The following is a 113622-nucleotide window of genomic DNA, read 5'->3' on the forward strand; positions in this document are numbered from 1 at the left end:
ATCAGCACGATGGCCCGCCAAGCATCACGCTTTATACCATGCTGTCCAACCGCAGCGGGTCGGGCGCGCATACCTCGATCCTTGTGAATGGCAGCCAACGCGTGGCCTTTGACCCGGCTGGCAGCTTTCGGCACGAAAATATCGTTTCGCGGAATGACACTGTATTTGGCATGACCCCCTATATGGTCGACCAATACACCCGGTTCCATGCGCGCGAGACATACCACGTTGTCATTCAGACCCTCGAAGTCTCTCCCGAAGTCGCGGAACAAGCGTTGCAGATGGTGATCAATCACCCAGCCGTCATGCAATCGCATTGCGCAATGTCGACATCGCAGTTGCTTGCGAAACTGCCGGGTTTTGAGGACGTGAAACCGTCCTACTACCCTAAAAAGTTGATGGATACCTTTGCCGCCAAAGGAGCCACCTACGACCGGCTTTATGAATACGACGACGACGATAAATCCCGTGTCTTGCGCGCCTTTGTGCCAGAGTATGAACGCGGTACGGGCTGATCGACACGCCTTTGGCGAACCTTGATTTCTACGGGCCATGTCGTTTTCGTCACCATTGCCGCAGCAAATCGTGATACCCCTCTGTCAGATTTCGCAGTAGGATCGCCCAAATCGCGACTTTGCTGGCCAAACAGAGGTATATCCTTGGCACAATTGACAGAAATCGACTATCTGATCGCGCCTGATCCTGATCGCGCCGGGCTGACGCGCGCTGTCACCGGGGTGGACCATGATGGGCAGATCACCGAAACGGCTGTCGTCGAAGAGCGCCCGTTGACGATTTTCCTCAATCGGCGAGAGATCGTGACGGCGATGACCATCGGCGATTACCCGGACCTTCTGGCGCTTGGGTTTCTGCGCAATCAGGGCATGTTGCAGGACGACGAACAGGTGACCGGCGTCGATTTCGATGAAGAGTTGGAAACCGTCGTGGTGCGCACCGCGACTGAGACGGATTACGAAGACAAGCTGAACCGCAAAACGCGCACCAGCGGCTGCGCGGTTGGCACCGTTTTTGGCGACATGATGGAGGGGCTGGCGGGCCTGACCTTGCCTGAACTGCAAGTGCGCACATCGGACCTTTATGCGCTTTCGGCCAAGATCAACCGCACGCCCTCGCTCTATTTGCAGGCTGGTGCCATCCACGGAACCGTCCTTTGCCAAGGCGACCATCCGCTTGTCTACATGGAAGATGTCGGGCGACACAACGCGGTCGATAAGGTCGCGGGCTGGATGTTCAAAACCGGCACCTCTGGGGCTGACAAAGTGCTGTATACCACTGGCCGTCTGACCTCTGAAATGGTGATCAAATGCGCCTTGATGGGCATTCCTGCTTTGGTCAGCCGCTCTGGCTTTACCGCATGGGGTGTCGAGATTGCGCAGCAGGTTGGCCTGACCTTGGTGGGCCGCATGAAAGGCCGTCGTTTCGTATGCCTGGCCGGGGCAGAACGCCTGATCCGCGATGCCAACCCGGCGCAAGTCGCCGATGAACCGGCCAAATCTGCGCGCAAAGGGGCGAGGGGATGAGCGCTCCGCTTGGCGTCATTCTGGCTGGTGGTCAGTCCCGCCGCATGGGCGGTGGCGACAAGGGCATGCTGACGCTTGGCGACAAGCCCATTTTGCAGCATGTGATCGACCGCCTTGCACCGCAGGTGTCCGCCATGGCGCTGAACGCGAATGGCGATGGCGCACGTTTTCAATCCTTTGGCCTGCTGGTCTTGCCGGATAGCATCGCGGGTTTTCCGGGACCCCTTGCAGGCGTTCTGGCGGGGTTGGATTGGGCGCACTCACAGGGGGCAGAGGCGATTGTCACCGCCGCCGCCGACACGCCTTTTTTTCCCCATAACCTCGTTGCGCGGCTAATTGCGGCCGCAGACAAGGACATCCCCTTGGCGCTAGCAGCCACACAAGAGACCGATGGCAAACGCTGGCGTCAGCCGACCTTTGGGCTATGGCCGGTGGCCCTGCGCCATGACCTGCGTACAGCGCTTGAAGACGGGTTGCGCAAAGTGGTCCTTTGGACGGATCGGCACCATGCCGGTGAGGCCGTGTTTGACCTCACCGACGGCGATCCGTTTTTCAACGTCAACACCCCCGAAGACCTGACCGTCGCGAGGCAGCTCGCAGAAGGTGCAACATGAAAGTCTTTGGGATCACCGGTTGGAAAAACAGCGGCAAGACCACGCTTGTGACAAAGCTGCTGCGTGAGATTTCTGGGCGCGGCTATACGGTGTCGACCATCAAACGCACCCATCACAATGTCGATCTGGATTCGCCCGGCACCGACAGTTTCAAGCATCGAGAAGCGGGCGCGCAGGAGGTCATGCTGGCCTCGGATCAGCGTTACGCAATTATGAAAGAGCTTATTACCCGGGCATCGTTGCCAGACCTGATCGCACGTATGGCACCGGTTGACCTGCTGCTGGTCGAGGGCTTCAAAACTGAACCTCATCCCAAGATTGAATGTCATCGTGACGGGGGAAAGCAGCCACTGATCTCGGCAGGCAATCAAACCATCGTGGCGGTCGCCACTCAGACGCAAATCGACATTGCGGTGCCGCAGTTGGATTTGGATAATGTCCAGCAGATCGCGGATTTCATCATAGAACATGTCGGGCTGACAGGAGGCGGCAGATGACCAAAGACAAGCTGACGCCTCCACCATTGAAAAACGATTGCTTTGCCCTCCCACCCGGCGTGCATTGGACGCCCGTCGATGAAGCGCAGGCGCTGCTGCGCGACCGCCTTGGTGTTGCCGTTGGACAAGAGACAGTGCTGGTCGCAGATGCCATGGGGCGGGTTCTCGCAGCGCCTGTTCTGGCCCAGCGATCCAACCCGCCAACCCCCAACAGTGCGGTCGATGGCTACGCCCTGAATGGGGCCGCCTTTGGCGAGGGTGTTCATTACGTGCCTTTGCAACAAGGGCGGTCTGCGGCAGGGTCCGCGTTCCAAGGCAAAGTCCCGCAGGGTCACGCTTTGCGCATCTTAACCGGGGCCAGCATGCCAGCCGGAACCGATACTGTCGTCTTGCAAGAGGACGTCACACTCGGCGATGGAGAGATCGCTTTTCAAGGCCCTCTGAAACCCGGTGCCAACGCGCGCAAGGCGGGCGAAGACTTCAACGCCGGGGACGAAATTCTCCCCGCAGGTCACCGGGTGCGGGCGCAGGATATGGCGCTGCTGGCTGCCTCTGGCGCGCGTGACATTGAGGCCTATCGCACGCTTCGCGTCGCGGTGCTTTCGACCGGGGATGAGTTGATCGAAGCCGGGGACAGCGCCGCGCCGGATCAGATTTACGACGCCAACCGCCCTATGCTTTTGTCGATGGCACGCCGTCTGGGATATGAGGTCGTTGACATTGGCCGCATCGCAGATGACCGCGACACCCTGCGCGCCGCTTTGAACAATGCGGCCGCCTCGGCTGATGTCATTTTGAGCAGCGGTGGGGCGTCTGCGGGGGATGAGGACCACATGTCCGCACTCTTGCAAGATGCCGGTGTCATGGCGCTATGGCGCATGGCGATCAAACCCGGCCGCCCATTGGCGCTTGGCCTGTGGGAGGGCACGCCCGTCTTTGGCCTGCCGGGCAACCCGGTCGCGGCCTGTGTCTGTGCTTTGATCTTTGCGCTTCCGGCCATGTCGATCTTGGCGGGCGAAGGTTGGCAGGTGCCCAAAGGCGTCATGTTGCCAGCCCTATTCACCAAGCGCAAAAAGGCAGGCCGCCGCGAATATCTGCGCGCGCGGCGTGTTGACGAAGGGGTCGAAGTCTTTGCCTCCGAAGGCTCTGGCCGGATTTCGGGCCTGAGTTGGGCCGACGGTCTGGTGGAATTGCCGGATGAAGCGATGGAGATCACGCCCGGCACGCCGGTGCGCTATTTCAGTTATCGCGACTTTGGGCTTTAGTCGAAAATCCCAGCAACCCGCCCCAGCAACATAAAGGCGCGTGAGGTGCGGGTTTCAGATAGGGCCGAGATTTCAGAGTCTGTCGCCTCTTTCTCAAACTCGACAAAAGACTTGTCAAAAAGCCGCAAAAAGTGATGCGCTGCGTCGCGGAAAATCGGATCTTGCTTCATACGGCCTGCAGATAGCGCCAAAGAAGAGCGGTCCCGCACACCCCCCAAAGCTGCAATCTCGCGTCCACGCACACCGGCGGCGAAACGCCGCCAGATTTCCGGCCGCGCGAGGTCGGGCTTTAGGTCGTCCATATAGATGCCATCCTGACTGAGCAGGGTCAGAACATCCTGTGCCGCTTGAATAAGTTGGCTCGCCTTGCGATTCTTCAGCGCTTTGCGCAGAGCCCTAAACCCCTCTTGGTCCTCTGCCGTTTCGGGGAAGTGCATGGCGCGGATCAGGTCCGCATTGCTAAGCGGTGGGTCAAGTTCTACGGCCTGCGTGCCAAGCGCCAGCAGCCCCTGATCTTCGGCATCATGGGTTGGTTCGACTTGTTCCACCACGGGGCGCGCGGCAGCCGTTTCGCGCGTTGTCGAAAACATCGCAATCGCCGTTTCGGTTTTGCGTTGTGCCGCGGCAATTTCATCCAGTTTCTTGGCAATCGACGGCTCTATCCCCGCGTGCCCAGTTGTTTGTGCCTGCGCCAGATAGCTTTGGCGCAACCCTTCTACAGCTGCGTTTATGCGCCGGCCTTCCTCGCGCATGATGCGGCTCGAGCGCGCCACCATTGCCGCGATCCAAATCAGTGCAACCGGCATGAAAATCGCGACCAGCGTGACGATGAACTGCACGCCGTCTATCCCGCTAGAGCCGGGTTTCAGCACCAGAAAAAAAACAACGGTGCCCAGGAGCCACAGGATACTTAGCGCAACCGCAACCGTATCAATAGCCGTCACATCCTTGGAACGCGGACGATCATATAGGCCAATGGGCGTTGGTTTGCTTTCGTTCTCGTCAGCCATCACGACCTGCAATCAAAGGATCAAACGTAGGCAATCTCGACGATCTCATAACTCTTGATACCGCCGGGCGTCCTGACTTCTACACTGTCGCCTTCTTCCTTGCCGATCAAGGCTTTGGCGATGGGGGATTTGATATTGAGAAGCCCTTTTTCAACATTGGCTTCATATTCACCAACGATTTGCCATGTCTTTTCCTCGTCCGTGTCCTCATCCGCGACAGTCACGGTTGCACCGAACTTTATGGTGCCCGACAGGCTGCGCGGGTCAATGACGTCGGCCAAAGAGAGGATGCCTTCCAGCTCTTTGATGCGGCCTTCGATAAAGCCCTGTTTTTCACGCGCGGAATGATATTCGGCGTTTTCTTTCAGATCGCCCAACTCGCGCGCCTCGGCGATCGCCTGGATGATCGCGGGCCGCTCCTGCGATTTCAAAACCTTCAACTCTGCCTCAAGCGCGGTGAACCCCACGCGAGTCATTGGGAGTTTATCCATTTAATTCTTCCCCAAATTTCTTTTGTCCTGCGGGGCCGGACGCCCCAGTCGTTCGCAACTGAACTACCTGACCTAAACGGGAATGTGAATGCAAGGAAAAGCTGAAAGGTCGGCAAGGAAGCGCGGGTGGGGTAGATGGTAGAGCGGAACCTATGTCTTCATTGCGGAATTTGCTGCCGTTTAAGTGACTGGTGCCAATGTCAGTTTTCCACGCATTTGCATCGCAAAGAAGACCATTATTGGGCCTTAGCGAGGAGCTTTTTTCATATCGTCATGGAAGCGCCAAGCTATGCAGTCCGTAAAAGGTTCGCGTGCATCAATCAGGGTAAGTTCTCCAGCTTTCGGTGAATTCTGGGTTCCCGCGCGGCAGCGGGCTTTCGTTTGGACGATTATTCTGTGGTAGCCATCAGAATATTTTCGTGACGACCAACGCCATGTTGCATAGCCGCAATTTCTACAACTCTGCGGTGGGTACTTGGACAACGCAACACTCCCAAAAAGTTGGCAAAGTTATGATAGCATGAGTGCAGGACCATGCCCAGATCGATCACGGAGCGTTTTCATAATGCTCGCATGTTGGCAACCAAACTCCCCCCAACCCGTGCATAAAAAAGCGACAAATTTGCATTCAGCGCGATAACGTGGCGTTTCCCCTGAATTTTGCGTCGCGAACGCATTGACGGTTCTGGAAAGAACGGGATAGCAATCGCGAAACAAATTTACCCGGTCGCCACCGGACGAGCCACCCGAAGGAAGGAAGCCACAATGGCCGAGATCGAACGCGAAGCAATGGAATATGACGTCGTTATCGTCGGCGCAGGGCCTGCTGGCCTCTCCGCGGCCATTCGACTGAAGCAGCTGGATGCTGATCTGAACGTTGTTGTGCTGGAAAAAGGCTCTGAGGTTGGCGCACATATTCTGTCTGGCGCAGTGCTTGATCCATCGGGGCTGGATGCGCTGATCCCGGATTGGAAAGAAAAAGGCGCGCCGCTGAACGTGCCTGTCAAAGAAGACAACTTCTTTGCGCTTGGCCCAGCAGGCAAAATCCGCATTCCAAACTTCCCGATGCCGCCGCTGATGAACAACCACGGCAACTACATCGTCTCGATGGGCAACGTCTGCCGCTGGATGGCAGAACAGGCCGAAGAGCTGGGTGTTGAAATCTTCCCCGGCATGGCGTGCTCTGAACTGGTCTATGGCGAAAACGGCGAAGTCAAAGGCGTCGTCGCTGGCGTCTTCGGGCTAGAGGCGGATGGCTCCTACGGTCCGAACACCGAGCCGGGCATGGAACTGCACGGCAAGTATGTGTTCCTTTCTGAAGGTGTGCGTGGCTCCCTGTCCAAAGAGGTGATCGAAAAATACGGCCTGCAGGACGGTAAAGAGCCGCAGAAATTCGGCATCGGCATGAAAGAGATCTGGGAGATCGACCCGGCCAAGCACAAAGAAGGCACTGTGACCCACACAATGGGCTGGCCTTTGGGCTCCAACGCGGGCGGCGGATCTTTCATCTATCATCTGGACAACAATCAGGTCTATGTCGGTTTCGTGGTGCACCTGAACTACAAGAACCCGCACCTCTTCCCTTACATGGAATTCCAGCGCTTTAAGCACCATCCGATGGTCGCTGACCTGCTGAAAGGCGGCAAACGCGTGGCTTACGGCGCGCGGGCGATTTCTGAAGGTGGCTACCAGTCGATGCCGAAAATGGTGGCATCGGGCGTCGCGCTGTTGGGCTGTTCCGTGGGCATGGTCAACGTGCCACGCATCAAGGGCAACCATAATGCGATGCTCTCTGGTATTGCCGCTGCGGAAGCCGCGCACAAGGCGATTGCCGCGGGCCGCTCCGGCGACGAACTGCATGATTACGAGGTCGACGTGCGCACTGGCGCGATTGGCCAAGACCTGAAGAAGGTGCGCAACGTTAAACCGCTGTGGTCCAAATTCGGCATGGTGGCCTCGCTGGTATTGGGCGGCTTTGACATGTGGTTCCAAACCGTGACCAAGGGCATCTCACTTTTCGGGACGCTCAGCCATGGCAAAAACGATGCGGCAGCGACCGAGCCAGCCTCTGCGCATAAGCCGATTGACTATCCAAAGCCCGATGGCACGCTGTCCTTTGATCGCCTGACCAACGTCAGCTTTGCGATGACCAACCACGAAGAAAGCCAGCCGTGCCACCTGCGTCTGAAGGACCCGATGGTGCCAATCAGCGACAACCTGCCCATGTTTGATGAGCCTGCGCAGCGCTATTGCCCGGCAGGTGTCTATGAGGTGGTCGAAAAAGATGGCAAGCAAGAGTTCGTGGTGAACTTCCAGAACTGCGTGCACTGCAAAACCTGCGACATCAAAGACCCGGCGCAAAACATCACCTGGGTCACGCCGCAGGGTGGCGACGGGCCGAATTACCCGAACATGTAAATCTCTGACTGATCTCAAACGCTCGCCCTTGGCGGGCGTTTTTGATTCCAGTGACTAGGTGAAGAAATCCCGCACCAACGCCGCCCTCGCAGAAAGTTTATGCGGGAATGGGCGGCGCATCGCGTTACATGTGCATTATTGCCAAGCGTCATTGCCTCTCAGGAATCCGGCGTTTAGTCTCTGATCAACGCGATGAAAGGAATGCCCCTGTGACCGGAAAAACTCTGCGACTGCTGGCGACCACCTTCTTGATTGGCGCGGGCGCATTGCCCCTGCAGGCCGAGACACATGCCGGCGCCTATCTGGCGGCGCGGTCGGCGACATTTTCCAGCGACTACGCCACGGCAGCCAAGTATTACACGCAGCTTCTTGCGCGCAATCCGGGGGAGGCTTTCCTGCTGGAAAACCTTGTGCTGTCAAACATGGCGTTGGGTCAAATTGACAAGGCCATAGCGCCTGCGCGCCTCTTGGATCAGCAAGAGGTGAATAGCCAGATCGGGAATATGGTCCTGATCGCCGCTTTGATTGACGATGGCAATTACGCGGGGTTGATTGAACGGCTAGAGGCCGACCTCGGCATTGGTCCGTTGGTCGATGGCTTGATGCAGGCTTGGGCGCACCTTGGGAATGGCAGCGTTTCAAAGGCCACCGCAGCGTTTGACGCGGTCGCCGTAGAACGCGGGCTGCAGGGTTTTGCGCTTTATCACAAGGCGCTGGCCTTGGCCTCTGTTGGCGATTTTGAAGGGGCAGAAAATATCTTTGGCGGTGAGACAGCGAATACCGTTCAGCTCTCGCGCCGCGCGGTCATCGCGCATATTCAAATTCTCAGCCAGCTAGAGCGGAACGAGGACGCCATCACCGTGCTCGACACGCTTTTTGGGCGGGATTTGGACCCAGAGCTGCGCGCGATGCGTCAGTTGCTAGAGGCAGGCGATACCGTTCCATTTGCGTTGGTGTCCTCTCCGCGTGATGGCATGGCCGAGGTGCTCTACAGCATTGCAAATGCCCTGCAAGACGAGGCGTCGCCTGATTACACGCTGCTCTACACACGCACAGCCCAGTACCTGCAGCCTGATCACATCGACGCGTTGCTTTTGACAGCCGAACTGCTTGAGCAGGTTGAGCAATACGATCTTGCAACCGAGGTCTATCGTTCGGTCCCAGCAGGGCATCACAGCTTCCATGCCGCAGAGATGGGCCGCGCCGAAGCCTTGCGCGCAGGCGGCAAGGTCGAAGCCGCAGTGGAGGTTCTGACGCAACTTTCGCGCACCCATGGCGATCTGCCAATTGTGCACACATCTTTGGGTGACATTCTGCGCCAGCAAGAGCGTTACAAAGAAGCTGCCAGCGCCTATGACAAGGCGCTTGCCCTGTTTGATACGCCTGATCAAAGCCAGTGGTTTTCATATTACGCGCGCGGCATTTGCCATGAACGTCTGGACGAATGGGACAACGCAGAGGCTGATTTCCGTCAGGCGCTTGACCTGAACCCCGACCAACCGCAGGTGCTGAATTATCTGGGGTATTCATTGGTCGAAAAGCGCATCAAACTGGATGAGGCGCTTGGCATGATTGAACGCGCTGTCGAGGCACGCCCGAACAGCGGCTATATCGTGGATAGCCTTGGTTGGGTTCTGTACCGACTGGGTCGTTTTGACGATGCGGTGACCCATATGGAACGTGCGACGGAACTGATGCCCGTTGACCCGGTGGTCAACGACCATCTCGGCGACGTTTACTGGGCTGTTGGTCGGGAAACCGAGGCGCGGTTTCAATGGCGTCGTGCGCTGAGTTTCATCACTGATGAAACGTCCGAAGAGGCCAACCCAGAGCGAATCCGCGCCAAACTGGAGCGTGGGTTAGATGTTGTGCTGGCAGAAGAGGGCGCACCCGCGATCCAAGTCGCCAATGAGCAATGAGCTTTCGGCGCTTGCGCCGGCCAAGATCAACCTGACCCTGCACATCACAGGGCAGCGAGACGATGGTTATCATCTGTTGGATTCGCTGGTTGTCTTTGCCGACATCGGCGACCGGATTTCGGCCGCCCCCGCTGATGAGTTGACATTAAACGTCACCGGTCCTTTTGCAGGTGGCATCCCAACGGACGACAGCAACTTGATGCTGCGCGCTGCGAAGCTGCTCTTGCCAGACCATGGTGCCGCCCTCACGCTTGAGAAACACTTGCCGCCAGCCTCGGGCATCGGCGGCGGTTCCAGCGACGCGGCGGCAACGTTGCGATTGCTGTCTGACCTTTGGGATGTGGCTATGCCCAAAGATGTCTTGGCATTGGGCGCAGATATGCCGGTTTGCATGACGCCCTGTGCGCAACGCATGTCCGGCATTGGTGAGCTGCTGTCAAAGGTGCCTGCACTGCCTGCCTGCGATATCGTCTTGGTGAACCCTCGGGTCGAGGTCTCAACACCTGCCATCTTTAAGTCTTTGCAAGAACGGAACAATCCCCCAATGCCTGCCAAGCTACCGGCTTGGGCCAACGTTCAGGATTTCGCGGAATGGCTTGGCACGCAGCGAAATGATATGCAGACCACGGCAGAGGTGCTGCAGCCCGCCATCACCGATGTGTTGGTCGCTTTGCAGGCCACAGATACGTTGTTTTCAAGAATGTCAGGATCAGGGGCAACGTGTTTTGCGCTTTTCCCTCCGGACGGGCGGGCGGCAAAAAACGCCCAAAAGGCGCTGCAGGCCGCGCATCCAGAGTGGTGGGTCGCAGAGGGGTCGCTTCTAAGCTAGGCCAGAGTTGGGTTAGTTCACGCGCGCTACCACGTAATCGGCCAGATCAATCAACAGCGTTTTGATTTCGTGATCGGGCAGCGGTGCCAGTGCCGCTTTGGCCTTTTCCGCCCAAGCAACAGCGTCATCGCGTGTCTCTTCCAACGCGCCGTGACGGTTCAGCAGGTCCAATGCATGGTCCAAATCGCCGTCGACTTGTTTGCCTTTTTCAATGGTCCGCTGCCAGAACGCGCGTTCTTCGCCGTCAGCTTTGGCAACCGCCTTGATCACAGGCAATGTCAGCTTGCGTTCGCGAAAATCATCCCCGACATTTTTGCCGGTCGCCTTGGCATCACCTTGGTAGTCCAGCAGGTCATCAACGATCTGGAAGGAAATCCCCAAAGCATCGCCGTAGTCAAACAGCGCTTTGACATGGGCTTCATCCGCTTTGGCAATCACGCCGCCAACCTCGGTCGCTGCTGAAAACAGCGCGGCGGTTTTCCCACGCACAACTTGCAAGTAGATCGATTCGTCGGTTTTCAGATCCTGCGCAGCGGTCAACTGCAGCACTTCACCTTCGGCAATTGTGGCCGAGGCATTGGCCAGGATATCCAGAACGCGCAAGGATCCGGTTTCCACCATCAACTGGAACGACCGCGAAAACAGGTAATCGCCAACCAGAACAGAGCTTTTGTTGTCCCACAGCAGGTTGGCTGTCGGACGACCCCGGCGCTGTGCGCTTTCGTCGACGACATCGTCATGCAAAAGCGTGGCCGTGTGGATGAATTCTACCGTCGCGGCAAGATGCAGGTGGTATGGCCCGTCATAGCCACAGAGTTTCGCCGCCGCCAATGTCAGCATGGGCCGCAACCGTTTGCCACCAGCGCCAACCAAATGCGCGGTTACTTCGGGGATGCGTGGCGCGTGTTTGCTGGCCATGCGTTCGGTGATCAGCGCATTCACGGCCTGCATTTCATCGGCCAGTAGGGCGCTTAACGCCTCATGCGGTTTTGTTGCTGCGTGGTCCAGACCCATCACACTCCCGTCACAAGGCTCGACATTTGGCAGGCCTTGCCCTTACATCCCAGATATGAAGGAACTCTTGCGCACCACCGACCCGACGATCATTGCCTTTGCCATGGCGCTCCTTCGAGGGGAGGGTATAGACTGCTTTGAAATGGACGTAAATATGAGCGTTCTGGAAGGTGGCATAGGCATCTTTCCGCGTCGCATTCTGGTACATTCAGATGTCTTGACGCAGGCAGAACGCGTTATGCGCGACAATGATATCCCGCTGGGTCGACCGTGAGCGAAAAAATCACTGAAAATGAATATCTTGGCGGCAAGGTACGCATCAGGCAGCCTTTGCGTGGCTACCGCGCGGGGGTTGATCCTGTGCTTCTGGCAGCCTCTGTTCCGGCGAGATCTGGCCAAACTGTGCTTGAACTTGGCACCGGGGTCGGCACTGCGGCACTCTGCCTCGCCGCACGAGTGTCTGGCCTTTCGCTGGTCGGAGTCGAACTACAGCGGGCGTATGCTGACCTTGCGCGCGAAAATGCAGGGCTAAACAAGGCGCAGTTCGAGGTCATAACCGCCGATCTGAATGATCTTCCGAGCGACCTGAAGCAGCGCCGATTTGATCATGTCATCGCGAACCCGCCCTATTTTGACCGTAGCGCCAGCCATGCGGCCCAAGACCAAGGCCGTGAAACCGCGATGGGCGAAGACACGCCGTTGGCTATCTGGCTTTCCGTTGCAGCAAAACGTGTCGCGCCAAAGGGCTATGTGACCTTCATCCATCGGGCTGAACGGCTCAGCGATCTTCTGTCTCTGATGCCTGCCGCACTGGGCTCGGTTCAGGTCTTGCCCTTTATTCCAAGGGCAGAGCGCGACGCGAATCTTGTGCTGGTGCGCGCGCGCCATTCTGGGCGGGCCCCGTTACGACTGCATGCACCGATCCTGCTGCATCAGGGCGCTCAGCACGAAAAAGACGCTGAAAATTACACCGACCGCGTGAAATCCGTGCTGCGCGATGGGGCTGCGCTGCCGTTTCCGGCATAATTTCGCGCAACCTATAGGTGCCAGCTAACTACGTAATATTGCTGTTGAAATCTTTGCTGCGAAATAAAGTTTCAAAAGACTCGGTATTCTTTTTGTAAAAAACCACAAAAACAATGCATGCGCCGCGTGACAGATGCGTGAATTTATGCTGGACTAGGTCTGTTGATGTTAACCCTAGCTAGAGAGGAGGATGCCATATGAGCGTAAGCTCACATTTGGAAGAACTGAAACGGAAACACGAGAGCCTCTCCAAACTTGTCGAACAGGAGCAACGCTCCCCAGGAGCAAGTGATCTCGACATTGCTGAAATGAAGAAACAGAAACTCCGGATCAAAGAAGAGATCACGAGACTTTCTGCTTAGTCAACATTCACCCACCAACATTTACCCAAAGAGGCCCCGTTTCTTCGGAAGCGGGGTTTTATTATGTCCGAAAGCTGGCGCGTGCTGCGACTAATGCGCCAAACGTAATCAGCAGCGCAGCAATGGCCAGACCCCATGTGGCTTCGGCCGCGCCTGCCAAGACAAGCACAAGCGTCGACAAAAGCGGCGCAGCATAAGAGGCCGTGCCCAATAGCTGAATGTCGCCCTGTTTGACGCCAATGTCCCAAACGTAAAACGCCAATCCCACCGGCCCAAGGCCAAGCGCCGCAACTGAAAGCCAGCCAAGACGTGAGGTAGGCCAGATCGTGTCCTCAAGCATCACATGCAGCCCCAGCGACAGCACCGCAGAGGCAAGGCAAAAGACGGCGACAGCGGCCGTTGGGACGTCTTTCAGCCGTCGGGAGATCACCGAATAGCAGGACCAGAAAGGGCGCAGCCAAAGGCAAGACCATAGCCGGGCAGTGCGGCTGCATCAAAGCCGCCTCCACCCCCCTGAATGATCAGGGCTGCGCCTGCGAAGGCAATGAGTGCCCCAATCACATGCGCGCGCTTCAAGACCTCACCGGGCAAAAGCCCGGAGAAAAGCACAATCAACAGTGGCCAAAGATAAGCGATCAGCCCGGTCTCCGCCGCAGGCGCAAGCCGCAGCGCGCTAAAGTAAAGCGCGTGGTAGCCGAACAATCCAATCGTCCCGAAAGCAAAAACGCCGAGGGGCACCTGCCTCAGGGGGCCAAAACCACCTGTCCGCGCCGTCCAGATCAGCCCCAATGTACCGCCGATGGCAAAGCAAACGGCATTCAATAGCAAGGGCGGCATTGGGGCCGTCCCGACGGTAAAAAGCGCCAAGAAGGACCAAAGGATCACGGCAAGAAAGCCAACGGATGTCGCGGTTTTTGGTGTCACGGTCCTACAGCTCTGAAACAGGGACAATTTTGAAGTCATCCGAGAAATGCGCGGTCTTTTCAATCTCTGCAATGAACCAATCACGAAACGCCGCCACGTCGGTACGTGTCTCAGCACCTTTCCGGCAGAGAAAGCGAAACCGAGCATCCGATTCAATGGCCACTTTGAACGGCGTCACCAACCGTTCCTCCATGACATCTTTGATAATCATCGGACGGCGCCCCAGGGCGACCCCGACGCCAGAAATCGCCGCGTCAATTGCATGGTCGGCGTTCGAAAAATGGATGCCGCGTTTGCCTTCTGGAAGCCGAAGCCTCATCGCCTTGAACCATGCGGCCCAGTCGCATTTGGGGCGCAGAAAATCGATGGAATCATCGTAGATCAGCGGCGCATTGAGAAGCTTTTCCGGGGTGTCATATTTCTGGGCATGCTCGGGCGTCATCACCGGTGTCAGCCATTCTTTGCGCACCGGAACGCTGTAGAGATCGGGGAACTCGCGTTGACTAAAACGAATGGCAACGTCGACGTCATCACGTTCAAAGTCGAGGTCCTTCAAGGAGGCCGCAAAACGCAATTCGATATCCGGGTGGTGGCGCGCGAACTCAAAAATTCGGGGGGCAAGCCACTTGGCCGTCAAAGCTGGGCCCGCTGTAATCATCAGCGTATTGGTTTGCACCGACCGACGCGCCGCGCGCCATGCATTGTTCAGAGCATCAAAGCCTTCGCTCGCCCCGGGCGCCAGAACGGCGCCAGCCTCCGTCAATTGAACCGCACGGTTGAGCCTGACAAACAATGGATGGCCAAGGTGATCTTCCAGCGATTTGATCTGAAACGACAACGCGGCAGGCGTCACGTTCAACTCATCCGCCGCCCTTGCAAAGGACAGATGTCGGGCAGCGGCCTCAAAAGCGCGCAGGGCGGTCAAAGGGGGCAGGCGATCACTCATGTCAGTTAAGTAAAACTAAATCGAAGTGTTGAAAAGTCTCGTTTGTAAGCTTTCTTTGCGCAGCGCATATTGGCAACAGGTTAGATTTTCAAATGCAGGAGCGCAAAATGATCGAAGTTGCCACAACCCGTCGCGTCGCTTGCGCCTATTCCCGGGCGCATGAGGAAAGAGCCATGGCTTTCCGGCGTCTGTTCAAGGTTTTTAGCGTTTTCCCACGTGTGCCGCTGAGCCGGATCGCTCTTACGGTGCCGTCCCGCTGATCCGCTTTCTGCGGTTTCTTACGGGGCAAAAAGGAAAGGGCCGGTCAATTGACCGGCCCTTGTTGTCTTCACCGACGGCAGTAATCAGACGAAGAACTGTGCGCCGTTCGCCGAAATGGTCGAGCCATTGATGAACCCTGAATCCTCGGACGCAAGGAAGGTCACGCAGCGCGCGATTTCTTCTGGTTCACCCAGACGACCTGCTGGAATCTGCGGAATGATCTTAGAGTTCAGAACTTCCTCTGGGATTGCGCGGACCATTTCGGTGCCGATGTAGCCCGGGCAAACCGCGTTCGCCGTGATGCCTGCGCGGGCACCTTCTTGGGCCAGGGATTTGATGATGCCCAGATCGCCCGCTTTGGTCGCTGCATAGTTCACCTGACCAAACTGGCCTTTCTGACCGTTGATCGAAGAGATCACGATCACACGGCCAAACTTGCGCTCACGCATGCCAGGCCAAACCGGGTGCACGGTGTTAAAAACGCCGGTCAGGTTGGTGTCGACGACTTCTTTCCATGCCTCAGGCGTCATCTTGTGGAAAGGTGCGTCGCGGGTGATACCAGCGTTCGCGACAACCACGTCAATCGGGCCAAGGTCCGCCTCGACCTGCGCGATGCCTGCTTTGGAGGCGTCGTAATCGGCAACGTTCCATTTGTAGGTCTTGATGCCGGTCTCTGCGGTAAAGGCAGCGGCTTTTTCGTCGTTGCCAGCATAGGTTGCCGCAACCTCGTATCCTTCGGCTTTCAGCGCTTTGGAAATCGCTTCTCCGATGCCGCGTGAACCGCCGGTGACGAGTGCTACTTTTGCCATGGTCTTCCTCCAGTATGAGTAATTCTTCTAGTAATTCTGTTACGTAACGCGCGCTCAATGTGCAAGATTGTTTCGTCGTCAAATTGGTATGATCGCCGACAATCCGTAAGTCCAGTGCGCTTCTTGATTGCAGTGACAAAAAAAGGGCATCCCATGCGGGACGCCCTTTTCACGATTGTTACAAGGCGTCCGAGACTTATGGGCGCTCAACGCAGAGCGCGACACCCATGCCGCCGCCGATGCACAGTGTTGCCAAGCCTTTTTTGGCGTCGCGACGCTGCATTTCAAACAGCAGTGTGTTCAGGACGCGGCAGCCCGAGGCGCCAATCGGGTGACCGATCGCAATCGCGCCGCCATTGACGTTCACGATGGCTGGATCCCAACCCATGTCCTTGTTCACGGCACAGGCCTGCGCAGCAAAGGCTTCGTTGGCTTCAACAAGGTCCAAGTCGCCAACAGACCAGCCCGCCTTTTCCAGCGCCTTGCGAGACGCGTGGATTGGGCCAACACCCATGATGGATGGGTCCAGACCGGCAGTGGCGTAAGACGCAATGCGGGCCATTGGGGTGATGCCGCGCTTTTCGGCGTCATCTGCGGACATCAGCAAAACGCCTGCCGCGCCGTCGTTGATGCCAGATGCGTTCGCAGCCGTCACAGAGCCGCCTTCACGCACGAAGGCTGGGCGCAGTTTCTGCATGCCTTCGATGGTTGCGCCGTGACGGATGTATTCGTCTTTGTCGACCACGATGTCGCCCTTGCGGGTCTTCACGGTGAAGGCGATGACCTCATCGTCAAACTTGCCAGCCTTCTGTGCGGCCTCGGCTTTGTTCTGAGACGCCAGCGCGAATTCGTCCTGCATCTCACGAGAAATCTGCCACTGGTTCGCAACGTTTTCAGCGGTTTGGCCCATGTGATAGCCGTTGAACGCATCCCACAGACCATCTTTGATCATCGAGTCGATGTATTTCATATCGCCCATTTTGTGGCCCGCACGCAGGTGCGCCACATGCGGCGAAAGGGTCATGTTTTCCTGACCGCCCGCTGCAACGATGGACGCGTCACCCAGTTGGATGTGCTGTGCCGCCAATGCAACCGCGCGCAGGCCTGAGCCGCACACTTGGTTGATGCTCCATGCGGCGCTTTCTTGTGGCAAGCCCGCATTAATATGCGCCTGACGCGCCGGGTTCTGACCCTGACCTGCGGTCAGAACTTGACCGAGGATGGTTTCAGACACTTCAGACTTGTCGATCCCTGCGCGCTCCACCAGCGCTTCAAGCACTGCTGCGCCCAAATCATGCGCGGGAGTGTTTGCGAATGATCCGCCAAAGCTACCAACAGCTGTCCGGGCAGCCGAGGCGATTACTACGTTTGTCATATTCGTCGATCCTCTCAAGATGCAAAACATGCGTCCATCGGTGGGACACATATTGATCCCCTTCCAAAGGCTGCTTTATCGGATTTGCGAGGGAGCGACAACACGAAGCGTGCCGTTTTCGAAAGAAAATTGCGAGCTACGCGACTTTTTTGGAATTTTCGTTCTTGTCCCACGGGGGATTGACCGTCGGAGCGCCGTAAAGAAAGCCCTGCAGACAGTCGAACCCAAGCGATGCAAGGGTATTAGCATCATCCATACTGGTGACATGTGTCGCAACTGTGAAGATGCCGAATTGCCGCGCAATGTGCGAAATCGCGCCGGCAATCACTTGGTTTTCATAGTCGGTGCTTATTTTTTGGCAGAACTGGCGATCGACTTTGACAATATCAAAGAAAAACTCTTTGAAATGTCGGAAGGACGTCAGTTTTGCGCCGTAGTCATCCAAGGCAAAAGCGATTCCCCGGCCTTGGCAGTTGTCCATGAAATCCATCACCACCTCGGGCACCTGCAAGGCGGAGGGTTCAGAGATCTCTAGAATCAAACGCCTTGCGACCTCTGGTCGTTCGGAAAGCGCTTGTTCTAGCGTGCGTGTGTAGCGGCCATAGCCGATGGACCGGGCCGACATATTTATCGAAATGCGGATGTCCGGTGCTTGGGTGAGGGTCTTCAGCCCCTGTTCAAGCGCAAGGCAATCCAACTGCCGCCCCAAATCGGTGTCTTCGAGTGTTGCCATAAAATCTTTGGCCGGGATGATACGCCCGGTTTCATCCAGCACCCTGATTAGCCCTTCGAAGAAGGCAACTTTTGTCGGGTCTTTCGCTTGAACAATGGGTTGAAAGGCCAGCAGCACATCTTTGTGCCGGATCGCTGCAGCCACCATATCGACCACCGCCAGATCACGCGTTTCAATCGCGTGATCCAGCGGGCTGCTCTTGATAGCGCGCTGTCGCTTGCCCATGCATGACCCTCCGATAAAGCCATTAAGGCCCAGAGGGATAAACAAGCCGTTAAAGGGAAATTTGCGGCGAAATTAGCCTTCGCCGCTGCCAATCAGCGCTTTCAACACAGCCTTGGCACTGTCGCTTGACCAATCCGCGTCACCGCGCAGGCGCGCGACTTCATTTCCGTCGGGATCAAGGATCATGGTGGTCGGCAGGCCAAACACTTTCATTTCGCGCGCCAAAAGCTGCTTTGGGTCGCGGTGTTGCGGCAAGTTGTCGACGCCGATTTCATCCAAAAACTTCGCCATCGCAGGCGGCATGTTGCGCCCAGTTGCCAGTGTCACAACTTCAAAATTGTCGCCGCCCAATTCGCGCTGCAACTCTGAAAGCATTGGCATTTCGTGACGGCAGGGTGCGCACCAAGTGGCCCAAAAGTTCAGCAGCACATATTTGCCGCGATAATCCGAAAGCTGCCCTTCGCCACCATCCTCGTGAACAAATGTCGCCTCAGAGCTTGTCATAGCTTCGGGGTGAAACACCAGTTTCTTCATATCACCCTCACGCAGGGCAGTGGCGGCTTCGATATCCGCTGACGCAACATTTGCGCTAAGGGCCAAGGCCATATAAAGCACGCTCAAACGAAACAGACGCATAGTTCCTCCGAAAGACACGACATGACAGACAAATCCTCGAACCAGATGTGGGGTGGCCGCTTCGCCGCCGGTCCAGACGCGATCATGGAGGCAATCAATGCCTCGATCGGGTTTGATCAGCGGATGGCGGCACAGGACATTGCTGGCTCGCGGGCCCACGCGGCGATGTTGGCCAAGGCAGGCATCATTACGGATAAGGATGCCGAAGCGATTAGGGAAGGGCTGCTCACGGTCTTGTCAGAGATCGACAGCGGAAAGTTCAATTTCTCTGCCGCGCTCGAGGACATCCACATGAATGTCGAGGCGCGCCTGAAAGAGATCATTGGCGAACCCGCAGGCCGTTTGCACACGGGCCGGTCGCGCAATGATCAGGTGGCGACAGATTTCAAACTCTGGGTGCGCGACCAGATGGACGCGGCCATTGCTGGTATTGAGGCGCTGATGAAGGCGCTTGTTGCGCAGGCCGAAGCCGGTGCCGACTGGGTCATGCCGGGCTTTACCCATCTACAAACCGCGCAGCCGGTCACATGGGGGCATCATATGCTGGCCTATGTCGAGATGCTGGCTAGGGATCGCAGCCGTTTTGTCGACGCGCGCAAACGCATGAACGAATCCCCCCTTGGCGCGGCTGCGCTGGCCGGGACGTCCTTCCCGATTGATCGCCATATGACAGCCGAGGCGCTGGGTTTTGATCGCCCCGCGGCGAATTCTCTGGACGCGGTATCGGATCGCGACTTTGCGCTCGATTTCCTTTCGGCGTCGTCAATCTGTGCCATCCACCTCAGCCGCTTGTCCGAAGAGCTGGTGATCTGGTCCTCGGCGCAGTTCCGGTTTGTGACGCTGTCTGACCGCTTCTCTACTGGCAGTTCCATCATGCCGCAAAAGAAAAATCCGGATGCCGCTGAACTGATCCGCGCCAAGATTGGCCGGATTTTCGGGGCGAATACCGCGCTGACCATCGTGATGAAGGGTCTGCCGTTGGCCTATTCCAAGGACATGCAGGAAGACAAAGAACAGACCTTTGATGCTGCCGACAGCCTGATGTTGGCACTGGCCGCCATGGAAGGCATGGTCAAAGACATGTCCGCCAACCGCGACAGCCTTGAAGCGGCAGCGGGCAGTGGGTTCTCGACGGCAACCGACCTTGCTGATTGGCTGGTGCGGGCGCTGAACATGCCATTTCGTGATGCCCACCACGTGACCGGCACTTTGGTTGCCATGGCAGAATCCCGCGGCTGTGATTTGCCTGATCTGACGCTAGAGGATATGAAATCTGTGCATGAGCACATTACCGAGGATGTCTTTGGCGTTCTTGGGGTGCATAACTCTGTGGCCTCGCGCACATCCTACGGCGGCACCGCCCCAAGCGAAGTGCGCAAACAGGTTGCCCGTTGGAAGGACCTATTGGGATGAAATGGATTGCTGCGCTGATCACGATCAGCTTCTTGGCAAGCTGCGGCGCAGATGGTGCGCCGGTGCAACCGACAGCGGGGATTGGCATTGGGATCAGCCCGAGCGGCCTTTCCACGTCAACCCGCGTTGGGGTCAAGAAAGGCCCCGTGTCTGTCGGGGTCAGCCTCTGATGTTTGAAAGATCCAGCCTACGCTGGGTCTTTTTGCTTTTGGCCATCTGGGGCGCTGTGCACCCAATGGCCTATTTCCTTTCGTGGTTTGCCGACAATGGATTTGACCTCGCAGGGATGATTGACGCATGGCACGTGAACGACGCCACAAGTGGCCTTGTCTGGGATCTGACGATCTCGGCCCTTGCTTTGACGCTTTGGGTGGTTGTTGAAACCCTGCGGCATCGCCAGTGGCACTGGCTGCTTGCCCTCCCGGCCACCTTCTGCATCGGGGTCAGCTGCGGCCTGCCGTTGTTTCTTTTCTTTCTGTTTGGACGCGGACACAAAAATTCATCGTCTTTGCAGGGCTGATAAGATTGCAAGCCACAGGGCTTGTGCCTAAGACAGGCAAAACCAAATTCGCCCAATTTCGCCGGAGTGCCGCCAGATGGATCATTTTCTCTATAAAGACGGAGCATTGTTTGCTGAAGACGTTCCCGTCGCTGAAATCGCGGCGCAGGTCGGCACGCCTTTCTATTGCTATTCCACGGCAACTTTGGAACGTCACTTTCGCCTCTTTGACGAAGCGCTCGACGGGACCGAACATCTGGTGTGCTACGCCATGAAAGCCGCCAGCAATCAGGCGATCCTGAAAACCTTGGCAGCACTGGGTGCTGGCATGGATGTGGTTTCGGGCGGCGAATATGCGCGCGCCAAAGCAGCAGGTGTGCCGGGCGATCGGATCGTCTTTTCCGGCGTTGGCAAGACCCGCGACGAAATTCGCGAAGCGCTAACCGGAGGCATTCGCCAGTTCAACGTTGAGTCAGAGCCAGAAATGGCGGTGATCAACGCGGTTGCGCTGGAGTTGGGTGTGAAAGCGCCAATTACCGTGCGGGTGAACCCCGACGTGGACGCAAAAACCCACGCCAAAATCGCAACTGGCAAATCCGAGAACAAATTCGGCATCCCTATCAGCCGTGCACGAGACGTCTATGCCCATGCGGCAAGCCTACCGGGTTTGGAAGTCGTCGGCATTGATGTGCACATTGGTAGCCAATTGACCGAATTGGAACCTTTTCGGCTCGCCTATCAAAAGGTTGCCGAACTGACCGAAGCGCTGCGCGCCGACGGGCACAATATCAAGCGGCTGGATTTGGGCGGTGGTCTCGGCATTCCCTATGAACGCTCCAACTCTGCGCCGCCGTTGCCGATTGAATATGGCGCGATGATCAAAGACACCCTCGGCCATCTGGGCTGCGAGATCGAGATCGAGCCGGGCCGCCTGATCGCGGGCAATGCCGGGATCATGGTGTCAAAAGTGATCTATGTGAAAGAAGGCGAAGACCGCCAGTTTATGATCATCGATGGCGCGATGAATGACCTGATCCGCCCGGCGATGTATGATGCCCATCACGATATCATCCCGGTGGTTGAACCTGCGCCAGGCGAAGAGCCTGCACGTTACGACATCGTGGGTCCGGTTTGTGAAACCGGCGACACTTTTGCCAAAGGACGGGTCATGTCCACCGTCAAAGCCGATGATCTGGTGGCCTTCCGCTCTGCCGGGGCCTATGGCGCGGTTATGGCCAGCGAATACAACACCCGGCCTTTGATTCCCGAAGTTCTGGTGAAAGATGATCAATTTGCGGTTATTCGCCGACGTCCGACCTTTGACGAAATGATAAATCGCGATACCATCCCAGAGTGGCTCTGATTTGGGGCAATCCCGCCCATAGCCACCGGAATGGGAGCCTATGGCCCGGTATGACGATGCGCGGCCCGACCGCGCGAAGACCGTCCTAAGCAAGCTGTCTTGGGTTCTGTCGCTGACGCGACTGGGCTTGTTTTCCGAACGCGTGATTCGCGCTTTTTGGCCTGTTTGGTCCCTGATCTTTGTTGTCTCTGCCGCCCTGATGATGGGCGTTCAGGATGCGATGTCCGTCGAGGCCGTGTGGTCCATCGGGCTGATCTGCCTTGCGGCGCTTCTGTTTTTGACATGGCGCGGCGCGCGCCAAGTGACCCTGCCAAGCCGAAACGAAGCGCTTATTCGGCTGGATGACACGCTGCCGGGTCGTCCGGTGCAATCGCTGATGGACCACCCCGCGATGGGGGACGCCGATCCAGCAACAGCCGCCATCTGGCGCGCACATCAAACCCGCATGGCGGACCGCGCTGCAAATGCCCGACCGCCAAAGCCGAATTGGGCGGTCTCCCATCTAGACCCATTTGGTCTGCGGTTTACCGCCTTGCTGCTGCTGGCCGTGGCTTTGCTTTTTGGCAGCGTCAGTCGGATGTCGAGCGTCTCTGCCATGGCACCGGGGGGCGCAACGCCCAGCCTTGCAGAGGCGTCTTGGGAGGGGTGGATCACCCCGCCAAGCTATACGGGGCTGCCAACGCTGTACCTGAATGACCAGCCCGCGGGTTCTTTGGAACTGCCAGAAAACAGCCTCGTCACGCTGCGTCTGTATGGTGAAATCGGCACGCTGACGGTGAATGAAACCGTCTCTGCGCGGGTTGAGGTGCCAAGCGCGGCCGACCCAGCGCAAAGCTTTTCCGTTCAACAAGAGGGCACCCTGGAAATCGCAGGTGCGAATGGGCGCAGTTGGTCGATTGGGCTTGTCCCCGATCACCCGCCGCAATTGACGACGGTTGGTGACGTCGAAACCTCTGCGCGCGGGGAAATGAGCCTGCCGTTTTCCGCCAGCGATGATTATGAAGTCGCCAGCGGCACCGCCGTTATGGCACTGAACCTCGGTGCGGTGTTGCGTCAGCATGGATTGGCACCAGAGCCAGAAGAGACTGCACCGGTGCCGATGCAGCTTCCCCTGCCCATCGCTGGCACGCGGGATGCCTTTGATGAGACGCTGATTGACGATTTCTCTGCCCACGCTTGGGCACACCTTCCGGTCACGCTGACTCTGCAGGTCACCGATGCCGCTGGTCAGAACAGCATGCCGATGACCGTCGACTTCGACTTGCCTGCACGGCGATTCTTTGATCCGCTGGCGAACGCCCTTGTCGAACTGCGCCGCGACCTTCTGTGGTCGCGGGAGAACGGCCCGCGTGTTGCCCAACTGATGCGCGCGATCTCGCACCGCCCAGACGAAGGCATTTTCCGCAAAGACAAAGACTATCTGCGTCTGCGCACGATCCTGCGCCATTTGGAACGGGTGTTGCCTGCTGGCTTGCCAGATGAGGACCGCTTGGAGATCACCGACGAACTTTGGGCCTTTGCGCTTGAGTTGGAAGAAGGTGATCTGGATGACGCGCTAGAACGCATGGCGCGCGCGCAGGAGCGCCTTGCGGAGGCAATGAAGAACGGAGCCTCGCAGGAAGAGATCGACCGCTTGATGCAAGAGTTGCGCGAAGCCACGCAGGACTACCTGCGGCAACTGGCGCGGCGCAATAGCGAAGATCAGCAATTCTCGCAGAACCAGCAGCAGCCGCAGAACGGCATGCAAATGACGCAGGATGATCTGCAACGCATGATGGACCGCATTCAGGAACTGATGGAACAGGGTCGCATGGCCGAAGCGCAGCAGGCGCTTGAGGAATTCCAACGGCTGATGGAAAACATGCGTGTGACGCAGGGTGGACAAGGCCAGCCATCGCCGGGCGAACAGGCGCTGGACGAACTGGGTGAAACCCTCCGCAATCAGCAAGGTCTTAGCGATCAGGCCTTCCGCCAATTACAGGAACAATTCAATCCCAACGCCCGCGCCGGTCAGAACTCTGAAAACGAGGGTTATTCTGGCGGTGAGGGCCGTGGGCAATCCCATGACGGCACAGGCGGCTCTGGTCAGGGCGAAGGCGAAAGCGGTGAGGGCCAAGAAGGTCAGGGGCTGGAAGGCGCGCTTGCTGACCGGCAACAAGCGCTCCGGCAAGAATTGGAGCGTCAGCGCAACGGCCTGCCCGGTCAGGGCACCCCCGAAGGCGATGCCGCGCGCGAGGCGCTTGGCCGTGCGGGAGAAGCCATGGATGGCGCCGAAGAGGCGCTGCGGAACCAAGACCTTGCCGAGGCAATTGACCAGCAGTCAGAAGCGATGGAAGCGCTGCGTGAGGGCATGCGCAGCCTTGGGGAAGCCTTGGCGCAGAACCAGCAGCAGGGCGGCCAAGAAGGGCAGGCGCAGAATTCACCCGGCGCAGCACGCGATCCCCTTGGGCGCAATCCGGGGCAGCAAGGCATGCCCGGCACCGAACAGGGGTTGCTGCAAGGTGAAGATGTTTACCGCCGCGCGCAGGACTTGCTCGAGGAAATCCGTCGCCGCGCGGGCGAGGGGGAACGCCCCGAGCTGGAACGCAATTACCTGAAACGTTTGCTTGATCGGTTCTAAGAACCGCGATACGGGGCGTTAGGCCCCAGCCGACAGGCTATCCAGCCACAGCATCAGCTTCGTGACCTGTGAGTCCAGGCGAATGCGCATCGTGTCTATGAAATTCACATAGGCTGCGACCCATTTTTCTAGCCCTGCAAAATTGTCACTGATCAAGGCCGGATCGCTGTAAACCAGCGCGCCAAAGGCCACCAGCAGCAGCGCCAAAGCAAACCCGATGCGCCGCCCACCGGCACGTCTTTGGTTCAGGGTGGGGCGCCCATCCGGTTGCTCTTCGGGTTTACGATCCTCAGTGGCGCGCAGAGTCGAGTTGATTTCTTCGATATCAGGCAACAGATCGCGTCGTGAGTTGGCCGGGATCGGTTCTGGAGGCTGGTCCATCTCTTCAGGCGAAACACCCCGCATGCGCGCCATGCGTTCCTTGGCTTGTTGTGCCCGTTTGGCCGCATCGTCTTGGGTTTCATCCAACCCGAGGTCCGGCTGGCTTTCCAGCGTTTCTTCGGCCCGACGCTCAACCTCTAACGCGGCTTCTTCCTGCAGGATCGTCGCAACGGTCGGGTCAATCGTGCGCCGCCGCTGTGCAACAGGTTCTGGCGTATCTTCCGGCTCGGCGTCCTCAGTCGGCTCGTAGTAGACCGCATCGTCCTGCGTTGGCTGCGTGTCTTCCGGCTCTGGCAAGTCTTCGTGCGGTGCCACCTCGGGTTCAGTCTGAACTGGCTCGGTCTGCTCTGGCGCTGAGGCTTCCAGCGCTGCCCCATCATCCGTGGTTACGCCGTCCAGTGCGGCATCCAGTTCGGCTTCAAAATCATCGCGCGGAGCATCGGCATCAACAGGATCGGTCTCTTCAACTGGCGCATCCCCATCCGGGGTGTGGGCCTCTGCCTCTTCCTGAATCTGAGTGGCGCGCGCACGCCGGATGGTCGCCCTGAGCGCCTCGGCGACCTGCTCGGGCGAAGCCTCTGGGCTGCCCTCATGACTGGCGTCTTGGGTGGTGTCCTCCTGCTCGGCGAACTCGATGTCTTCTTCCAGATCATCGTCTACATCGTCGCTAACGGTCTCCGGCACCGGAAGCGGGGCCTCCGTCTGCAATGCCTGCTGAAACCACGTCATACCGCAGTTTGAGCATTGCACATCGCGACCTTCCTGAGGAATCACATCGTCTGGAACCTCGTATTGCGCATCGCAATTTGGACAAGTTAACCGCATGACCCCTAAAAACCCCAGATTGCATGGCCTTTTCCACAACATATTGTGCTTTGCCTGCGCAGGAAAGTGCAAAGGCCGCTTAGGATGCGTTGCAACCAAGACGATGCTGCGGCACAACAGGGCAAATTGTGATTGAGGCCCCCGTGATCGAGTTAAACAACGTCGCCTACAGCTATGGCGGTGGAGAATTGCTAAGCGAAATCGACCTGACGATTCAGCCGGGGGACTTCTATTTCCTGACGGGTCCATCAGGCGCGGGCAAAACCACGTTTCTGAAATTGTGCTATGGCGATCTGACCCCGACGGCGGGAGAGGCGCGCCTGTTTGGCCAAGATGTCCGCACGATGGATCGGGATGCCCACGCCATGACGCGCCGCCGCATTGGTGTTGTGCATCAGGATTGCGATTTTCTGGATCACTTGCCGCTCGCGGACAATGTCGCCCTGCCACTGACGGTCTCTGACCGCAACGACCTAGAGCAGGTGGCGAACCTCAAGGAGCTGCTGTCTTGGGTCGGGCTCAAGCAGCGTGCCAAGGCGTTGCCGCCGGAATTGTCGGGTGGGGAACGCCAGCGCGCAGCGCTTGCGCGGGCCGTCATCATGTCGCCCGACCTCGTGTTGGCAGATGAACCCACCGGCAATGTCGACTGGGAGATGTCACAACGTTTGCTGCAGCTGCTAATCGAGCTGAACAAGATGGGCAAAACCGTCATCATCGCAACCCACGACATGAATCTGATCCGTGCGGCCAAAGCCAAGGTGCAGGCACGGGTGCTTCGGATTGCAAACCGTCACGTCCAACTGGCGGGGGCGGATCTGTGAAGGCGCTCCTGAACAATATCATCTTTGTTTTTGTCGGAGACGCGCAGGCGGACCGTATGGTGCCGCCCACCGGGTTCACCGCACGGCTGACCTTGTTTGCCTCTGCGGCCATGGCCTTTCTGGCGGTCTTTGCGATTGCGCTTTCCTTGGCCTCTGGTCGTCTGGCGCAGCGCTGGGGGCAGGAGCTGGCCCAAAGTTCGACGCTGCGCATCTCCGCCCCGGCCGAACAAATGGCAGCGCAAACGGCCGCCGCATTGAAGGTGCTGGAAACCACCCCCGGCATCGCACAGGCGACGGCCATGTCGCCGGATGAACAGCGCGCCCTATTGGCCCCGTGGTTTGGGCCGGACTTACCGGTCGAAGACCTGCCGATCCCGCAATTGATTGCCATCGAAGAAACGCCCGAAGGCTATGACGCGGCAGGCCTGCGCCTGCGCTTGCAGGCCGAGGTGCCCGGTGCAATCCTTGATGACCACACCCGCTGGCGTAAGCCGCTACAACAGGCCGCCGGACGCCTGCGTCTGTTGGGGCTGTTGTCCATTGGCCTAATTGCATTGGTCACCGCAGCAATGATCACCCTTGCCGCGCAGGCTGCGCTGGCCGCGAATGCCAAAATCATCGCCGTCTTACGCTTGGTTGGCGCGCAGGACAGCTATATCGCCAAAGCCTTTGTGCGTCGCTTTACCCTGCGCGCGCTTTATGGAGCCACCGCTGGCAGCTTCGTCGGCTTTCTGGCGCTGTTCCTTCTGCCAGCCGCACAGGAACAAGGCGGCTTTCTGACCGGCCTTGGCTTTCAGGGCCTAAGCGCCGCGTGGCTCTTGTTGATCCCGATCTTGGCCGCCATCGTCGGCTTTATCGCGACGGGCACCGCCGCCCGCCGAACGTTGAAGGAGTTGCGCTGATGGCCCTGCAATGGATGCGTTCTCTGCTGTTTATCATCCAGATGTACCTGATGATGGCCATCATGGGCCTGACGTTTTTTATCCCCGCGCTCCTGAGCCGCAAAGCTGCAATCTTTGGCATGAAATGCTATTGCGCATGGGTGCGCTGGACGCTGTCTTGGATGGTCGGACTGACCTCCGAAGTGCGCGGCCCGGTGCCCAAGGGCGAGGTCATCGTTGCCTCCAAACACCAAAGTTTTCTCGACATCATTCTGCTAATGGGCACGCTGCCCGCCGGCAAGTTCATTATGAAACGAGAGCTGATGTATGCGCCGATTTTGGGCCAATATGCCCTGCGCATCGGCTGCGTGCCGGTCAACCGCGGCAAGCGCGGAAAGGCGATCAAAAAGATGGCCGAGGACGTGCGCAAAGGCCGCAGCAACCCCGGGCAGTTGATCATCTATCCACAAGGCACGCGCATCGCTCCGGGCGTGAAAGCGCCCTATAAGGTCGGCACCTATGTGCTATATGAGCAACTCGGCCAAACCTGCGTGCCCGCCGCGACCAATGTGGGCGTCTTCTGGCCCAAACGCGGCATCCTGCGCAAACCCGGCCATGCCGTTGTCGAGTTCTTGGAACCAATCCCCGCAGGGCTTGATCAAAAAACCTTCATGACGCGGCTAGAGACTAGGGTCGAAACCCGATCTGATATCTTGATGCGAGATGCAGGGTTTCAGATTGCGACAGAGAGCCAGCCCGGCCTGTGACGCCCGTCAGACGCGCACACGCATTTGTGAGACATCTGTTTAGAGACACCGCCAATTTGCGCCCTACATTGAAGTGGCGCATGCCGGTATCCCCAATCCTGTTAGGCGCGACGTTGCGGATTTGACCGCAGCACTTGCGGAGCGGCAGTTTCTTGCATGTCCCCCTGTCGCTCCGCTTACGCCCCATAGCGACCAACAAAAAGGCGACCCGTAGGCCGCCTTTGATAGAGGTCTGTCGCTGTCCTATTACGCGTGGATTGGTCCGTCGCCGCAGGCCAAAGCCGCTTCTCGCACGGCTTCCGAATAGGTCGGGTGGGCGTGGCAGGTCAGGGCGATGTCTTGCGCAGAGGCCCCAAATTCCATTGCCACACAGATCTCGTGGATCATGTCACCCGCCGCAGGGCCGATGATGGCCGCACCCAACACGCGGTCGGTTTCCTTGTCGGCGATGATTTTCACAAACCCATCCGCCTGACCGATGGCTTTGGCACGGGCGTTGCCCATGAAGGAGAACTTGCCAACCTTGATCTTATGGCCTGCCGCTTTCAGAGCATCTTCGGTCTGGCCCACGGTGGCGACCTCTGGCGTGGTGTAAACCACACCCGGAATGACGCCGTAATTTACATGACCATGGTTGCCCGCCAGAACATCGGCGACGGCCATGCCTTCGTCCTCGGCTTTATGGGCCAGCATCGGGCCTTCGATCACATCGCCGATGGCATAGATGCCTTTGACGCTGGTTGCCCAATGGCCATCCACAGCGATCTGGCCGCGTTCTGTCATCTTCACACCAAGCGCGTCCAGACCCAGACCTTCGGCATAGGGTTTGCGGCCTGTCGCCACCAGAACCACATCCGCGTCGAGCACTTCCTCGTCGCCGCCTTTCTTAGGCTGGTATTTGACCTTGGCTTTGGTTTTGGTCGCATCCACGCCCTGCACAGCCGCGCCCATGATGAATTTGAGGCCCTGCTTTTCAAGGATACGCTTGAACGTGCGCTGCACATCTTTGTCCATGCCGGGGCAAACCGCGTCCATGTATTCAACCACGGTCACCTCGGCCCCAAGACGCTGGTACACAGACCCAAGTTCCAAGCCAATCACACCCGCGCCGATAACAACCATTTTCTTCGGGACTTTTCCAAGGACCAACGCGCCAGTGCTGTCCACCACGACGCCTTTGTCATTGTCGACCTCAACGCCCGGCAGGGTAGAGGGCACGGAGCCTGACGCAATCACGATATTCTTGGTGTCATAGGTGGTGTCGCCCACCGTGACCTTGCCTGCCGCAGGGATCGTCGCCCAGCCTTTTAACCAGTCGATCTTGTTCTTCTTCATCAGGAACTCGACACCGCCGGTGTTCTGGCTGACGACGTCATCCTTATAGGATTTCATCTGCGCCCAATCGACGGTTGGGGCTTTGGCCTTTAGGCCCATGCCCGCAAAGTTGTGTTCTGCTTCGTGCAACATATGGGTGGCGTGCAAAAGCGCCTTGGATGGGATACAGCCCACGTTGAGGCAGGTACCGCCGAGGGTCTCGCGGCCTTCCACGATGGCGGTTTTCAGGCCCAGCTGGGCGCAGCGCACGGCGGAGACATAGCCGCCAGGGCCAGCGCCGATGATGATGACGTCATATTGGGACATGTTTGGTCCTTTATATTTGGGCTCAACGTTTTCTAATTAGCGTTTTGCGGCTTGTTTTGGTATCACCCCATGAGGGTCGTGGATTTCTCTTTTCTCAAATTCGCAATTTTCTGCTTCGCATTCATAGAACCAGTTTTCGACACCTAGTTGAGCTATTGGGTATCTTTCGAATTCTTCCGTTTTTACAAGCTTGAGGCGTGCAGACCTGCACATCGGGCACAAGTGCCCCGATGTTAAATTCAGGATTTCTTCCTCTAAGGATGCGACTTGTTGCTTTGCTTCAGAAAGAGAGAGTTTTGCATCAGCGAGTAGTGATACGAGCTCCGCGATTTTCAGTTTGTAAGAAGCTTCGTCCACACTTCGATCAATTTCTCGAAGGTCTTTGGCGATGCCAATCGCGGTCGAAGCGGCACTAAGTCCAGACATAATGTCCATTGGCTTGAAACCCCTTCTGTCTATAGTTGCCCGGCATCGCCGGGCAGCGCACGACCCTCCCCACGGGAGGGCGCTTCGCACCCACCCAGGTTCAGGCGCAGCCCTCCGTGAGGAAGGTCGGTTTGCATTACAGATCCATCAGCAGACGACGTGGGTCTTCCAGCGCTTCTTTCACGCGCACAAGGAAAGTCACCGCGCCTTTGCCGTCCACGATTCGGTGGTCATAAGACAGGGCCAGATACATCATCGGACGGATCACGATCTCGCCATTCACAACCATTGGACGGTCCTGAATCTTGTGCATGCCGAGGATACCGGACTGCGGTGGGTTCAGGATCGGCGAGGACATCAGGGAGCCGTAGACACCACCGTTTGAGATGGTGAAGCTGCCGCCCTGCATTTCGGCCATCGAGAGTTTGCCGTCGCGCGCGCGTTTGCCTTTTTCGGCAATCGCTTTTTCGATGTCGGCAAAGCTCAGTTGGTCCGCATCGCGGATCACCGGCACCACAAGGCCCGTCGGCGTGCCCGCCGCGATGCCCATATGCACGTAGTTCTTGTAAACGATGTCGGTGCCGTCGATCTCGGCGTTGACCTCTGGCACTTCTTTCAGCGCATGCACGCAGGCCTTGGTGAAGAAGGACATAAAGCCAAGCTTCACGCCGTGTTTCTTCAGGAACAGGTCTTTATATTCATTGCGCAGCGCCATCACCTCGGTCATGTCGACCTCATTGTAGGTGGTCAGCATCGCGGCGGTGTTCTGCGAATCCTTCAGACGTTTCGCAATGGTCTGACGCAGGCGGGTCATTTTCACACGCTCTTCGCGGGCCGCGTCATCTGCAGACACCGGCGCACGTGGTGCGGCTGCCGGGGCAGGGGCCGCGGCAGGGGCTGGCGCGATTGCGGCTTTCAGGACATCCTCTTTCATGATGCGCCCGTCGCGGCCAGAGCCTTGAACATTGGCGGCATCAATGCCTTTTTCCGCCATCAGCTTGTTGGCCGATGGGGCGTTTTCGACGTCTTTGCTGGCGGTGGCCGCCGCAGGAGCAGCCGCTTCCGCCGCTGGGGCCGACGCTGCTGCGCCGTCACCGGAACTCAGAATGGCGAGTTTGGCAGATGCATCTACGGTGCTGCCTTCTTCGGCCAAGATTTCTGTCAAAACGCCTGCCGCTGGGGCGGGAACCTCTACGGACACTTTGTCGGTTTCCAGTTCGCACAGCATTTCGTCCTGTGCCACGCTGTCGCCGACCTTTTTGAACCAAGTCGAAACGGTCGCCTCGGTGACGGATTCACCCAGCGTTGGCACCATCACGTCCACGCTAGCGCCGCCAGAGGACGCAGGTGCCGCCGCTTCGGTCTTTGCCTCTGCCTTCGGAGCGGGCGCTGCGCCTTCTCCTTCGACGATGGTCGCCAGCAGGGCGTCAACACCGACGGTGTCGCCCTCTGCCGCAACGATCTCGCCCATGGTGCCGGCGGCAGGCGCTGGCACTTCGACGGTCACCTTATCGGTTTCCAGTTCACACAGCATTTCGTCTACAGCCACGGCGTCACCCGGCTTTTTGAACCAGGTGGCAACGGTGGCTTCGGTCACGCTTTCGCCCAAAGTAGGGACACGTACTTCTGTGGTCATTTCATTTACCCTTCGATGGTCAGCGCGGCGTCGACCAGCGCTTGTTGTTGTGCTTTGTGTTGGCTTGCCAGACCGGTTGCGGGCGACGCAGAAGCTGCGCGGCCGACATAAACCGGACGGGTGTGTTTGGCTTTGATCCGTTCCAGAACCCATTCGATGTTGGGTTCAATAAAGGTCCAAGCGCCTTGGTTCTTGGGTTCTTCCTGACACCAGACCATCTCGGCCCCTTTGAAGCGCTCAAGCTCCTTCACAGCAGAGATCGCCGGGAAGGGATAGAACTGCTCAAAGCGCAGCAAGTAGACATCATCAATGCCGCGCGCATCACGTTCTTCCAGCAGGTCGAAATAGACCTTGCCCGAACACATCACGACGCGTTTGATCTTTTTATCTGCCACCAGCTTGGTGTCGCTATTGCCGTGCTGGGCGTCATCCCACAGCACGCGGTGGAAGCTGGACCCATCGGTGAATTCTTCTTTCCGGCTTACGGCCAGCTTGTGGCGCAGCAGGGATTTCGGAGTCATCAGGATCAAGGGTTTACGGAAGCTGCGATGCAGCTGACGACGCAGAATGTGGAAGTAGTTCGCCGGGGTCGTGCAGTTTGCAACAATCCAGTTGTCGCCACCACACATCTGCAAGAAACGCTCCAGACGGGCAGAGGAGTGCTCTGGGCCTTGGCCTTCAAACCCGTGTGGCAGCAGAACCGTCAGGCCGGACATGCGCAACCATTTGCTCTCACCAGAGCTGATGAACTGGTCAAACATGATCTGCGCACCGTTGGCAAAATCGCCAAACTGCGCTTCCCACAGGGTCAATGCGTTGGGTTCTGCTAGCGAGTAGCCATATTCAAAACCCAGCACCGCATATTCCGAAAGCGCCGAGTCGATCACTTCGTATTGGGCCTGACCCGCCCGGATATTGTTCAGCGGGTAATACCGCTTTTCCGTATCCTGGTTCACAATGCCGGAATGCCGCTGCGAGAATGTCCCGCGGGTGGCGTCCTGACCGGCAAGACGCACGGGATAGCCTTCGGTCAGCAAGGAGCCAAACGCCATGGCTTCGCCTGTGGCCCAGTCAATGCCCTCGCCACTTTCCAGCGCATTTTTGCGATTCTCAAGGAAGCGACCGATGGTTTTGTGCAGCGGGTAACCCTCTGGCACGGTGGTCAGCGCATTGGCCACCTCTTCAAAAGTCTCGGTCTTAATCGCGGTTTCCCCGCGCTGATAATCCTCGTCATTTTTGTCGAGGTGAGACCATTTGCCGTCCAGCCAGTCGGCTTTGTTGGGTTTGAAGTCCTTCCCGGCTTCGAACTCTTCATTCATGCGCGCCTGGAAGGATGCCTTCATGTCTTCGATTTCGCCTTCCGGGATCAGGCCGTCCTTGACCAGACGTTCGGTGTAAAGCGACAGCGTGGTCTTGTGGCCTTTGATGCGCTTATACATCACCGGGTTGGTGAACATCGGCTCATCGCCTTCGTTGTGACCAAACCGGCGGTAGCAGAAGATATCGATGACGACGTCTTTCTGGAATTTCTGACGGAATTCCGTCGCCACTTTCGCCGCGTGCACAACCGCCTCTGGGTCATCGCCGTTCACGTGGAAAATCGGCGCTTCGACCACCAAGGCGTTGTCGGTCGGATAGGGCGAAGAGCGTGAGAAGTGCGGCGCTGTGGTAAACCCGATTTGGTTGTTCACAACGATATGCATCGTGCCGCCGGTTTTGTGACCACGCAGGCCCGAGAGCGCAAAACATTCCGCCACCACACCTTGGCCTGCAAAGGCCGCATCGCCATGCAGCAGGATCGGCATCACTGAGGTACGCGTGTCGTCATTCAGCTGATCCTGCTTGGCGCGGACTTTGCCGAGCACAACCGGGTTCACAGCCTCAAGGTGCGAAGGGTTCGCTGTCAGAGACAAGTGGACGTTGTTGCCGTCAAACTCGCGGTCCGAGGAAGCGCCCAAGTGGTACTTCACATCGCCAGAGCCATCCACGTCTTCCGGCTTGAACGAGCCACCTTGGAATTCGTTAAAAATCGCACGATAGGGTTTGCCCATCACATTCGCCAGAATGTTCAGGCGCCCCCGGTGCGGCATGCCGATCACGATGTCTTTCACACCCAGCGCGCCACCGCGCTTGATGATCTGCTCCATCGCCGGGATCAGGCTTTCGCCGCCGTCCAAACCGAACCGCTTGGTGCCCATGTATTTGACGTGCAGGAATTTCTCGAACCCTTCGGCCTCGACCATCTTATTGAGGATCGCCTTGCGGCCTTCACGGGTGAACCGGATTTCCTTGTCGAACCCTTCAATCCGCTCTTTTAGCCAGCTGGCTTCTTCAGGATTGGAAATATGCATGTACTGCATTGCGAAGGTGCCGCAATAGGTTCGCTTTACGATCTCAAGGATCTGGCGCATCGTCGCAATCTGCAGGCCCAGAACGTTGTCGATAAAGATCGGACGATCCATATCGGCGGTCGCGAACCCATAAGATGTTGGGTCAAGTTCAGGGTGCGGGGTCTGGTCACGCATACCCAGCGGATCAAGGTCCGCCACAAGGTGGCCACGAATACGATACGCCCGGATCAACATCAACGCGCGGATCGAATCCAGCACCGCCTGTTTGACGGCCTCGTCTGAAACCTCGACGCCTTTTTCGGCCGCCTTGGCTTTGATCTTGTCGCCAGCCGCCTGCGCCTCTGCCGGAGCGGGCCATTCGCCAGTCAACGCTCCTGTCAGGTCATCGTTTGGGGCCGGGGGCCAGTCACTGCGCGCCCAACTTGGGCCGCTGGCCTCTGCTTTGACATCCAGCTCTGCATCGCCCAGCTGCCGGAAGAACGCCTGCCAGGCTTCGTCAACGGCATTGGGATCATTGGCGTAACGCGCATACATCTGTTCGAGGTATTCCGCGTTGTGCCCCTGCATAAAGCTGGAGGCGTGAAATAGATCGTTGGGGGATTGGTCGGTCATGTTGGCACCTCATATGGGTTGGGACCGTATTTATTGGGACCGGGTTGGGATGAACGGGTGAGCAAAACGACGGTCACGAGCATCGAGACAACGGCGATCGCCCAACCGATGAAAAAGGTAGCGGGGTTTTGGGGCACTTGCATTTCCGTGGGGAAGTCCAAACCGTTCGGCAAGTGAGCCGTGTCGATCTGTACTGTCTCGCTTGAAAAATGGAAAATCAGATATGTAGTAGCCATACCCACAACCGGTGTAGCTATAAGCCAACCCGGAAGGCCGGTATCATGTAATCTGCGCCAACACACTGAAAATAGTGGTAGGGCAACCACAGCATAAAGTACGATTCCAAGCCAGCCGCTGTCGTAGCTTACTTTCTTTTGGATGCCCTGCGATTGTACGCCGTTGCTTATAGTGACCGTGAAGCTCTCGGTGACGGTAGGGCCGAATACGATTGAGTTCACCACGGTCAACAGAATTAATGTCAAAAACAAAAGCCAAGCGAAGCTCCAAAGCTCATAGCGATCTGAACGCCCCTTGAACTCTAAACTTCTAAAGAAAACGACTTTGGCATTTTCAAACATGATCGAAACTCCGAACAAGAAAACCCAAACTTGTTATTGAATTATCTTTGATGACAAGTGCAGTACGCATTACTCAAATTCCGCCATTTACCCGGCACCGCCGGGCAGCCCCCGACCGCCCCCATGGGCGGGGGCTTTCGCCCCGCCCGCGGTCAGGCGCTGCCCTTTGGGCAAATGTCGGGGAACTTGTCAGCATCGCAATCAGCCAATCGCCTTCAAGACCGCTTCGCCGAGGCCCGCCGGGCTGTCCGCCACAACGATGCCCGCAGACTTCATCGCTTCGATCTTGTCTTCCGCGCCACCTTTGCCGCCAGCGACAATCGCGCCCGCGTGGCCCATGCGGCGGCCCGGAGGCGCCGTGCGGCCTGCGATGAAACCAGCCACTGGCTTCCAACGGCCCTTTTTCTTCTGCTCCGCGAGGAACTCAGCCGCTTCTTCTTCTGCAGAACCGCCGATTTCACCGATCATGATGATCGACTGGGTCTCATCGTCATCCAGGAACATGTCCAAGACGTCGATGTGCTCAGTGCCTTTAATCGGGTCGCCGCCGATGCCCACAGCTGTGGACTGGCCCAGGCCGATGTCAGCAGTCTGCTTCACCGCCTCATACGTCAGCGTACCGGAACGGGAGACAACACCCACAGAACCACGCTTGTGGATATGGCCCGGCATGATGCCGATTTTGCAGGCGTCAGGCGTGATGATGCCCGGGCAGTTAGGGCCGATCAGGCGGCTGGATGAGTTCTCCAGCGCGCGTTTCACCGCCATCATGTCCAGCACTGGAATGCCTTCGGTGATACAAACGATCAATTCCATCTCTGCGTCGATGGCTTCCAGGATGGAATCCGCCGCGAAAGGAGGAGGGACATAGATCACAGAAGCGTTCGCTTCGGTTTTCGCCTTCGCTTCATGCACCGAGTTAAAGATCGGCAGGCCCAGATGCTCCATGCCGCCTTTGCCGGGGGTCACACCCCCAACCATCTTGGTGCCATAAGCGATGGCTTGTTCAGAGTGGAAGGTACCTTGAGAGCCGGTCAGGCCCTGACAGATTACCTTGGTATTTTCGTCTACGAGGATTGCCATGTTGGCGTTCTCCTAAATGTATAAGGTCTCGTAACTAGCGAGAAACCTTGTGCTCTAGTTTCAGGTAAAGGCCACCCACCGGCCCCTTGTCGGACATGAAGTGAAACAGCTCTAGCAACAGCTTGCGTCCATCACTTTCAAACTCCGCCCGCTTTCCTTCAATGTACCGCTCGGGGTCGTCATCGAACTTTGCCGGACCGACATAGGTTGGCTTCTGGCCTCCTCCTGCTATATTTTTCAATCGGTTGAACTTATTGGTCGCGTCTCGCGCACTCAAATCTTTAGAGACCACGAAACAGGAAAAAATGCCGTAATCACCGTTAGCAGGCAAAGTGTAATCAGGAGTGCCGCGCAATCCCTCTGCTTTGCCTGCTTTCTCGAAGTGAGCAAACACATTTCCCGCATGCAATGCCGCCACCGCACCAAGTCCTACGTCCACACCGCTGTCGAGCGCCAGCACATGATTTGACAAGCAAGCCTGTTCAAACACCTGAGCTGCGCGGTTCGCCAGAGATTGAGCGTTCACTGCACCAGCAGTTAAAACAAGAAGGAGTAGCGTGACGGCTGACTTCATTATCCTTTCACCGCTTTGACGATCTTCTCAGCGCCATCGGACAGGTTGTCTGCCGCGATCACGTCAAGGCCGGAGTTGTTGATGATGTCTTTGCCGGCTTCCACATTGGTGCCTTCCAGACGCACAACCAGCGGCACCTGCAGGCCAACCTCTTTCACGGCAGCCACAACGCCCTCTGCGATCACGTCGCAGCGCATGATGCCGCCGAAGATGTTGACCAAAATGCCTTTCACGTTCTCATCAGAGGTGATGATTTTGAACGCTTCGGTCACTTTTTCTTTGGTCGCGCCGCCGCCAACGTCAAGGAAGTTGGCTGGCTCTGCACCGTAGAGTTTGATGATGTCCATGGTGGCCATCGCCAGACCCGCGCCGTTCACCATGCAGCCAATTTCACCGTCCAGAGCGATATAGTTGAGGTCGTATTTAGACGCCTCAAGCTCTTTCGGGTCTTCTTCGGTGGTATCGCGCAGCTCGGCGATATCCGCGTGGCGGTAGACGGCGTTGCCATCAAAACCAACTTTGGCATCAAGAACCTTCAGGTCACCCTTGTCGGTCACGATCAGCGGGTTGATTTCCAGCATCTCCATGTCCTTCTCGACGAAGGCTTTGTAAAGGAGACCCATCAACTTAACGCACTGTTTGACCTGACCACCTTTTAGGCCGAGGGAGAAAGCGATGCGGCGACCGTGATACGGCTGAAAGCCGGTGGCCGGATCAACAGAGAAGGATAGGATTTTCTCGGGCGTGGACGCGGCCACTTCTTCGATGTCCATACCGCCTTCAGTGGAGCACACAAAAGACACACGAGATGTCTGACGGTCCACCAACAGGGCAAGATACAGTTCTGTTTCAATGCCAGAGCCATCTTCGATGTAGATGCGGTTGACTTGCTTGCCTGCGGGACCGGTCTGGTGTGTCACCAGAGTACGCCCAAGCATCTTCTTGGCTTCCTCGGCGGCTTCTTCCACCGACTTGGCCAGACGCACACCGCCTTTTTCACCAGCGTCTTCTTCTTTGAAAGAGCCTTTGCCGCGCCCACCGGCGTGGATCTGTGCTTTGACAACCCAAAGCGGTCCGTCAAGTTCGCTGGCTGCGTTCTTCGCGTCCTCGGCCTTCAGGACAACACGTCCTTCGGATACCGGGGCACCATATGAGCGAAGCAATGCCTTCGCTTGGTATTCATGGATATTCATGAAACTGTCCCATTTTGCTGCGGTTGAGACAGGTATAGCCTTAGTTTTATCAGAAAACTAAGAGGTTTTTGGCAATTTTCGGAAAAAAGCGACGTTTGTGATCACAGGCAAAAAATGTGTGATCACAAATTCTGAGATACGGGTGAATATCCCGATTCGAAATGCAAAATTAGCAAAAAATGAGAATGCGTTTGAATTCGATCCAAAAAGGCGCGGCAGGTTACCGCGCCTTTTTGATAAAAAGCTTAGGCCAGAGAGCTGTCGATGCCTTTGCAGGCGTCAACCAGACCTTTGACCGCATTCACAGAGGTGTCGAACATTTTCTGTTCCTCTGCGTTCAGCTTGATGTCGACGATGCGCTCAACGCCGTCTTTGCCGATCACAGTTGGAACACCAACGTACATGCCGTTTAGACCCAAGGCACCATCCACATAAGCCGCACATGGCAGAACGCGTTTCTGGTCTTTCAGGTAGGCCTCGGCCATCTCGATCGCTGAGGTCGCTGGTGCGTAGTAGGCAGAGCCGGTTTTCAGCAGGCCAACAATTTCCGCGCCGCCGTCACGGGTGCGCTGAACAATACCGTCCAGTTTCTCTTGTGTGGTCCAGCCCATCTCTACCAGATCTGGCAGAGGGATGCCCGCAACTGTGGAGTAACGCACAGACGGCACCATGGTGTCGCCGTGGCCGCCCAGAACGAAGGCTGTGACGTCGCGCATGGAAACATTGAATTCTTCTGCAAGGAAGTGACGGAAACGCGCAGAGTCCAGAACACCTGCCATGCCGCAGACTTTATTGTGCGGCAGGCCAGAGAATTCACGCAGCGCCCAAACCATCGCGTCCAGCGGGTTGGTGATGCAGATCACGAACGCATCCGGCGCGTTGTCGCGGATGCCTTCACCCACGGATTTCATTACTTTCAGGTTGATGCCCAGTAGGTCATCACGGGACATGCCAGGCTTACGTGGCACACCTGCGGTCACGATCACAACGTCTGCGCCAGCGATATCTGCATAGTCAGTTGCGCCAGACATGTCTGCGTCAAACCCTTCAGAAGGGCCGGACTGAGCGATATCCAGTGCCTTACCCTGAGGAATGCCGTCTGCGATGTCGAACAGAACAACGTCGCCCAGTTCCTTGATTGCTGCCAGGTGCGCGAGGGTGCCACCGATCTGACCTGCGCCGATAAGGGCGATCTTGGGTCGTGCCATTGGGAAATCTCCAATCCGGTTGAAATTTGCGCTTGTGGGTAAGGCTTAAATGTCCCTCGTGCAAGTCCTTTGCCGCAGTGCAGCCTGTCGCATACGCGTTGAGGGGCGGCGGGAATCGCGTATATATCGGCCTTACAGGACGATTTAGCGCTAACGGATCGCCGCAGGATGGATGGGTATTTTTTTGCAGTTGCGGCATTGGCAGTGATCTTTGCGGGCATTGCCAAGGGCGGATTTGGGGGCGGCCCGGCCTTTGCGTCCTCGGCGATTCTTGCCCTCGTGACCACTCCGGCGCAGGCCATAGGGCTGATGTTGCCACTGCTGATCCTGATGGACATCGGGACATTGCGCCCCTTCTGGAAGCAGTGGGATTGGCCGCGGGCACGTGTTGTCACATTCGGGGCCATTCCGGGGATCGCGCTCGGGGCCGTGTTCTATAGCGTCACCAATGACGACATGCTGCGCCTGTTGATTGGTCTTGTCGCGCTTGGATTTGTTCTCTGGCAGTTGATCCCAAAGAGCCGCATGAAAGACGCCAACTTTTCCCCCATAGTCGGTTGGATTGCTGGAATTGTTGCGGGGTTCACCAGCTTTGCCAGCCACGCAGGTGGCCCCCCGGCAGCGATGTATTTCCTATCGCAGCGTTTGGATAAAACGACTTATCACGCCTCTATGGTGTTTGTCTTTTGCGTGGTCAACGCAGCGAAAGTGATCCCCTATGCCTATCTCGGTATTTTCACAGCAGAGACTCTTTGGGCAGGTGTTCTGCTGTCTCCGCTTGCATTGCTGGGCGTGTGGCTTGGGGTGAGAGCGCATTCGATGGCGCCAGAAAGTATTTTCTTTGCAATGACTTATGCCCTTCTCGGCATCATTGGCGTTAAACTCGTCTATGAGGCACTGATCTAGGCAGCACAAAAAGCGCGACAGGCAACGGCCTTAGACGTCTTTGCCGTGGGCCAATGCATTGGAAAACGCCGTCTCAAAATTCTGTCCCGCCGCAATCAGGCAGGTCAGACCCTGCGCCGTTGTCACCGTGATCGTCCATGACCCGCTTTCTTGGCTGGCGAAAAGCTCCATCAACGTGTTTTCGCGGGCCAATCCGATGGCTTGCCGGTTTTCGCCATAGATTTCGGCCAATCGGTCAAGCACGATGTCTCTTGGGCCGCATTGCGCCTCTGCTTCAAGGGGTGAGGCGGTGCAAAGCGATGCGATCAGCGTGCAACTCGCGCCGAGCCGACGCATTGGGCTTGTGCTCTGCTGTGGTCGGTTCATGCTTTCCCTTCCGTGGTGATCTGTCGTTGCTGCGCTGCGGCGGGTGATGGGGGTGTGGTCAGAGGAAAGGCTGGCACAGGTTCCACAAAGACCGCGTTAATCCAGCGCACGGTGTAGGATTTGTGATGCAACACCTTCCCGGACCTTGCCCGAAAGTGACGTTAGGTTCTTTCTGCGCTGCGGCGAAATAATACTTGAATTCTTTTTGCAAAAAATGTCACTACTGCGCGCAACAATATTGCGGGAGCGAGTAATATGAACCACCGTGCAAGACCATACAGATCCGTCCTATATGTGCCTGCCTTAAACGAGCGCGCCATGGAAAAGGCGAAATCATTGCCAGTGGATGCGATCATTTTCGATCTCGAAGATGCGGTTGCAGCAGGCGAAAAAAAGAACGCCCGCAAGCTGTTGGGGGAAACGCTGGCTGCGGGTGGATTTGGCAGCCGCATGAAAATCGTGCGGATCAACGAGCTTTCGACTCGTTGGGGCGGTGAAGATGCCAAGGCAGTTTCCAAAATGAACTGCGACGCGATGCTGCTGCCCAAGGTGGAAAGCGCGGGTCAGCTTGACCTGCTGCGCCAGATTTCGGGTAACACGCCGATCTGGGCAATGATGGAAACCCCACGCGGCATGATGAACGCCTATGAGATCGCCCGCGCGCCGCTGATTTCCGGCATGGTCATGGGCACAAACGATTTGGCCAAAGATTTGCAGACCCGCCACCGCGCCGACCGCCTGCCTTTGTTGACCAGCCTCGGCCTCTGCCTGCTGGCCGCGAAAACCCAAGGTCTGGTTATTCTGGACGGGGTCTATAACGCATTCACGGATGACGAAGGGCTGCGCGCAGAATGTGAACAGGGCCGGGACATGGGCTTTGACGGCAAAACCTTGATCCATCCATCGCAGGTCCCCGTCGCAAATGACGTCTTTGCGCCTTCCATTGAAGAGGTCAAACTGGCCCGCCGTCAGATTGAGGCCTTCGATCAGGCAGAGCGTGATGGCTCTGGCGTGGCCGTCGTTGATGGGAAAATCGTTGAAAATCTGCACGTTATCACCGCGCGAGAAATCATTGCAAAAGCGGATGCAATTGCCGAGTTCAGCAGCTAAAGTTAAAGCGATTCACATTCTGATTAGGAGATCGCGAAAATGACGCTGCTTGTCATTGGATTAATACTTTGGGTTGCCGCGCATACGTTCAAGCGCACAATGCCAGACCTGCGCGCGCAGATGGGGGACAAGGGCAAGGGCCTTGTCGCGCTTGTGGTGCTTCTTTCTGTTGTCCTGATGGTCCTTGGCTACCGCGCCGCAGATTACACCCATCTTTGGGACCGTACTGGGTGGTCGACGCCCGTGAACAACATTCTGATGGTCTTTGCGCTTTACCTCACCAGTCCTGGCCCAAAGAAAGGCGCGCTGCTTCACAAGATGCGCCACCCGATGCTGACGGGCGTTGTGGTTTGGGTGGTCGCGCACCTCTTGGTGAATGGCGATCTGGCATCGCTTGTCCTGTTTGGCGGGCTTGGCCTGTGGGCACTTGCTGAAATGGTCATCATCAATCGCGCTGAGGGTCCGTGGGTGCCGCATCCAAAAGGAACGGTCGCAAAAGACGGTATGTTCTTCGCAATCTCGATCTTGCTGGTTGGGGTGATCGGCTACATACACACATTCTTTGGGCTAACGCCTTTCGGAGGATGAACACGTGAAACTGTACCGACTGCTGACCGAGGATGACACATCGGCGTTCTGTCATAAGGTGACGGATGCTTTGAACAAAGGCTGGGCGTTGCACGGCGACCCAAGCTATGCGTTTGACGCCACCAAAGGCGTCATGCGTTGCGCACAGGCCGTCGTGAAAGAGGTCGAAGGCACCTACACGCCAGACATCAAACTAGGAGCACAATAGCCATGGCAAAGACCAACGCGGGCCGTTTCTTCGAAGACTACCATGTCGGCGACGTGATCAAACACGCCGTGCCACGCACCGTTTCTGGGGGTGAGCGCGCGCTGTATCACGCACTCTACCCGGCGCGGCATGCGCTGTATTCTTCTGACGAATTCGCCCGTGCCTCTGGTCTGCCTAAAGCGCCGCTGGATGATCTGGCGGCGTTCCATGTGGTCTTTGGCAAAACCGTGCCGGATGTGTCGCTGAACGCGGTCGCCAACCTTGGTTATGCCGAGGGGCGCTGGCTGAAGCCGGTTTACGAAGGCGACACCCTGCGCTCAGAATCCGAGGTGATCGGGGTTAAACAGAACTCCAACGGCAAATCCGGTGTTGTCTACGTACGCACCCGTGGCCTGAACCAAAACGGCGACGTGGTGATGGAATATGTCCGCTGGGTGATGGTCCGCAAACGCGACCTCGATGCGCTCGCGCCGGAAACCGTGATCCCAGACCTGAACAAGGTCATCCCAGCCGATCAACTGGTCATTCCTGAGGGGCTTGATTTCACCAACTATGATTTCGAACTGGCAGGAGAGCCTCACCGCTGGGGGGATTATGAAGTCGGCGAGGTCATCGACCACGTTGATGGTGTGACGATCGAAGAAGCCGAGCACATGATTGCGACGCGGCTTTGGCAGAACACGGCCAAGGTGCATTTTGACAATACCGCCCGTCCAGACGGCACACGGCTGATCTATGGCGGCCACGTCATTTCAATGGCGCGCACGCTGTCCTTCAATGGTTTGGCAAATGCGCAGATGATCGTTGGTCTAAATGGTGGTGCCCACGCGAACCCGTGTTTGTCTGGCGATACCATTCGCGCCTGGACCGAGGTCTTGGACAAAGCGGAAACCAGCGCACCAGGTGTCGGCGCGATCCGTTTGCGGCTTGTAGCGACCAAAGGCGGCGCGCCTTTCGAGCTGAAGGGCGAGGACGGAAAGTACCTGCCTGATGTGCTCTTAGACCTAGATTACTGGGCCTTGATGCCGCTTTAGGCATCTCGCACCAAAAACGACTCATTACTTGGTTGCAGCTTTGCGATCACAGGGCGCGCTATCTTGCAAAGAATATGGACGCAATCTTCAAGTATGTGATCACAGTAAATATTCCTGTGATCACATATGCACCCGTTGTTTGCGCAAACGCCGCTTTCTTGGGGAAAAAGGTCGCGTTTTCGGGTTCTGCACAGTGACATGCGGCAAATTTCCTGTAGTAAGATTGGCAAGGGAACCTGAAAGGATTCAGAATGGCAGACGTGAACCGGGGCAATCGCCCGCTTTCGCCACACCTGACGGTCTATCGGCCGCAGCTTACCTCTATGACGTCGATCCTTGTGCGGATCACCGGCAATGCGCTTTTGGTGACCGGCATCTTGGTGGTCTGGTGGTTCTTGGCAGCCGCGACGTCCGAGGCAGCCTTTGCCACTGCAAACGGCGTTCTGACAAGCTGGTTTGGTGATTTGGTTCTGACGCTTTCGGCGCTTGGGCTGTGGTATCACACGCTGGGCGGCATTCGTCACCTGATCTGGGACAACGGCATGATGCTGGAGCTGGAGCAGGCCGAGAAACTTGGTTGGGCCTGCCTGATCGGGGCGCCGATCCTGACCCTTCTCACCATTATTCTTGTGTAACCGGAAAGGAAGCCAGCCATGCGTTATCTGACTGACCGCAAGCGCGCCACGGGTATGGGCTCTGCCAAATCCGGCGTGCATCATTTCTGGGCCATGAAAGTGTCCTCGGTTGCCCTGTTGATCCTGATGCCGTTGTTTGTCTGCACCTTCGGCAGCGCCTTGGGCGGAGACTACGGCACGATCCTGGAATACTATCAACGTCCATTCCCGGCGATCATCGCGCTGCTGACATTCATCGTGGGCTTTAAGCACTTTAACGATGGTGCACAGGTTCTGATCGAAGACTACGTGCACGGCACCGCGCAGAAAATCACCCTGATCCTTTTGTCCTGCGTCAGCTACGCGCTGATGGCGGCGGGCGTTTTCGCCGTCCTGAAAATCGCACTTTAAGACCACGGAGCTGACAATGGCTGCTTACGAATACGAAACGCATGAATACGACGTGGTTGTGGTGGGTGCCGGCGGCGCTGGTCTGCGCGCCACATTGGGTATGGCCGAACAAGGCCTGCGCACGGCCTGTATTTCCAAGGTCTTCCCGACACGGTCACACACGGTCGCGGCGCAGGGCGGCATTGCGGCGTCCCTGTCGAACATGGGACCCGACCACTGGCAGTGGCACATGTATGACACCGTCAAAGGGTCTGACTGGCTGGGTGACACCGACGCGATGGAATACCTTGCCCGCGAAGCGCCCAAGGCGGTTTACGAGCTGGAACATTACGGCGTGCCATTCTCCCGTACGGAAGAAGGCAAGATTTATCAGCGTCCTTTCGGTGGTCACACCACAGAGTTCGGTGAAGGCCCTGCCGTGCAGCGGACCTGTGCCGCCGCAGACCGGACCGGCCACGCCATCCTGCACACGCTTTATGGTCAGAGCCTCAAGAACAACGCTGAGTTCTACATCGAATATTTCGCCATCGACCTGATCATGTCTGATGAGGGCGAGTGTCAGGGCGTCGTTTGCTGGAAACTCGACGACGGCACCATGCACGTCTTCAACGCCAAGATGGTTGTTTTGGCGACCGGTGGTTATGGCCGAGCATACTTCTCTGCAACGTCCGCCCACACCTGCACCGGTGACGGCGGTGGTATGGTAGCCCGCGCGGGTCTCGCGCTGCAGGATATGGAATTCGTTCAATTCCACCCAACCGGCATCTACGGTTCCGGCTGTCTGATCACAGAAGGCGCTCGTGGCGAGGGTGGCTACCTAACCAACTCCGAAGGCGAACGCTTTATGGAGCGGTACGCACCGCAGTATAAAGACCTCGCGCCACGCGATTATGTCTCGCGTTCCATGACGATGGAAATCCGCGAAGGGCGGGGTGTGGGTGCCGAGGGGGATCACATCTTCCTCAACCTGAACCACCTGCCTGCCGAAGCCTTGGCAGAACGTCTGCCGGGTATTTCTGAATCTGCGAAAATCTTCGCAGGCGTGGACGTCACCAAAGAGCCGATCCCGGTTCTGCCAACGGTGCATTACAATATGGGCGGTATCCCAACCAACTATTGGGGTGAGGTTCTGAACCCAAGCAAAGACGACCCAACTGCTGTTGTGCCGGGCCTGATGGCCGTGGGCGAAGCGGGCTGTGCGTCTGTGCACGGGGCGAACCGTCTTGGGTCAAACTCGCTGATCGACCTCGTGGTCTTTGGCCGCGCGGCGGCGATCCGGGCGGGTAAGGTTGTAGATGCAGATTCTGCGAACCCAACGCTGAACCAAGCCTCTGTGGATGCGGCTTTTGATCGTTTCGATGGTTTGCGTAATGCCAAGGGCAACGTCGCCACCGCTGAATTGCGACTGGAAATGCAGAAAACCATGCAGGCCGATGCTGCGGTCTTCCGTACCGACAAGACCCTGAAAGAGGGTGTTGCGAAGATGACCGATATCGCAGGTAAGATGGACGACCTGAAAGTCACCGACCGCTCATTGGTCTGGAACTCTGACCTGATGGAAACGCTGGAACTGACGAACCTGATGCCAAACGCCTTGGCGACGATCCACGGTGCCGAGGCGCGTAAGGAATCCCGTGGTGCGCATGCGCATGAGGACTACGCAGAACGTGACGACAAGAACTGGCGCGTGCACACCGTCAGCCGCGTCGAGGGCAATAAGGTGGAACTGACCTATCGTCCGGTCATCACCGATCCGCTGACCACCGAAGATGAAGGCGGTATCAGCCTGAAGAAGATCGCGCCGAAGGCACGGACCTTCTAAGGCAAAATGACAGATACGGCGCACAAAACCCTCGCAGATGCGCTCGGCTTTAAGCCGGGCGTGACCCTGCGCACGTTTGGAATGCGCCGTTCTGGAAATCACGCGATCATCAACTGGCTGCAGCGCAATAGCGCAACCGGGTCTGCCTTTCTGAACAACTGCGCTGTCGGGCGCCCAGCGCGGCGCACCTGGCGGTCGATCGAGATCAACGGCGAACGCGTTGGCATCGTCAAAGGTGACCCTTTGGCGACGGTGACGGGCGGACTGAATGACGGTGCGATGGTGATTGTGTCTTACGAAGACTTTTCGCCTGATCCTGACGAAATGGCGGGTGGCTTGACTGCCGATCTAGAGGATGATGCCGTCAGCTATGAGCTGCTGATCTACCGCAACTTTATGAACTGGGCGGCGTCCCTTCTGCGCAAGTTGCAGGCCAATGAGGATCAAGAGACGTTGGATTGCCTGCGCATTATGATGGTCTCGCTGGCCAAATACCGCGACATGTTGGAGCTGGTGTTGAACGCCAAGCCTTTGGGACTGGTGCCGGTCAATTACGACCGCTGGGTCACCCGCGAACCCTATCGTGAAAGCCTGCTGAATGCGCTGGGACTGCCGTGCCGCGATAACAGCCTTGGCGACGTGCAGCCCTATGGCGGCGGGTCGTCTTTCCAGAAAGACGTCACAGATGCACAGCATCTGGAGGCCGACAACCGTTGGCCCGAAATGGCCAATGACGCGATCTTTCAGATCGTGCTGTTGGCGGCAAGTCAGGATCATGAATTGCTGGAACTGATGCGAAAACTAATGCCACGGGATGCCGAGCTTTTGACGAACTACCTAGAGCAAGCAGAGTTTCCCTATCTCGTTCAAGCGGGGGGCATATGAAACACATTCATCTGCTCGACACATCGATATCTAGCGACAACATTGGTGACGAGATCATTGTGGATCACTTGAAAGCGCAACTCTTTCAAAACTTCCCTGACGCCTATTTCACGAGTTCGTCGAGTCACGACGGCTTGGGTGCGTTCGGACGGAAGCTGGCGGCGAAAGCAGATTTGGTTTTTTTGCTGGGCACGAACGCGCTTCATCCCGAATATCGGTTTTTGGGTGGCGGTCTATGGCCGCTGCGGCCCAAAGACGTTTCTGCGCTGGAAAACAAGGTCATCCTGTTCGGCGTGGGTGCGATCAAAGATTTTCAATCGATTCAACCAATGCAAAAGCGATTGCTAAGGCGAGTGTTGCGTAGTGAGGCGACGCATTTTGTGCGTGACAATACGGCGCTTAAGCTCGTTGAGCAATGTGGTCTCAAAGTTGTTAACGGCAGTTGCCCTACACTTTGGTCGTTGGCGACACCAATGAGGTTCGCGCCAAATGATGTGGACAGCGCGGTCTTTTCATTGACCTATTATCGCAAAAAAGCCGTGGATGCACAGTTCGTCGCCTACATGCAAAAACGCTATAAAAAGCTGCATTTTTGGGCTCAGCAGATTGAAGATATTGACTACCTGCAGAGTTTTCCTGACACCCTTTCGATTCCGATACTCCCGCCAAATTTGCGTGCCTATGATGCGTTTTTGAAGGCGGAAGAGTGCGACGTCATAGGGTCACGGTTGCACGGCGGCATCCGCGCTTTGCACGCTGGGCGCCGCAGCGTGATCATCGCTGTGGATAACCGGGCCCGCGATATCGGTCGAGAAACGAGCCTGCCAGTTATTGGCCAAGGCGAAGATATGTCTGTGCTTGAGGAAATGCTGGGAAATGACATCGTTGTAGACATGTCGCCTCTCTCACGTTTGAGAGATACATTTTTCGCGCAGTTTGAGGCGCCGGCAAGCAAGGGAGTCGCCTGATGAAATGTTCAAAGGCCATTCTCGCTGGCCCCTGTTTTCATCGTTCCGGACATTCCGGAACCCCGATCACCCCACGCGCGGCTTGCGCGTCAGGCAACTAAGGAGACGACACATGGTCGAATTTGTGCTCCCCAAGAATTCCCGCGTTACGACGGGGAAAACATGGCCCAAGCCCAATGGCGCAACCAATCTGCGGAAGTTCCAGATTTATCGCTGGAACCCGGATGACGGCAAGAACCCCTCGGTCGACACTTACTTTGTCGATATGGACAATTGCGGTCCGATGATTTTGGACGCGCTGATCAAGATCAAGAATGAGATCGACCCAACCCTGACTTTCCGTCGCTCTTGCCGTGAAGGTATCTGTGGGTCTTGCGCGATGAACATCGACGGGATCAACACGCTGGCCTGTATCTATGGCATCGATGAGGTCAAAGGCGACGTCAAAATCTACCCGCTGCCGCACATGCCTGTGGTGAAAGACCTTATCCCAGACCTAACCCATTTCTACGCACAGCACGCGTCGATCATGCCGTGGCTGGAAACCAAGACGAACCGCCCCGCGAAAGAGTGGAAGCAGTCCATCGAAGACCGCAAGAAGTTGGATGGTCTGTATGAATGCGTGATGTGCGCATCCTGTTCGACCTCGTGCCCATCTTACTGGTGGAACGGTGACCGCTATCTCGGCCCAGCGGCGCTGCTACATGCCTATCGCTGGATCATCGACAGTCGCGATGAGGCGACGGGTGAGCGTTTGGATGAGTTGGAAGATCCGTTCAAACTGTATCGCTGCCACACAATTATGAACTGCGCGAAAACCTGTCCAAAGGGTCTGAACCCTGCAAAGGCCATCGCGGAGATCAAGAAAATGATGGTGGAGCGGGCGGTATAACGCTGTCTGGGTGGGGGGGCGTTGCCCCCTTGGCCTGCGGCCAATTCCCCCAGAGTATTTTTGCAAAGGTGAATAGGGCGGGGAACCGCCCTTTTTGTTGGAGAAGCCATGCATATCGTGATCGGATTGATCTTGGTGCTTGTCATCATGGCGCTGCTAAGTAACCGCAAAACGCGCGGCTGTCGTTGGCGCATGGACCGGTCGCAGAACCGGGACGGGCGGACCTACTTCAAATGCATGGCCTGCGGGGCAGAGGCCTTTACGCTGAATGGTCAGCCGCCGAAGGGCTGTGAGAAGCCCTAGGCAAAGGCTGCTTCTAAAGCAATTTCGACCATATCACCAAAAGACTTCTCGCGTTGGTCACTGGGCAGGGCTTCGCCGGTCAGCAGATGGTCTGAAACGGTGAGAACCGCCAATGCGCGGCAATCGTGTCGGGCGGCGAGGTTGTAAAGCTCTGCCGCTTCCATCTCGACCCCCAAGATGCCATGCCGCACCATCTGTTCGTTCAGGTCCGGGCGCTCGTCGTAAAAGACGTCGCTGGAATAGATGCCGCCAACATGGGTGGGTGTGCCTTTGGCCGCAGCAGCATCAGCCGCTGCACGCAAAAGTCTGTAGTCCGCACAGGGGGCGAAGTTGATTTCTTTGAAAATGCCACGGGACGGCGTCGACAGAGATGTCGCCGTCATCGCCAGAATGACATCGCGGACCTGCACCTTGTTTTGCATTCCGCCGCAGGACCCGATGCGGATCAGCGTCTTGGCGCCAAAATCCTTGATCAACTCATTCACATAGATCGAAAGGCTTGGCATGCCCATGCCGGACCCGTGGATCGTGACCGGATTGCCTTTCCAAGTGCCCGTGAAGCCCAGCATACCGCGCACTTGGTTGATGCATCTCACATCGCTGAGAAAACTCTCTGCGGCCCATTTTGCGCGGTAGGGGTCGCCCGGCAAAAGGACGGTTTCGGCGATGTCTCCGGGGTTTGCTCCGATGTGGATAGTCATGAGGCCTCCTATGCGCGGGTGTATTTGATGAATGGGGTTAGCGTGCCGACACGGTCATAGAGTTTGCGTGCCTCGGCATTGAAATCTTGGGTCATCCAGTAGACGGACGGCGTGCCATTGGCATCGGCGGCAGCGTAGACAGATTCGATCAGGGCGCGGCCAAGGCCGATGCCGCGCGCCTCGGGCAGGGCGTAGAGGTCTTGCAGGTAGGTCACGCGAGCGGTCTGCCAGTTGTGGGCGTGAAAGATGAAATGGACAAGGCCAATCAACGCGCCGTCTTGTTCGGCCACAAGGGCGTTTTGGTCCGTGGTCTTTGGATCGCAGAGCCGTTCAAAGGTTGTGTGTGTCACTTCGTCAGACAGGCTAGCTTCGTAGAATGTCAAATAGCCCTGCCAAAGCCTGTTCCAAGCCTCAAAATCGTCTTTCTGCAGCGGGCGTATGTTAAATTCTGGCATCATCTTCTCCCCAATTGTCTAAGGGGTAGTTCAGATCGACGTCAGGGGCCAGAGCGATTGCAACTGACCTATCGGAACGCTGTCGCACGACCTTACCGGCGAATTTCAAACTCCATGCTTGGCATCACGGTCGGGATGCGGTGGGTTTGCACATCGCGTACAGAGGCCGCGCCAGGGCCTGACCACATTTCCTCAACCAATTGATGAACCGCTTTCTTTTCGCCCTCCAAGTGGGCAATGACAGCACCGGAGACATCGTTACGCACCCACCCTTTCAGACCCAGCGCGTCGGCTCGCGATTTGGTCCAATGGCGGTAGGCGACACCTTGTACATGACCCGTGACGCGGGCTTCGACTGACAGTGGCATGAGATATCCTCCCTGACCAATTCTGGCAGGGAGGATAGATTCTGGCAAATCTTCTTGTTTGGAGCCTATTCAGCCGCGACCGGGCTGGGGTCGGCCAGCACGATGATGTCATGCATGATGGTGTTTAGCTCAAAGTCTTTGGGCGTGTAAACGCGGCTGACGCCCATGGCCAAAAGCCGCTTTGCGTCCTCATCTGGGATAATGCCGCCGACAATGACGGGGGTTTCCGACAGGCCTGCGTCTTTCATGCGCTGCACCAGTTCCTCGACCAGCGGGATGTGAGACCCGGACAAGATCGAGAGGCCAACCACATGCGCACTTTCTTCTTGCGCCGTGCGCACGATTTCTTCGGGTGTCAGGCGGATGCCGTCATAGGTGATGTCCATGCCGCAGTCACGCGCTCGGAACGCGATTTGTTCGGCCCCGTTGGAATGCCCGTCCAGCCCCGGTTTGCCGATCACGAACTTCAGGCGACGGCCCAATTTGTCGCTGACCATGTCAACCGCGTTGCGCAGATCGTCCAATCCTTCGGTTTTGTTCGAGCGGCTGCCAGAGACGCCAGTTGGACCGCGATATTCGCCGTGCACCACCCGCATTTGGGCGGCCCATTCGCCTGTGGTGACACCGGCCTTTGCCGCTTTGATCGAGGCTGGCATAACGTTTGCGCCGGATTTTGCGGCTTCGCGCAGTTCTGTCAGGGCGGCTTCGACGGCGGCTGAATCCCGCGACGCGCGCCAGTCGTTCAGGCGCGCGACTTGCTCTTGCTCGACTGCTGGATCAACCACCATGATGCCGCCATCGCCGGTCATTAAGGGAGAGACTTCTCCCTGTTGCCATTTGTTGACGCCGACAACAACAACTTCACCCGCTTCAATGCGGTTCAGGCGGTCTGCATTGGATTCAACCAAACGGCCCTTCATATAGTCAATCGCGCCAATGGCCCCGTTCATCGTCTCCAGTGTCGCCAATTCGTGGCGCGCGCCTTCCTTGAGTTCAGCAACCTTGCGATCGACCTCAGGGTTGCCATCAAAAAGATCGTCAAATTCCAAAAGGTCTGTTTCATAGGCCATGATCTGCTGCATGCGCATGGACCATTGTTGATCCCATGGGCGTGGCAATCCAAGCGCTTCGTTCCAGGCTGGCAGCTGTACCGCGCGGGCGCGGGCTTTCTTCGATAGCGTCACGGCCAGCATCTCAATTAGGATACGGTAGACGTTGTTTTCCGGCTGCTGTTCCGTCAGGCCCAGAGAGTTCACCTGAACGCCATACCGGAAACGGCGGAATTTTGGGTCTTCGACGCCATAGCGTTCTTGCAGGATCTCATCCCACAGTTCCACGAAGGCGCGCATTTTGCACATTTCTGTGACGAAACGGATACCGGCGTTCACAAAGAAAGAAATGCGCCCGCAAAGCGCGGGAAAATCTTCGGCAGGAACGCGTGGCTTCAATTCGTCCAGAACGGCGATGGCCGTGGCCAATGCGAAAGAGAGTTCCTGTTCTGGTGTCGCGCCTGCTTCTTGCAAATGGTAGGAGCAGACGTTCATCGGGTTCCATTTGGGAACATTGGTGTAGCAGTATTCTGCCACGTCACCGATCATCTTGAGGCTTGGTTTGGGCGGGCAGACATAGGTGCCACGGCTGAGGTATTCCTTGATCAGGTCGTTTTGGACCGTGCCCTGCAGCTTGGCCACATCCGCGCCCTGTTCCTCGGCAACCGCAATATAAAGCGCTAAAAGCCACGGGGCTGTCGCATTGATCGTCATCGATGTGTTCATCTGTTCAAGCGGGATATCGTCAAACAGCGTGCGCATATCCCCCAAGTGGCAGACCGGAACCCCAACTTTGCCGACCTCACCACGGGCCAGAACATGGTCGCTGTCATAGCCGGTTTGCGTGGGCAGGTCGAAGGCCACTGACAGGCCTGTCTGACCTTTCGCAAGGTTCGCGCGATACAAAGCGTTTGATGCCTTGGCGGTGGAGTGCCCGGCATAGGTTCGGATCAGCCAGGGGCGGTCTTTCTGCACTTGCGACATTCTTGGACCTCTCTCGGTGGCTCGGTAATAATATTTCGAAAGGTCGTAATTACGCGGAATTTTTCGCAGTTGTCAATTCGCCGCATCGCGGCAAATTCACGGAAAATGACCAAAAATTACAGAGAACGCGTTCCCTGCATCGCCAAACTGACACGCCAGTGACAGACGTTTTAGCGTGTATTCCAGCCTAAGTTCATATTAAGCCATTGAAAATAATAAATAAAGTAGGGATGCAGTAGGCAAAAGGCAATGTGACGCCACGTTTCTGCAGTTGCAGGGTTATAAAATTTCACGAATGGCCGGGAAAGTGTTGCAATGTTTCGCGCAAGAATCTATCTAAAGCCCAGAAGCGCGATTCTGCATCGCGGCGAAACCAACAGTCAGGAGGCGAAAATGGCTCTGGATTCAGAAAACGGCATCTTCACCTACGAAGCGCCAGAAAAAGATCTGTACGAACTGGGGGAAATTCCTCCCATGGGCTATGTCCCAAAGAAAATGTACGCGTGGACCATCCGCCGCGAGCGCCACGGAGAGCCTGACAAGTCCTTCAAAGTTGAGGTCGTGGACGTGCCGACACTGGATGCCCATGAGGTTCTGGTACTCGTGATGGCGGCAGGCGTAAACTATAACGGCGTTTGGGCGGGCCTCGGCAAGCCGATCTCTCCGTTTGATGGACACGGCGCGGACTATCACATCGCGGGCTCCGATGCCTCCGGCATCGTTTGGGCTGTGGGTGAGAAAGTGAAGAACTGGAAAGTGGGCGACGAGGTTGTCATCCACTGTAACCAAGACGATGGCGACGACGAAGAGTGCAACGGCGGCGATCCGATGTTTTCCAACAGCCAGCGGATCTGGGGGTATGAAACACCTGACGGCTCTTTTGCTCAGTTCACCAACGTTCAGGCGCAACAGCTGCTGCGTCGTCCGACCCACCAGACTTGGGAAGAAAGCGCCTGCTATACGCTGACACTGGCAACGGCATACCGCATGCTGTTTGGTCACCCTCCACACGATCTAAAACCGGGTATGAACGTACTGGTTTGGGGCGCGTCTGGCGGTCTGGGCACCTATGCAATCCAGTTGATCCGCGCGGCAGGGGCAAATGCCATTGGTGTGATCTCTGACGAAAGCAAACGCGACTTTGTTATGTCTCTGGGCGCGAAAGGCGTGATCAACCGCAAGGATTTCACTTGCTGGGGTCAACTGCCAACCGTGAACACGCCGGAATATAACGCGTGGTTCAAAGAAGCGCGCCGTTTTGGCAAGGCGATCTGGGACATCACCGGCAAGGGCAACAACGTGGATATTGTGTTTGAACACCCGGGTGAAAGCACGTTCCCTGTATCCAACCTTGTATGTAAAAAAGGTGGCATGGTTGTGATCTGCGCCGGTACCACCGGCTACAATCTGACCTTTGACGTGCGCTATACATGGATGCACCAGAAGCGTCTGCAGGGTTCACACTTTGCGCACTTGAAACAGGCGGCAGCGGCGAACCAGATGATGATCGAGCGCCGGATTGAACCTTTCCTGTCGGAAACCTTCCCATGGGATGAAATTCCAGAAGCGCACATGAAAATGTTCCGCAACGAGCACAAGCCCGGCAACATGTCGGTGCTGGTTCAGGCCCCCAAAACCGGGCTGCGTACCTTGCAAGAGGTTCTCGACGCAGGCTAACGCCGCCTCTGATATCTATCAAAACTCAAGCCGCCAACGTGATCCTTCGCGTTGGCGGTTTACGTTTGTGAAACGGTTTGCCTGCTATGCACAGCAATAAGGGGTCTGGTATCGCTGAGCTGGGTGTTGCCTTGCCCCATAGGCGCGCAGAGCCGTGCCAGTTCGGACCGTGTCGGGGGCAGGTATGAAATATGAGTGGATTCTGGATGTGATTGCCGATCTGAAATCCTTTGCTGCCGTCAGCGATCTGCCCCGGCTGGCTGCAGAATTGGAAGAGGTACACCTGATTGCAGCGATGGAAATTGCGCAACGGTTGGCGCAAGAGGAAACACCTCAAAGTGCTGCGAATCCTGCGCAGCGGCCTCACTCGTAATCCGGCGCTGGTGCTTTGCTGATCCCGCCTGTAGGGTCCGCCCATGACGACTGCGGTGGTGACATTTTCCAACGATCAGGCTGAGGCCTTTGACCAGATTGCCGAGATCCTAAAGGACTCCGGCGTCGATCTGGAGGACAGCCTGTTATTGCCGCCCAAAAATGGCAAAACCGCCGTTGCCGCCGTGCTGGGCAAAGCGGGATCGGGCAAGACGTTGCTTTTGTCGGAACTGGTTAAAGCCCTGCGAGAGGCGGGAATTTCCATTGTGTCCGGCGACTATGAGGGCAAAAAAGCCTTAGATCGTAGAACTTTGGCAATTTTGGCGCCGACCAACAAAGCAGCCAGTGTTCTGCGTATGCGCGGCGTGCCGGCAACCACCATCCACCGCATCCTTTACAGCCCAGTCTATGACCCGGAATACGAAAAGATCGCCGAATGGCTGGCGGAGAACGGTGAAAAGCCAGAGATCGAAGGGCTAACCGCCGAGGCGCTAGAGCGCGCCCATGCGTTTTATCAGCTTCACAAATCAATCCCCGGTGCCTTGGCCGCCGCTGGCCTGCGTGGATCGGATTTCATCACCGGATGGAAACGCCGGGATGAGCCGCTTGATATCGGCTTTGTCGACGAAAGCTCGATGTTGGATGATCGTCAGTTCGATGATCTGCGCGAAATCTTCTCTACCCTTGTCGTGTTTGGTGACCCGGCGCAGCTGGCGCCGGTCAACCAGTCGGGATCGATGGTCTTTGATAAGCTTCCCGAGGAGGCAAAATTCACGCTGAGCCGCATCCACCGGCAAGAGGCGGACAACCCGATCCTTGATCTGGCTCATGCGTTGTCGGACCCGCAACTGGGGTTTGAGGATTTCGAGCGTATGATCGAAGACAAAGCCCGGCAGGACGATCGTGTGGTCTGGTCGCAGCGAGTGGAGGTCGACTTGATGGCGCGCTCACCCGTACTGGTTTGGCGCAATAATACCCGGATCAGGCTGATCAACGCCTTTCGCCAGGTGCACGGCGCGCCCGAGGATGACCTGTTGGAAGGCGAACCCCTGATCTGCGACGGGATTGAATTGCCGATGAAGCACCGTAAAAAGCGCCTCGACCTTGAGGCGCGCGGGCTGATCAAAGGTGCACAGGTGATTTACCTTGGTCCCGGGCGCAAACCCGGCTTTTCGCGCTTGCATGTCATGGGGGCCGAAGACCCGCAGGTCTCTGCCGCGTCAATTGTGAAAATTGAAAAGCCCGACGAAGAAGAACCCTTTATCCCTTACGCTGCGCGCATGGGAGCGGCCTTTCTGCATGGGGCAGCGGTGACCATCCACAAGGCGCAGGGCAGTCAATGGGAGAACGTGCAGGTTTTCGCGCCGGACTTGTTTGTTGCCGCGCGCATGGGGCGGGTTGAAGCAGGGCAACCCTTGTGGAAAAGATTGGCTTATGTTGCCATCACTCGGGCACAGGAACGCCTTTTTTGGGTTGTAAACAACCGATTGGCGCGGCCTACAGGGCCGCTGAGAACCGATGATTTGAGGGTTGCACCGGCACCCCTGACTTTGAAGGAGCAGATATGAAAAGCATTATCGTGACCGGCGCAAGCTCTGGTATTGGACGCGCAACAGCCGAGGCTTTTCTGGAACAGGGGCACAAAGTCGGCCTGATTGCGCGACGCGGGGATCGGCTGGCAGAGATTGCGGTCAAACATAAGGACGCGGTGGTATTGCCGGTGGACGTGACCGACGAAGGCGCGATGCAGGCCGCGTTTGACAAGTTTCTCGATCTGACCGGGCGGTTGGATGTGCTGTTTAACAACGCCGGTAGCTTTGGTCCGGCTGCTGCGATTGATCGGGTGGAGCTTGACGACTTTGATAACGTCCTGAACGTGAACGTGCGTGGCATGTTCATCGCGGCGCAATTGGCGTTTCGGCAGATGAAAGACCAAGACCCACGCGGTGGGCGGATCATCAACAATGGCTCCTTGTCAGCCCACAGCCCGCGGCCGGACTCTGTTTGCTATACCGTCAGCAAACACGCCATCACCGGCCTGACGCGTAGCCTGATGTTGGATGGGCGTGATTTTGACATCGCCTGTGGTCAAATTGACATCGGCAATGCGCGCACGAATATGGTGGAAGATTTGAACGCGCGCTTCAAAGCCGAAGACCCACGTTCACGCGGCTTGGCTACGATGGATGTCAAGGACGCGGCGCGGTCCGTCTTGCATATGGCAGACCTGCCGCTAGAAGCCAATGTGCCGTTTATGACGGTGATGGCGAACCAGATGCCTTATGCCGGGCGTGGATAGAAGCAGGCCAAACGGGCTGCTGCTTATTTGATCTGATATTGATGGCGCAAAGGTTACCCGCGTTGGCGCACAAAGCGGAAGAACGCAGAGGCGGCCCAGCCCGAAATGATGGCAATCGCAAGCGACAAGAGCCCATAAATCAATGGCTGTTGGCGCGACAGATTGAAGAGCCAGCGTTCCAACCCAACCTTACGGACGTCAATGGTGGTCGAGAAACTTGAAATGACTTTGCCACCACGTGTTAGCAGAACGCGGGTTTCATAATCGCCTTCGGTCAGGTTCGCTGGCATCGCGATTGAGGTTCTAAACAAGGTCTGCTCTGACACTTTCACAGCTTCTTCTTGCAGAGAATACAGCCCATTGTCGGTGCGGATGCGGGCGACGGCTTTGGCGAACTCTTGCGCGTCGGCCTTGTCAAACCGGGCACCGATGGAGTTGATTGCATTGTCGATCGACACGCGATTCAGGATGTCTTCCTCGAGACTGATCGTCTTGCGCAGGGGTGCGCTGGTGGCCACAGCGTAGAAGCTTGGCGCGCCATCGATGGTCACGCTGTCGGTGTTGACCCAGATGCCAAAGCGTTTCTCTTTGCGGCGCACTGTGATTGGGCCCAAAGGTCCAGATACGGTGACAACCACTTCCAAAGGGTCCCCCTCGGGGATGGCATCCTCCCGTTTGACCGCGCCAAAAACAAGGATTTCAGAACCGTCGAAGTTCGCCGTGATCGCCACGCGGTTTTGGCTGAGGCCGAGGACGACTTCTTCTTTGGCTGCCGCCGCCAAGGGGAGCATCAGGCAGACCGCAGCCGCAAGGAAATTGCGCAGCATCTTAATGCCCTCCGGCCGCGCCAAGCGAGTACAGCTCACTTGGCATGAAAAGCAGGTCCAGCGCCAGTTTTAGGCAGACCGCAATAACCATCAGCGCAAGCAGGATGCGCAGCTGTTCTGCTTTCAGCTTTGCACCAATCACCGCGCCGAATTGCGCGCCGATCACGCCACCCACCAACAGCAGAACGGCCAGCGCCATATCCACAGTGTAGTTGGTGGTTGCGTGCAGCAAGGTGGTGAAGGCGGTCACAAAGATGATCTGAAACAGGGAAGTCCCAACCACAACTTTGGTTGGCATGCCCAGCAGGTAGATCATTGCTGGCACCATAATAAAGCCGCCGCCAACGCCCATGATCGCGGAAAGGATGCCGACGAACACACCCACGATGACGGGAGGGATCACAGAGATATAAAGGCCAGACACACGGAAGCGCATTTTGAAGGGCAGGCCGTGAATCCAATTGTGTTTCTTGCGTTTGATCGGGCCTGTGTTCTTACGCGATTTTCGGATCGCATTCAGGCTTTCGACAAACATCAAGCTGCCGATGATACCCAAAAATACCACGTAGCAGAGTTTCACGAGCAGATCGACTTGGCCGAGTGATTTCAGATAGTTGAAGATCACCACACCCAAGGCAGCCCCGGTCAGGCCGCCGACCAGCAACACCGTGCCCATCCTGAGGTCCACCGTGCGCCTTTTGAAATGCGCCAATACGCCGGAAAACGACGATGCCACAATTTGGTTCGCCTCGGTCGCAACCGCCACAGCAGGCGGGATGCCGATGAAAAACAAGAGCGGCGTCATAAGGAAGCCGCCGCCAACGCCGAACATGCCAGAGAGCACGCCCACAAGGCCGCCTAGGCCAAGCAGGAGAAAAGCGTTTACGGAAACTTCAGCGATGGGAAGGTATATCTGCATGGCGACACATAGCGCCTGAGTTTTTCAAAAAGCAACCGGGCTGCGTCATTTTGCCAGCCCGGTTTGCATGTTTTTTGAAACTGGACTTATCGTTCTTTGACGTATGGCTCTCCGCCAGCACGTGGCGGGATCGCGCGGCCTACGAAACCCGCAAGGATGACGACAGTCAGGATGAAAGGCAGGGCCTCCATAAGTTGTACGGGAATCACTACGCCGCCGATCTCGATGCTTTGGAAGCGCACGGCGAGGGCTTGCAGCAGGCCAAACAGCAGGCAGGCCCAAAGCGCGTACCAAGGGCGCCATTTCGCAAAGATCAAAGCAGCCAGCGCGATAAAGCCACGTCCGGCGGTCATGTCCTTAATAAAGCCCGCTTGCAGCCCTGTTGCCAAGTATGCCCCCGCGACGCCGCACAGCACGCCGCAGATCATCACGGCGGTATACCGCAAGCGGATCACGGAAACGCCAGCGGTATCAACCGACGCAGGGTTTTCACCAACGGCGCGAAGGCGTAGGCCAAAGCGCGTGCGGTAAAGCACCCACCACGTCAGCGGCACAAAGGCAAAGGCCACATAAACGATCAGGCTATGGCCAGAGATCAGTTCCTTGTAGGTCGGCCCAAAGAGCGGGATGGATTGAAACATTTCTGCGAAGGGCAGGGTGATTGGGCTCATCCGGCCCTCAGTCAGCAAAGAGGGTGTGCGTCCGCCCTGTCCAAACCAGTCTTGCGCAATCAAGACAGTCATCCCGGCGGCCAGCATATTGATGGCCACGCCAGAGATCAGTTGGTTCCCCCGGAAAGTGATTGAGGCGATGCCGTGGATGGCCGACAGGATCATCGAGGCGCCGATGCCTGCCAAAAGACCAACCCAGACCGACCCGCTGACGGCGGCGAATGCCCCAGCGGCAAAGGCCGCAGCTAGCATTTTGCCTTCAAGGCCAATGTCGAAAATGCCCGCCCGTTCAGAATAAAGACCAGCCAGACAGGCCAGCAGCAGGGGAATTGCCAGACGCACAGAACTGTCCAGAACTTGTAGAAGTGTCAGGAAATCCATCAGGCGTTCTCCTTCCGGCCAAGGGTCAAGAACAGCTTTTCAAGCGGCATACGCACCATATTGTCCAAGGCCCCGGTAAAGAGGATCACCAGCGCTTGGATCACCACGATCAGTTCGCGTGGGATGTCCGTCCACAAAGCCAGTTCCGCGCCGCCTTGTGCGAGGAAGCCGAACAAAAGCGCCGCCATCAGGATGCCAATCGGGTGATTGCGTCCCATCAGGGCCACGGCGATCCCGACAAAGCCAGCGCCTTCGGTGGAGTTCAGGATCAAGCGTTCGCTTTCGCCAAGCGTTGTATTGACCGACATCATGCCTGCCAATGCGCCAGAGATCAGCATTGCAATCACGGTGATGCGTACTGGCGATATACCTGCATATTTCGCGGCCGTTTCCGAAAAGCCAAAGCTGCGGATGTCATAGCCAAGGCGGGTTTTCCAGATCAGCACCCAGACAAAGACACAGGCCAGAAGGGAGAGGAAGAAGGTCACATTGGCCGGCGCACCGCGGAACATGCGGGAGCCTTCGGGGGCGAACATCTCATGGAAGTTTGGCAGGTGCGTGGCTTCTGGGAAGCTGGCCGACGCCGGGTCCATTTGACCTGTGGGGCGCAGCACCTCGACAAGCAGATACCCAAGCACCGAAAAGGCGATGTAGTTGAACATGATCGTCGTGATCACGATGTGACTGCCGCGCTTGGCTTGCAGATAGGCCGGGATAAAGGCCCAAGCCGCACCAAAGAGCGCTGCCGCAATCGACGCGCCGACAATCGCCAAAGACCAATGGGGCCAAGGGATGTAAAGGCAGACCAGCGCAACACCGACGCCGCCAATCATGGCTTGCCCTTCACCGCCGATGTTAAAGAGCCGCGCGTGAAAGGCGACGGCAACCGCCAGCCCGGTAAAGATGAAATTTGTTGTGTAATAGAGCGTATAGCCCCAACCCGCAGAGCGTTTCAGCGCCCCATCGACCATCAACGTAAAGGCCTCGACCGGGCTTTCACCGATGCCCAAGATCACCAGCGCACTGAAGAAGGCAGCCAAGAGCAGGCTGATCAGCGGCACCAGAATGGCGTCGGCCCAAAGTGGCATTTTACCCATCAGATCGCCTCCTTCTGTGCGCCTGAGACGCCTGCCATCATCAGGCCCAGTTCTTTTTCGTCTGTTTCGCTTGCTTGGCGTTCGCCCATGATTTGGCCGTCAAACATAACGGCGACACGGTCGGCCAACGAAAGGACTTCTTCCAGTTCCACGCTGACCAACAAGATCGCTTTGCCTTGATCGCGCAGGTTCATGATTTGCTGGTGGATGAATTCAATCGCGCCGATATCCACACCGCGGGTAGGCTGGCCAATCAGCAAGACATCTGGGTTACGCTCAATCTCGCGCGCAACGACGATTTTTTGCTGGTTGCCGCCGGAAAAGTTCTTTGCCGCCAGATGCGGGTGCGGCGGGCGCACGTCAAAGCGTTCCATTTGATCGGCCGCCTTGGTGAGGATGCCCTTGTTATCCATCAGAATGCCGTTCTGGTATTCCGGTTCGTGGTGATAGCCAAAGACGGAATTCTCCCAAGCGGCGAACTCCATGATGAGGCCTTCTTTCTGGCGATCCTCGGGCACATGGGCAATGCCAGCCGCGCGGCGCGCCTGACCGTCAGACCCAGCGCCTGTCAGCGGCAATTCCTGACCATTCACCTGAACCGATCCGGTTGCGTCCTGAAAGCCGCCCAGCACCTCAAGCAGTTCGGATTGCCCGTTTCCGGCAACGCCCGCGATGCCAACGATTTCGCCTGCGCGCACGGTTAGGTCGATGCCTTTCACGCGCTCCACGCCGCTTTCGTCGATGACGCGCAGGTTTTGGATCTTGAGAATCTCCGCCCCCGGTTGCGCCGGTTTCTTGTCGACCCGCAATAGAACCTTGCGGCCCACCATCAGTTCGGCCAGCCCCTCGGGTGTGGTTTCTGCTGTCTTGACAGTCGCGGTCATCTGGCCACGCCGCATGACACTGACGGTATCAGTGTATTCCATGATCTCACGCAGCTTGTGCGTGATCAGGATAATCGTTTTGCCCTCGGTGCGCAGGCGATCCAGAATGCGGAACAGCTGGTCGGCCTCGGACGGTGTGAGAACCCCAGTTGGTTCGTCCAAAATGAGGATCTCCGCCTGACGATACAGCGCCTTGAGGATTTCGACCCGTTGCTGGTGACCGACACTCAGGTCTTCGATCATCGCGTCGGGGTCGACATTCAACTCATATTCAGTAGCCAGTTGCTTGAGTTCCTTGCGCGCCTTCGCCAAGGAGGGGCGCAGCAGGGCGCCGTCTTCGGCACCAAGGATGATGTTCTCAAGCACTGTGAAGTTTTCAACCAGCTTGAAATGCTGGAAGACCATGCCAATGCCCGCAGCAATCGCGGCTTGGCTATCAGGGATGCTGGTTTTTTGCCCCCGTATGTAAATCTCACCTGAATCGGCTTTGTAGAATCCATAAAGGATCGACATCAAAGTCGATTTCCCCGCGCCGTTTTCGCCGATGATCCCATGGATCGTGCCAGGCCGGACGGAAATGGAAATATCCTTGTTGGCCTGAACCGGCCCAAAGGCTTTCGAGATGCCCCGCAGCTCTAACGCAAGAGGGGCGGGTGTGGCAGGGGCGGCCATTTCTGGCCGCCCCGTATCAATTGTATCCGTCATGTGCGGATTAGAATTCCAGAACCGAGCAGGACTCTGCTGCGGCGTAGTTTTCCACGGTGATCTCACCAGAGACGATACCTTTGGTCGCCATATCGACGGCCTCGGTCATCTCTGCCGTGATCAGCGACTCGTTGTTTTCGTCGATCGCAACACCAACACCGTTGCTTGCCAGATCGAGGTTCTGGAAACCGGTTTCCAGATCAGCGCCGTCTTTCAGCGCGTTGTAGACCGCAACGTCGACCCGTTTCAGCATCGAGGTCAGAACTTTGCCTGGGTGCAGGTGGTTTTGGTTGCTGTCAACGCCGATGGACAGGATGCCTTCGTCAGCGGCTGTCTGCAGAACGCCAACACCGGTGCCGCCCGCTGCCGCGTAAACAACGTCCGCGCCTTGGGAGATCTGTGCTTTGGTCAGCTCCGAACCTTTCACCGGATCGTTCCATGCTGCTGGCGTCGTGCCGGTCATGTTCGCGATAATCGTGGCGTCTGGGTTAACGGACTTTACGCCCTGCGCATAACCACAAGCGAATTTGCGGATCAGAGGGATATCCATGCCGCCGATGAAGCCAACAGTGCCGGACTTGGACGCTTTCGCTGCCATTACGCCCGCCAGATAAGAACCTTCATGCTCTGCGAAAGAGATCGTCTGAACGTTTGGCAGGTTGGCCCAGCCGTCGATGTTGACGAATTTGGTTTCAGGATACTCAGGAGCCACTTGTTCAATGGTCGGAGTCATCGCGAAACCCATGGTCACAATCGGGTTTGCACCGGCTTCTGCAAAGCGACGCAGCGCTTGTTCACGCTGTGCTTCGGACTGCAGTTCGATGTCCAGATACTTGCCGCCGGTCTCTTCCGCCCAGCGTTCTGCGCCGTTGTAGCCAGCTTCGTTAAAGGATTTGTCGAATTTACCACCCAGGTCAAAGATGACGGCTGGATCAGCAGCAGCGACGCCAGCAGTCAAAGCAACGGTCGCCGCAGCGCCGAGGAATTTCTGCATTAGGGTCATGAATTTTACTCCCACAGTTTGGATTGGTCCGTTGTGTCACTCTGGTCGGACCTTGGTTTTTCCAGATCGGTTAGATCAATATCCAAAATTGGCGTGAGAGGGTGGGGAGGGTCAACCGGTTTTTTGACCAATTGGCCGAGAATACCCGAGGTTTTGGCGGGTTACGTGGTGTCACGCGCCATGATCAGGGCGTCGACCCGTTGGCCATCTGGGCGAAGGTAGTAGCCTTTTCTGGAGGTGGTAGTTCGGTAATCACATGATTTATATAGGTTTATTGCTGCCTTGTTATCTCTGGAGACTTCTAGAAAGAACTGCGTAGCTTCGCATTCGGCAGCCTTTTCGTGATAGGCTGCCATCAGTCGGCGCCCGATGCCTTTCTGTTGAAATTCTGGACGAACAGCGATTGTCAGCAACTCGCTTTCCCCGGCAAGGGCGCGCCCCAGTGCAAACCCATGTGAGTCGCCGACCCAGAAAACATATGGGGACTGCAAAAGCGCTTCGAATTCAGCAGCTTCCCATGGCCGGGATTCGCGAAACGCCAAAGCGTGGATATGCGCGAATTCGCTGGGTTGGGGCAGGGTGTTCATAGAATTTTGGGCGGCAGATCGCGGGATGGAGCGGCATCCGCAGCCCGAACATAAAGCGGTGCGGGCCTTGTGGGCGCCTCCGCCATACGCTTGCGCGCGCAGAGGGCAATGTTTGTCGCGAGGACTGCGGGTTCTGGCGGTGAAACGATCGGTTGCGTAGCTTCTTCAATCGGTGAGGCGCTCAGGCGTGGTTCCCCGTCTGGTTCAAGAATGTACGCCTGATCCCGTGGGGCAGGTACAACCGCAATGCTGTTCTCGGCTTTGTCATAAAGGCTCGCGTCAAACGTCGAAATGCCGACCGCAGGAACACCAAGCGCAAGCGCCAAACCGCGCGCGGCAGAGACGGATATGCGGATGCCAGTGAAATTGCCCGGCCCGATGCCGACGCCAATCGCAGCAAGATCGCTCCACTTGATGCCATGATCGGCGAGCAAATCCTCAAGCATTGGCATCAGCGCCTCTGCTTGGCCGCGGGTCATACTTTCTGTGGCCGTGCCAAGCACATGCTCGCCCTTAAGCAAAGCGGCCGCGCAATGCGCGGCCGATGTGTCAAACCCAAGTATATATTGATCAGAAGCCAACAGGGCGGACCTCTGTCACTTCGGGAATATAGTGCCGCAGCAAGTTTTCGATGCCCATTTTCAGGGTCACGGTTGAAGACGGGCAGCCCGCGCAGGCGCCCTGCATGTGCAGATAGACCACGCCGCGCTCAAACCCGTGGAACGTGATATCGCCGCCATCCTGTGCCACAGCTGGCCGCACGCGTGTATCCAGCAATTCTTTGATTTGATCGACAATGTCACCATCTTCGCCGTCATGATCAGCATGCCCCGAAGGGGCCGCCACATCGCCACCCAATACCGGCTGGCCGGACTGGAAGTGCTCCATGATTTGACCAAGGATTGAGGGTTTCAAATGATCCCATTCCACATCGTCTGCTTTGGTCACTGTGACAAAGTCATGCCCAAAGAAAACGCCAGTCACGCCGGAAATGCCGAAAACACGCGCAGCAAGCGGCGAGTTTGTCGCGGCATCCTTGGATGGGAAGTCAGCGGTTCCCGTTTCCAAAACGGTCTGTCCCGGAAGGAACTTGAGCGTTGCCGGGTTCGGAGTGGATTCGGTTTGAATAAACATGGCCATGCCTTTCGTGTCTGCCCACTGATATGCGTGGGCGCGAGGGGCGTGTCAAGGATTGGAATGATTCTAAAAAGCCGGGGAGGCCCCGGCTTTTTGATATTAGGTGATCGCTTCGAGGCGTTCTTTGGAAAGATCGCCGGGAACGATGGTGATTGGGATCGGCAATGTGCCGGAGGCCCGTGCGAGCTGTGTGACCAAGGGGCCGGGGCCGCCTTTGTCGGTGCCCGCGCCGAGAACAAGAACACCTACGTTGGGGTCTTCATTGACCTGTGACAGGATTTCAGTGACCAATTCGCCCTCGCGGATCACGAGTTCTGGATCAATGCCTTGCCGGTCGCGCATCCATTTGGCGAAGACCTCGAAATGGGCTTCGATCCGTTCGCGTGCTTCTTGGCGCATGATGTCGCCAACACCGATCCAATGTTGGAATTCTTCCGGTGGAATGATCGATAGGATTTCAACGCCACCGTTTGTTTTCCGGGCGCGCATCGCGGCGAAACGCATGGCGTTCAAACATTCGCGACTGTCGTCCAGAACAACTAGAAATTTACGCATGTAAATGCCTCCTTGGCGGGCATATTGGCAGCACTGCTGCACTTCGGCAATGGGCATTGGCGGCCTTCGTGGGAAAACACACGCGGCATTTCGACTTTGCGTGAATTCAGAAATAACCCGGGGCCAGGACCCCGGGCTTTGGACTGAAATATTTTTTAGGCTGCACCTGGGTAATCTGACGCAGAACGTACACCTGGGGATAGGTGTGCGCAGACTGGAAAGGACTATGGGCAAAAGGGTTGAATCCCGACATCACGGTGACGTGTCGGTTTTACGACGTTTTCTTAACAGTTTACATTTGGCGCGATAGGACAAAAAGAAACCGGGTGAAGCACCCGGTTTCTAAGACGTCTCGCTGGGAAGGGTGCGCTTAAGCCCCAACCATACCCACGATCTTGTAGGTTTCTTTTAGGATCGGTGCGGCGATCTCGCGCGCGCGTTCAGCCCCGCGTGCAAGGATCTTGTCGATCTCAGCGGCGTCTTCCATCAGGCGCGCCATCTCGGTGGAGATTGGCGCAAGCTTGTCGACCGCGAGGTCGGCCAACAGCGGCTTGAACTCTGAGAACTGCTTGCCGCCAATCTCTGCCAGAACAGCGTCAACAGATGTCTCCGACAGAGCGGCGTAGATGTTCACAAGGTTGCGTGCCTCGGAGCGGCCTTCAAGCCCTTCGACGTCAGAGGGCAGCGCCTCTGGATCGGTTTTTGCCTTGCGGATCTTCTTTGCGATTGTGTCGGCATCATCTGTCAGGTTGATGCGGGAGGCATCAGATGGATCAGATTTGGACATCTTCTTTGAGCCATCGCGCAAGGACATCACTCGGGTCGCAGTACCTTCGATCACAGGCTCTGGGATCGGGAAAAAATCGACCTTGTAGTCGTGATTGAACTTGGTCGCGATGTCGCGGGTCAGTTCAACGTGCTGCTTCTGGTCTTCACCCACAGGCACATGGGTCGCGTGATAGACCAGAATGTCCGCTGCCATAAGGGCAGGGTAGGCAAACAGGCCCAGCGAGGCATTCTGCGAGTTCTTGCCCGCTTTGTCTTTCCATTGAGTCATGCGCTGCATCCAACCCATGCGCGCGACGCAGTTGAAAATCCAACCCAGCTGCGCGTGTTCAGGCACTTGGGATTGGTTAAACAGAATAGATTTCTCAGGATCAAGACCAGAGGCGATATAGCCTGCGCAGAGCTCACGGGTGGCGCGGCGCAAATTTTCAGGGTCTTGCCAGACGGTTATCGCGTGCTGATCCACCATACAGTAGATCGATTGCACTCCGGTGTTCTGAGTGTCCACAAAGCGCTTCATCGCGCCAAGGTAATTGCCCAGCGTCAGGCCGCCCGATGGCTGAATGCCCGAGAAAACGCGTGGGGTGAATGCAGAAGACGTTTGGACCGCCTCGCTCATATCAGATACTCCGTCTGGAATTTGTTGCGCGCTTGGCTTACCCATGGCACCGAATGCCGTCAAGCAGCCCGTCAAGGAGCGCCCATGTCTGATCCAAATAATTCCAGCCCATTCAACGCGCTTCCGCCGGTGATTGCCGCCTTGGCGATTGTCATTATTGGTGTGGAAATCATTTTCTATGCAGGCAGCACGGGGCTGGTTGGTGGGCAAGAGGCGATTGGTTGGCGGCTGATGGCAGTTCAGAAATTTGCCTACTCGCCGGATATCTTCGCGTGGATGTGGCAGAGCGGAAATTGGCCAAGCGAACATCTGGTGCGGATATTCAGCTATCTCTTTTTGCACGGCAATTTCACGCATGCGCTGTTTGGTGCGGTGATTGTTCTGGCCTTGGGCAAAATGGTGGGAGAGGTCTTTCACCCGCTTGCGGTTCTGCTGGTTTTCTTTGTCTCAGGGGCTATCGGGGCCGTGGTCTATACCGCGATTTGGCCCGAACCGGTCACCTTGATCGGGTCCTATCCGGGGGCCTATGGCTTTATCGGGGCGTTCACGTTCCTTTTGTGGATACGCCTGCGGGTTGGTGGCGATAATCAGATGCGGGCCTTTTCCTTGATTGCCATGCTATTGGCCATTCAGCTTGTGTTTGGGGCCTTGTTTGGCAGCAATGGCGACTGGATCGCTGATCTTGCTGGCTTTGGAACAGGCTTTGCGATGTCATTCTTTTTGGTGCCGGGTGGGTGGTCACGCATCCGGGCGATGATCCGGCATGACTGAATGGGCGCTGGGGTAACCCCGCACCCTAGGCCCGACCCGCTTTCAGAAGCTTGCGCAGGTTGAAGGCCCCAATCAGTTGGCCTGCCGCGAAATAGACAATGCTACCGCCGGTGATTAATGCGAGCAGGGCCAGATAGCGCCAGCCCTGCGTTGTCAGGGCACTTGAAAGCAGCCAGTTCAAGCCCACCAAGGCGATCCCCATGATCAAAGCGGCGACAATAATGCGCGGCGCGCTTGCCCGGAATTGCCCATCAAACCGCGCGACCTCTCCGAACCGGCGCGCGCCGATGGCGAGGAACACCACCATGGCCCATGCCGCAACCGACGTGGCAACAGCCGGGGCAAGCCAGCCGATCACCGGATAAAGCCCAAAGGCCAGCGCGGCGTTCACGATCATGGACAACACGGCATAGCGGAACGGGCTTTTGGTATCTTCGCGCGCGAAAAACAGCGGCTGCAGAAGTTTTTGCAAAACAAAAGCCGGCAGCCCAAGGCCATAGATCGCCACCGCCCAAGCGATGGCAAGACTGTCCTCGGCCGTGGTCGCACCGCGTTCATACATGACGGAAACTAAGGCCAAAGGAATGGCCAGAAAAGCCACAGCGCAGGGGATGGTCAGGGCCAAGGCGAATTCTCCGGCGCGGGAATAGGCGTCTCTGGCCCCAAGGTCATCGCCCGCTTTTAGACGACGAGACAGGTCGGGCAGCAGTACAATGCCCACTGCAATGCCCACCACGCCAAGCGGCAGTTGATAAAGCCGGTCCGCCGCAAACAGCCAGCTGACAGCGCCCTCGGTGCGCGAGGCCACCAATTGCCCCACCACCAGATTGATCTGCATCACGCCAGACGCCAGTGCCGCGGGCAAAGCAACGCTGACCATGCGCGACATATCTGGGGTCCAGCGCGGTCGCCCAAGGCGCAGGGTCACGCCCGCCTTGTCGGCGGCAACCCAAACAAGGGCAAGTTGCGCAAGACCGGCAAAGGGGATGGCCCAGACAAGCCACAGAATGACCTCTCCGCCAAGAACATGCGCGGCTATCATGGCAGAGATTGCAAAAATGTTCAGCAAGACCGGGGCTGCGGCTGCGATGGCAAACCGGCCGGTGGCATTTAGGACACCAGAAAATAACGCGGCCAGCGACATGAAGAAAATATAGGGAAAGACCACGCGCCCATAGCCGACCGTCAAGTCAAAGCGCGCATCGCCCCAGAACCCTTCGGCCGTGGCCCAAACAAGCGCGGGCATAAAGATCATGGCAAGTGCCGTCAGCGCCAAAACCACAAGCGCCAGGCCATTGAGGGCGTCATTGGCAAAAGCGCGCGGGTCGTCTCCGGCTTCGTATTTTTTGGAAAACATCGGCACAAAGGCCGCGTTAAACGCACCTTCGGCAAAGAACCGGCGAAACATATTGGGCAGACGGAAGGCCGCAACAAAAGCATCCAGCGTCGCGCCCGGTCCAATCAGGGAGAGGATCAGGATCTCGCGCACAAAGCCCAAAATACGGCTCGCCAGCGTCCAGAACCCCACCGTCAGAAACCCGCGAATCAGGCGGATCGGCTTCACGCGTTAGCCCTTTCAGCGCCTTTAGAAATCGCCTCTTTCAGGCGTGTCTCCAGCAGTCGCTGCTTGGAGTCAGCGTAGAACTTCAGCCCAAACATGTCTTTGACATAGAAGGTGTCCACCACCTGCTCCCCATAGGTCGCGATCACGGCAGAGGCGATATAGACGTTGTTGTTGGCCAAGGTGCGTGTCAGGTCGTGCAGCAGGCCGGGGCGGTCGCGGGTGTCGACCTCGATAATGGTGTAAATTTCCGAGCCCTCGTTGTCGAAGGTGATCGTGGTTGGCACGCGGAAAGCCCGCTCGCGTTTTTTGATGACATCGCGCGATTTCATCGCTTCGGTCGTAACCACTTCGCCCAGCAATGTCTTGCGGATCATCTGGGAAAGCCGGTTCAAACGGCTCGCCTCATAGGGGCTGCCATCGGAGTCCTGCACCCAAAAGGCCGCAGTCGCATAGCCATCCTTGGAGGTGTAAGTCCGCGCATCCACAACGTTTGCGCCCACCAGCGCAAGGGCCCCCGCCAGACGTGAGAAGATGCCGGGGTGATCTTCGAGTGCAAACAGCACACGTGTGGCATCGCGATCATCGTCAGGCTTCAGGTCGATGTTAAACTCGCCTGGCTTTAGGGTATCCAGAAGTTTGGCAAAGCTGACATGCGTGTCGACGGGCAAACCTTGCCAGTAGGGGTCGTAATGCCGGTCGGTTTCCTGCTTGAGCCGCTTTGGCCCCCAAGATTTCAAGCGTTTGCGCAGGGCCTGTTTGGCTTCGTTGCGGCGGTTCTCTTGGTTCAGCGCTTCCGCGCCACCTTCAAGCGCATCCAGCGTCAGACTGTAAAGGTTGCGGATCAGCGTCGCCTTCCAGTTATTCCACACATCTGGGCCAACCCCACGGATGTCGCAAACCGTGAGCACCGTCAGGAGATCAAGGTTCTTGACGGTTTTGACGGCCTTCGCAAATCCACGAATGGTACGCGGGTCAGATAGGTCACGTTTCTGAGCGACATCTGACATCAAAAGGTGATAGCGGACCAGCCATTCAACCGTCTTGCAGTCTTGCTTGTTCAACCCAAGACGCGGCGCGACCTTACGCGCGATTTGCGCGCCTAGGATGGAATGGTCAATATCGCGCCCCTTGCCAATGTCATGCAGCAGCATGGCCACCATAAGCACCTTGCGGTTGATGCCACGCTGCAGAATGTCAGAACTGAGTGGCAGTTCTTCGATCAATTCCTCGCGTTCAATCTGGGTAAAGGTCGAGATCACCTGAATGGTGTGCTCATCCACGGTGTAGGAGTGATACATGTTGAACTGCATCATCGCCACGACCGGTTCGAATTCGGGCATATAAGCCGCCAGCACGCCCAACTCGTTCATGCGCCGCAGCGCGCGTTCCGGGTTGCCGTGTTTCAGGAGTGTATCCAGAAAGATCTTTGCCGCTTGCTTATCGGCGCGCATCTCATCGTCGATCAGGTGCAGATTGGCCCGCACGAGCCGCATGGCATCCGGGTGGATCAGCAGCCCGGTACGCAGCGCTTCCTCAAAAAGGCGCAGAATATTGACCTTTTCCGCCAAGAACCCCTCTTGGTCCTCGATTGTGATCCGATTGTTGATGACCTGATAGCCCGCTTTGACCTTTGGGGGACGCCTGCGGAATATCCGTTCAACAAGCGGCGCGGATTTGGTGTGGTTCTCTTCCAGTTTGGTCAGGAAAATTCGCGTCAGGTCGCCGACCGCCGTGGCATTGCGGAAATAATCTTGCATGAAATGCTCAACCGCGCGGCGACCGCCTTTGTCCTGATAGCCCATGCGTTCGGCCACCATGACCTGCATGTCAAAACTCAGCTGTTCCATTGGGCGCTTGTTGATCAGATGCAGGTGCGCCCGCGTGGCCCAGAGGAAGTTTTCTGCCCGTTCGAACAGGGCGATTTCTTCTTCGCGGAACAGTCCCAAACCAACAAGGTCTTGCGCGTCATCGACGTGGTAAACGTATTTTGCAATCCAGAACAAAGACTGCAGGTCACGCAGGCCGCCTTTGCCTTCTTTGACGTTCGGTTCCACCACATAGCGTTGGCCTTGCTTCTTATGGCGCTCATCGCGTTCGGTAAGTTTTGCTTCGACAAATTCCCGTTCTGTCCCTTTAAACAGATCGCTGTGCAGGCGCTTGGACAGCTTGACTGACAAAGGCGCGTAGCCCGCGAGGAAGCGCTGCTCCAAAAGGGCAGTGCGAATGGTGAAATCCTCGCCTCCAAGCCGAACGCAATCGCGCACCGTCCGAGAGCTATGACCGACTTTCAGGCGCAAATCCCACAGGATATAAAGCATGCTTTCGATCACGCTCTCGGCCCAGCCGGTGATCTTGTAGGGCGTCAGGAACAGCAGATCGACATCCGATTGCGGGGCCATTTCACCGCGCCCATAACCACCCACCGCAAACAGCGCGATGCGCTCGCCTTCGGTCGGGTTGGGGCGGGGGTGCAAGGTTTGCGTCGCGACATGGTGGGCGGTACAGACAAGGCAGTCGGTCAGCCAAGTATAGGCGCGTGTCATGGGGCGGGCGGAAAACGGTGCTTCGTTAAAGGCGGTTTCGATAGCCGCGCGGCCAGCCTTTTGAACATCACGCAGCAGGGCCACCGTTCCATTGCGGATATCGCGGGCCGTTTCACGAGATTCACAGCAGTCCAATAGGGCCGCGGCCAAGTTGGCACGGTCCACGATTTGGTCTGGGTCACAAATCAGGTTGTCCGGCGGGGCCGGCAGGAAAAAGGCGGGGCTAGAAGCCCGCGCCGCCAAAGCTTCTTGGTGCTGGGTCAATGATAACAACCTGTTTGTCGCGGACGGTGGCCACAGCTAGCCCGCGTTCGTTCGTGCCATCCGCGCGCAGGCGGAATATTCCATTGACGCCTTTAAAGCCTGCGCCCTGTGTCAGAGCAGCAGCTGTCAAAGCATCAGATTTCCCTTGCGAGACCAAGGCCCCAATCGCAGCGATTCCGTCATAGGCCAAGCCCCCAATGGGGTGCGGGGTTCCGCCATAGGCGGCGGCATAACGGGCGCGGAATTGATCGGTCAGGGCTGGGTCAGGCAGGGCAAACCAACCACCTTGCACGCCTGGAAGTTCAAGGGTTCCTGCCGGAATATCCCAACGTGTCAGGCCCATGTATTGTACCTCAGCGGGATTAACCCCCGATTCAGGCAAGAGCTGCGTGAACAGCGGCAAAGCGCCCGACGTGTCTGAGGTCAGGAAAATCGCGTCTGCCCCGGTGCTACGCACCGCTGAACGTACGTCCTGTACCGAAGCGACAACTCCCTGCTGAGAAAATTCATAGCTGACAGCACCCGCATTGCTGGCCGAGGTGAAAGCCAATGCGCGCGAAATCGCGTCCCGGCCTGCGATTCCAGCAACGTTATTTGCGTGCACGGTCAGGACATCGCTTTTGCCATTGCGGGCCGCGAATTGCGCCAACCGCATCGCCGTATTGTCAAACGTCGGCCCAAGAACAAAAACATTCCCACCCGCAATGGACGTGTTGTTGGAGAAGGACAGCACATTCACGTTTTTGCCACGCAGCGCGACGCCAACGGCATTTGATGGGCCGCTACGCACGGGCCCCAGCACGATCTTCGCCCCCTCGCTTACAGCGCGCAGGGCTGCGGCTTGTGCGACGGCATCATCACCGGCGGTGTCATAGACGCGCAGATCGATTTGAACATCGCCAAGATCCGCCATCGCCAGCCGCGCGGCGTTTTCAAGGCTTTGTGAGAGCACCGAGTCGCCAGACGCCTGCGAGGATTGCGGCACCAGAAGCGCGACAGGTATTGGCTTGGATGTGTTGACGGAGGGCCCGCCCCCGATCCCAACCGGTTCACATGCCGAGACAACTGCGGCGGCCGCGACTGCGACAAGGCCTTTCAGAAACTGACGACGAGGTTTAAAAGCAGCAAACATGAACTCAATCCCTAGACAATGGCGATATGCGCGGCGGAACTCGTACCGCGATCTTGACTGGGATAATAAACACCCCAATCGGAGGGTCCAGCGTTGAATCACCAAATTGTGCCATTGAAGGCCGGGCTCTATTTCGTGGCCACGCCGATCGGCACCGCCCGAGACATCACATTGCGCGCGCTTGATGTCTTAGCCAGCGCTGATGTTCTAGCCGCTGAAGACACCAGATCACTACGTCGCCTTATGGAAATCCATGGCGTTCCGCTGAACGGGCGGACGGTGCTGTCCTACCACGATCACTCTGGCGAAGGTGTACGCGCAAAGCTACTGGCGCTGCTCGAAGACGGGCGATCTGTTGCCTATGCGTCTGAGGCAGGCACACCGCTGATTGCGGACCCGGGCTATCATCTTGCCCAAACCGCTGCCGAAGCTGGGCATCTGGTGACATCAGCGCCAGGTGCATCGGCGATTATCACGGCGCTGACCTTGGCGGGTCTGCCCACAGATGCGTTTTTCTTTGCGGGTTTTCTGCCAAACGCCAAATCCCAACGACGCGGTGCGCTTGAAGCGCTCAAAGAGGTGCCCGGCACGCTCGTATTTTACGAGAGCCCCAAGCGCCTTGCTGCCATGCTTTCCGATTCAGCAGAAATATTGGGCGAGACCCGTGATGCGGCGGTTTGCCGGGAGCTGACCAAGAAGTTCGAAGAAATCCGACGCGGGACCCTGGCCGAGCTGTCGCAGGTCATGGCGGAACAACCTGTCAAAGGCGAGATCGTCGTGCTGATTGACCGCACGCGCGCCGGGTCATCAGAAGGTGTTGATCTGGAGGCCGAACTGCGGGCCGCCCTAGAGCATATGTCGGTGCGGGATGCCGCTGAAACTGTCGCAAAGGCACATGGTGTGAATAAACGGAAAGTTTATTCTTTGGCCTTATCCCTGAAGAAAGGCTGAAACGACACAAAAAGGCGCGATGACCTTGGCACATCTGCAACCCGAATTTCATTCACACACTCAAATGGGCGCCCATCAATCGGAGTTTGACTTTGGGCCAATAACAGCACCCAAAAAGTCGAGCAGCGACGATGCCGACCTTCGTGCCCGGCGTGGGCAGCAAAACTACTTGGCAGGCCAGTCTGCCGAATGTGCCGTGCAGCGCCACTACGAAGATGCCGGATACAGCCTGTTGGCCCGCCGTTGGCGTGGCGGCGGTGGTGAACTCGATCTCGTCTTTCAATCCGGCGCGGGCTTAACCTTTGTCGAAGTCAAAAAATCGCGTCGCCATGATTTGGCGGCGCAACGGGTTTCCCAGCAACAGGCGCATCGCATATTTTCAGCAGCGACTGTCTTTGTGGACCGGTCAGACTTTGATCCCTTTGTTGACCTGCGCTTTGACGTGGCGCTGGTCGATGGCATTGGGGCCATACATGTTCACGAAAACGCGTTAGTGTTCTTCTGATCGGCCATTGCAACGGGGCGTGTCGTGGGCCATCTAATGGGCAAATCAAAAGAGGACGCCCATGAAAATCGCCTTCCAGATGGACCCTATCGATGCGGTCGACATTCGCGCAGACAGTTCCTTCCGCCTCGCCGAAGAGGCGCAGGCACGGGGGCATGACCTCTTTTATTATTCTCCGGATCAATTGGCCTATGAAGAAGGCGTGATCACTGCGCGTGGCCAAGACATGGTGGTGCGCCGCGAACAGGGGAACCATGTCGATTTGGGGCCGATGAAGAAAGTCGATCTCAAGGATTTCGACGTGATCTGGCTGCGTCAAGACCCGCCGTTTGACATGCACTATATCACCTCAACCCATCTGCTGGACCGATTGAAGGACGACGTTCTGGTGGTGAATGATCCTTTTTGGGTGCGAAACTATCCCGAGAAGCTGCTGGTTCTGGACTTCCAGGATTTGACGCCGCCCACCACCATCGCGCGCGATCTTGAGACTATCAAAGCCTTCAAAGCCAAACACCAAGACGTCATTCTGAAACCGCTCTACGGCAACGGTGGCGCGGGTGTCTTCCGCTTGGACGCGAATGATCGCAACCTATCGAGCCTACATGAACTTTTCACCGGGTTCAGCCGGGAGCCGTTGATTGTGCAGAAATTCCTGCCAGACGTCAGCAATGGCGACAAGCGTGTCATTTTGGTGGATGGCGAACCAGTTGGGGCGATCAACCGCGTCCCTGCGGCTGGGGAGACGCGCAGCAATATGCATGTCGGCGGGCGGCCAGAGAAAATTGGCCTGACCGAGCGTGACTTGGAAATCTGTGCTGCGATCGGGCCTTTGCTCAAAGAGAAGGGGCAGGTCTTTGTCGGCATTGATGTGATCGGCGACTATCTGACCGAAATCAATGTGACCTCGCCCACGGGCATTCAAGAGCTCGAACGGTTTGACGGCGTCAATATCGCCGAGAAAATCTGGCAGGCCATCGAAGCGAAGCTGGCTTAACATTCATCGCCTTACCTCAAAGCGTCGGGGTCATTCGGTAGCTCAGCGCCTCTGCAATGTGGGGGCGTTTCACATCTGGGCTGGCATCGAGGTCGGCAATCGTGCGCGCAACCCTGAGAACGCGGTGATATCCGCGTGCGGTCAGGCCGAATTTGTCGGCCGCTTGGGAAAGTAGGTCGCGTCCTTCTGAATCTGGCGACGCAATATCTTCCAAGACCGCGCCTTGGGCGTCTGCGTTGGAGCGTGCCTTGGGGTGGTCGTTAAATCGCTCGGTTTGCAACTTACGGGCCTTGGCCACCCTTTCCGCAATAACAGCCGAGGGCTCTCCATCTGCCGGGAGGTCCAAGTCCTGAATGGAGACAGGCGGAACCTCAAGGCACATGTCCATACGGTCCATCAGCGGGCCCGAAATGCGCCCGAGGTAGTCGTTGCCGCAAATCGGCGTTTTCGGGCAAGCGCGCGACGGGTCGTACATGTAGCCGCATTTGCATGGGTTGGCGGCGGCGATCAGCATGAAACGGCACGGGTAGGTGACATGGGCATTGGCGCGCGCGACCATGACTTCGCCGGTTTCAATTGGCTGCCGTAGCGTTTCCAGCACCTGTCGTGAAAATTCGGGCAGTTCGTCCAGAAAGAGCACGCCATTGTGCGCGAGGCTGATTTCACCGGGCGCAGCGCGGCGGCCGCCGCCGACAATGGCCGCCATCGAGGCCGTGTGATGTGGTTCCCGAAACGGGCGCTGCATTGAAATGCCGCCCTGATCTAAGAGGCCAGAAATCGAATGGATCATGCTGGTTTCAAGCGCCTCTGCAGGCGAAAGCGGCGGCAGAATTGACGGGATGCGAGCGGCCAGCATGGATTTGCCAGACCCTGGCGCGCCGTTCATCATCATGTGATGACGCCCGGCGGCGGCAATTTCCATCGCGCGTTTGGCGCGCTCCTGCCCTTTGACGTCACGCATATCTTTTTGCCCATCTGCACGCCGCACTTCTCCGGGTTCACAAGCGGGCAAGGGGGCTTGCCCGGTGAAATGCCGGATGACCTCTGCGAGCGACTTAGCCCCGATGACCCGCGCTGCTCCAACCCAAGCGGCTTCTTTGCCCGAGGCTTCGGGACAGAGCAGCACGCGGTTTTCTTCCGACGCTGACATCGCCGCGGGCAATGCGCCAAGCACCGGGACAAGCGTGCCGTCCAGCGACAGTTCCCCCAACGACACCGTGCTTTCTGCGGCGTCTTTGGGCACGATGTCCAGCGCGGCCAAAAGAGCCATGGCAATCGGCAGGTCAAAATGGCTGCCTTCTTTTGGAAGATCAGCAGGCGAGAGATTGACGGTGATCCGGCGCGCCGGCAGGGCAATCGACAAGGCGGTTAGCGCAGCTCGAACTCGGTCGCGCGCTTCGGAAACTGCTTTGTCGGGCAGGCCAACGACCGCAAAGGCGGGTAAGCCGGGCGTCACCGCGCATTGCACCTCGACCTGGTGCGCCTCGACGCCTTCGAAGGCGACTGTGTATGTCTTGGCAACCATCCGTCCCCCAAGGTCCGCGTATCCGAACCCTAGGGGAAACAGGGTTACTTAGCCGTTAACCACTTGGCTTTTCTGCTGCCTTGCGCGTAGGTCGGTGAAGGCAGGCCAAGCGTCTGGGTCGGCAAGGGTTTTGTCACGGCAAAAGGCGTTGCAGAACCCATAGACCGTTCCCTCTAGCTCCAACATATGCGTGCTAGGTTTTCCGCTATAGGGGCACTGCGCGTTCACCGGCACGGCATCAGAAACGGTCGCTTCAAGAACGGCTGGTCCCGGCCATGGCCGCTCTGGATGGGGTTGGTCGTAGCGCGACAAATGGGCGCCGTGCACAAGTCCCATGGCGCGCCAACGCCGCAAAGCAAGATCGTTGAGGTGCAAATCAACATAGGCGCGGGCAGCGTCGCTGACGGGCAGATTGTAACCGGCGATCCGCATCGCCACCGGTGCATACATGGCGTCCGCAGCGCTGTAGTCGCCGCACAGCCAGTCGCCTTCGCCTGTGCCGCAAGCGTCACGCGCCCAATCCCAGAGCGTTTCGATGCGTATGAGGTCGGCAAGGACATCGGGCGAAGGCGTTGCCCAATCAAAAGCAGTGCGCAAATTCATTGGGCAGACGGAGCGAAGTGCCGCAAAGCCGGAGTGCATTTCAGCCGCCAAGGATCGCGCGATTGATCGGTGTTTGGGTGTGCTTGGCCAAATCCCGGCGTCGGGGTGGCGATCCGCCAAATCCTCGGCAATGGCATAGCTTTCAGAAATGATTGCGCCGTCAGGCGTGCGAATTGTGGGCACGGTGCGGGCTGGGGCATGGGTCGCCAGTTGCTCTGCGACGGAGGCCTTTGAGTCAAAATCAAGCAACGTCACCTTGCGGGGGATGTTGAACTTTTCAAAGAGCAACCAGCCGCGCAGGGACCATGAGGAGTAGGCGTAATCGCCAATAATCAAATCGTATGTCATGGGGAAATGTTAGCGCACTGTCGCAAAATTTCGAAAACGAATGTTTGTGCGCCACGGCATCACGGTTTGTGATTGATGCGCGTGGCTTTCCAAGTCGGTTCTAGCCGTACTTCGGTGACTGACAGGTTGTCGATCCGATGGCCAAAGGCATCGTAGGTGGAAATTTGCAAAGCGCGTTCGATGGCCGCAACGATCACGCCGAAATGGCAGACGAGGATCATGTCGCGTCCACCAGCACGGTTAATCAGGGCGTCAAAAGCGCGGTTGACGCGCTCGGCAAAAACGTTCCAGCTTTCTCCGCCCGGCGCGCGGATTGCACCTGGCGTATCCCAAAAGGCCATCATGTGGTCTTTATCGGCAATTTCGGTGTGAGATTTTAGCTCCCATGCGCCGAAATGGATTTCACGCAGATCAGTATGATGATCCCAACGGGGGCGTTGGTTTTGAAGGGCATCGGCGGTCTGTTTGGCACGCAGAAGGTCAGAGGAGACAACAATGGCCTCATCGGGCAAAAAAGCATCCAGTCGATCAAGCGCGGCGGTGTCTGATAGATCTGCAGGTAAGTCGGACCAACCGACCATAGTTTTCGCATGCGTCGGCCCGTGGCGCACAAGGAAAAGGCGGCTCATGGCAAGGTGCCTTTCAGAACTAACGGCTGGCCAGCCACGACGAACACGGCCAATTCTGACTGATCAGCGAGTCTTTGGTTCAAGCGGCCCTGCAAATCCCGAAATCGGCGCGCCATTGCGTTATCAGGCACGATGCCCATACCGACCTCGTTGGAGACGACAACAACCCGGCCTTCGCAGGTCGCGAGTTGATGCAATAGATCTGAGGTCTGCGCTTCGATATCGGCTTCGCCCATCATGTGATTGGTCAGCCACATAGTCGCGCAGTCCAGCAGGGCGATTTCGTCTTTGCTAACAGACGTGAACGCCGGGCCAAGATCACGCGGCGCTTCTATGCTGCGCCAATTCGGGCCGCGCATGGTTTTGTGCCGCTGAACCTTGGCTTCCATTTCGCTGTCATAGACCTCAGCCGTGGCGATATAGACACGCGGGGCGCCTGTTTGCACGATCAGGTTTTCAGCGAAAGCTGACTTTCCCGACGCCGCGCCGCCCAATACAAATGTCAGCTTCGGCAGCATTTTGCCCTCTGAAGTGATCCAATTCCCGCCCCCCTGCGTAATCGTCTTGAACACGGCAAGCAAGGGAGGCGCGCATGTATGCTCAGGAACGCACAAATATGGTGACGCGGGTCGCCATGAAAAGCGAGATGCTTGACCCTGACACAGAGACAGCCCTGGCCCGCGCTTGGCGGGATGATCGTGACGAACGCGCGCTGCATCGCTTGACGATGGCCTATATGCGGCTGGCGATTTCGATGGCGATGAAGTTCAAGCGGTATGGCGTGCCGGTGGCGGACCTTATTCAAGAGGCGGGCGTTGGATTGATGAAGGCGGCGGACCGGTTTGATCCTGACCGTGGCGTGCGCTTTTCGACCTATGCGGTTTGGTGGATCAGGGCGAGCATCCAAGACCATGTGATGCGAAACTGGTCGCTTGTGCGGACGGGCTCGACCTCGGCACAGAAGGCGCTGTTTTTTAACATGCGCCGGGTTGAGGCAGAGCTGAAACGCGAGGCCTTGAAAGATGGCGAAGAGTTGGATTCCCACCAGCTGTCTGAGCTGATTGCGCAGGAAATTGGCGTGCCGATCAACGACGTATTGACCATGCAGGGCCGCCTTGCCGGGGGGGATTTTTCGCTGAACGCCGTTCAGGGCGGCGATGAAGATGGCCGGGAGTGGATTGACGTTCTCGAAGATGAAAACCCGCGAGGCTCTGATTGCGTTGATCAGGAACGAGATCAGGCGCAGGTGAAATCCTGGCTTGCAGAGGCGATTGATCGTCTGACTGATCGCGAACGTCTGATCATCGAACGGCGCAAGTTAACAGACGACGCAGATACCTTGGAGACATTGGGAGAGGTCCTTGGGATTTCCAAAGAACGCGTGCGCCAGCTAGAGGTCGCTGCCCTTGGTAAAATGCGTCAGGCGTTGGAAGCCCATGCGCCTGAACTGAGACAGCTTCTTAACTAGGGTCGTTTGGCCTGTCGGCGCGCTTGTGTCCACCTGCGCAAATGCATAGTGTCTTCCCTGCCTGACCTCGGAGGGGCCAAATGCTGGAAGACAAACGCATTCTTCTGATTATCAGCGGGGGAATCGCCGCCTATAAGTCGTTGGACCTGATCCGCCAACTGCGTAAACGCGGTGCTTGGGTGACGCCTGTTCTGACAAATTCGGCGGAGCAATTTGTGACACCGCTGTCTGTCTCGGCTTTGGCCGAAGAAAAGGCCTATCGCGATCTGTTTGATCTGACCGATGAGGCAGAGATGGGCCATATCCAACTCTCGCGGTCTGCTGACCTTATCGTGGTCGCTCCGGCCACGGCGAACCTGATGGCGAAAATGGCGAATGGGTTTGCCGATGATCTGGCATCGACCCTTTTGTTGGCCACCGATACCGAAGTTTTAATCGCGCCTGCGATGAACGTGCGCATGTGGCTGCATCCGGCCATGCAGCGCAATATTGCGACCCTGAAACAGGACGGCGTTGCTTTTGTCGGCCCGAACGAAGGCGACATGGCCTGCGGTGAATATGGCCCCGGTCGAATGGCCGAACCGGCAGAGATTGTCGCTGCAATTGAGAACCAACTGGCCGAGGGGCCGTTGGTTGGACGCAAGATTGTTGTGACCTCGGGCCCAACCCATGAACCGATTGACCCGGTGCGCTACATCGCCAACCGATCTTCGGGCGCGCAGGGGACCGCCATCGCGCGGACCTTGGCCATGTTGGGAGCCGAAGTGGTCTTTGTGACCGGCCCAGCCGAAGAACCCCGCCCCGAAGGTGTGCACATTGTCGAAGTGCAAACCGCGCAGCAGATGATGGAGGCAGTTTCGGCAGCCATGCCCGCAGATGCCGCCGTGTTTGCCGCTGCCGTGGCCGATTGGCGCGTCGACGGCGCAAGCGGCAGCAAGATTAAGAAACAGGATGGCAAGATCCCCAGCCTGTCGTTTTCTGAAAACCCCGATATCTTGGCCAGCGTCTCGCAGGCCAAAAGCGACCGGCCGAAATTGGTCGTTGGCTTTGCTGCCGAGACCGATGATGTCGTCGAAAACGCCACCAAGAAACGCCTGCGCAAAGGATGTGATTGGATCGTCGCCAATGACGTCAGCCCGGAAACCGGCATCATGGGGGGCAAAGAAAACGCCGTGGTCCTGATATCGGACGACGGAGCCGAACATTGGCCGCGCATGAGCAAAGATGCCGTCGCTCAGCAATTGGCAGAGCGCATCGCCAATGCCCTTGGCTGATCCCCCGCTTAAGAAAGAGTTTTGAACGTGGTTGCCATCAAATTCACCTGGCTGGAAGAAGCCGACCAAAGCCTTGGATTACCCGCCTATGAAACGCCCGGAGCCGCCGGGGCGGACCTGCGCGCGAACTTTGCGGAGGCAGAGCGCGAGGGCGTCACATTGGAACCCGGCGCGCGCGCTCTGGTACCGACCGGGCTGCGCCTTGAAATCCCGTTGGGGTATGAGGTGCAAATCCGCCCTCGCTCAGGGTTGGCCCTGAAGCACGGCATCACGCTGCCCAACGCGCCCGGCACCATCGATAGCGATTATCGCGGACCGCTTGGGGTGATTGTTATGAACGCAGGGCAGGAGGCTTTTCACATCGCGCATGGGGATCGCATCGCACAGATGATTGTCGCGCCGGTGGCGCAAGCGCAGTTTGACCTGGCCGAGGACCTTAGCACGACAACACGCGGCGAAGGCGGCTTTGGGTCAACCGGGGTGAGCTGATGGTGCTGGTCCTTGGCATTTGCGCCGCGATCTGGGGGATCGGGCGACTTCTGCGCCTACCGCAGCAGGTGACATGGCTGATGATCGGGCTGGTCTATTTGGCGGTGATCAGCTTGCATCTCGTGTTGCCCGCCGACAATTCATTGCGCTTGGCGACGGGTGGATCAGCAGCTTTGTGGCTGATGCTTGGGGCCGCCGCTGCGATTGTCTTGGCGTATATCAAGGGGCTGGCATGGCTCCGCGCGCGGGTGCGTGCACCGCTCGAAGAGCCTGCGCAACAAGGCCCTTTCAACGACACCGAACTTAGTCGCTACGCGCGCCATATCGTGTTGCGAGAGGTTGGCGGACTTGGTCAGAAACGCCTGAAGGACGCCAAGGTGCTGGTCATCGGGGCAGGGGGGCTTGGGTCGCCGGCCTTGCTTTATTTGGCGGCGGCAGGTGTCGGCACGATTGGAGTTGTGGATGACGACGTGGTCGACAATTCCAACTTGCAGCGGCAGGTGATCCACCCGGATCGCAATATCGGCATGCCAAAAGTGCACTCCGCCGCCGAGGCCATGCGCGCCCAAAACCCCTTTGTGACTGTGCGGCGCTACCAGCGCCGTTTGTCAGAAGCGGACGCGTCGGACCTGATCGCGGACTACGATCTAGTTTTGGACGGGACCGACAATTTCACAACCCGCTATCTGGTCAACCAAGTTTGCGTTGCGCAGGGCAAGCCGCTGATTTCCGGTGCGCTGAGCCAATGGGAAGGGCAGATCAGCGTCTTTGATCCCGCCAATGACGCCCCTTGTTATCAGTGCATTTTCCCCGAAGCGCCTGCAGCCGGTCTGTCCCCTAGCTGTGCGGAGGCAGGAGTGATCGGCCCCTTGCCGGGCGTGGTCGGCGCGATGATGGCCGCCGAAGCGATCAAAGTGATCACCGGCGCGGGCGTGGCTTTGCGGGGGCAGATGATGATCTATGACGCATTATACGGCGAAAGCCGCAGCATTGCGCTGAAACGCCGTGCAGGCTGCCCGGTCTGCGGCGACGGCGCGCCGAGCTGACACTTTCCGCAGCGACATACCAAGAATTGCATTGCGGCTGACGCGCAACCGCCCATCTTTGGGGCAAAGGAGACTGACATGACAAATCCGCTGCTGGCCGATTGGACCACGCCCTTTCAAATCGCCCCCTTTGATCAGATCGAAGATGGCGATTTTGCCCCTGCGTTTGAAACCGCGCTTAAGGCTCATAAAGCCGAGATCGACGCCATCGCAGATCAAGACGTTCCAGCAACCTTTGATAACACCATTGGTGCTTTAGAAGCGGCTGGGGCTGCGCTTGATAAGGTACTTTCGGTTTTCTATTCGGTCGCCGGAGCAGACAGCAATCCCGAACGCGAGGCGCTGCAACGCGAGTTTGCGCCGAAACTCGCCGCACATTCTGCGGAGATTTCGGCCAACAAAGCGCTCTTTGCTCGGATCGCAGATCTTTGGGCACGCAAGGATCAGTTGGATCTGCCTGAAGAACAAGCCCGTGTGCTGATGCTGACCCACCGGGGATTTGTGCGCAGCGGTGCGGCCTTGGAAGGAGCTGCTGACAAACGCATGCAAGAGATCAAAGGCCGATTGGCCGTTTTGGGCACTGAATTCACGCAGAACCTTCTGGCAGATGAACGTAGCTGGTTCATGGAGTTGGACGAAGCCGATCTGGAAGGACTGCCTGACTTTGTGATTGGCGCGGCCCGCGCGGCGGGCAAAGAAAAAGGGGCAGGCGGACCAGTTGTTACGCTTTCTCGTTCCCTGATCGTGCCGTTCCTTCAGTTCTCTCAGCGCCGCGACCTGCGCGAGAAAGCCTTTGCCGCTTGGGCGGCGCGTGGTGCAAACGGTGGTGAGACCGACAATCGCAAAATCGCGGCAGAAATCCTCGCGCTGCGGGAAGAACGTGCAAAGCTGCTGGGCTACGCGAATTTTGCCGCCTACAAGCTGGAAACCGAAATGGCCAAGACGCCAGAGGCTGTTGAAGCCCTGTTGATGGATGTTTGGGAACCGGCCAAGGCGCAGGCGGAAGCGGATGCAGAGGTGCTGACCCAGATGATGCATGCGGATGGGATCAACGGCGACTTAGAGCCGTGGGATTGGCGCTATTATGCTGAGAAGCGCCGCAAGGCAGAGCATGATTTGGATGAGGCCGCGCTGAAACCCTATCTGCAATTGGACCGGATGATCGAAGCGTCTTTTGCCTGCGCGAACCGCCTGTTCGGGTTGCAGTTCAAACCTCTCGACGTGCCGCTTTACCATGCGGATTGCCGCGCGTGGGAGGTGACGCGCAAGGGCGAACATATCGCCGTCTTTATCGGTGATTATTTCGCGCGCGGCTCTAAACGGTCGGGCGCGTGGTGCTCTGCGATGCGCAGTCAGGCCAAATATCCAGAGGTGCAAAGCCCAGTTGTGATCAACGTCTGCAACTTCGCCAAATCCGATCCGGCGTTGTTGTCTTATGATGATGCGCGCACGTTGTTTCACGAGTTTGGCCATGCCCTGCATCAAATGCTGTCCAATGTGACCTATGAAAGCGTCTCGGGCACATCCGTTGCACGTGATTTTGTTGAACTACCCAGCCAGCTTTATGAACATTGGCTCGAAGTGCCCGAGGTGCTTTCGGAATTCGCGACCCATGCGGAAACGGGCGAGGCGATGCCACAGGCAATGCTAGACAAGGTTCTGGCGGCTGCCAATTTCGACATGGGTTTTCATACCGTGGAATATGTCGCCTCGGCGTTGGTCGATCTGGCGTTCCACAATGGCGATGCACCACAGGATCCTATGGCCGCACAGGCAGAGGTTCTGTCTGCCCTTGGCATGCCTAAAGCCATCACCATGCGCCACGCCACACCGCATTTTGCGCATGTCTTTGCGGGCGACGGCTATTCCAGCGGCTACTACAGCTACATGTGGTCCGAAGTGATGGACGCTGATGCCTTTGATGCCTTCCTTGCCGCTGGCAGCGCCTTTGATCCGCAAACGGCTGCCGCGTTGGAAGAGCATATTCTGTCCAAAGGTGGGTCTGTCGACTCCGCTGAACTTTATGAGAGGTTCAGAGGCCGGTTGCCGGGAGTTGAAGCATTGCTAAAAGGCCGGGGCCTTGCAGCCTAAGATCGTGGACAAAAAGAAAGGGCGCCGCAGCGCCCTTTTTTGTGCCCTAGCCAGAGACCTGTTCGCGTAAGATCGACCCGGTCAAAGAGATCATCAGGTAGATGCCGGAAAAAATCAGGAAGCTGAGGATCGTGTTTTCAAAGGCTTTTGGATAGCTGGGGTCCTCTGACGCAACCGGGCGCGCTGAGGTCGTCAGGTAACGTACCTGCCGTGAGGCTTCGAGTTCGGTCTGGTTCAACGTCTGCAGCGCCGATTGCAGGATCAGATCAGCGGTCGCAAGGTCGGCTTGCGCGATCTGAATTGCGGCGGCTTGTCCAGCAAGCGAGGATTTGCTGCCGCCAATATCGGTCATTCTGCCTTGGAGGTTCTCCAGAATCGCCTGCAGATTGCGAATATTACCTTTGACGCCATTCACACGCGCCTCATTCGGGCGTGGGTTGTCCAACAGCTGGCTCAGTTCCAACTGATTTTCCTGCAGTTCTAACTCATAGGTGCTGATCTGTTGACGCAAACTTGCAATCAGGCCCTCTGGGTCCAAGACCGAGGTTTCTTGCAGTTCGACCAAGGCGCGTTGGGCATCACGGCGGTCTTGCTTGGCTTTCTCGAGGCTGCGACGGGCGTCTTTGAGTTGGTCCTCGCGTTTGCGCAGCGACTGGCCGTCAACCTTCTCTTCGGCGTAGTTGATCAGCGCCTGCGAAAAGGCGGTACTGATCTGCGGGTCAGGTGAGGACACTTCCATGCGGATGATACCATCGGTCGGATCAAAGCCAATTTTTACATATTTTTTGTAGAGCTTGTAGGCTTCTTCATTCGAAGGGTTTTCTTCCAACCTCTGCAATGGGTCGATGGAAGGGTCAGAAAAGACAGCCTTAAAGCCCACGTCGCGTTCTAGCAGCAGCATCGCCTCTTTCGATTGCAAGAATGATTGCGTCGCGGTGCTATCTTTGGTGTCAAACTGTGAGCCACTGAACAGCCCGCCTTGTACCCCGGCTTGCTCTGACTGAATGATCGAAAACTCAGATTCGGTCGTATACATGGGCGTTGCCATGGCAAAGTAGTAATAGCCCGCCAGCATGGTCGGCAGCATCACAAAGGCCAGCAACCGAGAGAACATCAAGACCGTTTTGCGCCGCCGTCTCCGAGCAATATCTTTCTGGATATCCCCGATTTCACGGAAACGCCGTTCGGTCGGAGAACTGGTTTCGGTTGACGGTAAGGTCGTGCCAACTGGGCGGGTTTGCGGCAGGTTGCTGCCGGGGGCGGTAAGCGGGCTGTCTGGGGCCACGCGGTCCAGCATGTTAGAGCGGCTGAACGGATCAAGACCGTTTTTCCGCAAAAGCCGCACCGCATCATAGTCTGACGACGCTGCAAGGTTGTGCTTTTGCGCCAAACGGCGCGCCATGCGCAGTTGACGCCCTGTCAGACCCTCTTGGCGGATTTCAGCGATTTCCTGATCCGGTGAAAGCTGCGCCGCGATTGAGGATGGCGGCGCGGTTGTGCCGGTGGGTTTGGGCGCGGCTTTGGGGGCCGGTTCCGGCGCGGCCGCAGCGGCCATTTCCAGTCCGCCCATGTCTTCATCGGTCGAGGTCGGCAAAGGCTGAGCGGCAGCCGCAGGGCTGCTGTCGCCTGATTTTGCGCGACGTTCAGCGGATCGCGCCAGTCGCGCCTGCCGACGTGCCGCCCGGTCCGAAACCTCGGCATCTGGTTGCGGCGCGGGCGCGTTCGGGGCTGTTGCAACCGGCGAAAGCTGGGTTTCGGGCATAGGGGCGGTTTCCGCCGCAGGGCGTTCCTGAGGCTCATCATCATTGGGCCGCGGTGCATCCGCCGCCGCTTGCGCGCCGCTGCTGCGACGGATGCGGAACTTTTTAGCCTTGGGTTTGGTAGTCATAAAGCTGCTTTGCCTCTTCCAAGGTGTCAAACATGTGCATCTGGCCGTTCAAAAGAACGGCGGCAGAGCGTGCGAATTTCTCAAGCGTTTTGGGCTGGTGTGAGACGATGATCATGGTGGTTGTCCGCAGACGTTCGCGCAGCACCTCACCGGCTTTGCGATTGAATTCTACGTCGGTCGATGAAGGCATGCCCTCGTCCACCAGATAGATGTCAAAATCAAGCGCCAGCATCAGAGCAAAGGAGAACCGCGCACGCATGCCCGAGGAATATGTGCCAAGGGGCTGGTCGAAATACTCATCCAATCCGCAAAGCCAACGACAGAAGGCTTCGACATAGTCTGGGTCCAAGCCATAAAGCCGCGCGATATAGCGGCTGTTTTCCACAGCTGTGTGTTTGTTGACAACGCCGCCCATGAACCCCAGCGGGAACGAGATCCGGCAATCACGCCTGACAATCCCCTCATCGGGTTTTTCCAACCCGGCCATCATATTGATGATGGTTGTCTTGCCAGAGCCATTCGGCGCAAGGATGCCAAGCGACTGCCCAAGTTCCACGCGAAAAGACGCCCGATCCAGAATGATCTTGCGTTGCGTCCCCGTCCAGAAGGACTTGCTGACGTTCTCAAACTCGAGCATTCAAGTGCTCCGGCTGCTCTGCCTATGCCCCTCTGTATCAGAGGAGTCCTTAATGCGCCCTTTGCAGGCTTGGTTGTTAGTATGACGGATTTGCCCAATCCCTGACAACATATGCGTCCGGAATTGGGCGAAAAAAAGGCAGAAACCGGCGCGAATGCACCGGTTTCTTTTTGTTTAGTCGCGGTGATCTTACTCTGCGGCGGCCAGGTCGGCTTTTTGCACACGGAAAATTTTGCCCGCGATGATCGACAAGAAGGCCGCAGCAAAGCTAAACAGCGCGCCCATTTTCGCGGCATCCTGTACATCTCCCGGAGGGAAGGCGACCGAGGCCACAAAGAGCGATACGGTAAAGCCGATGGCGGCAACAAAGCCGATGACCACAAGGTCTATGATCCGCATCCCCTGCGGTATTCCCAGCCTAAGCGGAACCGCCGCGAACCAGCCGAAGATCAGGATACCAATCGGTTTGCCGATGATCAGACCAGCCAGCACCAGCCAGGTGGCATCGCCAATGGCGCTGAATTCAACACCTGCGTTCAGCAGGCCAAAGAAGAACAGCACAACTTCGACAGGGTGTTTCAATGCATGTTCGATGACGTTCAGCAGGTCGTGCAAATGCGTTTCCGCATCAGAGAAGAAGCCAAAGCCACGGTCTGCGTGCGGGATGGCAGGTACAATCGGAAGCAGGCCAAGGGCCGGGTGAAGACCAGAGCGCATAAAGCCATACCAGCTGATGCACCCGGCGACCGCATAAGGGACAAAATGCAGATTCTTACGCACCCAAGTCGAGTTTGGACGGTCCGGGTTACCCGCATCCATTTTGCGTGGAAGCCAGTTGAAAACCACAAATACGACCAGCGCTGCAGCAAAGGAGGCCAGAAGCCATTCCGGTGCCAATTCACCCGAAGGATAGAAGATCGCCAGAATGATCAGACCCACCGCGTCGTCGGCAATGGCAAGGAGAAGGAGGAAGCGCACAGCCGGATGGCCCGCGCCAAACACAATGCGACCGACAAGGTAAGAAAATGCGATGTCGGTTGCGGTTGGGATCGCCCAACCATTCGCAACCGCTTGGTAGGTGTCAGAGCCAAGCAGAGCTGCCAAGCCAAGATATACCGCAATCGGTCCGAACATACCGCCTGCTGTTGCAAACAAGGGTGTTGCCGCCTTCTTGCCGCGCAATGATCCTTCTTTCAGGATCACGGCCTCCCAAACCTCTTTGGCGGCCATGGCGAAGAACAGCGCCATAAGAACGTCATTGACCAGATAGTGCAAAGTCAGCGTTCTGTGGCCGTGGTGGTAATGCCCAATTGGGGCATGGTCCCAAATGACAAATTCAACGAAGTGGTGGTAGGTTTCTGGGTTGGTATTGGCCCAGACGAGGGCGAGCAATGCGCCGATGATCAATAGAAGCGAGTAGTTGGTTAAGAAATTCCAGACGCGATACATCGGTCCCCCCTGATATTATTTTGTTTTTGGATATCCCAATATCAGGCGCTGGACAACGGGATCAGCCGACTGCCGGGCGGTTTTGACGCGATGTGAGGGCGACTTTGAAATCAAATATCAGTCAACAATGCATCTTTTCGCATCGGCCCATCAAATGCTGCGCTGCGGCGGAAGCGGCAAGAGAATCAAAGCGTTGCCGTGATCTGCCAAATCAACCCCGCCGCAAAGCTGCCGATCAGGGCAAAAAGCAGGTAAGCGCCGAACACTTTGGGTTTGACGAGTGCCCAAACCGCAATGGCCGCCGGAATGCAGCTGACCCCACCTGCGAGCATAAAACTCATCGCCGCGCCGGGGGCCATCCCTTGGTGCAACAGAGCGTCAACAAGCGGCACAGCGGCGTAGCCGTTTAGATAGGCTGGCGCGCCAACAAGGGCCCCTAGGGCAATCGGGCGCAGGCCCTCACCGCCCAGATAAGAAGCGATCCATTCGGCAGGGACGTAATGCAGCATCAACGCTTCGAGGGCATAGGCCAAAAGGAGCCACTTCAACAAGAAGACGGCGTTTTCAACGGCCGTCTCCCAGAACACGATCTTGCGCGTATTTTCCTGCCAAAAACGCCAAACTGGCCGTTCGGAAAACGGCGCTTTGACGCCGCAGCATCCGCCGACCTGTGGCTTTTCGCGCAATGGGTCCACAAAGACCCGCGATTTGGACAGGGTCATGGTGGCAAAGCCGCCAAAGAGGCCCAGTCCCACAGCGGCCAACGTCTTTGCTACTGCGAATTCAAACCCCAGTTGGCTGGCCGTGATTGAAAACATCGCTGGGTCCATCAGTGGGGAGGCAAGCCAGAACGCCATGACGGCAGAAAGCGGCGTGCCCGCGGCCAAAAGCGCGGCAATGAAAGGGATGACTTCGCAAGAACAGAAGGGCGCCAACCCACCCAGCAAAGCCGCAAACAGAATCATGCGGGATTCACGGCCCACAAAGGCCTTGGCGACAATGTTTTCGGCCCCAGTCGCCTTGAGATAGGCAATTGCCAGAACGGCGAAGGTGATGAATGGGGCCGTGCCTGCCAGTGCTTCAAACGCAAAAATCACCGTTGGCAGCACCTGCGCGCGATCAAGCAGCGCGAGCGCAACAAGAATAAGACCCAATGCCAACCACGCCTTGTCGATGCGTTTTAGGATGGGCGTTGGATGAGGATGCAATGTGTCAGCCATGGGCGTGGTCCTGTGTGTCGCAATCCGCGCAGCATTCGTTCAACAGAAATTCGGACAAGGCGCGGACCTCTTCAAACGCGATGGCCGCGCAGATGATGCTGCGCCCTTGTTTCTGCTGCCGTACCAGCCCCGCTTGCGAGAGGATTTTCATGTGGTGCGTTAATGTCGAGCCAGTGACCCCACTGCGCGCACCCAATTCTCCGATGCTCAACCCCGGGTCTCCTGCACGTACCAAAGTCAGCAGCACACTCAGGCGCTGTTCGGACCCAAGGGCGGCAAAAGAAGATGCCGCGACTTCGAGGCTGAGAGGAGGGGCATGCATTATTTTCATAATTCTAAAAGTATCGAAGTATAGGCCGAGCGCAAGTATTATTTTCACAATTGTCGAAATATCAAATTGGTTTGCGGGTTGAAAACAGGTGCGCAATATTAGCCGGAATGGTCAGGAGTACTTCGTGACAATTGTTACTACATGCGCGCATTGGCGCACATCTGCCAGAGAGCCGCACGGTGACGCTGCAAAGTGAAATAAAATCCTGTCGTCTATGCGAAGAGCGCTTTCTTGCAACCCACATTGCGCATCAGCCGCGCCCGGTGGTGTGGTTCCAACCCGGCGCACGAATTTTGATTGCAGGCCAAGCCCCCGGCGCTCGGGTTCATGCCAGCGGCAAACCCTTCACGGATCCCTCAGGAGACCGGCTGCGCGATTGGATGGGGCTGGGCGAAGAGATTTTCTACGACCGCAAGCAGATCGCCATTGTCCCCATGGCCTTCTGCTTTCCGGGCTACAATCAAAAAGGCGCGGACCTTCCGCCGCCTGCGATCTGTGCCAACACTTGGCGGCCTCAGGTCATGGACCAGTTAACGTCGGTGCGATTAACACTACTGGTGGGTGGATATGCGCAGAAGTGGCATCTTGGGCAGGGGAGTGTGACGCAGACGGTCGCCAATTGGCGCGACCATGCGCCCGCCGTCTTCCCCTTGCCACATCCGTCTTGGCGCAATACGGCATGGTTGAAGAAAAACCCCTGGTTTGAGGCAGAGCTGCAACCGGCTTTGCAAGTTGCGGTGAAAGAGGCCCTGTTGTGACTGAAACGAAACCGACCCCAATTGATGCCGCGCATGCCGCGATGGACGCCAGCCCGCTGGACGATGGCGCGCGGCTGAAATTTTATGAGCGGCTGGCGGATTCAGAACTCTTTTTATTGTTGGAGAAAGAACAAGAGGATGACCGGATCGCGCCCGAAGTCTTTGAGGTGCAAGACGCGTCCTTTGTGTTGGTCTTTGACACCATCGAACGTCTCGCGGAATTCGTCGGAAAACCTGCACCCTACGCTGCACTGTCAGGCCGGGTAATCGCGCAGATGCTCGCGCCGTCTGGGATCGGCCTTGGCGTCAATCTTGAGGTCGCGCCGTCCTCAATCCTGATCCCGGCAGATGCTGTCACGTGGCTTGTTCAAACGCTGGAAAACGCGCCGGATGAGGTTGAAGCGAAGCTGGCAGAGGTCACTGCGCCAGCAGGGTTACCGGATTCGCTTATCACATCCTTGGATACCAAACTTTCGACCGCCGTCGGCTTGGCGCGCTGGGCCTATCTCGTTGGAACGGTGGCTGAGAACGGCGTGCGTTCTCATATGCTTGGTTTCGTGGGCACAGTGGACGGTGCACAGCCTGCGTTGGCCAAAGCCGTCTCAGAAGCGCTGACGTTTTCCGGTATCGACGCAGGCGCGTTGGATGTCGGTTTCTTCGGACCAAATGATCCCTTTGCCGCCCAACTGGCAAAGGTCGGCCTGCGCTTTGATTTGCCAGAACCAGACGCGCCGAGAGAATACGTTCAGATTGCACCGGGGAGTGATCCTGAGAATCCGCCGAAGCTGCGCTGAGCACGGCAGAGGGGTTTCGCGGAAAGCCCTGTCTGCTTCGCGAGTATTTCTGCAAAGGTGAATGAAGGCGCGGTTAATACCCGTTGGCGCGGTCCACGAGGTGGAGGAACGGCTCGCCGCTTTCGCCACGTCGGATGTTTTCCGCGATCACCTCGGATGCTGTACCGGGTCGCGTTTCGGCTGCGATATGCGGGGTCACGGTGACTTTTGGGTGCGCCCAATAGGGATGGGTTTTCGGTAATGGCTCTTCTCGGAACACATCCAAAGTGGCGTGGGCGACTTGCCCGCTGTCCAGAGCCGAAATCAGCGCGTCATCGTCAATCAATGTGCCACGACCGGGATTTAGGATGAACGCGCCTTCCGGTAGAGCCGCGAGTGTGTCGGCGTTGAGCGTGTTGGTGGTTTCGGCAGTGTTTGGCAGCAGAAGCACCAGAATTTCAGCGGACCGCAGCGCCTTGGTCAGCCCGTCTGGGCCTGCGTGGCAGGTGACCCCTTTGATCTGCTTTGGCCGTCGCGACCAGCCGGTGACCTGAAATCCCAGGCGCGCCAACGATGTAGCGCAGGCCGCACCAAGCGCTCCCAAACCAAGAACGGTGACAGAGCGTTGCGAGGCCAACGGGGGCACGGATCTGATCCACTTGCCGTCTTGCGCCTCAAGGTTGGCGTCAATGCCAAGGTGATATCGAAAGGCATGGCCCGTGACCCATTCGACCATCCCCTGTGTCAAGCCCGGGTCCACCATCCGGCAGAGCGGCTGGGTGAGGCTCGTATTGGTCACGATCTTTTCCACCCCCGCCCAGAGGCTCAGCACAGCTTTGCACCGGGTATAGGGCGCGAAATCCAGCAGGCGGCTGCTGGGCGCGTAGATAATATAGTCCGTTTGATCAGGCGCGAGCGATGTTTGCAGGTTTACCACGAGGCCTTGGCGTTCAAATGCAGCTGCCAAATGTAATTGGTAGTCCGCCCAATTGGCGTCGCCGGCTGCGAAGAGAACGTTGATCATATCAGCGAGACATCCATATTTCGGCGCCGTGAGTTCGACCTAACGTGGTCGATGCACATGCGCGCTTTGCACCATGCCAAAGGCCACCATCAGAACCAGCATGGCCGACCCGCCATAGCTGACCAGTGGCAGCGGCACGCCGACCACCGGGGCCATGCCCATGACCATCGACATATTGACCGCAAAGAACAGGAAGAACGTCCCGGCAATCCCCATGGTCATCAGCGCAGAGAACCGGTCTTTGTTCTGCAACGCCGATGCAACGCAGAACACGATGACCAAGGCATAAAGCGCAAGAAGGGACACCGCGCCGAGAAAGCCGAATTCTTCGGCCAGTGTAGTGAAAATGAAGTCCGTGTGTTTTTCAGGCAGAAAGTTTAGGCGGGTTTGCGTGCCCTGCATAAACCCGCGACCTGTCCAGCCCCCAGACCCAAGCGCGATCTTGGATTGGGTGATGTGATAGCCCGCCCCAAGCGGGTCTGAGGCCGGATCAAGAAAGGTATCAATGCGGCGGTATTGGTAGTCTTTCAACAATTGCCAGCTTTGGCCGCGCGATTGGAAAACGGCTGTCACCAAGCCTATGCCCATCGCAAACACAACCGCGAAATAGGCCCAATGCACACCTGCGATGAAAATTACCATCGCCCCGCCCATCAACAGCAAAAGTGCAGTGCCAAGATCAGGCTGACGCAGAACAAGAAAGGTTGGCACCAGAATGATGACAATCGGAAGGATGATCCAAAAAGGGCGAGAGGTCTTCTTGGCGGGCAGCCAGTCATAGTAGGCCGCCAAGAACATCACCAAAGTGATCTTCATCAGTTCCGATGGTTGCAGCCGCATGAAGCCAAGGTCGATCCAGCGCTGGGCACCCATTTGCACAGACCCCATAATTTCGACCAATACCAGCAAAACGAGTGACCCTAGATAAAGCACGCCAGAAACGTTGCGCCAGAACCAAATCGGTACCATGGCTATGCCAAACATCAGGACCAGCCCCATCAGAAACCGCTTCATCTGTGCCTCAGCCCAAGGGGAGAATGACCCGCCGGCCACGGAATACAGCATCAGGAAACCGACACTGGAGACCGCAATTAACAGCAAGATCAGCGCCCAATTCAGGTGCAGGATTTTGCGAAACCCGGAGGGGACAGATTTCACGCTATGTTCAAGATAGCTCATGCGCGGCCCCGGTCGTTTGACTGTCGGGCGAGGTACTCTTGCCGCAGGCGCTCCTGTTGCGAACGAATACGACCGCGATCTTTGCTTGGGTAAGCCTCCAGAGGTGGATCACCGTTGAAAAGCGCTTGCAATGTGATGTCTCGGGCAATCGGGGTGGCCGCGCTGGAGCCGCCACCGTGTTCGACGATGACCGCGACAGCGATGCGCGGATTGTCATAGGGCGCAAAGTTAACGAATAATCCATGGTCGCGTCGCCCCCATGGCAGGTCTTCGTTGCGGATCACACCGGCGCGGCGCTCTGCGGCTGTGATGTTCCTTACCTGACTGGTGCCAGTTTTGCCCGCGAGGCGGTATTCGTCCATGATGATGCGCTGGCTATAGGCCGTGCCCTTGCGGTGGTTCGACACCGCAAACATCGCTTGGCGCACCATCCGCAGGTGGTTTGGATTGACATCAAGGTCGGGTACGTCTTCGGCAGGGACAGTTTGATCAATGCCGTTGATGGATTTGACCAAAGTTGGTTCAACCGCTTTGCCAGAGGCCAACCGCGCCGACATGACCGCCAGTTGCAGCGGTGAGGCCAAAACAAACCCCTGGCCAATTGACGCGTTCACCGTATCGCCGATCACCCAGGGGGTATCGCGGTTGCGGGCTTTCCATTCCTTCGTCGGGGTCAAGCCGCCCGCGACCGCCGACATCGGAATGCCGTGCTTGACGCCAAGGCCGAGCCGGTTGGCCATGTTGGTGATCTTTTCGATCCCGACCTCTAGCGCCAATTCGTAGAAATAGACATCGCAACTTTCGCGCAGTGCGGTTTCAAGGTTCATATGCCCATGCCCGCCACGTTTCCAGCAGTGGAAGCGACGGTTTGAAACCTGCAGGTGACCGGGGCACCAATGGGTTGTTTTGCTGTCAATGGTGCCAGCTTCCAAAGCGGACAGCGCCACGACCATTTTGAAGGTCGAACCGGGCGGGTAGGTGCCTTGCACGCTTTTTGTGGCAAGCGGACGATGATCGTTTTCGGTCAACGCCGAATAGTCCGCCACCGAAATCCCGCGCACAAAGAGGTTCGGGTCAAAACTCGGGGCAGAGTTGATCGCGAGAATTTCGCCGGTGTTGCAATCCATGACAACGGCTGCGGCACTTTCTTCGCCAAGGCGGGCTTGGATGTAGGACTGTAATTTTTGGTCCACAGTAAGCTGTAGATCGTCGCCGGGTTGGCCTTCGCGGCGGTCAAGTTCGCGCATCACACGGCCCACGGCATTGACCTCGACCCGTTTTGTGCCGGCTTTGCCGCGCAGTTTGTCTTCGCGCTTTGCCTCAAGCCCGACCTTGCCGATCTGAAAGCGTGGGATCAAAAGTAGCTGATCGGGGTCGTCGATTTTGGACAGGTCGTAGTCAGAGACCGGGCCGACATAGCCGATCACATGGGCGAAATCCGGGCCGTGGGGGTAGAGGCGCGATAGGCCAACCTCTGGCGTGACACCGGGCAGGGCAGGGGCATTCACCGCTACGCGCGACATTTCTTCCCAACTGATCCGCTCTGCAACGGCGACCGGCAGGAAAGGCGCAGAGCGCTTCATCTCGGTCATGGCGCGGTTGAGGGCGGCGTCATCCAACTCGATCAGCGTTGAAAGCCGTGCGATCACCTCTTCGACATTGCCAGCGTCTTCGCGCACGATGGTGATGCGATAACTCGGTTCGTTGGCCGCGATGATGACGCCGTTGCGGTCAAAGATTTCGCCGCGCGCCGGGGCGATCAAACGGATGTTAATGCGGTTTTCTTCGGCCAGCAGCCGGAATTCATCGGCCTGATCGACCTGCAGATAGCGCATGCGCAGGCCCAGAAGCCCCATAAAGCCAAGCTGCGCGCCCCCCAAAAGGATGCCGCGCCGGGTCATGCGCGCATTGCTGGCGGCGGTTTCTGCGGCTGTGCGTTTCATGTCGCCTCCCCCTCGCGGAAGCGTGTTTTGCGTATGCCAAGCAGCACGGCGCAAAGGGCCGCGACCAAAGGATAGGCCAAAATGCACATGATGAGTTGAATCAGCGTCAGCCCAAGCGACGGTTGCGGGAGCAAGAAAATCGCCGTGATCACGCGTGTGCTGATGATGATCAAAGCCATTGCTGTGGCTGCTGTCAGCCACTCCACAGGGAAGGCCATCTCGGCGCTTGTCAGAACGCGTTTACGCAGCTTCTCGCAGGCAAAGACAGTCACGCCCGCCATCAGGCCGGGCGGGCGGCCGAGAACGAAATCGGCCAGCAGCATAATTGCCGCAACCGCAAATACCGGCGCATAGTCGGGTCGGCGCAGCACCCAGGCCATGACCGTGACCAGCAGGAAATCAGGCCCGGTCCAATTGCGTGGCACAGTCGAAAGCGGCAGCAGCTGCCAAAACAGAATGGCCAGCGCCAAAGCGACAAAAGCACTGCGCATGATCCAATGGCGGGCACCCGGAGTTTCAGCCATCCGTGCCCTCCGTGATCTCTTCGGTCACAAGGTCGCCTTGCATAAAGCCCCCTGAAACCTCTGGCGCGATCAAATCCCCGGGTCTTTCTATCCGTTCCTTTCCATGGTCGCGCAGCACACGCAAAAATTCCAATCGCTCATAGTCCGCCGCGAGGCGCACGCGCAATCGACCGCCGGGATCGGAAGCAACCCGACCGATCAGCAGGCCAGCGGGAAAGACACCGCCATCGCCGGAGGAAACCACACGATCACCGGGGCGCACCTGATCCGGGTTTTCCACAAAGTCGACATGCGGCGCGAGGGAGTTGTCGCCGACGATCAGCGCATTTTGCCCAGAGGGTTGGATGATTGCCGGAATACGCGAGGAGGCATCGGTCAATAGCATCACCCGGCTTGTAGTTTCTCCGACCCCGGAAATCCGGCCGACGAGGCCAATCCCGTCCATCGTTGCCCAACCATCCACAACACCGTCGCGTTTGCCGATATTCAAAAGCACTGATTGCCGGAACGGCGATCCGCTATCAGCGAGAACCACGCCGGTCACATAGGTTAATTGCGGGTCAAGACGCACATTGTTCAGATCAAGCAAACGGGCGTTTTCTTGCTCCAACTGCAACGCGGCCTCTTTCCAGGCCTTCATCTGTTGCAATTCGCGGCGAAGCTCTTTGTTCTGCTCGACCACGTGTTGGTAGCTTTGGAAGTCACGGAACAGATTGATGGTGCCAGTGACCGGCGTCATCGCCCAAGCAAACGAAGGGACAAACCGATCCACCAGGCTGGCACGGAATTGTTCCACGCGCGGGCTGTCGATGCGCCACAGCAGGAATATTCCAAAAAGGCACGCGATCAGCACGCCCGCTAACAGCCGTTTCAGCGGGCCGACATAATCTTCGCCTTGTGTCCTGTCTCGGGCCATTGGTCCTCCGGTTCAGAACAGTCCTGTCCAGAATAGGGCGGTGCCGGGGCACCTGCCAAGACGGTTGCGATCAGCTGTCGTAGTCGATGGCGTGACGCAACTGTTTTTCAAACTCAAGCGCTTTTCCTGTGCCAAGCGCCACGCAGTTCAGGCTTTCGTCCGCAATTGAAACAGCAAGACCGGTCTGCTCGCGCAGTGCAAGGTCCAGATCACCCAGCAGCGCACCGCCGCCGGTCAGCATGACGCCACGATCCACGATGTCGGCAGCCAAGTCAGGCGGCGTTGCTTCCAACGCGGTCATCACTGCTTCGCAAATCTGCTGCACTGGTTCGGCAAGGGCTTCGGCCACTTGCGCCTGTGAAATCTCTGTTTCTTTCGGCACGCCGTTCAGCAGGTCGCGGCCACGGATCTGCATCGACGCACCGCGCCCATCATCGGGCATGCGGGCGGTGCCGATCGAGGTTTTGATGCGTTCGGCAGTGGATTCACCCACCAGCAGGTTCTGTTGGCGACGCAGGTAAGAGATAATGGCTTCGTCCATGCGGTCGCCTCCAACACGGACAGAACGCGCATAAACGATATCGCCCAGTGAAAGCACCGCAACCTCGGTTGTGCCGCCGCCGATATCGACGACCATGTTGCCGGTCGGATCTGTGATCGGCATGCCTGCCCCAATGGCCGCTGCAATCGGTTCTGCAATCAACCCGGCGCGCCGGGCACCTGCAGAGAGAACGGACTGGCGGATCGCACGTTTTTCAACGGGTGTTGCGCCGTGGGGTACGCAAACAATGATCTTGGGTTTGGAGAAGGTCGAGCGTTTGTGCACCTTGCGGATGAAGTGTTTGATCATCTCTTCCGCAGTGTCAAAGTCCGCAATTACACCTTCACGCATCGGGCGGATTGCTTCGATGCTGCCCGGCGTCCGGCCCAGCATCAATTTCGCGTCTTCGCCGACGGCCAGTACTTTCTTGACGCCGTCCTTCACGTGGTAGGCCACCACAGACGGTTCACTTAGAATGACGCCTTTGCCTTTGACATAAACCAGCGTGTTCGCCGTGCCTAAGTCGATGGCCATATCAGACGTAAAAAGACCGCCCAGATTTCCCAGCATGCTACCCCGATCCCCAAATCGATTCTATTTTGACCCGCGACTCTGGTAGAGTTCGGGTTGTTCTCTTATAGGCCCGGGCTGAGCCTTGGGAAAGAGCGGCAAGTGGCCAATCAGCGTTATTCCGCCAGATTGTCAGGCGTCCTGCGGTTGGACTTGCAAATTGCCACCTGTCTCCGCCTGCGAATCTAAGATATGGTGCCCAAATCTAAGGCGAAGGGCAGAATTTATGCTTAGTTATCAGCACATTTACCATGCGGGGAACCTCGCAGATGTCCAGAAACATGCCCTGCTTTGCACCATGTTGGATTACATGACGCAAAAGCCAAAGCCGATGACCTACATCGAAACCCACGCGGGGCGCGGGCTTTATGATCTGGAGGCCGCAGAAGCCGTCAAAACAGGTGAAGCGGCTGCCGGGATTGGCATCGCAGAAGGCTGGTTTGACTCAGACCACCCGTTTCGCCGCGCCTTAGGAGCCGTGCGTGCCGGGTTCGGAGAGACGAGCTATGCTGGTTCGCCCCTGTTGGCTGCACAGTTGCTGCGCCATGGCGACAGAATGCACCTTGCAGAGTTGCATCCGCGAGAGGGCGATGCGCTTGAAGATGCGATGGTGATGTTTGATGCCAAAATTCACCGCCGGGATGGGTTTGAGATGGCGCAGGCCGTGTGCCCGCCGACGCCAAAACGGGGGCTTTTGCTGATTGATCCCAGCTATGAGTTGAAATCAGACTATGATCTCATTCCGAAGCAAATCGTCAAACTTCATCGCAAATGGAATGTTGGCGTCATCGCGCTGTGGTACCCGATCCTGAAAGATCAGTCGCATCTTCCGATGATCACCGCGTTAGAGTTCGCGAAACTGCCAAAAACGCTCCGCCATGAAGTCCGCTTCCCACCGGCAAAAGAGGGTCATGGCATGGTGGGGTCGGGTATGTTTGTTGTGAATGCGCCTTGGGGGCTGGAAGATGTGGCCAAGCAGCTAAGCGCCAGCTTTAGGGCACTCACCAGCACATAGCGAGCGCTTGCGGCTGAGCCATCGCATTAGGATGCGCCCGGCACCCGTGACGCCATATCCTCTGCCCAAGCGGCCCAATTTTCCCAGGTGACACCCATACTTTCACCAAAGATTGAGATGGCGACGATGACGCTGCCTGCGATCAGCCCCAACAGGATAAGGTACTCTACAATTGCGACACCGGATTCATCGTCTGCAAATCGGCTACGCGCAATGGCACGGCAAAAGGTCTTTAGTCGTTGAACGGGCATAACATCTGCTCTCACTCTTATTGTTTTTGTCGCCCAAAAATGAACAAGGGGCACGGAAGTACCGCACCCCAAGTATGATCGAAATTTTGTCAAAAAAGAATTGGAGACATGGCGATTTCGCGCTTTAGGCGAGGTCTTTGTAAGAAATCTCCCGTGCATCGACACCATCGCCCATCTTGCCGCGACGCACCAAAAGGCGGTTCAGGGCGTGGATATAGGCCTTGGCCGAAGCCACTACCGTATCCGTGTCAGCACTTTCGCCTGTCGCGATATTGCCGCCTTCGGACAAGCGCACAGATACCGTAGCCTGCGCGTCGGTGCCTTCGGTGACGGCATGCACCTGATAAAGTTCCAGATGCGCTTCATTCGGGTGCAACTGGCGGATGGCACGGAAGGCTGCATCGACCGGGCCGTCGCCACGCTCAATGGCGGTTTTTTCCTCACCGTTGATCTCCATCACCAATGTCGCATCCGCTGGACCACCCGTGCCGCAGACCACGCGCAGTGTCTTCAATTTCAGCGTGTCATTGGCATCGTCTGTGCGCATCAAGGCAATCAGGTCGTCGTCAAAGACCTCTTTCTTGCGATCTGCCAGATCTTTGAAACGCACAAAGATGTCTTTCAACTGGTTGTCGCCGACCTCATAGCCCAGCTGCTCCAGCTTATCGCGCAGCGCCGCACGACCAGAGTGTTTACCCAAGGGCAAAGAGGTCCCAGACAGGCCGATGTCCTCGGGGCGCATGATCTCAAAGTTTTCGCGGTTCTTCAGCATGCCATCTTGGTGAATGCCGCTTTCATGCGCGAAGGCGTTTTTGCCGACGATGGCCTTGTTGGGCTGGACCACAAAGCCGGACACGGTCGACACGCGACGAGAGATCGCTATGATCTTTGTGGTGTCGATCCCGGTGTACCAAGGCATAATGTCGTTGCGGGTTTTCATCGCCATCACAACTTCTTCCAAAGCCGTGTTGCCTGCGCGTTCACCCAGACCGTTGATCGTACATTCGATCTGGCGCGCGCCGCCTGCGACGGCGGCCAGAGAGTTCGCGGTCGCCATGCCAAGGTCGTTGTGGCAGTGCGTCGCAAAGATCACCTCATCCGCGCCTGGAACGGTTTCGATCAGGCGTTTGATCAGGTCGGCGGATTCCGCCGGTGCCGTGTATCCTACAGTGTCCGGGATGTTGATCGTGGTCGCGCCCGCTTTGATGGCGATTTCGATCACGCGGCAGAGGTAATCCCATTCGGTGCGCGTCGCATCCATCGGGGACCATTGCACGTTTTCTGTCAGGTTCCGGGCATGGCTGACGGTTTCATGGATTTTATCGGCCATTTCATCCATGGTCAGGTTGGGGATCGCGCGGTGCAGGGGGGATGTGCCGATGAAGGTGTGAATGCGGTTCAACTCGGCGTGTTTGATCGCCTCTGCGCAGCGGTCGATATCAGCAAAGTTGGCACGCGCCAGACCGCAAATGCGGCTGTTCTTGGCACGTTTCGCAATCTCGCTGACCGCGCGGAAATCGCCTTCGGATGCAATCGGGAAACCTGCTTCGATGATGTCGACACCCATTTCGTCCAGCATCTCTGCGATTTCGAGCTTTTCTTCATGGGTCATGGTCGCGCCCGGAGATTGCTCGCCATCGCGCAGGGTGGTGTCAAAAATGACGACTCTGTTCTTATCCATTGTCTTGGTCCTCAGATATGCGGCTTGGGCGCGGGCACTTGGCCGCTGTCCCCGGAATTTGGTTCACCCTTGGGTTCGATCAGCAGAACTTTGACTTCTTCTGCTGCTTTTGGGCGGTGTACAACGCCTTTGGGGACGACCACAAGTTCGCCCGGACCAAAGGTCACAGGATCATGCGCTTCGTATTCCATGGTGACTTCTCCCTGAAGCACAAAAAAGAAGTCATCAGTGGTGTCATGTTTGTGGAACGGAAATTCGCCTTTGAATTTCACGACCATCACGTCGTTATCATTATAGCTTGCGACGACATGCGGGTCCCAATGGGATGAAAACATCGCCAGCTTTTCAGCAAGGTTCACTTTTTGCATTTTGGAATATCCTAAACTCGGTTGATACGGGATCGGCGCGTCACAACTCCCCTGAGCACGCGCGCCGAGAAGGCCGCGCTCAGAGGCGAGTTAGGAGTAGGTCTAGGCCACGCGCAAACGGCGCCGGAAGGCGCTGCGGATCTGCGATATGTGTCTGCGTGGTCATCGCGGGGACTATACATAGGCGCGATGGAAAGGAAAGTAGGAAAATTCGACTTTGCAAGAAGTGGCTCTCACTGCCTTGCAGATTAGGCAGACAGGACACTAGGGGTTGAATGAATTCTTTTTAGATCGGGGGGCTGAAATATTATTGTAGCAATTTGAGCTATTTTCTGTGGCAAACAGTATTGGCGTGAAGGTCGACTTGGAGCCCTCTCTGACAAACGCTGGGTTGAGGATGAGTAACTGCTAATCGCAGGATGCACTGTAACACGCAATCGATTGAAGAGTGATATTGAGCGACATAAGATTTCAGTATTGTATGCCCACGCGGAGACAGCCTTGATCAACCTAGAACCAACGATTTCGCAGATTGAGAAACTTCTCGAAGAAAATACTGAAGCGAGTGTGACCTATGCCGCTCTTGAGTGCCGCCTAGCTATCGAGAGAATTTGCTATGAACGTCTCCGGCTAGCTCATGATTATATTTCCCACGATGATCTGAGGAAATGGCAGCCGAGCGACATTGTGAAGACGCTCATTCAAGAGGTTGATGCCAAGGCTGCCGAGACCTTTACGCTGTCCATAGCGCGGGAACACATGCCAGAAGGGTCTCCTCCGCTCGCTCGTGAGAATTACGAGGCGATGGAGTGGCTTCCCGTCGGCACTCAAGTCGGCTTCGCACCCAACAAACTCGGGAAACTATGGAACGCGCTTGCGAAACTCGCGCTACATATCGAAATCCCGACCTCGAAAGATGCGACCGTCACGCAATACGGTGATATTCAAGCGATAGCACCCAAGGTCAAACTGGCTCTTGCGGAAATTAGGCGAATTTCTGAAGGAACAATGATGTTTACTGGCATGGGTGAGGAAGTTTCTTTCGAATGTAGCTGTGGTTCAAAGAACAAACGGCGGCTTGAACTGCTAAAGGATGGTCAAACCATTAACTGCATAAATCCCGATTGTGATGAGAGCTATGGCTACGTCCAGACTGACATGACCTTCGGGCGCAGAACTTTTGAGATTGTCTGTCGCGCCTGTGAAGCATCCCGCGACATACCTAAGCGGATGGTTGAGAAACTCAGGACCGACCAACACATTCACTTCGACTGTAGCCGGTGCAGCGAGACCATTTATGTGTCGTGGCGTCCTATGCAAGCGCAGCGAACAGAACCGACCCTCAAAAGACCGAAGTAACCTTCCGATTGGGTTGACCAGTTCAAAAGTTGCCAGTTGCCGACCTAGACAATGCGGACATTGGCGCACCTGCTGCGAATTCACAATAAGTCCACATAGCGGTCAACGCACTGAAACCGCCCCACCTTCGGATCAATTCTCCTGCAGCGCGCCATTTTCCCAATTACCGGTCGCTTCTTGGCCGGTGGCGTATTTCATCGTGCCTTCGCCTTGGCGTTTGCCGGCTTTGAAGGTGCCTTCGTAGACATCGCCATTGGCATAGGTCGCAACGCCTTGGCCCTCGATCTCACCGGCCAACCATTCGCCCGTGTAAGAAAAGCCATCAGGCATAGTGATCTTGCCTTGGCCCTCGCGTTGGCCATTCACAAATGACCCGGTGTAGGTCGTGCCGTCGGCGTAAGTCGCCGTACCTTGGCCGTGGCGTTGGCCGTCTTGCCAGTCGCCTTCGTAGCGGTAGCCATCGGTGAAGGTCATCACACCCTGACCGTGGTTCTTGGCGTTCTTGAATTCACCTTCGTAAATCAAACCATTTGCGTAGGTGGCTTTGCCATACCCTTCAATAACCCCGGCCTGCCAGTCGCCTTCGTAAACCGATCCGTCCGGGTAGGTGATCATGCCTTGACCGTCGGCTAGGTCTTCCATGAAGGCCCCAACATAAATCGACCCATCGGGGTAGGTCACCGTGCCATTGCCTTGAATCTTTCCGGCCACCCAGTCGCCTTCGTATTTGTAGCCATCCGCACCGATGAAGACGCCGGTGCCCTCGCGACGGTCGGCTTTGAATTCACCTTCGTAGACGTCGCCATTGGCGTAGTTGACGCGACCAAAACCTTCACGTTTGCCACCCACCAGCGTGCCTTCATAAACATCGCCATTGGGTTGGGTCAGCTTGCCTTGGCCGTCGATCTGGCCTGCGCTCCACAAACCCTCGTAGACCAAGCCATCGGGCATGGTCAGGGTGCCTGTGCCTTGACGTTGGCCCGCGACGATATCGCCGTTGTAAACCGCACCATCGGGGTAGGTGATTTGGCCGGTGCCTTCTTTGACGCCATTGACCCAATCACCGGAATAGACATAGCCACCGGGGCTACGCATTGTGCCGGTGCCATGGTGCATGGCGTTCACGAACCCGCCTTCGTAGGTCACACCGTTGGCATAAACCGCCAGACCCTGACCGGTAATTTTGCCATCGACCCATTCACCTTCGTAGGTGCCGCCGTCGCTAAAGGTGATCTTGCCGATACCTTCAGGTTTGCCTTTGACAAACTCGCCTTCATAAAGCGAACCGTTGGGAAAACGCGCCTGGCCGGTCCCCAGAATTTCACCTTCGACCCAAGTGCCAGTGTATTCATAGCCATTGGGCAAACGATAGGTGCCGGTGCCGTGCTGCAGACCGTCCTTGAAGGTGCCTTCGTAGACGCCACCGTCATCATATTGCTTGGTCAGGACACTGCCATCCTGCGCCATAGCTGGCCCAGCACAGGCAAGCGCGGCCGCCATGGCCAATGCCGAAATCGCTTGTCTCGTTGTCATGCTCTTGCCCCTGTGGTCTGCGCCTCCGGCGAAATTTAGAGCAGCCCCGCCCTCGGGGCAACGCCTTTTGCCGCTTTGCGCTTTTCCTTGGGGCTGGTTCTGCTAAATCTTGCCAAATGACGTAGATACCGCCACGGAGTGATCATGGCAGACAAATTCCGAGTGACCCTAGCGCAGGCCAATCCTGTCATGGGTGATATCGAGGGCAACGCGGCACGGGCGAAGTCTGCTTGGGAGGCAGGCAAAGCGGCGGATGCAGACCTTGTTGCCCTGCCGGAAATGTTCATTCTTGGCTATAATCCGCAGGACTTGGTGATGAAACCTGCGGTTCAGGCCCAATGTTTTGAAGCCATCAATCAATTGGCGCTTGAGTGTGCAGACGGGCCAGCCTTGGCCATCGGTGGGCCCTACGCCGATGGGGATCAGCTGTTTAACGCCTATTTCATCCTGAACAATGGCAAGATCATCAGCAAACAGCTGAAGCACCACCTGCCAAACTACAATGTGTTCGACGAGGTGCGCCTGTTTGACAGCGGACCTCTGGGCGGCCCCTATGCGGTCGGGAACACGCGTGTCGGCTCTCCGATCTGCGAAGATGCTTGGTATGAGGACGTGGCCGAAACTCTGCAAGAAACCGGGGCTGAATTCCTGCTGGTGCCAAACGGATCGCCCTATTACCGCGACAAGTTTGATCGCCGCATGGCGCATATGGTCGCGCGCGTGATCGAAACGGGACTGCCGCTGATCTACCTTAATATGGTGGGAGGACAGGACGATCAGGTCTTTGACGGGGGGTCCTTTGTTCTGAACCCCGGTGGTCATCTGGCGGTGCAATTGCCGGTGTTTGACGAAATGATTGCCCATGTCGATTTGGTGCGCGGGCCGGAGGGCTGGGTGTGTGAGCAGGGCGAACGCGCGCTTCTTCCTGCCGGCGAAGAACAGGACTATCGCGTCTGCGTCGAAGCGTTGCGCGATTACATGCGCAAGACCGGCTTCAAAAAGGTGCTGTTGGGCCTGTCTGGCGGAATCGACTCAGCGCTCGTCGCCACGATTGCTGTCGATGCGCTGGGCGCTGAAAACGTGCGCTGCGTGATGCTGCCCTCTGAATATACGTCGCAAAGTTCGCTGGATGACGCAGAGGACATCGCGAAGCGCCTCGGTGTGCATTACGACTACGTCCCAATCCGCGAGAGCCGTCAGGCGGTGACCAACACGCTCGCCCCGCTGTTTGAGGGGCTAGAGACCGGGCTGACCGAGGAAAACATTCAGTCCCGTCTGCGCGGTTTGCTGCTGATGGCCATGTCCAACAAATTTGGTGAAATGCTGTTGACCACCGGCAACAAATCCGAGGTCGCAGTGGGTTACGCAACGATCTATGGCGATATGAACGGCGGCTATAATCCGATCAAGGACATGTACAAAACCCGCGTTTTTGAAACCTGCCGCTGGCGCAATGACAACCACAGGGATTGGATGCAAGGACCTGCTGGCGAAGTCATCCCGGTTTCGATCATCGACAAACCGCCCTCTGCCGAACTGCGTCCAGATCAAAAAGACGAAGACAGCCTGCCGCCTTACGATATTCTTGATGGGATTTTGGAGATGCTGGTTGATCAGGAAAAATCCGTCGCGGACTGCGTCGAGGCAGGTTACGACCGCGCCACGGTCAAGCGGGTGGAGCATCTGCTTTACATCAGCGAATACAAACGCTTCCAATCTGCCCCAGGCGCGCGACTGTCTAAGAAAGCCTTCTGGCTTGATCGGCGTTACCCGATTGTGAACCGCTTCCGGGACGAGAGCTGAATTGGCGCATCTGCTGATCATATACCACTCTCGTACGGGCGGCAGTCAGCAGATGGCAGAGGCGGCGCATGAAGCCGCGAAAGAAGAATGCGATACAAGCCTATTGCGCGCAGACAAAGCGCAGCCCGATGATCTGAAGGCGGCAGATGGTTACATCTTTTGCGCGCCGGAAAACCTAGCGGCGCTTTCAGGCCAGATGAAAGAGTTCTTTGATCGCTGCTATTATCCGGTGCTTGGTAAGATCGAAGGACGCCCCTATGCGCAGATGATCTGTGCGGGGTCGGACGGTGAAAACGCGGTGCGGCAACTCGCAAGGATCGCGACGGGATGGCGTTTGAAAGAGGTCCAGCCGCCCATCATTGTGAACACCGCGGCCCAAACGCCCGAGGCCATTTTGGCCCCCAAAACGATCGCCGAAGCGGACTTGGCCAAATGCCGAGAGATTGGCCAAGCGCTGGGCGCGGGTTTGGCGATGGGCGTCTTTTAGGCCCTACAGCATCAACTGATAGCTGGTTGGAACATAGTGGAAGCCGTCGCCGCGCGTTTCGACATAACCAACGCCGGGGAAGGGCATGTGATAGCCGACAAATGGGATATTGTCGGCGGCCATCATATCCAGCATCCGGCGGCGTGTTGCGGCGGCTTGCGCCTTGTCGCGGTCAAAGCGCACTTCCCAATCCGGGTAGGCGAGTGACCAGACGTAGTGGTTGGCGAAATCGGCGGCCAACACCATCTGCTGCCCTTCGCTTTCCAATCGGAAGGCCATATGACCGGGCGAATGGCCGAACGCCTCCATCGCGGTGATGCCAGAGGCAACGGAGTCGCCCCCTTTGATCATTGCCATCTTCTCAGCCAGCGGGCGGACTTTGGCTTCGAACCCTTCGTTGCTGGCACTTGCAGTCGCGTCAAATTCGACAGCCCCGGCAAGGTAGCGCGCGTTTATGAAAGTCTCACCTGCATCGCCCGAAAGGCCGCCGATATGGTCACCATGCATATGGGTCAAAACCACTGCATCAATCTGATCAGCGGTGTAGCCTGCTGCCTCTAGTGCGCCGGTGATCCCGGCTGGGTTCAGCCCGGTGTCAAACAGGATCAATTCAGACCCCGTGTTGACCACCGTCGGCGTAAAGAAGAACTGCGCCTTGTCAGTAGGAATATGCGCAGCCTCTGAAACGGCATCAAATTCCGCCTTGTCGACATTCAGCCCAAATATTTTGTGTGGCTCGTCCACCGTGCGCGACCCAACGAGCAGTGTCGTCACCTCAAACCCGCCAACCTTCATGCGGTTGAATTTGGTCGCGCTGACGCCCAGCATCTCTGCAGCTGCAAATCCTTTGGTCGCAGCGGCCATAAGCGGCAGTGTTGCGCCCCCAATCATCAAATCGCGACGTGAAATTGTTTTACTGTTATGCATGACACCCTCCGAACTCATATGGTGTAAGGATAGAGCGTATTGGGCCATTTCAAGGTAGTGTTTGCGTGAGGAGGCGTGATCATGCCGAAATCGGAGAACAAGACTGTCGCTGGGGATCAAGATCCGCGTGATTTTCTAAATGCGGTGGAACACCCGACACGCCGCGCCGATGGTCTCGTGCTGCTTGATCTGTTTTCTAAGGTCAGTGGATACGCGCCCGTCATGTGGGGCCCATCCATCGTTGGTTGTGGGCGGTATCATTACCGCTACGAAAGTGGTCGCGAAGGGGATTTCCTCGCGACCGGGTTCAGCCCGCGCAAATCCAACCTGGCGATCTACATAATGCCGGGCTATCAGGATTACTCCGAAATCTTGGATCGATTAGGCAAACATAAACTTGGCAAAAGCTGTCTGTATGTGAACAAGCTTGCCGATATTGATCTTGTTGTGCTGCGAGAACTGATCAAAGCCGGAATGGCCGATCTGAACAAGATTTGGCCGGTAGAGCCAAGTTAAGAATGCAGTGGTCACGTCCTACCGGCCAAGGGATCATTAGTCCCAATTCACAACCACAGAATAGGTTGATGGTTGAGGCGTATCGACCAGAAATTCGCTGAATTGACCCCAGAGCGCTTTGATCTTCTCTGCGGTTTCCGGGCTCGGTTCTTCGAAATCAGTAAAGGCGACGATGTAGCCTTCTCCGGTTTCGTCATTCAACACATTGATGAATCTGTGCTGACCGGGCAGCGCTTTGATACGGTCTTTCAGACCATTCAGGATTTCGGTGGCCGCAGCTTGGCTGCCGGGCTTCATCTTATATGGGGTGACACGAGCAAACATAGTGATCCTCCTCTGTTGCGCCAATCGCGCAGATCCCAGTATCGGGAAGCTTTGATCATAACATAATATTCACGCGCACTGTGAAATATTGACCAGATGGGAAAATTCATACTGTTCGTGCAGGCCTTACTTTTCTGGACAATCCCCCCGCCATATGAGACAGAGCGCCCCGAACAACGGAGACTCTCTGATGACCACCACACGATTTGCCCCGTCGCCCACGGGCTATATCCATGTTGGCAACCTGCGCACCGCGCTGATGAACTTCCTGATCGCTAAAAAGGCGGGTGGGACATTCATTCTGCGCATCGACGATACGGACCCAGAGCGGTCCAAGCAGGAATATGTGGATGCGATCCAGGAAGATCTGGAGTGGTTGGGTCTGACTTGGGACAAGATGGAGCGTCAGTCTGAGCGTCTGGACCGTTATCATGCGGCCGCAGACAAGCTGCGCGAAATGGGCAAGTTCTACGAGTGTTTTGAGACACCGACCGAACTCGACCTCAAGCGCAAAAAGCAACTGAACATGGGCAAACCGCCGGTCTATGATCGCGCGGCATTGTCATTGTCTGACGAAGACCGTGAAAAGCTGCGTGAGGCCCGTGGTGACGGCCACTGGCGTTTTATGTTGGATCAAGAGCGTATCAACTGGGTTGATGGCGTTTTGGGCGAACTGTCGATTGACGCGGCTTCAGTGTCTGACCCGGTTCTGATACGTGGCGACGGCCAGTTCCTTTACACGTTAGCATCCGTGGTCGATGACATCGACATGGGCGTGACCCATATCGTGCGCGGCTCTGACCACGTCACCAACACGGCGACCCAGATCCAGATGATCGAGACGCTGGGCGGCACCGTGCCGACCTTTGCGCACCATTCGCTTTTGACCGGCCCGCAAGGCGAAAGCCTGTCCAAACGTCTGGGCACCCTGTCGCTGCGCGACTTGCGTGCAGCAGGGGTTGAGCCTATGGCGCTGCTGAGTCTGATGGCGCGCCTGGGATCGAGCCAGCCGGTTGAATTGCGGACCTCGATTGATGAGATCGCCGAGGGCTTTGACATCAGCCAATTTGGTTCTGCACCGACCAAGTTTGATGAACAAGACCTCTATCCTCTGACCGCGCGGTTGCTGGCCGAAAAAGACCTTGCCGAGGTCGCTGAGGATGTCGCCGCTGCCGGGGTGCCTAGCGAGTTGGCAGAGCAGTTCTGGACAGTTGTGCGTGAAAACATCACGACGCGGAAAGACATCGCTCCATGGTGGGCGCTGTTCGCAAATGGCGCTGATCCGGTGATTGATGATGAGGACAAAGACTTCGTCGCAGAGGCCATGGCGATGTTGCCAGATGGGCCATATGACGGAGAGACTTGGGGTACCTGGACCAAGGCCGTCAAGGACGCGACAGGCCGCAAGGGGCGGGGGCTGTTCATGCCGCTGCGCAAAGCCTTGACCGGTCAAAGCCACGGCCCAGATATGTCTGCCGTGCTGCCGCTGTTGCAAGTCATCAAAGCGCGCGGGTAAGCAGCGACATTCAAGAACACGACTGGCCGTCCATATTGGGCGGCCTTTTTATTTGGCGACTGCTATGTGCATAAAAGCAGATTGGCAGGCGCTTCGCTTCGTGGTCTGTTATCCTGCGAAGGGTAGGACGTGAGTATGGCTGACGCACAGGCGAAATTTCTGACTGGTAGTTTGTTCCGGCACGTGGTGGTGATGTCGGCCACGTCCTCTATCGGTCTCATGGCGATCTTCCTTGTCGATCTGGTCGATATGATCTTCATTTCGATGCTCGGCAAAGAAGAACTGGCAGCCGCGGTCGGATATGCCGGGGCAATCCTGTTTTTCACGTCGAGTTTCGGCATCGGCATGGCCATTGCAGCGGGCGCTTTGGTTGCGCAGGCCTTGGGCGAGGGGGACCGGCAGAAGGCTGGGCGCCGCGCCGCGAGTTCACTGCTTTATGGTTTTATCTTCGCCTCGATTTTTGCAGCCATTGTCTGGCTCAACCTTGCACCGCTTGCTGCATTTATGGGGGCAAGCGGCGCGACGCTTGAACTTGCGGTCAGCTATCTGCAGATCATCATCCCGACTTTGCCCATCTTGCTGCTCGCCATGGTTGGGGGTGCGATCCTGCGCGCGCATGGCGATGCGCCGCGGTCGATGATGTCGACCATCATTGGCGGGGCGGTGAATGCGGTTCTGGACCCGGTTTTCATTTTCGGCTTGGATATGGAATTGGCCGGTGCGGCATGGGCTTCGGTTGCGGCGCGGTTTGCCATTGCGTTCTTTGCGCTTTACCCGGTGATCAAAGTGCACAAGGGGCTGGATAAGCCTACGCCAGACCAACTCCGTATTGATCTGACCGCAATTATTGGCATCGCTGGCCCTGCGATTTTGACCCAATTGGCGACACCCATTGGCCAGGCCTATGTGACTCGCTCTATGGCGGCTTACGGGGAGGAAGCGGTCGCTGGGATGGCGATTGTGGCGCGTCTGACGCCCGTTGCCTTTGGCATGATCTTTGCTCTGTCAGGGGCCGTTGGGCCTGTGATCGGGCAGAATTTTGGGGCTGGGCAATTTGACCGCGTGCGTCTGGCCTTCCGCGAAAGCCTGATATTTACCGCGATGTGGGTGGTGGGGGTGAGTCTGCTCCTATTCCTGCTGCGCGCGCCACTTGTGGGGCTTTTCAACGCCGAAGGTATGGCAGTCACATTGGTCTATCTGTTCTGCGGTCCTTTGGCCTTGGCCTTCTTTTTCAACGGCGTGCTCTTTGTCTCAAACGCGGCCTTCAACAACCTGGGGCATCCGTTCTATTCCACATGGGTCAACTGGGGGCGGCACACGCTTGGCACGATCCCGTTTGTCTGGCTCGGGGCCCATTGGTTCGGCGCACCCGGCGTATTGATCGGGCAGGCCTTTGGCGGGGTGATCTTTGCGGCGATTGCGCTGGTCTTGGCGAAACGCGTGCTGTCCCTGCGCAAAGAAACAAAACCCGCGCCATTTGCCCGCCAAGGCCGCCTTATGGCGACGTTCCATCTGCGTCGCTGAGGGCTTCCCTGCGGCGCGTTTCGGCAAGTGCCTTATCCACGAAAGCGCGCTCTCCCTTTGTCAGGGATTGATGACGCGGATAGGCCGGATTGTGTCGGTCGTCTTTGATGGGGGCGTCCCAACCAACCGTAGTTGCAAAAAACTGCATGGCGGTCGCCTCATCAAATTCAGTTAGATAGCCCTGAATGACCACGTCCAAATAGCTAAGGTGGATGGGGCGTGGTTTGGTTGGCTGCGGGAATTTTTCAGTTGGAATGGAATAAGTCGCAACCATCGAGGGCGCGGTGCTGGCGTGGCTAAGACCTGAACCCAAAGCCACGCGATCATAGGCATGCTCGCGCGCGTCAAGGGTACTCCAGTCGTCGTTTGGAACATGGGCGATCACGCCCGACACTGTAACGCCCGCGCAGGGTTC

At 57.2% G+C, this 113622-nt stretch carries 113 protein-coding genes and 1 pseudogene (2 of these 114 cut by a window edge); 54 read left to right on the forward strand and 60 right to left on the reverse strand.

Going from position 1 to position 113622, the window contains the following annotated elements:
- The 5 genes from BUA39_RS10425 to BUA39_RS10445 all read left to right on the forward strand — a co-directional run.
- Positions 1 to 515, forward strand: partial view of a hypothetical protein gene (locus tag BUA39_RS10425; RefSeq protein WP_242648579.1) — the 3' portion only. The gene continues 118 nt to the left of window position 1, outside the view; 515 of the gene's 633 nt are visible here — the last part of the coding sequence; its start codon lies off the left edge, out of view; it ends in the stop codon at positions 513 to 515.
- Positions 516 to 653: 138 nt separating this feature from the next.
- Positions 654 to 1541 (forward strand): formate dehydrogenase accessory sulfurtransferase FdhD, encoded by an 888-nt coding sequence (locus BUA39_RS10430; protein WP_072793292.1) that lies wholly within the window; start codon positions 654 to 656, stop codon positions 1539 to 1541.
- Positions 1538 to 2155, forward strand: a complete 618-nt coding sequence (mobA, locus tag BUA39_RS10435) for a molybdenum cofactor guanylyltransferase MobA (protein WP_072793154.1) — start codon at positions 1538 to 1540, stop codon at positions 2153 to 2155. The genes BUA39_RS10430 and mobA overlap by 4 nt, the downstream gene beginning before the upstream one ends.
- Positions 2152 to 2652, forward strand: a complete 501-nt coding sequence (gene mobB, locus BUA39_RS10440) for a molybdopterin-guanine dinucleotide biosynthesis protein B (RefSeq protein ID WP_072793155.1) — start codon at positions 2152 to 2154, stop codon at positions 2650 to 2652. Before mobA ends, mobB begins: the two co-directional genes overlap by 4 nt.
- Positions 2649 to 3917 carry a molybdopterin-binding protein gene (locus tag BUA39_RS10445; protein WP_072793156.1) on the forward strand — a complete coding sequence of 423 codons (1269 nt, stop codon included), beginning with the start codon at positions 2649 to 2651 and terminating at the stop codon, positions 3915 to 3917. Before mobB ends, BUA39_RS10445 begins: the two co-directional genes overlap by 4 nt.
- Here the strand turns inward: BUA39_RS10445 and BUA39_RS10450 are convergent.
- Positions 3914 to 4927, reverse strand: a complete 1014-nt coding sequence (locus BUA39_RS10450) for a hypothetical protein (RefSeq protein WP_072793157.1) — start codon at positions 4925 to 4927, stop codon at positions 3914 to 3916. The two genes, BUA39_RS10445 and BUA39_RS10450, sit on opposite strands and share 4 nt — an antisense overlap.
- 20 nt (positions 4928 to 4947) lie before the next feature.
- Positions 4948 to 5418, reverse strand: a complete 471-nt coding sequence (gene greA, locus BUA39_RS10455) for a transcription elongation factor GreA (RefSeq protein WP_072793158.1) — start codon at positions 5416 to 5418, stop codon at positions 4948 to 4950.
- 765 nt (positions 5419 to 6183) lie between these two features.
- On the opposite strand from greA, the gene BUA39_RS10460 reads away from it, so the two are divergent.
- The 3 genes from BUA39_RS10460 (at position 6184) to BUA39_RS10470 (ending at position 10584) form a co-directional block, all read left to right on the forward strand.
- The gene (locus tag BUA39_RS10460) at positions 6184 to 7836 is read left to right on the forward strand and encodes an electron transfer flavoprotein-ubiquinone oxidoreductase (protein ID WP_072793159.1); all 1653 of its coding nucleotides are present in this window, start codon (positions 6184 to 6186) and stop codon (positions 7834 to 7836) included.
- Positions 7837 to 8045: 209 nt separating this feature from the next.
- Positions 8046 to 9755: a tetratricopeptide repeat protein gene (locus BUA39_RS10465; protein ID WP_072793160.1), complete on the forward strand. Its 1710-nt coding sequence runs from the start codon at positions 8046 to 8048 to the stop codon at positions 9753 to 9755.
- Entirely contained in the window at positions 9745 to 10584 is an 840-nt protein-coding gene (locus BUA39_RS10470; protein ID WP_072793161.1) for a 4-(cytidine 5'-diphospho)-2-C-methyl-D-erythritol kinase, read from the forward strand. Before BUA39_RS10465 ends, BUA39_RS10470 begins: the two co-directional genes overlap by 11 nt.
- Before the next feature lie 12 nt (positions 10585 to 10596).
- Here BUA39_RS10470 and BUA39_RS10475 read toward each other — a convergent pair whose 3' ends face one another.
- Entirely contained in the window at positions 10597 to 11598 is a 1002-nt protein-coding gene (locus tag BUA39_RS10475) for a polyprenyl synthetase family protein (RefSeq protein ID WP_072793162.1), read from the reverse strand.
- A 55-nt stretch (positions 11599 to 11653) separates the two neighbouring features.
- Here BUA39_RS10475 and BUA39_RS10480 point away from each other — a divergent pair, with 55 nt between their 5' ends.
- The 3 genes from BUA39_RS10480 (at position 11654) to BUA39_RS10490 (ending at position 12986) form a co-directional block, all read left to right on the forward strand.
- Positions 11654 to 11872 (forward strand): putative signal transducing protein, encoded by a 219-nt coding sequence (locus BUA39_RS10480; RefSeq protein WP_072793163.1) that lies wholly within the window; start codon positions 11654 to 11656, stop codon positions 11870 to 11872.
- On the forward strand, positions 11869 to 12624 hold the full coding sequence (locus BUA39_RS10485) for a tRNA1(Val) (adenine(37)-N6)-methyltransferase (RefSeq protein WP_072793164.1): 756 nt from the start codon (positions 11869 to 11871) through the stop codon (positions 12622 to 12624). Before BUA39_RS10480 ends, BUA39_RS10485 begins: the two co-directional genes overlap by 4 nt.
- Before the next feature lie 197 nt (positions 12625 to 12821).
- On the forward strand, positions 12822 to 12986 hold the full coding sequence (locus BUA39_RS10490; RefSeq protein WP_072793165.1) for a YdcH family protein: 165 nt from the start codon (positions 12822 to 12824) through the stop codon (positions 12984 to 12986).
- Positions 12987 to 13047: 61 nt separating this feature from the next.
- On the opposite strand, the pseudogene yddG reads toward BUA39_RS10490, so the two are convergent.
- A pseudogene (yddG, locus tag BUA39_RS10495) lies at positions 13048 to 13910 on the reverse strand (aromatic amino acid exporter YddG).
- Between the two features lie 4 nt (positions 13911 to 13914).
- On the reverse strand, positions 13915 to 14856 hold the full coding sequence (locus BUA39_RS10500) for a transcriptional regulator GcvA (RefSeq protein WP_072793166.1): 942 nt from the start codon (positions 14854 to 14856) through the stop codon (positions 13915 to 13917).
- 107 nt (positions 14857 to 14963) lie between these two features.
- Here BUA39_RS10500 and BUA39_RS16825 point away from each other — a divergent pair, with 107 nt between their 5' ends.
- Positions 14964 to 15116: a hypothetical protein gene (locus BUA39_RS16825; RefSeq protein WP_165610520.1), complete on the forward strand. Its 153-nt coding sequence runs from the start codon at positions 14964 to 14966 to the stop codon at positions 15114 to 15116.
- A gap of 84 nt (positions 15117 to 15200) precedes the next feature.
- On the opposite strand, the gene phbB is transcribed toward BUA39_RS16825, so the two are convergent.
- The 4 genes from phbB to BUA39_RS10520 form a co-directional block, all read right to left on the reverse strand.
- Positions 15201 to 15926, reverse strand: coding sequence for an acetoacetyl-CoA reductase (gene phbB / locus BUA39_RS10505; RefSeq protein ID WP_072793167.1), 726 nt, complete (start codon positions 15924 to 15926; stop codon positions 15201 to 15203).
- Between the two features lie 196 nt (positions 15927 to 16122).
- Positions 16123 to 17301, reverse strand: coding sequence for an acetyl-CoA C-acetyltransferase (locus BUA39_RS10510; RefSeq protein ID WP_072793168.1), 1179 nt, complete (start codon positions 17299 to 17301; stop codon positions 16123 to 16125).
- Positions 17302 to 17437: 136 nt separating this feature from the next.
- Positions 17438 to 18259 (reverse strand): EAL domain-containing protein, encoded by an 822-nt coding sequence (locus BUA39_RS10515; RefSeq protein ID WP_072793169.1) that lies wholly within the window; start codon positions 18257 to 18259, stop codon positions 17438 to 17440.
- A gap of 72 nt (positions 18260 to 18331) precedes the next feature.
- Complete coding sequence (locus BUA39_RS10520) at positions 18332 to 18895, reverse strand: TlpA family protein disulfide reductase (RefSeq protein WP_072793170.1); 564 nt, start codon at positions 18893 to 18895, stop codon at positions 18332 to 18334.
- Positions 18896 to 18916: 21 nt separating this feature from the next.
- Here BUA39_RS10520 and argH point away from each other — a divergent pair, with 21 nt between their 5' ends.
- The 5 genes from argH to BUA39_RS10540 all read left to right on the forward strand — a co-directional run bounded on the left by argH (position 18917) and on the right by BUA39_RS10540 (position 24790).
- A complete protein-coding gene (gene argH, locus BUA39_RS10525) occupies positions 18917 to 20308 on the forward strand; it encodes an argininosuccinate lyase (RefSeq protein WP_072793171.1) in 1392 nt (463 codons plus the stop codon).
- The gene (locus BUA39_RS16830) at positions 20305 to 20478 is read left to right on the forward strand and encodes a hypothetical protein (RefSeq protein ID WP_165610521.1); all 174 of its coding nucleotides are present in this window, start codon (positions 20305 to 20307) and stop codon (positions 20476 to 20478) included. The genes argH and BUA39_RS16830 overlap by 4 nt, the downstream gene beginning before the upstream one ends.
- Positions 20478 to 20828, forward strand: coding sequence for a DUF2834 domain-containing protein (locus BUA39_RS10530; RefSeq protein ID WP_072793172.1), 351 nt, complete (start codon positions 20478 to 20480; stop codon positions 20826 to 20828). The genes BUA39_RS16830 and BUA39_RS10530 overlap by 1 nt, the downstream gene beginning before the upstream one ends.
- Positions 20829 to 20904: 76 nt before the next feature.
- Complete coding sequence (lysA, locus tag BUA39_RS10535) at positions 20905 to 22170, forward strand: diaminopimelate decarboxylase (RefSeq protein ID WP_072793173.1); 1266 nt, start codon at positions 20905 to 20907, stop codon at positions 22168 to 22170.
- Positions 22171 to 22210: 40 nt separating this feature from the next.
- A complete protein-coding gene (locus BUA39_RS10540; RefSeq protein ID WP_072793174.1) occupies positions 22211 to 24790 on the forward strand; it encodes a TIGR02302 family protein in 2580 nt (859 codons plus the stop codon).
- A gap of 18 nt (positions 24791 to 24808) precedes the next feature.
- Here BUA39_RS10540 and BUA39_RS10545 read toward each other — a convergent pair whose 3' ends face one another.
- The gene (locus BUA39_RS10545; protein WP_084604919.1) at positions 24809 to 26038 is read right to left on the reverse strand and encodes a zinc-ribbon domain-containing protein; all 1230 of its coding nucleotides are present in this window, start codon (positions 26036 to 26038) and stop codon (positions 24809 to 24811) included.
- 101 nt (positions 26039 to 26139) lie between these two features.
- Between BUA39_RS10545 and BUA39_RS10550 the strand changes: the two genes are divergently transcribed.
- The 3 genes from BUA39_RS10550 to BUA39_RS10560 are packed head-to-tail and all read left to right on the forward strand — an operon-like array spanning position 26140 to position 28465.
- A complete protein-coding gene (locus BUA39_RS10550) occupies positions 26140 to 26817 on the forward strand; it encodes a cell division ATP-binding protein FtsE (protein ID WP_072793293.1) in 678 nt (225 codons plus the stop codon).
- 56 nt (positions 26818 to 26873) lie between these two features.
- Positions 26874 to 27719, forward strand: a complete 846-nt coding sequence (locus BUA39_RS10555; RefSeq protein WP_072793294.1) for a cell division protein FtsX — start codon at positions 26874 to 26876, stop codon at positions 27717 to 27719.
- Positions 27719 to 28465 carry a lysophospholipid acyltransferase family protein gene (locus BUA39_RS10560; RefSeq protein ID WP_072793176.1) on the forward strand — a complete coding sequence of 249 codons (747 nt, stop codon included), beginning with the start codon at positions 27719 to 27721 and terminating at the stop codon, positions 28463 to 28465. Before BUA39_RS10555 ends, BUA39_RS10560 begins: the two co-directional genes overlap by 1 nt.
- Before the next feature lie 246 nt (positions 28466 to 28711).
- Here the strand turns inward: BUA39_RS10560 and lpdA are convergent, their stop codons facing one another.
- From lpdA to mdh, 9 genes are all read right to left on the reverse strand, one after another.
- On the reverse strand, positions 28712 to 30106 hold the full coding sequence (gene lpdA / locus BUA39_RS10565) for a dihydrolipoyl dehydrogenase (protein WP_072793177.1): 1395 nt from the start codon (positions 30104 to 30106) through the stop codon (positions 28712 to 28714).
- Positions 30107 to 30142: 36 nt separating this feature from the next.
- On the reverse strand, positions 30143 to 30541 hold the full coding sequence (locus BUA39_RS10570) for a hypothetical protein (protein WP_072793178.1): 399 nt from the start codon (positions 30539 to 30541) through the stop codon (positions 30143 to 30145).
- 127 nt (positions 30542 to 30668) lie between these two features.
- Complete coding sequence (odhB, locus tag BUA39_RS10575) at positions 30669 to 32168, reverse strand: 2-oxoglutarate dehydrogenase complex dihydrolipoyllysine-residue succinyltransferase (RefSeq protein ID WP_072793179.1); 1500 nt, start codon at positions 32166 to 32168, stop codon at positions 30669 to 30671.
- A gap of 5 nt (positions 32169 to 32173) precedes the next feature.
- Entirely contained in the window at positions 32174 to 35131 is a 2958-nt protein-coding gene (locus tag BUA39_RS10580; protein ID WP_072793180.1) for a 2-oxoglutarate dehydrogenase E1 component, read from the reverse strand.
- Positions 35128 to 35709: a DUF805 domain-containing protein gene (locus BUA39_RS10585; protein ID WP_131814598.1), complete on the reverse strand. Its 582-nt coding sequence runs from the start codon at positions 35707 to 35709 to the stop codon at positions 35128 to 35130. Before BUA39_RS10585 ends, BUA39_RS10580 begins: the two co-directional genes overlap by 4 nt.
- Positions 35710 to 35910: 201 nt before the next feature.
- On the reverse strand, positions 35911 to 36792 hold the full coding sequence (gene sucD / locus BUA39_RS10590) for a succinate--CoA ligase subunit alpha (protein ID WP_072793182.1): 882 nt from the start codon (positions 36790 to 36792) through the stop codon (positions 35911 to 35913).
- Positions 36793 to 36826: 34 nt separating this feature from the next.
- Positions 36827 to 37366, reverse strand: a complete 540-nt coding sequence (locus tag BUA39_RS10595; protein WP_072793183.1) for a hypothetical protein — start codon at positions 37364 to 37366, stop codon at positions 36827 to 36829.
- Entirely contained in the window at positions 37366 to 38559 is a 1194-nt protein-coding gene (gene sucC / locus BUA39_RS10600; RefSeq protein WP_072793184.1) for an ADP-forming succinate--CoA ligase subunit beta, read from the reverse strand. The genes BUA39_RS10595 and sucC overlap by 1 nt, the downstream gene beginning before the upstream one ends.
- A gap of 245 nt (positions 38560 to 38804) precedes the next feature.
- Positions 38805 to 39767: a malate dehydrogenase gene (gene mdh, locus BUA39_RS10605; RefSeq protein WP_072793185.1), complete on the reverse strand. Its 963-nt coding sequence runs from the start codon at positions 39765 to 39767 to the stop codon at positions 38805 to 38807.
- A gap of 168 nt (positions 39768 to 39935) precedes the next feature.
- Here mdh and BUA39_RS10610 point away from each other — a divergent pair, with 168 nt between their 5' ends.
- Complete coding sequence (locus tag BUA39_RS10610) at positions 39936 to 40673, forward strand: sulfite exporter TauE/SafE family protein (protein WP_072793186.1); 738 nt, start codon at positions 39936 to 39938, stop codon at positions 40671 to 40673.
- A gap of 30 nt (positions 40674 to 40703) precedes the next feature.
- On the opposite strand, the gene BUA39_RS10615 is transcribed toward BUA39_RS10610, so the two are convergent.
- Complete coding sequence (locus BUA39_RS10615) at positions 40704 to 41039, reverse strand: hypothetical protein (protein WP_242648581.1); 336 nt, start codon at positions 41037 to 41039, stop codon at positions 40704 to 40706.
- 255 nt (positions 41040 to 41294) lie between these two features.
- Between BUA39_RS10615 and BUA39_RS10620 the strand changes: the two genes are divergently transcribed.
- The 11 genes from BUA39_RS10620 (at position 41295) to BUA39_RS10670 (ending at position 49874) form a co-directional block, all read left to right on the forward strand.
- Positions 41295 to 42149, forward strand: coding sequence for an HpcH/HpaI aldolase/citrate lyase family protein (locus tag BUA39_RS10620; protein WP_072793188.1), 855 nt, complete (start codon positions 41295 to 41297; stop codon positions 42147 to 42149).
- Positions 42150 to 42188: 39 nt separating this feature from the next.
- The gene (locus tag BUA39_RS10625) at positions 42189 to 42737 is read left to right on the forward strand and encodes an NnrU family protein (RefSeq protein WP_072793189.1); all 549 of its coding nucleotides are present in this window, start codon (positions 42189 to 42191) and stop codon (positions 42735 to 42737) included.
- A gap of 4 nt (positions 42738 to 42741) precedes the next feature.
- Positions 42742 to 42945 carry a DUF1737 domain-containing protein gene (locus BUA39_RS10630; protein ID WP_072793190.1) on the forward strand — a complete coding sequence of 68 codons (204 nt, stop codon included), beginning with the start codon at positions 42742 to 42744 and terminating at the stop codon, positions 42943 to 42945.
- A gap of 2 nt (positions 42946 to 42947) precedes the next feature.
- Positions 42948 to 43979: a MaoC family dehydratase gene (locus BUA39_RS10635; RefSeq protein WP_072793191.1), complete on the forward strand. Its 1032-nt coding sequence runs from the start codon at positions 42948 to 42950 to the stop codon at positions 43977 to 43979.
- Positions 43980 to 44230: 251 nt separating this feature from the next.
- Positions 44231 to 44614, forward strand: a complete 384-nt coding sequence (gene sdhC, locus BUA39_RS10640) for a succinate dehydrogenase, cytochrome b556 subunit (RefSeq protein WP_072793192.1) — start codon at positions 44231 to 44233, stop codon at positions 44612 to 44614.
- An 18-nt stretch (positions 44615 to 44632) separates the two neighbouring features.
- Positions 44633 to 45004 (forward strand): succinate dehydrogenase, hydrophobic membrane anchor protein, encoded by a 372-nt coding sequence (gene sdhD, locus BUA39_RS10645; RefSeq protein ID WP_072793193.1) that lies wholly within the window; start codon positions 44633 to 44635, stop codon positions 45002 to 45004.
- Between the two features lie 16 nt (positions 45005 to 45020).
- Positions 45021 to 46826, forward strand: coding sequence for a succinate dehydrogenase flavoprotein subunit (sdhA, locus tag BUA39_RS10650; protein ID WP_072793194.1), 1806 nt, complete (start codon positions 45021 to 45023; stop codon positions 46824 to 46826).
- A 6-nt stretch (positions 46827 to 46832) separates the two neighbouring features.
- The gene (locus tag BUA39_RS10655) at positions 46833 to 47711 is read left to right on the forward strand and encodes a hypothetical protein (protein ID WP_072793195.1); all 879 of its coding nucleotides are present in this window, start codon (positions 46833 to 46835) and stop codon (positions 47709 to 47711) included.
- Positions 47708 to 48679: a polysaccharide pyruvyl transferase family protein gene (locus BUA39_RS10660; protein WP_072793196.1), complete on the forward strand. Its 972-nt coding sequence runs from the start codon at positions 47708 to 47710 to the stop codon at positions 48677 to 48679. Before BUA39_RS10655 ends, BUA39_RS10660 begins: the two co-directional genes overlap by 4 nt.
- Positions 48680 to 48791: 112 nt before the next feature.
- Positions 48792 to 49571 (forward strand): succinate dehydrogenase iron-sulfur subunit, encoded by a 780-nt coding sequence (locus tag BUA39_RS10665; RefSeq protein WP_072793197.1) that lies wholly within the window; start codon positions 48792 to 48794, stop codon positions 49569 to 49571.
- 108 nt (positions 49572 to 49679) lie between these two features.
- Entirely contained in the window at positions 49680 to 49874 is a 195-nt protein-coding gene (locus BUA39_RS10670) for a hypothetical protein (protein ID WP_072793198.1), read from the forward strand.
- Here BUA39_RS10670 and deoD read toward each other — a convergent pair.
- The 4 genes from deoD to BUA39_RS10690 all read right to left on the reverse strand — a co-directional run bounded on the left by deoD (position 49871) and on the right by BUA39_RS10690 (position 53431).
- Positions 49871 to 50575 carry a purine-nucleoside phosphorylase gene (deoD, locus tag BUA39_RS10675; protein ID WP_072793199.1) on the reverse strand — a complete coding sequence of 235 codons (705 nt, stop codon included), beginning with the start codon at positions 50573 to 50575 and terminating at the stop codon, positions 49871 to 49873. The genes BUA39_RS10670 and deoD overlap by 4 nt on opposite strands.
- Positions 50576 to 50583: 8 nt before the next feature.
- Complete coding sequence (locus BUA39_RS10680; protein ID WP_072793200.1) at positions 50584 to 51033, reverse strand: GNAT family N-acetyltransferase; 450 nt, start codon at positions 51031 to 51033, stop codon at positions 50584 to 50586.
- Positions 51034 to 51122: 89 nt separating this feature from the next.
- On the reverse strand, positions 51123 to 51398 hold the full coding sequence (locus BUA39_RS10685; RefSeq protein ID WP_072793201.1) for an acylphosphatase: 276 nt from the start codon (positions 51396 to 51398) through the stop codon (positions 51123 to 51125).
- A 65-nt stretch (positions 51399 to 51463) separates the two neighbouring features.
- Positions 51464 to 53431, reverse strand: a complete 1968-nt coding sequence (locus tag BUA39_RS10690; RefSeq protein WP_072793202.1) for a protein meaA — start codon at positions 53429 to 53431, stop codon at positions 51464 to 51466.
- Between the two features lie 393 nt (positions 53432 to 53824).
- On the opposite strand from BUA39_RS10690, the gene ccrA reads away from it, so the two are divergent.
- From ccrA to BUA39_RS10710, 4 genes are all read left to right on the forward strand, one after another.
- On the forward strand, positions 53825 to 55108 hold the full coding sequence (gene ccrA, locus BUA39_RS10695) for a crotonyl-CoA carboxylase/reductase (protein ID WP_072793295.1): 1284 nt from the start codon (positions 53825 to 53827) through the stop codon (positions 55106 to 55108).
- 184 nt (positions 55109 to 55292) lie between these two features.
- Complete coding sequence (locus tag BUA39_RS10700) at positions 55293 to 55481, forward strand: hypothetical protein (protein ID WP_072793203.1); 189 nt, start codon at positions 55293 to 55295, stop codon at positions 55479 to 55481.
- A gap of 43 nt (positions 55482 to 55524) precedes the next feature.
- The gene (locus BUA39_RS10705; protein WP_072793204.1) at positions 55525 to 57048 is read left to right on the forward strand and encodes an ATP-dependent DNA helicase; all 1524 of its coding nucleotides are present in this window, start codon (positions 55525 to 55527) and stop codon (positions 57046 to 57048) included.
- Entirely contained in the window at positions 57045 to 57779 is a 735-nt protein-coding gene (locus BUA39_RS10710; protein ID WP_072793205.1) for an SDR family oxidoreductase, read from the forward strand. The genes BUA39_RS10705 and BUA39_RS10710 overlap by 4 nt, the downstream gene beginning before the upstream one ends.
- Positions 57780 to 57832: 53 nt before the next feature.
- Here BUA39_RS10710 and BUA39_RS10715 read toward each other — a convergent pair whose 3' ends face one another.
- The 11 genes from BUA39_RS10715 to trpS all read right to left on the reverse strand — a co-directional run bounded on the left by BUA39_RS10715 (position 57833) and on the right by trpS (position 67950).
- Positions 57833 to 58606 (reverse strand): TIGR02186 family protein, encoded by a 774-nt coding sequence (locus tag BUA39_RS10715; RefSeq protein WP_072793206.1) that lies wholly within the window; start codon positions 58604 to 58606, stop codon positions 57833 to 57835.
- Position 58607: 1 nt separating this feature from the next.
- Complete coding sequence (locus BUA39_RS10720) at positions 58608 to 59525, reverse strand: sulfite exporter TauE/SafE family protein (RefSeq protein ID WP_072793207.1); 918 nt, start codon at positions 59523 to 59525, stop codon at positions 58608 to 58610.
- An 86-nt stretch (positions 59526 to 59611) separates the two neighbouring features.
- Complete coding sequence (locus BUA39_RS10725; RefSeq protein ID WP_072793208.1) at positions 59612 to 60577, reverse strand: ABC transporter permease; 966 nt, start codon at positions 60575 to 60577, stop codon at positions 59612 to 59614.
- Entirely contained in the window at positions 60577 to 61674 is a 1098-nt protein-coding gene (locus BUA39_RS10730) for an ABC transporter permease (protein ID WP_072793209.1), read from the reverse strand. Before BUA39_RS10730 ends, BUA39_RS10725 begins: the two co-directional genes overlap by 1 nt.
- Positions 61674 to 63230 carry an ABC transporter ATP-binding protein gene (locus BUA39_RS10735; protein WP_072793296.1) on the reverse strand — a complete coding sequence of 519 codons (1557 nt, stop codon included), beginning with the start codon at positions 63228 to 63230 and terminating at the stop codon, positions 61674 to 61676. Before BUA39_RS10735 ends, BUA39_RS10730 begins: the two co-directional genes overlap by 1 nt.
- A gap of 40 nt (positions 63231 to 63270) precedes the next feature.
- A complete protein-coding gene (locus tag BUA39_RS10740) occupies positions 63271 to 64266 on the reverse strand; it encodes a BMP family lipoprotein (protein ID WP_072793210.1) in 996 nt (331 codons plus the stop codon).
- Between the two features lie 161 nt (positions 64267 to 64427).
- On the reverse strand, positions 64428 to 64853 hold the full coding sequence (gene rimI / locus BUA39_RS10745; RefSeq protein ID WP_072793211.1) for a ribosomal protein S18-alanine N-acetyltransferase: 426 nt from the start codon (positions 64851 to 64853) through the stop codon (positions 64428 to 64430).
- Positions 64850 to 65434: a tRNA (adenosine(37)-N6)-threonylcarbamoyltransferase complex dimerization subunit type 1 TsaB gene (gene tsaB / locus BUA39_RS10750; protein WP_072793212.1), complete on the reverse strand. Its 585-nt coding sequence runs from the start codon at positions 65432 to 65434 to the stop codon at positions 64850 to 64852. The genes rimI and tsaB overlap by 4 nt, the downstream gene beginning before the upstream one ends.
- Positions 65424 to 65987, reverse strand: a complete 564-nt coding sequence (locus BUA39_RS10755) for a NifU family protein (RefSeq protein WP_072793297.1) — start codon at positions 65985 to 65987, stop codon at positions 65424 to 65426. The genes tsaB and BUA39_RS10755 overlap by 11 nt, the downstream gene beginning before the upstream one ends.
- 102 nt (positions 65988 to 66089) lie before the next feature.
- Positions 66090 to 66545 (reverse strand): universal stress protein, encoded by a 456-nt coding sequence (locus BUA39_RS10760; RefSeq protein ID WP_072793213.1) that lies wholly within the window; start codon positions 66543 to 66545, stop codon positions 66090 to 66092.
- A gap of 370 nt (positions 66546 to 66915) precedes the next feature.
- A complete protein-coding gene (trpS, locus tag BUA39_RS10765) occupies positions 66916 to 67950 on the reverse strand; it encodes a tryptophan--tRNA ligase (protein ID WP_072793214.1) in 1035 nt (344 codons plus the stop codon).
- 84 nt (positions 67951 to 68034) lie between these two features.
- Between trpS and BUA39_RS10770 the strand changes: the two genes are divergently transcribed.
- Positions 68035 to 68721: a rhomboid family intramembrane serine protease gene (locus BUA39_RS10770; RefSeq protein ID WP_072793215.1), complete on the forward strand. Its 687-nt coding sequence runs from the start codon at positions 68035 to 68037 to the stop codon at positions 68719 to 68721.
- A gap of 25 nt (positions 68722 to 68746) precedes the next feature.
- On the opposite strand, the gene murJ is transcribed toward BUA39_RS10770, so the two are convergent.
- The 3 genes from murJ to BUA39_RS10785 are packed head-to-tail and all read right to left on the reverse strand — an operon-like array spanning position 68747 to position 74224.
- On the reverse strand, positions 68747 to 70285 hold the full coding sequence (gene murJ / locus BUA39_RS10775) for a murein biosynthesis integral membrane protein MurJ (RefSeq protein WP_072793216.1): 1539 nt from the start codon (positions 70283 to 70285) through the stop codon (positions 68747 to 68749).
- Positions 70282 to 73092, reverse strand: a complete 2811-nt coding sequence (locus tag BUA39_RS10780; protein ID WP_084604920.1) for a [protein-PII] uridylyltransferase — start codon at positions 73090 to 73092, stop codon at positions 70282 to 70284. Before BUA39_RS10780 ends, murJ begins: the two co-directional genes overlap by 4 nt.
- Positions 73052 to 74224 (reverse strand): penicillin-binding protein activator, encoded by a 1173-nt coding sequence (locus BUA39_RS10785; protein ID WP_072793218.1) that lies wholly within the window; start codon positions 74222 to 74224, stop codon positions 73052 to 73054. Before BUA39_RS10785 ends, BUA39_RS10780 begins: the two co-directional genes overlap by 41 nt.
- A 93-nt stretch (positions 74225 to 74317) precedes the next feature.
- On the opposite strand from BUA39_RS10785, the gene rsmI reads away from it, so the two are divergent.
- The 3 genes from rsmI to gshB all read left to right on the forward strand — a co-directional run bounded on the left by rsmI (position 74318) and on the right by gshB (position 76677).
- Positions 74318 to 75175: a 16S rRNA (cytidine(1402)-2'-O)-methyltransferase gene (gene rsmI, locus BUA39_RS10790; protein WP_072793219.1), complete on the forward strand. Its 858-nt coding sequence runs from the start codon at positions 74318 to 74320 to the stop codon at positions 75173 to 75175.
- Positions 75176 to 75344: 169 nt separating this feature from the next.
- Positions 75345 to 75680, forward strand: a complete 336-nt coding sequence (locus BUA39_RS10795; RefSeq protein ID WP_242648583.1) for a YraN family protein — start codon at positions 75345 to 75347, stop codon at positions 75678 to 75680.
- A gap of 61 nt (positions 75681 to 75741) precedes the next feature.
- Complete coding sequence (gshB, locus tag BUA39_RS10800) at positions 75742 to 76677, forward strand: glutathione synthase (protein WP_072793220.1); 936 nt, start codon at positions 75742 to 75744, stop codon at positions 76675 to 76677.
- Positions 76678 to 76693: 16 nt separating this feature from the next.
- On the opposite strand, the gene BUA39_RS10805 is transcribed toward gshB, so the two are convergent.
- Genes BUA39_RS10805 through cobU form a run of 4 tightly spaced genes read right to left on the reverse strand, consistent with a single transcriptional unit; the run spans position 76694 to position 80300 of the window.
- Positions 76694 to 78202 (reverse strand): YifB family Mg chelatase-like AAA ATPase, encoded by a 1509-nt coding sequence (locus tag BUA39_RS10805; RefSeq protein ID WP_072793221.1) that lies wholly within the window; start codon positions 78200 to 78202, stop codon positions 76694 to 76696.
- A 48-nt stretch (positions 78203 to 78250) separates the two neighbouring features.
- A complete protein-coding gene (locus BUA39_RS10810; protein WP_072793222.1) occupies positions 78251 to 79153 on the reverse strand; it encodes a glutathione S-transferase N-terminal domain-containing protein in 903 nt (300 codons plus the stop codon).
- Positions 79154 to 79212: 59 nt separating this feature from the next.
- A complete protein-coding gene (locus tag BUA39_RS10815) occupies positions 79213 to 79782 on the reverse strand; it encodes a histidine phosphatase family protein (RefSeq protein ID WP_072793223.1) in 570 nt (189 codons plus the stop codon).
- The gene (cobU, locus tag BUA39_RS10820) at positions 79779 to 80300 is read right to left on the reverse strand and encodes a bifunctional adenosylcobinamide kinase/adenosylcobinamide-phosphate guanylyltransferase (protein ID WP_072793299.1); all 522 of its coding nucleotides are present in this window, start codon (positions 80298 to 80300) and stop codon (positions 79779 to 79781) included. The genes BUA39_RS10815 and cobU overlap by 4 nt, the downstream gene beginning before the upstream one ends.
- 74 nt (positions 80301 to 80374) lie before the next feature.
- Here cobU and BUA39_RS10825 point away from each other — a divergent pair, with 74 nt between their 5' ends.
- From BUA39_RS10825 to BUA39_RS10845, 5 genes are all read left to right on the forward strand, one after another.
- The gene (locus BUA39_RS10825) at positions 80375 to 81250 is read left to right on the forward strand and encodes an RNA polymerase factor sigma-32 (protein ID WP_207546226.1); all 876 of its coding nucleotides are present in this window, start codon (positions 80375 to 80377) and stop codon (positions 81248 to 81250) included.
- Positions 81251 to 81330: 80 nt separating this feature from the next.
- The gene (gene coaBC, locus BUA39_RS10830) at positions 81331 to 82524 is read left to right on the forward strand and encodes a bifunctional phosphopantothenoylcysteine decarboxylase/phosphopantothenate--cysteine ligase CoaBC (protein ID WP_072793224.1); all 1194 of its coding nucleotides are present in this window, start codon (positions 81331 to 81333) and stop codon (positions 82522 to 82524) included.
- A 27-nt stretch (positions 82525 to 82551) separates the two neighbouring features.
- Positions 82552 to 83013 (forward strand): dUTP diphosphatase, encoded by a 462-nt coding sequence (gene dut / locus BUA39_RS10835; RefSeq protein WP_072793301.1) that lies wholly within the window; start codon positions 82552 to 82554, stop codon positions 83011 to 83013.
- Positions 83013 to 84059: a HesA/MoeB/ThiF family protein gene (locus tag BUA39_RS10840; RefSeq protein ID WP_072793225.1), complete on the forward strand. Its 1047-nt coding sequence runs from the start codon at positions 83013 to 83015 to the stop codon at positions 84057 to 84059. The genes dut and BUA39_RS10840 overlap by 1 nt, the downstream gene beginning before the upstream one ends.
- 78 nt (positions 84060 to 84137) lie before the next feature.
- Positions 84138 to 86150: a M3 family metallopeptidase gene (locus BUA39_RS10845; protein ID WP_072793226.1), complete on the forward strand. Its 2013-nt coding sequence runs from the start codon at positions 84138 to 84140 to the stop codon at positions 86148 to 86150.
- Between the two features lie 46 nt (positions 86151 to 86196).
- On the opposite strand, the gene BUA39_RS10850 is transcribed toward BUA39_RS10845, so the two are convergent.
- The 5 genes from BUA39_RS10850 to BUA39_RS10870 form a co-directional block, all read right to left on the reverse strand.
- Positions 86197 to 88038, reverse strand: a complete 1842-nt coding sequence (locus tag BUA39_RS10850) for a KpsE/RkpR family capsule polysaccharide export protein (protein ID WP_072793227.1) — start codon at positions 88036 to 88038, stop codon at positions 86197 to 86199.
- Positions 88016 to 88675: an ABC transporter ATP-binding protein gene (locus BUA39_RS10855; protein WP_072793228.1), complete on the reverse strand. Its 660-nt coding sequence runs from the start codon at positions 88673 to 88675 to the stop codon at positions 88016 to 88018. The genes BUA39_RS10850 and BUA39_RS10855 overlap by 23 nt, the downstream gene beginning before the upstream one ends.
- Before the next feature lie 189 nt (positions 88676 to 88864).
- Positions 88865 to 90124, reverse strand: coding sequence for a Na+/H+ antiporter NhaA (locus tag BUA39_RS10860; protein WP_072793229.1), 1260 nt, complete (start codon positions 90122 to 90124; stop codon positions 88865 to 88867).
- A 185-nt stretch (positions 90125 to 90309) separates the two neighbouring features.
- Entirely contained in the window at positions 90310 to 91344 is a 1035-nt protein-coding gene (locus BUA39_RS10865) for a permease (protein WP_072793230.1), read from the reverse strand.
- Positions 91337 to 91675 carry an ArsR/SmtB family transcription factor gene (locus tag BUA39_RS10870; RefSeq protein WP_072793231.1) on the reverse strand — a complete coding sequence of 113 codons (339 nt, stop codon included), beginning with the start codon at positions 91673 to 91675 and terminating at the stop codon, positions 91337 to 91339. The genes BUA39_RS10865 and BUA39_RS10870 overlap by 8 nt, the downstream gene beginning before the upstream one ends.
- A 131-nt stretch (positions 91676 to 91806) precedes the next feature.
- Between BUA39_RS10870 and BUA39_RS10875 the strand changes: the two genes are divergently transcribed.
- Positions 91807 to 92433 carry a uracil-DNA glycosylase family protein gene (locus tag BUA39_RS10875; RefSeq protein ID WP_423219940.1) on the forward strand — a complete coding sequence of 209 codons (627 nt, stop codon included), beginning with the start codon at positions 91807 to 91809 and terminating at the stop codon, positions 92431 to 92433.
- A 41-nt stretch (positions 92434 to 92474) separates the two neighbouring features.
- A complete protein-coding gene (locus BUA39_RS10880; protein WP_423219941.1) occupies positions 92475 to 93227 on the forward strand; it encodes an SseB family protein in 753 nt (250 codons plus the stop codon).
- A gap of 73 nt (positions 93228 to 93300) precedes the next feature.
- Here BUA39_RS10880 and BUA39_RS10885 read toward each other — a convergent pair whose 3' ends face one another.
- The 6 genes from BUA39_RS10885 to BUA39_RS10910 form a co-directional block, all read right to left on the reverse strand.
- Positions 93301 to 94230, reverse strand: a complete 930-nt coding sequence (locus tag BUA39_RS10885) for a 2-hydroxyacid dehydrogenase (RefSeq protein WP_072793233.1) — start codon at positions 94228 to 94230, stop codon at positions 93301 to 93303.
- 39 nt (positions 94231 to 94269) lie between these two features.
- Positions 94270 to 95409: a rod shape-determining protein RodA gene (rodA, locus tag BUA39_RS10890; RefSeq protein WP_072793234.1), complete on the reverse strand. Its 1140-nt coding sequence runs from the start codon at positions 95407 to 95409 to the stop codon at positions 94270 to 94272.
- Entirely contained in the window at positions 95406 to 97352 is a 1947-nt protein-coding gene (gene mrdA / locus BUA39_RS10895; protein ID WP_072793235.1) for a penicillin-binding protein 2, read from the reverse strand. The genes rodA and mrdA overlap by 4 nt, the downstream gene beginning before the upstream one ends.
- A complete protein-coding gene (locus tag BUA39_RS10900; RefSeq protein ID WP_072793236.1) occupies positions 97349 to 97876 on the reverse strand; it encodes a hypothetical protein in 528 nt (175 codons plus the stop codon). Before BUA39_RS10900 ends, mrdA begins: the two co-directional genes overlap by 4 nt.
- Positions 97869 to 98792: a rod shape-determining protein MreC gene (gene mreC, locus BUA39_RS10905; protein ID WP_072793237.1), complete on the reverse strand. Its 924-nt coding sequence runs from the start codon at positions 98790 to 98792 to the stop codon at positions 97869 to 97871. The genes BUA39_RS10900 and mreC overlap by 8 nt, the downstream gene beginning before the upstream one ends.
- Before the next feature lie 70 nt (positions 98793 to 98862).
- Positions 98863 to 99903: a rod shape-determining protein gene (locus BUA39_RS10910; protein WP_072793238.1), complete on the reverse strand. Its 1041-nt coding sequence runs from the start codon at positions 99901 to 99903 to the stop codon at positions 98863 to 98865.
- 226 nt (positions 99904 to 100129) lie between these two features.
- Between BUA39_RS10910 and BUA39_RS10915 the strand changes: the two genes are divergently transcribed.
- Positions 100130 to 100918, forward strand: a complete 789-nt coding sequence (locus tag BUA39_RS10915) for a 23S rRNA (adenine(2030)-N(6))-methyltransferase RlmJ (protein WP_072793239.1) — start codon at positions 100130 to 100132, stop codon at positions 100916 to 100918.
- Positions 100919 to 100944: 26 nt separating this feature from the next.
- Here the strand turns inward: BUA39_RS10915 and BUA39_RS10920 are convergent, their stop codons facing one another.
- The 3 genes from BUA39_RS10920 to BUA39_RS10930 all read right to left on the reverse strand — a co-directional run bounded on the left by BUA39_RS10920 (position 100945) and on the right by BUA39_RS10930 (position 103218).
- Positions 100945 to 101169, reverse strand: a complete 225-nt coding sequence (locus BUA39_RS10920; protein WP_072793240.1) for a Flp family type IVb pilin — start codon at positions 101167 to 101169, stop codon at positions 100945 to 100947.
- A 124-nt stretch (positions 101170 to 101293) separates the two neighbouring features.
- The gene (locus tag BUA39_RS10925) at positions 101294 to 102850 is read right to left on the reverse strand and encodes a 2-isopropylmalate synthase (RefSeq protein ID WP_072793241.1); all 1557 of its coding nucleotides are present in this window, start codon (positions 102848 to 102850) and stop codon (positions 101294 to 101296) included.
- 11 nt (positions 102851 to 102861) lie between these two features.
- Entirely contained in the window at positions 102862 to 103218 is a 357-nt protein-coding gene (locus BUA39_RS10930) for a cupin domain-containing protein (RefSeq protein WP_072793242.1), read from the reverse strand.
- 501 nt (positions 103219 to 103719) lie between these two features.
- Here BUA39_RS10930 and BUA39_RS10935 point away from each other — a divergent pair.
- A complete protein-coding gene (locus BUA39_RS10935) occupies positions 103720 to 104577 on the forward strand; it encodes a hypothetical protein (RefSeq protein WP_131814599.1) in 858 nt (285 codons plus the stop codon).
- A gap of 132 nt (positions 104578 to 104709) precedes the next feature.
- Here BUA39_RS10935 and BUA39_RS10940 read toward each other — a convergent pair whose 3' ends face one another.
- Positions 104710 to 106110 carry an MORN repeat-containing protein gene (locus BUA39_RS10940; protein WP_084604926.1) on the reverse strand — a complete coding sequence of 467 codons (1401 nt, stop codon included), beginning with the start codon at positions 106108 to 106110 and terminating at the stop codon, positions 104710 to 104712.
- Between the two features lie 144 nt (positions 106111 to 106254).
- Here BUA39_RS10940 and BUA39_RS10945 point away from each other — a divergent pair, with 144 nt between their 5' ends.
- Both BUA39_RS10945 and BUA39_RS10950 read left to right on the forward strand, forming a co-directional pair.
- The gene (locus tag BUA39_RS10945) at positions 106255 to 107913 is read left to right on the forward strand and encodes an NAD+ synthase (RefSeq protein ID WP_072793243.1); all 1659 of its coding nucleotides are present in this window, start codon (positions 106255 to 106257) and stop codon (positions 107911 to 107913) included.
- A gap of 1 nt (position 107914) precedes the next feature.
- Positions 107915 to 108400: a flavodoxin family protein gene (locus BUA39_RS10950; RefSeq protein WP_072793244.1), complete on the forward strand. Its 486-nt coding sequence runs from the start codon at positions 107915 to 107917 to the stop codon at positions 108398 to 108400.
- A 3-nt stretch (positions 108401 to 108403) separates the two neighbouring features.
- Here BUA39_RS10950 and BUA39_RS10955 read toward each other — a convergent pair whose 3' ends face one another.
- Positions 108404 to 109327 carry an MBL fold metallo-hydrolase gene (locus tag BUA39_RS10955; protein WP_072793245.1) on the reverse strand — a complete coding sequence of 308 codons (924 nt, stop codon included), beginning with the start codon at positions 109325 to 109327 and terminating at the stop codon, positions 108404 to 108406.
- 81 nt (positions 109328 to 109408) lie between these two features.
- Here BUA39_RS10955 and BUA39_RS10960 point away from each other — a divergent pair, with 81 nt between their 5' ends.
- Complete coding sequence (locus tag BUA39_RS10960; protein ID WP_072793246.1) at positions 109409 to 109843, forward strand: DUF1801 domain-containing protein; 435 nt, start codon at positions 109409 to 109411, stop codon at positions 109841 to 109843.
- A 36-nt stretch (positions 109844 to 109879) separates the two neighbouring features.
- On the opposite strand, the gene BUA39_RS10965 is transcribed toward BUA39_RS10960, so the two are convergent.
- Positions 109880 to 110167 carry a hypothetical protein gene (locus BUA39_RS10965; protein ID WP_072793247.1) on the reverse strand — a complete coding sequence of 96 codons (288 nt, stop codon included), beginning with the start codon at positions 110165 to 110167 and terminating at the stop codon, positions 109880 to 109882.
- Positions 110168 to 110357: 190 nt separating this feature from the next.
- Here BUA39_RS10965 and gltX point away from each other — a divergent pair, with 190 nt between their 5' ends.
- Together gltX and BUA39_RS10975 are read left to right on the forward strand one after the other, a co-directional pair.
- Positions 110358 to 111683 (forward strand): glutamate--tRNA ligase, encoded by a 1326-nt coding sequence (gltX, locus tag BUA39_RS10970; RefSeq protein WP_072793248.1) that lies wholly within the window; start codon positions 110358 to 110360, stop codon positions 111681 to 111683.
- Positions 111684 to 111818: 135 nt separating this feature from the next.
- A complete protein-coding gene (locus BUA39_RS10975) occupies positions 111819 to 113207 on the forward strand; it encodes an MATE family efflux transporter (protein ID WP_072793249.1) in 1389 nt (462 codons plus the stop codon).
- On the opposite strand, the gene BUA39_RS10980 is transcribed toward BUA39_RS10975, so the two are convergent.
- Positions 113179 to 113622: the 3' portion of a gamma-glutamylcyclotransferase family protein gene (locus BUA39_RS10980; protein WP_242648584.1), read on the reverse strand. 267 nt of this gene lie beyond the right edge of the window; only the last 444 of its 711 coding nucleotides appear in the window; the start codon falls outside the window, past its right edge — the gene reads right to left on this strand; its stop codon occupies positions 113179 to 113181. The genes BUA39_RS10975 and BUA39_RS10980 overlap by 29 nt on opposite strands.

The sequence above is a fragment of the Cognatishimia maritima genome (assembly GCF_900129685.1).
Taxonomy (GTDB): Bacteria; Pseudomonadota; Alphaproteobacteria; order Rhodobacterales; family Rhodobacteraceae; genus Cognatishimia; species Cognatishimia maritima.

Coding starts and splice junctions, on each gene's coding strand:
- BUA39_RS10810 (WP_072793222.1), bottom strand. CDS start 79,153: ATGACATACGATTTGATTATTGGCGATTACGCCTACTCCTCATGGTCC.
- BUA39_RS10865 (WP_072793230.1), bottom strand. CDS start 91,344: ATGGCTGACACATTGCATCCTCATCCAACGCCCATCCTAAAACGCATC.
- greA (WP_072793158.1), bottom strand. CDS start 5,418: ATGGATAAACTCCCAATGACTCGCGTGGGGTTCACCGCGCTTGAGGCA.
- BUA39_RS10470 (WP_072793161.1), top strand. CDS start 9,745: ATGAGCAATGAGCTTTCGGCGCTTGCGCCGGCCAAGATCAACCTGACC.
- BUA39_RS10635 (WP_072793191.1), top strand. CDS start 42,948: ATGGCAAAGACCAACGCGGGCCGTTTCTTCGAAGACTACCATGTCGGC.
- BUA39_RS10720 (WP_072793207.1), bottom strand. CDS start 59,525: ATGCAGATATACCTTCCCATCGCTGAAGTTTCCGTAAACGCTTTTCTC.
- BUA39_RS10580 (WP_072793180.1), bottom strand. CDS start 35,131: ATGACCGACCAATCCCCCAACGATCTATTTCACGCCTCCAGCTTTATG.
- BUA39_RS10665 (WP_072793197.1), top strand. CDS start 48,792: ATGGTCGAATTTGTGCTCCCCAAGAATTCCCGCGTTACGACGGGGAAA.
- BUA39_RS10690 (WP_072793202.1), bottom strand. CDS start 53,431: ATGTCGCAAGTGCAGAAAGACCGCCCCTGGCTGATCCGAACCTATGCC.
- BUA39_RS10965 (WP_072793247.1), bottom strand. CDS start 110,167: ATGTTTGCTCGTGTCACCCCATATAAGATGAAGCCCGGCAGCCAAGCT.
- BUA39_RS10570 (WP_072793178.1), bottom strand. CDS start 30,541: ATGGACATTATGTCTGGACTTAGTGCCGCTTCGACCGCGATTGGCATC.
- sdhD (WP_072793193.1), top strand. CDS start 44,633: ATGCGTTATCTGACTGACCGCAAGCGCGCCACGGGTATGGGCTCTGCC.
- BUA39_RS10560 (WP_072793176.1), top strand. CDS start 27,719: ATGGCCCTGCAATGGATGCGTTCTCTGCTGTTTATCATCCAGATGTAC.
- BUA39_RS10785 (WP_072793218.1), bottom strand. CDS start 74,224: ATGTTTGCTGCTTTTAAACCTCGTCGTCAGTTTCTGAAAGGCCTTGTC.
- BUA39_RS10685 (WP_072793201.1), bottom strand. CDS start 51,398: ATGCCACTGTCAGTCGAAGCCCGCGTCACGGGTCATGTACAAGGTGTC.
- sucD (WP_072793182.1), bottom strand. CDS start 36,792: ATGGCAATCCTCGTAGACGAAAATACCAAGGTAATCTGTCAGGGCCTG.
- BUA39_RS10725 (WP_072793208.1), bottom strand. CDS start 60,577: ATGGATTTCCTGACACTTCTACAAGTTCTGGACAGTTCTGTGCGTCTG.
- ccrA (WP_072793295.1), top strand. CDS start 53,825: ATGGCTCTGGATTCAGAAAACGGCATCTTCACCTACGAAGCGCCAGAA.
- BUA39_RS16830 (WP_165610521.1), top strand. CDS start 20,305: ATGAAATGGATTGCTGCGCTGATCACGATCAGCTTCTTGGCAAGCTGC.
- deoD (WP_072793199.1), bottom strand. CDS start 50,575: ATGACTATCCACATCGGAGCAAACCCCGGAGACATCGCCGAAACCGTC.
- BUA39_RS10450 (WP_072793157.1), bottom strand. CDS start 4,927: ATGGCTGACGAGAACGAAAGCAAACCAACGCCCATTGGCCTATATGAT.
- BUA39_RS10680 (WP_072793200.1), bottom strand. CDS start 51,033: ATGATGCCAGAATTTAACATACGCCCGCTGCAGAAAGACGATTTTGAG.
- gshB (WP_072793220.1), top strand. CDS start 75,742: ATGAAAATCGCCTTCCAGATGGACCCTATCGATGCGGTCGACATTCGC.
- phbB (WP_072793167.1), bottom strand. CDS start 15,926: ATGGCAAAAGTAGCACTCGTCACCGGCGGTTCACGCGGCATCGGAGAA.
- BUA39_RS10610 (WP_072793186.1), top strand. CDS start 39,936: ATGGATGGGTATTTTTTTGCAGTTGCGGCATTGGCAGTGATCTTTGCG.
- BUA39_RS10940 (WP_084604926.1), bottom strand. CDS start 106,110: ATGACAACGAGACAAGCGATTTCGGCATTGGCCATGGCGGCCGCGCTT.
- BUA39_RS10460 (WP_072793159.1), top strand. CDS start 6,184: ATGGCCGAGATCGAACGCGAAGCAATGGAATATGACGTCGTTATCGTC.
- sucC (WP_072793184.1), bottom strand. CDS start 38,559: ATGAATATCCATGAATACCAAGCGAAGGCATTGCTTCGCTCATATGGT.
- BUA39_RS10670 (WP_072793198.1), top strand. CDS start 49,680: ATGCATATCGTGATCGGATTGATCTTGGTGCTTGTCATCATGGCGCTG.
- BUA39_RS10870 (WP_072793231.1), bottom strand. CDS start 91,675: ATGAAAATAATGCATGCCCCTCCTCTCAGCCTCGAAGTCGCGGCATCT.
- BUA39_RS10900 (WP_072793236.1), bottom strand. CDS start 97,876: ATGGCTGAAACTCCGGGTGCCCGCCATTGGATCATGCGCAGTGCTTTT.
- BUA39_RS10805 (WP_072793221.1), bottom strand. CDS start 78,202: ATGGTTGCCAAGACATACACAGTCGCCTTCGAAGGCGTCGAGGCGCAC.
- BUA39_RS10660 (WP_072793196.1), top strand. CDS start 47,708: ATGAAACACATTCATCTGCTCGACACATCGATATCTAGCGACAACATT.
- BUA39_RS10515 (WP_072793169.1), bottom strand. CDS start 18,259: ATGGGCAAGCGACAGCGCGCTATCAAGAGCAGCCCGCTGGATCACGCG.
- rimI (WP_072793211.1), bottom strand. CDS start 64,853: ATGAACACCCTGCCCCAACCCAGCGAATTCGCGCATATCCACGCTTTG.
- BUA39_RS10825 (WP_207546226.1), top strand. CDS start 80,375: ATGTATGCTCAGGAACGCACAAATATGGTGACGCGGGTCGCCATGAAA.
- BUA39_RS10700 (WP_072793203.1), top strand. CDS start 55,293: ATGAAATATGAGTGGATTCTGGATGTGATTGCCGATCTGAAATCCTTT.
- BUA39_RS10595 (WP_072793183.1), bottom strand. CDS start 37,366: ATGAAGTCAGCCGTCACGCTACTCCTTCTTGTTTTAACTGCTGGTGCA.
- trpS (WP_072793214.1), bottom strand. CDS start 67,950: ATGAGCGAGGCGGTCCAAACGTCTTCTGCATTCACCCCACGCGTTTTC.
- argH (WP_072793171.1), top strand. CDS start 18,917: ATGACAGACAAATCCTCGAACCAGATGTGGGGTGGCCGCTTCGCCGCC.
- BUA39_RS10960 (WP_072793246.1), top strand. CDS start 109,409: ATGCCGAAATCGGAGAACAAGACTGTCGCTGGGGATCAAGATCCGCGT.
- BUA39_RS10490 (WP_072793165.1), top strand. CDS start 12,822: ATGAGCGTAAGCTCACATTTGGAAGAACTGAAACGGAAACACGAGAGC.
- BUA39_RS10480 (WP_072793163.1), top strand. CDS start 11,654: ATGAAGGAACTCTTGCGCACCACCGACCCGACGATCATTGCCTTTGCC.
- BUA39_RS10770 (WP_072793215.1), top strand. CDS start 68,035: ATGTCTGATCCAAATAATTCCAGCCCATTCAACGCGCTTCCGCCGGTG.
- BUA39_RS10730 (WP_072793209.1), bottom strand. CDS start 61,674: ATGGGTAAAATGCCACTTTGGGCCGACGCCATTCTGGTGCCGCTGATC.
- BUA39_RS10815 (WP_072793223.1), bottom strand. CDS start 79,782: ATGAGCCGCCTTTTCCTTGTGCGCCACGGGCCGACGCATGCGAAAACT.
- BUA39_RS10755 (WP_072793297.1), bottom strand. CDS start 65,987: ATGTTTATTCAAACCGAATCCACTCCGAACCCGGCAACGCTCAAGTTC.
- BUA39_RS10500 (WP_072793166.1), bottom strand. CDS start 14,856: ATGAGTGATCGCCTGCCCCCTTTGACCGCCCTGCGCGCTTTTGAGGCC.
- BUA39_RS10945 (WP_072793243.1), top strand. CDS start 106,255: ATGGCAGACAAATTCCGAGTGACCCTAGCGCAGGCCAATCCTGTCATG.
- mobA (WP_072793154.1), top strand. CDS start 1,538: ATGAGCGCTCCGCTTGGCGTCATTCTGGCTGGTGGTCAGTCCCGCCGC.
- mreC (WP_072793237.1), bottom strand. CDS start 98,792: ATGGCCCGAGACAGGACACAAGGCGAAGATTATGTCGGCCCGCTGAAA.
- BUA39_RS10620 (WP_072793188.1), top strand. CDS start 41,295: ATGAACCACCGTGCAAGACCATACAGATCCGTCCTATATGTGCCTGCC.
- BUA39_RS10740 (WP_072793210.1), bottom strand. CDS start 64,266: ATGACCCTAATGCAGAAATTCCTCGGCGCTGCGGCGACCGTTGCTTTG.
- BUA39_RS10710 (WP_072793205.1), top strand. CDS start 57,045: ATGAAAAGCATTATCGTGACCGGCGCAAGCTCTGGTATTGGACGCGCA.
- BUA39_RS10545 (WP_084604919.1), bottom strand. CDS start 26,038: ATGTTGTGGAAAAGGCCATGCAATCTGGGGTTTTTAGGGGTCATGCGG.
- BUA39_RS10955 (WP_072793245.1), bottom strand. CDS start 109,327: ATGCATAACAGTAAAACAATTTCACGTCGCGATTTGATGATTGGGGGC.
- BUA39_RS10910 (WP_072793238.1), bottom strand. CDS start 99,903: ATGCTGGGAAATCTGGGCGGTCTTTTTACGTCTGATATGGCCATCGAC.
- BUA39_RS10510 (WP_072793168.1), bottom strand. CDS start 17,301: ATGACAAACGTAGTAATCGCCTCGGCTGCCCGGACAGCTGTTGGTAGC.
- BUA39_RS10555 (WP_072793294.1), top strand. CDS start 26,874: ATGGTGCCGCCCACCGGGTTCACCGCACGGCTGACCTTGTTTGCCTCT.
- BUA39_RS10925 (WP_072793241.1), bottom strand. CDS start 102,850: ATGGATAAGAACAGAGTCGTCATTTTTGACACCACCCTGCGCGATGGC.
- lysA (WP_072793173.1), top strand. CDS start 20,905: ATGGATCATTTTCTCTATAAAGACGGAGCATTGTTTGCTGAAGACGTT.
- BUA39_RS10540 (WP_072793174.1), top strand. CDS start 22,211: ATGGCCCGGTATGACGATGCGCGGCCCGACCGCGCGAAGACCGTCCTA.
- odhB (WP_072793179.1), bottom strand. CDS start 32,168: ATGACCACAGAAGTACGTGTCCCTACTTTGGGCGAAAGCGTGACCGAA.
- sdhC (WP_072793192.1), top strand. CDS start 44,231: ATGGCAGACGTGAACCGGGGCAATCGCCCGCTTTCGCCACACCTGACG.
- BUA39_RS10760 (WP_072793213.1), bottom strand. CDS start 66,545: ATGCGTAAATTTCTAGTTGTTCTGGACGACAGTCGCGAATGTTTGAAC.
- BUA39_RS10705 (WP_072793204.1), top strand. CDS start 55,525: ATGACGACTGCGGTGGTGACATTTTCCAACGATCAGGCTGAGGCCTTT.
- coaBC (WP_072793224.1), top strand. CDS start 81,331: ATGCTGGAAGACAAACGCATTCTTCTGATTATCAGCGGGGGAATCGCC.
- BUA39_RS10715 (WP_072793206.1), bottom strand. CDS start 58,606: ATGCTGCGCAATTTCCTTGCGGCTGCGGTCTGCCTGATGCTCCCCTTG.
- lpdA (WP_072793177.1), bottom strand. CDS start 30,106: ATGTCCCAATATGACGTCATCATCATCGGCGCTGGCCCTGGCGGCTAT.
- BUA39_RS10860 (WP_072793229.1), bottom strand. CDS start 90,124: ATGTATCGCGTCTGGAATTTCTTAACCAACTACTCGCTTCTATTGATC.
- BUA39_RS10975 (WP_072793249.1), top strand. CDS start 111,819: ATGGCTGACGCACAGGCGAAATTTCTGACTGGTAGTTTGTTCCGGCAC.
- BUA39_RS10880 (WP_423219941.1), top strand. CDS start 92,475: ATGGACGCCAGCCCGCTGGACGATGGCGCGCGGCTGAAATTTTATGAG.
- BUA39_RS10585 (WP_131814598.1), bottom strand. CDS start 35,709: ATGTTTGAAAATGCCAAAGTCGTTTTCTTTAGAAGTTTAGAGTTCAAG.
- BUA39_RS10930 (WP_072793242.1), bottom strand. CDS start 103,218: ATGCAAAAAGTGAACCTTGCTGAAAAGCTGGCGATGTTTTCATCCCAT.
- BUA39_RS10520 (WP_072793170.1), bottom strand. CDS start 18,895: ATGCGTCTGTTTCGTTTGAGCGTGCTTTATATGGCCTTGGCCCTTAGC.
- rodA (WP_072793234.1), bottom strand. CDS start 95,409: ATGAGCTATCTTGAACATAGCGTGAAATCTGTCCCCTCCGGGTTTCGC.
- BUA39_RS10840 (WP_072793225.1), top strand. CDS start 83,013: ATGGTGCTGGTCCTTGGCATTTGCGCCGCGATCTGGGGGATCGGGCGA.
- BUA39_RS10885 (WP_072793233.1), bottom strand. CDS start 94,230: ATGATCAACGTTCTCTTCGCAGCCGGCGACGCCAATTGGGCGGACTAC.
- BUA39_RS10625 (WP_072793189.1), top strand. CDS start 42,189: ATGACGCTGCTTGTCATTGGATTAATACTTTGGGTTGCCGCGCATACG.
- BUA39_RS10920 (WP_072793240.1), bottom strand. CDS start 101,169: ATGCCCGTTCAACGACTAAAGACCTTTTGCCGTGCCATTGCGCGTAGC.
- BUA39_RS10855 (WP_072793228.1), bottom strand. CDS start 88,675: ATGCTCGAGTTTGAGAACGTCAGCAAGTCCTTCTGGACGGGGACGCAA.
- BUA39_RS10850 (WP_072793227.1), bottom strand. CDS start 88,038: ATGACTACCAAACCCAAGGCTAAAAAGTTCCGCATCCGTCGCAGCAGC.
- BUA39_RS16825 (WP_165610520.1), top strand. CDS start 14,964: ATGATCGAAGTTGCCACAACCCGTCGCGTCGCTTGCGCCTATTCCCGG.
- BUA39_RS10915 (WP_072793239.1), top strand. CDS start 100,130: ATGCTTAGTTATCAGCACATTTACCATGCGGGGAACCTCGCAGATGTC.
- cobU (WP_072793299.1), bottom strand. CDS start 80,300: ATGCTGCCGAAGCTGACATTTGTATTGGGCGGCGCGGCGTCGGGAAAG.
- BUA39_RS10845 (WP_072793226.1), top strand. CDS start 84,138: ATGACAAATCCGCTGCTGGCCGATTGGACCACGCCCTTTCAAATCGCC.
- BUA39_RS10655 (WP_072793195.1), top strand. CDS start 46,833: ATGACAGATACGGCGCACAAAACCCTCGCAGATGCGCTCGGCTTTAAG.
- BUA39_RS10530 (WP_072793172.1), top strand. CDS start 20,478: ATGTTTGAAAGATCCAGCCTACGCTGGGTCTTTTTGCTTTTGGCCATC.
- gltX (WP_072793248.1), top strand. CDS start 110,358: ATGACCACCACACGATTTGCCCCGTCGCCCACGGGCTATATCCATGTT.
- sdhA (WP_072793194.1), top strand. CDS start 45,021: ATGGCTGCTTACGAATACGAAACGCATGAATACGACGTGGTTGTGGTG.
- BUA39_RS10735 (WP_072793296.1), bottom strand. CDS start 63,230: ATGGCCGCCCCTGCCACACCCGCCCCTCTTGCGTTAGAGCTGCGGGGC.
- BUA39_RS10445 (WP_072793156.1), top strand. CDS start 2,649: ATGACCAAAGACAAGCTGACGCCTCCACCATTGAAAAACGATTGCTTT.
- BUA39_RS10615 (WP_242648581.1), bottom strand. CDS start 41,039: ATGAACCGACCACAGCAGAGCACAAGCCCAATGCGTCGGCTCGGCGCG.
- BUA39_RS10475 (WP_072793162.1), bottom strand. CDS start 11,598: ATGGGTCTGGACCACGCAGCAACAAAACCGCATGAGGCGTTAAGCGCC.
- mdh (WP_072793185.1), bottom strand. CDS start 39,767: ATGGCACGACCCAAGATCGCCCTTATCGGCGCAGGTCAGATCGGTGGC.
- mrdA (WP_072793235.1), bottom strand. CDS start 97,352: ATGAAACGCACAGCCGCAGAAACCGCCGCCAGCAATGCGCGCATGACC.
- mobB (WP_072793155.1), top strand. CDS start 2,152: ATGAAAGTCTTTGGGATCACCGGTTGGAAAAACAGCGGCAAGACCACG.